The organism is Olivibacter sp. XZL3, assembly GCF_004368405.1.
Taxonomy (GTDB): domain Bacteria; phylum Bacteroidota; class Bacteroidia; order Sphingobacteriales; family Sphingobacteriaceae; genus Olivibacter.
Genome location: NZ_SBJH01000004.1, coordinates 1 through 115,343, shown reverse-complemented (window position 1 = coordinate 115,343; position 115,343 = coordinate 1). Strand labels below are relative to the sequence as shown.

Annotated in this window: 114 protein-coding genes, 1 tRNA gene and 1 pseudogene (1 of these 116 running past the window's edge); 61 read left to right on the top strand and 55 right to left on the bottom strand. The window is 43.3% G+C overall.

Annotation, left to right across the window (positions count from 1 at the left end; genetic code table 11):
- The 6 genes from EPX21_RS01325 to EPX21_RS01305 all read left to right on the top strand — a co-directional run.
- A protein-coding gene (locus EPX21_RS01325; RefSeq protein WP_134087879.1) for a helix-turn-helix domain-containing protein crosses the window boundary here: on the top strand, nt 1-342 show its 3' portion. It extends 18 nt beyond the left edge of the window; the window shows 342 of its 360 coding nt (coding positions 19-360); its start codon lies beyond the left edge, outside the window; the stop codon is at nt 340-342.
- Between the two features lie 249 nt (nt 343-591).
- Entirely contained in the window at nt 592-1,572 is a 981-nt protein-coding gene (locus EPX21_RS01320; RefSeq protein WP_134087878.1) for an aldo/keto reductase, read from the top strand.
- Between the two features lie 106 nt (nt 1,573-1,678).
- Complete coding sequence (locus EPX21_RS01315) at nt 1,679-2,593, top strand: AraC family transcriptional regulator (protein ID WP_134087877.1); 915 nt, start codon at nt 1,679-1,681, stop codon at nt 2,591-2,593.
- Nucleotides 2,594-2,889: 296 nt separating this feature from the next.
- Nucleotides 2,890-3,078: a hypothetical protein gene (locus EPX21_RS23005; protein ID WP_240768456.1), complete on the top strand. Its 189-nt coding sequence runs from the start codon at nt 2,890-2,892 to the stop codon at nt 3,076-3,078.
- On the top strand, nt 3,017-3,712 hold the full coding sequence (locus tag EPX21_RS01310; RefSeq protein WP_240768454.1) for a PRTRC system ThiF family protein: 696 nt from the start codon (nt 3,017-3,019) through the stop codon (nt 3,710-3,712). Before EPX21_RS23005 ends, EPX21_RS01310 begins: the two co-directional genes overlap by 62 nt.
- Before the next feature lie 150 nt (nt 3,713-3,862).
- Nucleotides 3,863-4,354: a hypothetical protein gene (locus EPX21_RS01305; RefSeq protein WP_134087876.1), complete on the top strand. Its 492-nt coding sequence runs from the start codon at nt 3,863-3,865 to the stop codon at nt 4,352-4,354.
- 72 nt (nt 4,355-4,426) lie between these two features.
- Here the strand turns inward: EPX21_RS01305 and EPX21_RS01300 are convergent, their stop codons facing one another.
- Together EPX21_RS01300 and EPX21_RS01295 are read right to left on the bottom strand one after the other, a co-directional pair.
- Nucleotides 4,427-4,714, bottom strand: a complete 288-nt coding sequence (locus EPX21_RS01300; RefSeq protein ID WP_134087875.1) for a hypothetical protein — start codon at nt 4,712-4,714, stop codon at nt 4,427-4,429.
- Nucleotides 4,715-4,804: 90 nt separating this feature from the next.
- Nucleotides 4,805-5,107 carry a hypothetical protein gene (locus EPX21_RS01295; protein WP_134087874.1) on the bottom strand — a complete coding sequence of 101 codons (303 nt, stop codon included), beginning with the start codon at nt 5,105-5,107 and terminating at the stop codon, nt 4,805-4,807.
- A gap of 330 nt (nt 5,108-5,437) precedes the next feature.
- Between EPX21_RS01295 and EPX21_RS01290 the strand changes: the two genes are divergently transcribed.
- From EPX21_RS01290 to EPX21_RS01260, 7 genes are all read left to right on the top strand, one after another.
- Nucleotides 5,438-5,878 (top strand): hypothetical protein, encoded by a 441-nt coding sequence (locus EPX21_RS01290; RefSeq protein ID WP_134087873.1) that lies wholly within the window; start codon nt 5,438-5,440, stop codon nt 5,876-5,878.
- Nucleotides 5,835-6,176, top strand: coding sequence for a toprim domain-containing protein (locus EPX21_RS01285; RefSeq protein ID WP_166670649.1), 342 nt, complete (start codon nt 5,835-5,837; stop codon nt 6,174-6,176). The genes EPX21_RS01290 and EPX21_RS01285 overlap by 44 nt, the downstream gene beginning before the upstream one ends.
- On the top strand, nt 6,166-6,918 hold the full coding sequence (locus tag EPX21_RS01280) for a hypothetical protein (protein WP_134087871.1): 753 nt from the start codon (nt 6,166-6,168) through the stop codon (nt 6,916-6,918). Before EPX21_RS01285 ends, EPX21_RS01280 begins: the two co-directional genes overlap by 11 nt.
- Before the next feature lie 174 nt (nt 6,919-7,092).
- Nucleotides 7,093-7,482, top strand: coding sequence for a plasmid mobilization relaxosome protein MobC (locus EPX21_RS01275; RefSeq protein ID WP_134087870.1), 390 nt, complete (start codon nt 7,093-7,095; stop codon nt 7,480-7,482).
- Nucleotides 7,470-8,762, top strand: coding sequence for a relaxase/mobilization nuclease domain-containing protein (locus EPX21_RS01270; protein WP_134087869.1), 1,293 nt, complete (start codon nt 7,470-7,472; stop codon nt 8,760-8,762). The genes EPX21_RS01275 and EPX21_RS01270 overlap by 13 nt, the downstream gene beginning before the upstream one ends.
- Nucleotides 8,699-10,774 carry a conjugal transfer protein MobC gene (gene mobC, locus EPX21_RS01265; protein ID WP_370450915.1) on the top strand — a complete coding sequence of 692 codons (2,076 nt, stop codon included), beginning with the start codon at nt 8,699-8,701 and terminating at the stop codon, nt 10,772-10,774. Before EPX21_RS01270 ends, mobC begins: the two co-directional genes overlap by 64 nt.
- Before the next feature lie 18 nt (nt 10,775-10,792).
- Nucleotides 10,793-11,179 carry a hypothetical protein gene (locus EPX21_RS01260; protein WP_134087868.1) on the top strand — a complete coding sequence of 129 codons (387 nt, stop codon included), beginning with the start codon at nt 10,793-10,795 and terminating at the stop codon, nt 11,177-11,179.
- Between the two features lie 521 nt (nt 11,180-11,700).
- On the opposite strand, the gene EPX21_RS01255 is transcribed toward EPX21_RS01260, so the two are convergent.
- From EPX21_RS01255 to EPX21_RS23000, 9 genes are all read right to left on the bottom strand, one after another.
- The gene (locus tag EPX21_RS01255; protein WP_134087867.1) at nt 11,701-12,141 is read right to left on the bottom strand and encodes a molybdenum cofactor biosynthesis protein MoaE; all 441 of its coding nucleotides are present in this window, start codon (nt 12,139-12,141) and stop codon (nt 11,701-11,703) included.
- Entirely contained in the window at nt 12,134-13,234 is a 1,101-nt protein-coding gene (locus tag EPX21_RS01250; RefSeq protein WP_134087866.1) for a HesA/MoeB/ThiF family protein, read from the bottom strand. The genes EPX21_RS01255 and EPX21_RS01250 overlap by 8 nt, the downstream gene beginning before the upstream one ends.
- Nucleotides 13,235-13,237: 3 nt before the next feature.
- On the bottom strand, nt 13,238-13,465 hold the full coding sequence (locus tag EPX21_RS01245) for a MoaD/ThiS family protein (protein ID WP_134087865.1): 228 nt from the start codon (nt 13,463-13,465) through the stop codon (nt 13,238-13,240).
- 26 nt (nt 13,466-13,491) lie between these two features.
- A complete protein-coding gene (locus tag EPX21_RS01240; protein WP_134087864.1) occupies nt 13,492-13,752 on the bottom strand; it encodes a hypothetical protein in 261 nt (86 codons plus the stop codon).
- A 248-nt stretch (nt 13,753-14,000) separates the two neighbouring features.
- Nucleotides 14,001-14,729: a sulfite exporter TauE/SafE family protein gene (locus tag EPX21_RS01235; protein ID WP_134087863.1), complete on the bottom strand. Its 729-nt coding sequence runs from the start codon at nt 14,727-14,729 to the stop codon at nt 14,001-14,003.
- Between the two features lie 3 nt (nt 14,730-14,732).
- The gene (locus EPX21_RS01230; RefSeq protein ID WP_134087862.1) at nt 14,733-16,730 is read right to left on the bottom strand and encodes a TonB-dependent siderophore receptor; all 1,998 of its coding nucleotides are present in this window, start codon (nt 16,728-16,730) and stop codon (nt 14,733-14,735) included.
- An 18-nt stretch (nt 16,731-16,748) separates the two neighbouring features.
- Nucleotides 16,749-16,925 carry a hypothetical protein gene (locus tag EPX21_RS22565; protein WP_166670648.1) on the bottom strand — a complete coding sequence of 59 codons (177 nt, stop codon included), beginning with the start codon at nt 16,923-16,925 and terminating at the stop codon, nt 16,749-16,751.
- Nucleotides 16,922-17,911 (bottom strand): GTP 3',8-cyclase MoaA, encoded by a 990-nt coding sequence (gene moaA / locus EPX21_RS01225; RefSeq protein WP_134087861.1) that lies wholly within the window; start codon nt 17,909-17,911, stop codon nt 16,922-16,924. The genes EPX21_RS22565 and moaA overlap by 4 nt, the downstream gene beginning before the upstream one ends.
- 67 nt (nt 17,912-17,978) lie before the next feature.
- Nucleotides 17,979-18,125, bottom strand: a complete 147-nt coding sequence (locus EPX21_RS23000; RefSeq protein WP_240768473.1) for an XdhC family protein — start codon at nt 18,123-18,125, stop codon at nt 17,979-17,981.
- Between the two features lie 428 nt (nt 18,126-18,553).
- Between EPX21_RS23000 and EPX21_RS01210 the strand changes: the two genes are divergently transcribed.
- The 4 genes from EPX21_RS01210 (at nt 18,554) to EPX21_RS01195 (ending at nt 22,502) form a co-directional block, all read left to right on the top strand.
- Entirely contained in the window at nt 18,554-19,024 is a 471-nt protein-coding gene (locus EPX21_RS01210; protein WP_134087860.1) for a (2Fe-2S)-binding protein, read from the top strand.
- Between the two features lie 57 nt (nt 19,025-19,081).
- Entirely contained in the window at nt 19,082-19,702 is a 621-nt protein-coding gene (locus EPX21_RS01205) for a hypothetical protein (protein WP_240768452.1), read from the top strand.
- Nucleotides 19,703-19,740: 38 nt separating this feature from the next.
- Nucleotides 19,741-21,975: a xanthine dehydrogenase family protein molybdopterin-binding subunit gene (locus tag EPX21_RS01200; RefSeq protein ID WP_134087858.1), complete on the top strand. Its 2,235-nt coding sequence runs from the start codon at nt 19,741-19,743 to the stop codon at nt 21,973-21,975.
- Nucleotides 21,976-22,049: 74 nt separating this feature from the next.
- Nucleotides 22,050-22,502: a nuclear transport factor 2 family protein gene (locus tag EPX21_RS01195; protein ID WP_134087857.1), complete on the top strand. Its 453-nt coding sequence runs from the start codon at nt 22,050-22,052 to the stop codon at nt 22,500-22,502.
- A 759-nt stretch (nt 22,503-23,261) separates the two neighbouring features.
- Here the strand turns inward: EPX21_RS01195 and EPX21_RS01190 are convergent.
- From EPX21_RS01190 to EPX21_RS01165, 6 genes are all read right to left on the bottom strand, one after another.
- Nucleotides 23,262-24,539, bottom strand: a complete 1,278-nt coding sequence (locus EPX21_RS01190; RefSeq protein WP_134087856.1) for a DUF418 domain-containing protein — start codon at nt 24,537-24,539, stop codon at nt 23,262-23,264.
- Nucleotides 24,540-24,726: 187 nt separating this feature from the next.
- Complete coding sequence (locus tag EPX21_RS01185; RefSeq protein ID WP_134087855.1) at nt 24,727-25,116, bottom strand: hypothetical protein; 390 nt, start codon at nt 25,114-25,116, stop codon at nt 24,727-24,729.
- A 40-nt stretch (nt 25,117-25,156) separates the two neighbouring features.
- Nucleotides 25,157-26,017 (bottom strand): AraC family transcriptional regulator, encoded by an 861-nt coding sequence (locus EPX21_RS01180; RefSeq protein ID WP_134087854.1) that lies wholly within the window; start codon nt 26,015-26,017, stop codon nt 25,157-25,159.
- Nucleotides 26,018-26,273: 256 nt separating this feature from the next.
- Entirely contained in the window at nt 26,274-27,026 is a 753-nt protein-coding gene (locus EPX21_RS01175; RefSeq protein ID WP_134087853.1) for a LytTR family DNA-binding domain-containing protein, read from the bottom strand.
- 7 nt (nt 27,027-27,033) lie between these two features.
- Nucleotides 27,034-28,038 (bottom strand): sensor histidine kinase, encoded by a 1,005-nt coding sequence (locus tag EPX21_RS01170; protein WP_134087852.1) that lies wholly within the window; start codon nt 28,036-28,038, stop codon nt 27,034-27,036.
- Nucleotides 28,039-28,168: 130 nt separating this feature from the next.
- The gene (locus tag EPX21_RS01165) at nt 28,169-29,065 is read right to left on the bottom strand and encodes an AraC family transcriptional regulator (RefSeq protein ID WP_134087851.1); all 897 of its coding nucleotides are present in this window, start codon (nt 29,063-29,065) and stop codon (nt 28,169-28,171) included.
- A 159-nt stretch (nt 29,066-29,224) separates the two neighbouring features.
- On the opposite strand from EPX21_RS01165, the gene EPX21_RS01160 reads away from it, so the two are divergent.
- From EPX21_RS01160 to EPX21_RS01060, 20 genes are all read left to right on the top strand, one after another.
- Entirely contained in the window at nt 29,225-30,430 is a 1,206-nt protein-coding gene (locus EPX21_RS01160) for a multidrug effflux MFS transporter (protein WP_206105967.1), read from the top strand.
- Nucleotides 30,431-30,566: 136 nt separating this feature from the next.
- The gene (locus tag EPX21_RS01155) at nt 30,567-31,418 is read left to right on the top strand and encodes an aldo/keto reductase (RefSeq protein WP_134087850.1); all 852 of its coding nucleotides are present in this window, start codon (nt 30,567-30,569) and stop codon (nt 31,416-31,418) included.
- A gap of 57 nt (nt 31,419-31,475) precedes the next feature.
- Entirely contained in the window at nt 31,476-32,579 is a 1,104-nt protein-coding gene (locus tag EPX21_RS01150) for an aldo/keto reductase (RefSeq protein WP_240768450.1), read from the top strand.
- Nucleotides 32,580-32,615: 36 nt separating this feature from the next.
- Nucleotides 32,616-33,599 carry an aldo/keto reductase gene (locus tag EPX21_RS01145; protein ID WP_134088003.1) on the top strand — a complete coding sequence of 328 codons (984 nt, stop codon included), beginning with the start codon at nt 32,616-32,618 and terminating at the stop codon, nt 33,597-33,599.
- A 90-nt stretch (nt 33,600-33,689) separates the two neighbouring features.
- Nucleotides 33,690-34,805: an alpha/beta fold hydrolase gene (locus EPX21_RS01140; RefSeq protein ID WP_134087848.1), complete on the top strand. Its 1,116-nt coding sequence runs from the start codon at nt 33,690-33,692 to the stop codon at nt 34,803-34,805.
- 486 nt (nt 34,806-35,291) lie between these two features.
- A complete protein-coding gene (locus EPX21_RS01130) occupies nt 35,292-35,942 on the top strand; it encodes a flavodoxin (protein ID WP_134087847.1) in 651 nt (216 codons plus the stop codon).
- Between the two features lie 13 nt (nt 35,943-35,955).
- A complete protein-coding gene (locus EPX21_RS01125) occupies nt 35,956-36,381 on the top strand; it encodes a cupin domain-containing protein (RefSeq protein WP_134087846.1) in 426 nt (141 codons plus the stop codon).
- A gap of 25 nt (nt 36,382-36,406) precedes the next feature.
- A complete protein-coding gene (locus EPX21_RS01120; protein WP_134087845.1) occupies nt 36,407-37,153 on the top strand; it encodes an SDR family oxidoreductase in 747 nt (248 codons plus the stop codon).
- Between the two features lie 30 nt (nt 37,154-37,183).
- Nucleotides 37,184-37,828, top strand: coding sequence for an NAD(P)H-binding protein (locus EPX21_RS01115; protein ID WP_134087844.1), 645 nt, complete (start codon nt 37,184-37,186; stop codon nt 37,826-37,828).
- A gap of 23 nt (nt 37,829-37,851) precedes the next feature.
- Entirely contained in the window at nt 37,852-38,859 is a 1,008-nt protein-coding gene (locus tag EPX21_RS01110) for an alpha/beta hydrolase (RefSeq protein ID WP_206105966.1), read from the top strand.
- Nucleotides 38,860-38,941: 82 nt separating this feature from the next.
- Entirely contained in the window at nt 38,942-39,406 is a 465-nt protein-coding gene (locus EPX21_RS01105) for a nuclear transport factor 2 family protein (protein WP_134087843.1), read from the top strand.
- 11 nt (nt 39,407-39,417) lie between these two features.
- The gene (locus EPX21_RS01100) at nt 39,418-41,028 is read left to right on the top strand and encodes a carboxylesterase/lipase family protein (RefSeq protein ID WP_134087842.1); all 1,611 of its coding nucleotides are present in this window, start codon (nt 39,418-39,420) and stop codon (nt 41,026-41,028) included.
- A 68-nt stretch (nt 41,029-41,096) separates the two neighbouring features.
- Nucleotides 41,097-42,131, top strand: coding sequence for an alpha/beta fold hydrolase (locus EPX21_RS01095; protein WP_206105965.1), 1,035 nt, complete (start codon nt 41,097-41,099; stop codon nt 42,129-42,131).
- A gap of 109 nt (nt 42,132-42,240) precedes the next feature.
- Nucleotides 42,241-42,975 (top strand): carboxymuconolactone decarboxylase family protein, encoded by a 735-nt coding sequence (locus EPX21_RS01090; RefSeq protein WP_240768446.1) that lies wholly within the window; start codon nt 42,241-42,243, stop codon nt 42,973-42,975.
- Nucleotides 42,976-43,050: 75 nt separating this feature from the next.
- Entirely contained in the window at nt 43,051-44,061 is a 1,011-nt protein-coding gene (locus EPX21_RS01085) for an alpha/beta hydrolase (RefSeq protein ID WP_240768442.1), read from the top strand.
- Nucleotides 44,062-44,725: 664 nt separating this feature from the next.
- A complete protein-coding gene (locus tag EPX21_RS01080; RefSeq protein ID WP_134087838.1) occupies nt 44,726-45,562 on the top strand; it encodes an oxidoreductase in 837 nt (278 codons plus the stop codon).
- Between the two features lie 69 nt (nt 45,563-45,631).
- Nucleotides 45,632-46,642 carry an NAD(P)-dependent alcohol dehydrogenase gene (locus EPX21_RS01075; RefSeq protein WP_134087837.1) on the top strand — a complete coding sequence of 337 codons (1,011 nt, stop codon included), beginning with the start codon at nt 45,632-45,634 and terminating at the stop codon, nt 46,640-46,642.
- 173 nt (nt 46,643-46,815) lie between these two features.
- Nucleotides 46,816-47,292, top strand: a complete 477-nt coding sequence (locus EPX21_RS01070) for a cupin domain-containing protein (protein WP_134087836.1) — start codon at nt 46,816-46,818, stop codon at nt 47,290-47,292.
- Nucleotides 47,293-47,372: 80 nt separating this feature from the next.
- Nucleotides 47,373-48,275 (top strand): FAD:protein FMN transferase, encoded by a 903-nt coding sequence (locus EPX21_RS01065; RefSeq protein ID WP_134087835.1) that lies wholly within the window; start codon nt 47,373-47,375, stop codon nt 48,273-48,275.
- Between the two features lie 53 nt (nt 48,276-48,328).
- On the top strand, nt 48,329-48,766 hold the full coding sequence (locus tag EPX21_RS01060; protein ID WP_134087834.1) for a hypothetical protein: 438 nt from the start codon (nt 48,329-48,331) through the stop codon (nt 48,764-48,766).
- 79 nt (nt 48,767-48,845) lie between these two features.
- Here EPX21_RS01060 and EPX21_RS01055 read toward each other — a convergent pair whose 3' ends face one another.
- From EPX21_RS01055 to EPX21_RS01035, 5 genes are all read right to left on the bottom strand, one after another.
- Nucleotides 48,846-49,307: a winged helix-turn-helix domain-containing protein gene (locus EPX21_RS01055; protein WP_134087833.1), complete on the bottom strand. Its 462-nt coding sequence runs from the start codon at nt 49,305-49,307 to the stop codon at nt 48,846-48,848.
- 75 nt (nt 49,308-49,382) lie between these two features.
- On the bottom strand, nt 49,383-49,961 hold the full coding sequence (locus EPX21_RS01050) for a hypothetical protein (protein WP_134087832.1): 579 nt from the start codon (nt 49,959-49,961) through the stop codon (nt 49,383-49,385).
- A gap of 1,439 nt (nt 49,962-51,400) precedes the next feature.
- On the bottom strand, nt 51,401-51,880 hold the full coding sequence (locus EPX21_RS01045; protein ID WP_134087831.1) for a hypothetical protein: 480 nt from the start codon (nt 51,878-51,880) through the stop codon (nt 51,401-51,403).
- 279 nt (nt 51,881-52,159) lie between these two features.
- Nucleotides 52,160-52,537 carry a hypothetical protein gene (locus EPX21_RS01040; protein ID WP_134087829.1) on the bottom strand — a complete coding sequence of 126 codons (378 nt, stop codon included), beginning with the start codon at nt 52,535-52,537 and terminating at the stop codon, nt 52,160-52,162.
- Between the two features lie 50 nt (nt 52,538-52,587).
- Nucleotides 52,588-53,169, bottom strand: coding sequence for a tRNA-(ms[2]io[6]A)-hydroxylase (locus EPX21_RS01035; RefSeq protein ID WP_134087827.1), 582 nt, complete (start codon nt 53,167-53,169; stop codon nt 52,588-52,590).
- Nucleotides 53,170-53,499: 330 nt separating this feature from the next.
- Between EPX21_RS01035 and EPX21_RS01030 the strand changes: the two genes are divergently transcribed.
- The 4 genes from EPX21_RS01030 (at nt 53,500) to EPX21_RS01015 (ending at nt 57,291) form a co-directional block, all read left to right on the top strand.
- Nucleotides 53,500-54,600 carry an NADH:flavin oxidoreductase gene (locus tag EPX21_RS01030; RefSeq protein WP_134087825.1) on the top strand — a complete coding sequence of 367 codons (1,101 nt, stop codon included), beginning with the start codon at nt 53,500-53,502 and terminating at the stop codon, nt 54,598-54,600.
- Between the two features lie 282 nt (nt 54,601-54,882).
- Nucleotides 54,883-55,710: a serine O-acetyltransferase EpsC gene (gene epsC / locus EPX21_RS01025; RefSeq protein ID WP_134087823.1), complete on the top strand. Its 828-nt coding sequence runs from the start codon at nt 54,883-54,885 to the stop codon at nt 55,708-55,710.
- A 49-nt stretch (nt 55,711-55,759) separates the two neighbouring features.
- Nucleotides 55,760-56,632, top strand: a complete 873-nt coding sequence (gene cysM, locus EPX21_RS01020; protein ID WP_134087821.1) for a cysteine synthase CysM — start codon at nt 55,760-55,762, stop codon at nt 56,630-56,632.
- A gap of 212 nt (nt 56,633-56,844) precedes the next feature.
- Complete coding sequence (locus tag EPX21_RS01015; protein WP_134087820.1) at nt 56,845-57,291, top strand: DoxX family protein; 447 nt, start codon at nt 56,845-56,847, stop codon at nt 57,289-57,291.
- A 320-nt stretch (nt 57,292-57,611) separates the two neighbouring features.
- On the opposite strand, the gene EPX21_RS01010 is transcribed toward EPX21_RS01015, so the two are convergent.
- The 3 genes from EPX21_RS01010 to EPX21_RS01000 are packed head-to-tail and all read right to left on the bottom strand — an operon-like array spanning nt 57,612 to nt 61,310.
- A complete protein-coding gene (locus EPX21_RS01010; RefSeq protein WP_134087819.1) occupies nt 57,612-58,613 on the bottom strand; it encodes a glutathione synthetase in 1,002 nt (333 codons plus the stop codon).
- A gap of 52 nt (nt 58,614-58,665) precedes the next feature.
- Nucleotides 58,666-60,510, bottom strand: a complete 1,845-nt coding sequence (locus tag EPX21_RS01005; protein ID WP_134087818.1) for a flavohemoglobin expression-modulating QEGLA motif protein — start codon at nt 60,508-60,510, stop codon at nt 58,666-58,668.
- Between the two features lie 2 nt (nt 60,511-60,512).
- Nucleotides 60,513-61,310 (bottom strand): N-formylglutamate amidohydrolase, encoded by a 798-nt coding sequence (locus EPX21_RS01000; protein WP_134087817.1) that lies wholly within the window; start codon nt 61,308-61,310, stop codon nt 60,513-60,515.
- Nucleotides 61,311-61,489: 179 nt separating this feature from the next.
- Here EPX21_RS01000 and nagA point away from each other — a divergent pair, with 179 nt between their 5' ends.
- Entirely contained in the window at nt 61,490-62,596 is a 1,107-nt protein-coding gene (gene nagA / locus EPX21_RS00995) for an N-acetylglucosamine-6-phosphate deacetylase (RefSeq protein ID WP_134087816.1), read from the top strand.
- Between the two features lie 153 nt (nt 62,597-62,749).
- Nucleotides 62,750-63,772: an acyl-ACP desaturase gene (locus EPX21_RS00990; RefSeq protein ID WP_206105972.1), complete on the top strand. Its 1,023-nt coding sequence runs from the start codon at nt 62,750-62,752 to the stop codon at nt 63,770-63,772.
- Nucleotides 63,773-63,986: 214 nt separating this feature from the next.
- On the opposite strand, the gene EPX21_RS00985 is transcribed toward EPX21_RS00990, so the two are convergent.
- A complete protein-coding gene (locus EPX21_RS00985) occupies nt 63,987-65,318 on the bottom strand; it encodes an SMI1/KNR4 family protein (protein ID WP_134087815.1) in 1,332 nt (443 codons plus the stop codon).
- Between the two features lie 10 nt (nt 65,319-65,328).
- Entirely contained in the window at nt 65,329-67,740 is a 2,412-nt protein-coding gene (locus EPX21_RS00980; RefSeq protein WP_134087814.1) for a TonB-dependent receptor plug domain-containing protein, read from the bottom strand.
- A gap of 277 nt (nt 67,741-68,017) precedes the next feature.
- Between EPX21_RS00980 and EPX21_RS00975 the strand changes: the two genes are divergently transcribed.
- Nucleotides 68,018-69,079, top strand: a complete 1,062-nt coding sequence (locus tag EPX21_RS00975; RefSeq protein WP_134087813.1) for a helix-turn-helix transcriptional regulator — start codon at nt 68,018-68,020, stop codon at nt 69,077-69,079.
- Here EPX21_RS00975 and EPX21_RS22560 read toward each other — a convergent pair.
- Complete coding sequence (locus EPX21_RS22560) at nt 69,076-69,249, bottom strand: hypothetical protein (protein WP_166670647.1); 174 nt, start codon at nt 69,247-69,249, stop codon at nt 69,076-69,078. The two genes, EPX21_RS00975 and EPX21_RS22560, sit on opposite strands and share 4 nt — an antisense overlap.
- Before the next feature lie 104 nt (nt 69,250-69,353).
- Here EPX21_RS22560 and EPX21_RS00970 point away from each other — a divergent pair, with 104 nt between their 5' ends.
- Both EPX21_RS00970 and EPX21_RS00965 read left to right on the top strand, forming a co-directional pair.
- The gene (locus EPX21_RS00970) at nt 69,354-70,325 is read left to right on the top strand and encodes a TIGR01212 family radical SAM protein (protein WP_134087811.1); all 972 of its coding nucleotides are present in this window, start codon (nt 69,354-69,356) and stop codon (nt 70,323-70,325) included.
- Nucleotides 70,326-70,429: 104 nt separating this feature from the next.
- Complete coding sequence (locus EPX21_RS00965; protein ID WP_134087810.1) at nt 70,430-71,854, top strand: sugar MFS transporter; 1,425 nt, start codon at nt 70,430-70,432, stop codon at nt 71,852-71,854.
- A 65-nt stretch (nt 71,855-71,919) separates the two neighbouring features.
- On the opposite strand, the gene EPX21_RS00960 is transcribed toward EPX21_RS00965, so the two are convergent.
- Nucleotides 71,920-72,372: a VOC family protein gene (locus tag EPX21_RS00960; RefSeq protein WP_134087808.1), complete on the bottom strand. Its 453-nt coding sequence runs from the start codon at nt 72,370-72,372 to the stop codon at nt 71,920-71,922.
- A 178-nt stretch (nt 72,373-72,550) separates the two neighbouring features.
- Here EPX21_RS00960 and EPX21_RS00955 point away from each other — a divergent pair, with 178 nt between their 5' ends.
- On the top strand, nt 72,551-73,756 hold the full coding sequence (locus EPX21_RS00955; protein ID WP_134087806.1) for a DUF763 domain-containing protein: 1,206 nt from the start codon (nt 72,551-72,553) through the stop codon (nt 73,754-73,756).
- A 6-nt stretch (nt 73,757-73,762) separates the two neighbouring features.
- Complete coding sequence (gene nfi / locus EPX21_RS00950; RefSeq protein WP_134087804.1) at nt 73,763-74,482, top strand: deoxyribonuclease V; 720 nt, start codon at nt 73,763-73,765, stop codon at nt 74,480-74,482.
- A 4-nt stretch (nt 74,483-74,486) separates the two neighbouring features.
- Here nfi and EPX21_RS00945 read toward each other — a convergent pair whose 3' ends face one another.
- Together EPX21_RS00945 and EPX21_RS00940 are read right to left on the bottom strand one after the other, a co-directional pair.
- A complete protein-coding gene (locus tag EPX21_RS00945) occupies nt 74,487-74,924 on the bottom strand; it encodes a nuclear transport factor 2 family protein (RefSeq protein ID WP_134087802.1) in 438 nt (145 codons plus the stop codon).
- A 61-nt stretch (nt 74,925-74,985) separates the two neighbouring features.
- Nucleotides 74,986-75,189, bottom strand: coding sequence for a hypothetical protein (locus EPX21_RS00940; protein ID WP_134087801.1), 204 nt, complete (start codon nt 75,187-75,189; stop codon nt 74,986-74,988).
- 206 nt (nt 75,190-75,395) lie between these two features.
- Between EPX21_RS00940 and EPX21_RS00935 the strand changes: the two genes are divergently transcribed.
- The gene (locus EPX21_RS00935; RefSeq protein WP_134087800.1) at nt 75,396-75,719 is read left to right on the top strand and encodes a heavy metal-binding domain-containing protein; all 324 of its coding nucleotides are present in this window, start codon (nt 75,396-75,398) and stop codon (nt 75,717-75,719) included.
- Between the two features lie 249 nt (nt 75,720-75,968).
- Here EPX21_RS00935 and EPX21_RS00930 read toward each other — a convergent pair whose 3' ends face one another.
- Together EPX21_RS00930 and EPX21_RS00925 are read right to left on the bottom strand one after the other, a co-directional pair.
- Complete coding sequence (locus EPX21_RS00930) at nt 75,969-76,493, bottom strand: DinB family protein (RefSeq protein ID WP_370450914.1); 525 nt, start codon at nt 76,491-76,493, stop codon at nt 75,969-75,971.
- Between the two features lie 17 nt (nt 76,494-76,510).
- The gene (locus EPX21_RS00925; RefSeq protein WP_134087798.1) at nt 76,511-77,341 is read right to left on the bottom strand and encodes a patatin-like phospholipase family protein; all 831 of its coding nucleotides are present in this window, start codon (nt 77,339-77,341) and stop codon (nt 76,511-76,513) included.
- Nucleotides 77,342-77,861: 520 nt separating this feature from the next.
- On the opposite strand from EPX21_RS00925, the gene EPX21_RS00920 reads away from it, so the two are divergent.
- Nucleotides 77,862-78,650, top strand: a complete 789-nt coding sequence (locus EPX21_RS00920) for a cold-shock protein (protein ID WP_134087796.1) — start codon at nt 77,862-77,864, stop codon at nt 78,648-78,650.
- Between the two features lie 161 nt (nt 78,651-78,811).
- Here the strand turns inward: EPX21_RS00920 and EPX21_RS00915 are convergent, their stop codons facing one another.
- Nucleotides 78,812-79,402 (bottom strand): YdeI family protein, encoded by a 591-nt coding sequence (locus EPX21_RS00915; protein ID WP_134087795.1) that lies wholly within the window; start codon nt 79,400-79,402, stop codon nt 78,812-78,814.
- A gap of 238 nt (nt 79,403-79,640) precedes the next feature.
- On the bottom strand, nt 79,641-80,078 hold the full coding sequence (locus tag EPX21_RS00910) for a helix-turn-helix domain-containing protein (RefSeq protein ID WP_134087794.1): 438 nt from the start codon (nt 80,076-80,078) through the stop codon (nt 79,641-79,643).
- Between the two features lie 111 nt (nt 80,079-80,189).
- On the opposite strand from EPX21_RS00910, the gene fabF reads away from it, so the two are divergent.
- From fabF to EPX21_RS00895, 3 genes are all read left to right on the top strand, one after another.
- Complete coding sequence (fabF, locus tag EPX21_RS00905) at nt 80,190-81,437, top strand: beta-ketoacyl-ACP synthase II (RefSeq protein WP_134087793.1); 1,248 nt, start codon at nt 80,190-80,192, stop codon at nt 81,435-81,437.
- A gap of 266 nt (nt 81,438-81,703) precedes the next feature.
- Nucleotides 81,704-83,428, top strand: a complete 1,725-nt coding sequence (locus EPX21_RS00900) for a M14 family zinc carboxypeptidase (RefSeq protein ID WP_134087792.1) — start codon at nt 81,704-81,706, stop codon at nt 83,426-83,428.
- A gap of 67 nt (nt 83,429-83,495) precedes the next feature.
- Complete coding sequence (locus EPX21_RS00895) at nt 83,496-84,074, top strand: phosphatase PAP2 family protein (RefSeq protein ID WP_134087791.1); 579 nt, start codon at nt 83,496-83,498, stop codon at nt 84,072-84,074.
- A 101-nt stretch (nt 84,075-84,175) separates the two neighbouring features.
- On the opposite strand, the gene EPX21_RS00890 is transcribed toward EPX21_RS00895, so the two are convergent.
- The 5 genes from EPX21_RS00890 to EPX21_RS00870 form a co-directional block, all read right to left on the bottom strand.
- Nucleotides 84,176-85,294 (bottom strand): efflux RND transporter periplasmic adaptor subunit, encoded by a 1,119-nt coding sequence (locus EPX21_RS00890; protein ID WP_134087790.1) that lies wholly within the window; start codon nt 85,292-85,294, stop codon nt 84,176-84,178.
- 12 nt (nt 85,295-85,306) lie between these two features.
- On the bottom strand, nt 85,307-88,585 hold the full coding sequence (locus EPX21_RS00885; RefSeq protein ID WP_134087789.1) for an efflux RND transporter permease subunit: 3,279 nt from the start codon (nt 88,583-88,585) through the stop codon (nt 85,307-85,309).
- A 51-nt stretch (nt 88,586-88,636) separates the two neighbouring features.
- On the bottom strand, nt 88,637-89,962 hold the full coding sequence (locus tag EPX21_RS00880) for a TolC family protein (protein ID WP_240768439.1): 1,326 nt from the start codon (nt 89,960-89,962) through the stop codon (nt 88,637-88,639).
- Nucleotides 89,963-90,143: 181 nt separating this feature from the next.
- The gene (locus tag EPX21_RS00875; RefSeq protein ID WP_134087788.1) at nt 90,144-91,478 is read right to left on the bottom strand and encodes a HAMP domain-containing sensor histidine kinase; all 1,335 of its coding nucleotides are present in this window, start codon (nt 91,476-91,478) and stop codon (nt 90,144-90,146) included.
- 8 nt (nt 91,479-91,486) lie between these two features.
- Entirely contained in the window at nt 91,487-92,176 is a 690-nt protein-coding gene (locus EPX21_RS00870) for a response regulator transcription factor (RefSeq protein ID WP_134087787.1), read from the bottom strand.
- A gap of 365 nt (nt 92,177-92,541) precedes the next feature.
- On the opposite strand from EPX21_RS00870, the gene EPX21_RS00865 reads away from it, so the two are divergent.
- Nucleotides 92,542-93,540: an LLM class flavin-dependent oxidoreductase gene (locus EPX21_RS00865; protein WP_166670646.1), complete on the top strand. Its 999-nt coding sequence runs from the start codon at nt 92,542-92,544 to the stop codon at nt 93,538-93,540.
- 26 nt (nt 93,541-93,566) lie between these two features.
- Entirely contained in the window at nt 93,567-93,938 is a 372-nt protein-coding gene (locus EPX21_RS00860) for a DUF423 domain-containing protein (protein ID WP_134087786.1), read from the top strand.
- 38 nt (nt 93,939-93,976) lie between these two features.
- Here the strand turns inward: EPX21_RS00860 and EPX21_RS00855 are convergent, their stop codons facing one another.
- Together EPX21_RS00855 and EPX21_RS00850 are read right to left on the bottom strand one after the other, a co-directional pair.
- Nucleotides 93,977-95,641 carry an amidohydrolase gene (locus EPX21_RS00855; RefSeq protein WP_240768437.1) on the bottom strand — a complete coding sequence of 555 codons (1,665 nt, stop codon included), beginning with the start codon at nt 95,639-95,641 and terminating at the stop codon, nt 93,977-93,979.
- A gap of 99 nt (nt 95,642-95,740) precedes the next feature.
- Nucleotides 95,741-98,287 carry a zinc-dependent metalloprotease gene (locus tag EPX21_RS00850; protein WP_134087785.1) on the bottom strand — a complete coding sequence of 849 codons (2,547 nt, stop codon included), beginning with the start codon at nt 98,285-98,287 and terminating at the stop codon, nt 95,741-95,743.
- 610 nt (nt 98,288-98,897) lie between these two features.
- On the opposite strand from EPX21_RS00850, the gene EPX21_RS00845 reads away from it, so the two are divergent.
- From EPX21_RS00845 to EPX21_RS00820, 6 genes are all read left to right on the top strand, one after another.
- Nucleotides 98,898-99,101: a hypothetical protein gene (locus tag EPX21_RS00845; RefSeq protein ID WP_134087784.1), complete on the top strand. Its 204-nt coding sequence runs from the start codon at nt 98,898-98,900 to the stop codon at nt 99,099-99,101.
- A 72-nt stretch (nt 99,102-99,173) separates the two neighbouring features.
- Nucleotides 99,174-99,261: transfer RNA gene (locus EPX21_RS00840), tRNA-Ser, on the top strand.
- A gap of 858 nt (nt 99,262-100,119) precedes the next feature.
- Nucleotides 100,120-101,160: a CBASS cGAMP-activated phospholipase gene (locus EPX21_RS00835; protein WP_134087783.1), complete on the top strand. Its 1,041-nt coding sequence runs from the start codon at nt 100,120-100,122 to the stop codon at nt 101,158-101,160.
- Between the two features lie 3 nt (nt 101,161-101,163).
- Nucleotides 101,164-102,159, top strand: coding sequence for a cyclic GMP-AMP synthase DncV-like nucleotidyltransferase (locus EPX21_RS00830; RefSeq protein WP_134087782.1), 996 nt, complete (start codon nt 101,164-101,166; stop codon nt 102,157-102,159).
- A gap of 4 nt (nt 102,160-102,163) precedes the next feature.
- Nucleotides 102,164-103,918 carry a ThiF family adenylyltransferase gene (locus EPX21_RS00825; protein ID WP_134087781.1) on the top strand — a complete coding sequence of 585 codons (1,755 nt, stop codon included), beginning with the start codon at nt 102,164-102,166 and terminating at the stop codon, nt 103,916-103,918.
- Nucleotides 103,918-104,376: a Mov34/MPN/PAD-1 family protein gene (locus EPX21_RS00820; RefSeq protein ID WP_134087780.1), complete on the top strand. Its 459-nt coding sequence runs from the start codon at nt 103,918-103,920 to the stop codon at nt 104,374-104,376. Before EPX21_RS00825 ends, EPX21_RS00820 begins: the two co-directional genes overlap by 1 nt.
- A 4-nt stretch (nt 104,377-104,380) precedes the next feature.
- Here EPX21_RS00820 and EPX21_RS00815 read toward each other — a convergent pair whose 3' ends face one another.
- From EPX21_RS00815 to EPX21_RS00755, 13 genes and pseudogenes are all read right to left on the bottom strand, one after another.
- A complete protein-coding gene (locus EPX21_RS00815; protein WP_134087779.1) occupies nt 104,381-104,941 on the bottom strand; it encodes a hypothetical protein in 561 nt (186 codons plus the stop codon).
- 80 nt (nt 104,942-105,021) lie between these two features.
- Nucleotides 105,022-105,099, bottom strand: a complete 78-nt coding sequence (locus EPX21_RS23365) for a CHC2 zinc finger domain-containing protein (RefSeq protein WP_370450916.1) — start codon at nt 105,097-105,099, stop codon at nt 105,022-105,024.
- A 474-nt stretch (nt 105,100-105,573) separates the two neighbouring features.
- Nucleotides 105,574-105,690: pseudogene (locus tag EPX21_RS00805) on the bottom strand (transposase); the annotation flags it as partial.
- Nucleotides 105,691-105,763: 73 nt separating this feature from the next.
- The gene (locus tag EPX21_RS00800; RefSeq protein WP_134087778.1) at nt 105,764-106,528 is read right to left on the bottom strand and encodes a LytTR family DNA-binding domain-containing protein; all 765 of its coding nucleotides are present in this window, start codon (nt 106,526-106,528) and stop codon (nt 105,764-105,766) included.
- The gene (locus EPX21_RS00795; RefSeq protein WP_166670645.1) at nt 106,497-107,570 is read right to left on the bottom strand and encodes a histidine kinase; all 1,074 of its coding nucleotides are present in this window, start codon (nt 107,568-107,570) and stop codon (nt 106,497-106,499) included. The genes EPX21_RS00800 and EPX21_RS00795 overlap by 32 nt, the downstream gene beginning before the upstream one ends.
- Before the next feature lie 86 nt (nt 107,571-107,656).
- Entirely contained in the window at nt 107,657-108,628 is a 972-nt protein-coding gene (locus EPX21_RS00790) for a hypothetical protein (protein ID WP_134087776.1), read from the bottom strand.
- Nucleotides 108,621-108,830 carry a hypothetical protein gene (locus EPX21_RS00785; RefSeq protein ID WP_134087775.1) on the bottom strand — a complete coding sequence of 70 codons (210 nt, stop codon included), beginning with the start codon at nt 108,828-108,830 and terminating at the stop codon, nt 108,621-108,623. Before EPX21_RS00785 ends, EPX21_RS00790 begins: the two co-directional genes overlap by 8 nt.
- Nucleotides 108,817-109,815 (bottom strand): RimK family alpha-L-glutamate ligase, encoded by a 999-nt coding sequence (locus EPX21_RS00780; RefSeq protein ID WP_134087774.1) that lies wholly within the window; start codon nt 109,813-109,815, stop codon nt 108,817-108,819. The genes EPX21_RS00785 and EPX21_RS00780 overlap by 14 nt, the downstream gene beginning before the upstream one ends.
- An 11-nt stretch (nt 109,816-109,826) precedes the next feature.
- The gene (locus EPX21_RS00775; RefSeq protein WP_166670644.1) at nt 109,827-110,972 is read right to left on the bottom strand and encodes a hypothetical protein; all 1,146 of its coding nucleotides are present in this window, start codon (nt 110,970-110,972) and stop codon (nt 109,827-109,829) included.
- Nucleotides 110,973-111,013: 41 nt separating this feature from the next.
- On the bottom strand, nt 111,014-111,205 hold the full coding sequence (locus EPX21_RS00770; RefSeq protein ID WP_134087772.1) for a hypothetical protein: 192 nt from the start codon (nt 111,203-111,205) through the stop codon (nt 111,014-111,016).
- 256 nt (nt 111,206-111,461) lie between these two features.
- Nucleotides 111,462-112,904, bottom strand: a complete 1,443-nt coding sequence (locus EPX21_RS00765; RefSeq protein WP_134087771.1) for a GntR family transcriptional regulator — start codon at nt 112,902-112,904, stop codon at nt 111,462-111,464.
- A 428-nt stretch (nt 112,905-113,332) separates the two neighbouring features.
- Entirely contained in the window at nt 113,333-114,184 is an 852-nt protein-coding gene (locus EPX21_RS00760) for an IS256 family transposase (RefSeq protein WP_166670643.1), read from the bottom strand.
- Between the two features lie 532 nt (nt 114,185-114,716).
- On the bottom strand, nt 114,717-114,929 hold the full coding sequence (locus tag EPX21_RS00755) for a hypothetical protein (protein WP_134087769.1): 213 nt from the start codon (nt 114,927-114,929) through the stop codon (nt 114,717-114,719).
- Nucleotides 114,930-115,343: the final 414 nt, after the last annotated feature.

Here is a 115,343-nt window from a genome sequence, read left to right as displayed (position 1 = left end):
GATGTAGAATATTTTTTCAGGGAGTTGCCAGAGGCTATAGAGGAGCTTCATAAAAAAATTGACCGTCTTTCTGAACATGTGAAAGCCATTCAGAATCAAAGTGACCATGTTCCGGAATCTATGGATGTGGAACAGGCGGCAAATTTTCTGAACATTGCGGTTCGGACCGTTTATGATAAAGTTTATAAGCGGCAGCTACCTGCTTATAAGAAAGGGAAAAACCTTTATTTTTACAAGGAAGAGCTTTATAGCTATATTGCCTCTGGGAAATTAAAAACCCATGAAGAAATTAAGCGGGAAGCAGAAGCATATATAAAGACTCAAAAACTAAATCTAACCTAATTCATCTTAACTGTTTCTAGAGGGGGAATACCGGAATGAAGTATGCAGTAACCTATATACTACATGTTAAAGAGTAATTATTGATTACACTATCGTTAGATAAAGGTAGCGGACTAATTCATAATGTTTAAAAATCGTTTTTGAAAATTCGACTACAACAATTACCAATTCAACTACTTTTTAGAGAACGACAATCAGGAATTTTGTACTTGAGATTTATTCAGTTTTAGAAACAATCAAAAAAGAATTATGCAAAAAAGAAAATTAGGGAATAGCGGATTAGAAGTTTCCGCATTAGGTTTTGGCTGTATGGGTTTAAACTTTCTGGATGGCAAAGGTCTTGATAAAAAAGATGCCATAACGCTACTGCGCAAAACAGTTGAAAGGGGTATCACATTTTTTGATACCGCAGAAGCCTACGGACCTTACACCAATGAAGAACTTGTTGGCGAAGGGTTACAGCCTTATAGAAAAGACGTTGTTATAGCAACAAAATTTGGATGTAAAGATGCTAGACCAACAACAGATTTAGACAGCAGACCCGACACTATCAGGGCAGTAGTCGAAGGATCTTTAAAAAGATTAAAAACAGATTACATTGATCTGCTTTATCAGCACAGAGTTGACCCCAATGTTCCAATAGAAGATGTTGCAGGTACAGTAAAAGACTTGATACAAGAGGGGAAAGTAAAATACTTCGGTTTATCGGAAGCAAGTGCAAAAACTATTCGCAAGGCACATTCTATTCAACTTGTAACAGCATTACAAAGCGAATACTCTTTGTTTTGGCGTGAACCCGAAAACGAGATTATACCGACATTAGAAGAGTTAGGAATTGGTTTCGTTCCGTTCAGTCCTTTGGGCAAAGGCTTCCTCACAGGTACAATAAAATCAAAATTAGCGGATGTCGACCGCAGAAATGTCATTCCTCGTTTCAGCGAAGAGAACATAAAAGCCAATCTGGTCCTAGTGAACGCACTTTCTGAGATTGCTAATCAAAAAAATGTTACAACTGGACAATTAGCATTGGCTTGGATCTTAGCTCAAAAGCCTTGGATAGCACCAATACCAGGAACTACAAAATTGCATCGCTTAGAGGAAAACATTGGCAGTACAAATATTGTACTAACAGCTGATGAACTTGCAAAGATCAACACAACGGTAAATGGAATTACACTTGTGGGTGACCGCTATCCCGAAGTTTTAGAAAGACAAATAGATAGATCATAAAGCAATAAAAAGTTTGTGTGCAAGACAAATAATGAGCTTGCACACAAACCTTAGATAGCAGCCGAATATGTCCGTCAAATAAAGTTATTACATTTGTAACAAAGAAATGCAACGACAATCTAACATAAATCATATTAAAAGTATATCGGAACTTGTGCGGGTATTGGGACTTCCTGCGCCATTACACCCTTTGGTTGCATTGGTTGATTACAATAATGTTTCGATTGAAATGTTTCCAAGAGGGCAGAAAACAAGTTTCGATTTTTACAAAATTTCCTTTAAGCCTACATTCATAGGACAAATAAAATACGGGCAAGCATATTACGATTTTGAGGAAGGCGGATTAGCATTTTTGAAGCCAAAACAAATCGTTTATGCACCAGAAGAAATAGAAAGCTATGAAGGTATTGCTTTGTATTTCCATCCGGACTTTATACGAAATTATCCATTAGGAAACACAATACATCAATACGGCTTTTTCTCCTACGATGTTTCAGAAGCCTTATTTTTATCGGTAAAAGAAAAGGAAATTATAGCCAATTTATTTGCCTCAATAGCCAATGAATTACACAACAATATTGACAGTTTCAGCCAGGATGTTTTGGTGTCGCAAATAGAATTGTTATTGAATTACAGCAATCGTTTTTACAATAGGCAATTTATTACGAGGAAAGCAATCAATCACGATATCGTAACTTTTTTGGATAAACTTTTAAACAACTACTTTGAAGAAGAAAACAGTCTGAAAAACGGTTTGCCATCCGTAAAATATATCAGCACAGAATTAAAGCTATCGCAACGCTATTTGAGTGATATGTTGAGTTCATTGACAGGACTAAACACACAACAGTACATCCAGAATGCAATAATAGAAAAAGCCAAAGAAAAATTATCAACGACAAATCTATCCGTTTCGGAAATCGCTTATGAATTGGGCTTTGAACATTCACAATCGTTCAGCAAACTTTTCAAGACAAAGACAAATGTTTCGCCTTTAGAGTTCAGACAGTCGTTTAATTAAACGATGACAGAAAAGCAACTTACTCAAAGCCAATGCAACTAACAAGGGTTTGGTGTCAGGCGAGTGTACTCACCGAATCGCTCACCAAATGGCATTCGCCCAAATTAGTTTAAATAATCTTTTATCCCGCTAATGGCTTCAAATCAGCCATAAGGTGGTTCGAGATTCTTCCCCTACGGAAGTGAACCTGTTAAGGGAGAACTGGTCGCTATTTGGCAGAAATTGATCGGAACGGAAAAGAAATTTCCTTTGGACAGGTTGGTGAAAATGGGAACGGTATTAAAAAATTTATTGAGATGAAGACAAAGAAAAGAGAGGTGCATATTGTGCAGCCTTATCTGCTTAATCCGACCAATCCCGTGACGGTAAACCTGATCGGGGCAGGAGGTACGGGAAAGCTGTATGTTAACGGCATTGGCAAAAATGAATTATGCCCTGATCGCATTGGGACATGCAGGGCTGCATGTGCGGGTGATCGACCCTGATCATATAGATCGGGCAAACGGCGGACGCTTGCTTTTTACAGAGGCGGAGATCGGCCTCCCAAAAGCGATAGCCTTTGTAAACCGTATCAATCGGTTTTTCGGCACGGACTGGAAAGCGATCGTCCGGCCTTTTGGAGAAAACATGCCCTTTGCCAATATCTATATATCCTGCGTGGATAACGTGGATGCCCGCTTTTTGATAGCTAGCCTCTTGGGAAAGATGGAAAGCAGGCACCTGTATCGGGATAGCCCTCTTTATTGGCTCGACCTAGGCAACGACAGGAATGGCGATCAGGTGGTACTCGCCACGGTCGGCAGGATACAGCAGCCAAAATCGACGAAGTTTCAGACGGTAGCTGAATTGCCGTTTGTGACGAAGGAATATGGGGAACTGCTCCGATATTCCGAAAAACACAGCACCATGCCAAGCTGTAGCTTGGCCGAAGCCCTTGAAAAACAGGAACTGTTTATTAATCCTGCAATGGCAGATGGCGGGGCTTCGCTTCTGTGGCAGATGTTCAGGAAGGGAATGCTGACCAACAGGGGATTCTTCATGAACCTGGAGACGTTCCGTATGCAGCCGATTAAGGTCGGTTCTGTAACGGCAAAGGATGTGCTAAAAGTGGCTGCCTGATAAACCGCTGGAAATTTTCCGGCGGCTGGCATTTTTTCCATGCAATGGATAAATGCCAGCCGTTCCAGAGCGGTGTGGGCATGTTGCCCACGCTGTTGTCTGTCCGTTCGGATGAAACCTAAAATGATGTTGTACCTAAAATTCCTAAAAATGAAACTTGATATAAAGATTCAGAAGTATGTGAAATTACGTATTGTTAAATATGCCCTGCGGGAAAATGGCAGTACCGACTACCATGAGGGTAAAGAGTACCTGAAGACATACGATCTTCCGAGAGATCTCTATGAGCGAAAAAAATGGGTGATGCGGTGGAGGACAGCCTGGTTCCAGTGCCGTTACCCGAAAAATGAAGTCTTTATGTCCCTTAGTTTTTATGATAATAAAAGTGGGGATGATCTGGAACTGGAACCGCTTCTTAACAGGTTGGTCTCGGCAAAACGGATGGTGACCAAATTGCAGAATGCGATTGCAGAATATGAGGCCGAACGGGAGGCGGAGTTGATCTGGGAAAAGGAGTATGATCCGTTTTATCAGAAGGGACTTTCTAAACTGGCACGCTATAAAGAGCAGAGAGATCTGCTTCAGCAGCAAGCAGATGATCTCAAAGCCCGTATCGCTTACAGGAAAAGGAAGGCGGGATGATACAGCCTTCCTTTCTTAATTCCGAAATTCTTGGTGGCGCTTTATTGATCGCTAAGTGGTCCGGGGATTTTTCTATTTAACCTGTAATTTTTGGAGCTTTTCGTTTAGTTCCATTAGCCCGGCCTTTGTGAGGCAATCTATCGACAGTTCTTCCAGCTCCCTGATCGTTTCAGGGTTTACGGTATCCAGTAATCCCTGTACCTGTTCTCCTTCTTTGAAAGAAATGCCTCTTTGGATGACCTGCGTGAGCAGTAGTACCATCGTCCTGCTGATCCGCAGGTCTATCTTTACCGTTTCGTTCATTCCGGGAATGCATAACAACGTATCATATACACGTCCCAATTCTGTTGTTGTAAGCATGTTTTACTTTTTTTGTTTTATTTCCAAAAGTAAACAGCCGATTGTTCCTGATCTTAATCAAAAATTAATCAAGCTACAGATTTCCTTATATTATGCCCTTTCGTAATCAGTCTGACAAGACCGGTAAGGAAAATGTCCTGCAATAATAACCCCCAATCCTAGGAGAAAGGATACATAAGTATTGACGCCTTGAATGTTCAGTAAGGATGAAAGGCAAAAAGCTAGGACACAGCATAACAGATATACGGAAAACATAAGGTTTCTGATATGGTATTTTCCTTTTTTTGAATTCAGGAAAGCGCTGAGATTATGCCCATGTTTCCTGCGGAGTCTGGTATTGCCCAGATACCAGGTTAAGAAGACCGGCAACACCGCCAAAATAATGTCTTTCATAATTTGAATGGTTATTGATCTGACTATAAAGTTAAGCCTTTTGCCGCTGAACATCAATTGTGGGCATCCAATGGATGACCTGATCAGAATTTAACCAAGATCGTTTTTCGGGAACTACCTCCCTAATTTTGTTGCTGTTTAACGAAAGGTGCAGGGGGTTTTGTATGGTGGGTATCGGAAAAACGACAACGGATCTTGGTGATCTAAAACGGATAGACCTAGTGAACTATCTTTCCTCTCTGGGCCATAAGCCCGTCAGGATAAGCGGGCATGCATATTGGTACCGCTCTCCTTTGAGATCGGAACGTACCGCTTCATTCCAGGTTGACTATGCGCGTAACAGGTGGAAAGATTGGGGGAGATGGTAGCTATGGCGATTTTATTGATTTCGCCATAAAATACCATGGTTGGACTTTTCGTGAATTTCTGCAATATTTTTCAGATCCAGATAGACACTTAGATGTTCCAAAACAAGTAATTCCCGCAACAGACAGCAGGGAAGTGGTTCCAGCGATCGAGGTGGTCAGTGTAAATGATTTCCAATCCGTTTCTCTCCTGAAATACCTTGACCTTCGCGGAATCCCAAGAGACCTCGCTTTCACTTATTGCAAAGAGGTGCACTACAATATGTACGGTCGTAGCTATTACGCCATAGGTTTCAAAAATGATAAAGGCGGCTACGAACTCCGTAACCCATATCTTAAAAAATTCAAGCAGCCCGAAGTCGGTGACGACTTTAGACAATGGTGCCGAAGAGCTTTACGTGTTTGAGGGATTTTTTGATTTCCTCTCGCTTTTAGCTTTCTCCGGAGATTATCAAACAAGCTCTTCTGATTTTCTAATTCTTAATTCCCTGTCTTTTTTTGAAGGGGCCTGGGAATATATGGAAAAGCACCGGCTGGTCAACCTGTTTCTCGACCGGGATGAAACAGGCCGGCGGTTCACTGGATATGCCTGTTCCTTAAGCTCGTGTCACTATGACAGAAGTGCGCTGTACGAAGGTTTCAAAGACCTGAATGAATGGCTGGCAAGCAAGGGAAAAATCAAACAAAATAGATATGGAAAATAAAATGGGTGCTTCAGATGAAGCAAGGATTGTAGAAGAGGGATTCGAGAGAAGAGGGTATAGTGCCTTTTTTGGTGAAGGGCTGAAGCAGCAAGTAGCAAAATTTCTTGCCAGCCCGGAAAAGCCTACGGTGCTGGAACTGGATAAATCGATAGAAGATGATAAGTTGCATTTTTCGATGCTGGTAAGATCCTTTGATCCAAAGAACCCGGTACCGGCTATTCTGGTCTCAAGGAATCTGCCCAATGGGAAAAAAGCTGAGCTGTTTGTCAACTCTGCTATATCATTCAGTAAAGCAGCGAACCTATTGCGCGGAAAGGCGGTACAGTTGAATTCCAATAAAATTGGTGAGTTTGATCCGTTATGGCTGCGTGCCAGGTTCGATGCAGATAGAAGCGGTACGGGTGAACTCGTCCACATAAAAGCCTATCAGTCTGGTGGAAAAGTAGAGATAAAAAATCTCTTCGCCCTTTTGGAACTGGAAACAAAACCCAATTTTTTCTTAAAGGAATTATGGTTGATGAAACTGGTCAATGGAGATATGCCCTTTTTTAAAAACCGGTACGGTAAATTCCATATCAGTGCCGAGCCGGAGATCAATTCCCTTTCACTATGGGATAAAGACCGCAAATTACTTATCCGCGATATCACTAATGAAGAGGAGAGACTGAAGGTTTTCAATCCTGACCGGCTTTCTAAACGGGAGAGAGAAGAGCAAGGAAAAAAGCCCGGACCTAAATTATAAACAACTTTTCTAAAAGAGTTCTGAAATCCTTTAGGGATAGGGTCAATTGCCTGGTCTCCGCAATTGGCAAGATGTACCGTTGTTAAACACAACGGAAATTGCCTTTACCTCCAAAGTCGGTAAGGTAGTATTCTAAGTAAGAAATTAAGAGATATGGAGTGAGGAGAAATAGTGATGGAAAAAGAAAATGACAAGCGGAGCAGGATTATCGGTCTGCGACTTACAACTACGGAATACGATAAGATCAAGAGCAAATGTGCACGGAGTACGACTCCGCAACTGAGTGAATATATCCGCAGGATAATCCTCGGAAAACCGGTAACCATGTTTACCCGTGACCGATCGTTGGATGAATTTATGATCGAGATAATGCGCCTGCGGAAAGAGCTGAACAGCGTCGGTGTTAACTTCAATCAGGCGGTGAAAAAACTCAACGCGATGGATAAGAGCAGCGAGATAACAACGTGGGCAACGGTACATGAAATAGATCGAAGGACAGTGTTGAAACAGGTTCAAATCATCGGAGAATGGATAGATAAAATGGGAGACAAATGGTTGCGGTGATCCATACCAGTGGCAGCCTGCGTACTGTCCTGAACTATAACGAAAACAAGGTCAAGGATGATGTTGCCGAATGTATTTATGCAGGTAATTATCCAAAAGAAAGTTGCCAATTAAGTTTTAACCAAAAGCTGAACCGGCTTGCGGATCAGGCTGCATTACGTCCATCAGTGAAGCGGAACTGCATTCATATTTCCCTAAATTTTGACCCTTCTGAGAAACTTTCGACCGGTCAGCTACAGGCAATTGCAGTGGATTATTTGGAGTATTTAGGTTTCGCCGAACAGCCGTTTCTCATATACAGGCACTACGATTCCGGACATCCACATGTCCATATTTTGACAACCAATATAAAGAATGATGGCACTGCGATCAAGTTGCATAATCTAGGGAAAACCAAATCTGAACAAGCCAGAAGAACACTGGAGAACAAATATAATCTCGTACCTGCAGAAGGAAAAGAACAGGAAACCGGTAAAGTGAAAAGTGCCTATTCATCTTGTATTGAATATGGTAAATCGGAAACAAAAAGATCCATAACGAATGTACTTTCCGGCGTAATAAATACCTACTGCTACGGTTCGGTTACAGAGCTGAATGCTCTGTTGGGACTGTACAATGTAGAGGCCTCTAGAGGCGACGTAGACTCCAGGATATATAAAAATAACGGACTCGTATACCGTATTCTGGATAGCGCCGGAAAGCCTGTAGGAGTTCCGATCAAAGCGAGCCTGCTTCCTGACAAACCGACACTGGCTTTTTTGGAAGGGCGTTTTACGATGAACAGAATTGTTAGGCGGAAACATCGGGCAAGGGTTCGAAATGCAGTGGATATGGCGCTCCTGAGAACACCGAAAAACGGTGTGGAAGATCTGGTAAAGGAACTTGGTAGACAGGGGATTGATATGGTTCTTAGAAGAAATCAGTTGGGAGAATTATATGGCGTTACCTACGTGGATCATGTCAGTAAGTGCGTGTTCAATGGAAGCGATCTCGGTAAAAATTACAGTTCCAATGCCATCAGGAATAAGAGCGGCGAAAGCCATCAAACCGTCCTGCAAATCAAAAATGGAATTGCGGAAAAACACGAAGATAGGCAGTTGCCTCATATCGATCAGCAGGTAACGGCCGCCCCATCCTTTGAAGGAAGCATTGGAAGGGACATCGAAAATTTTATGGAAACACTTCTCGGTCCGGAATATATCGCTGATCACCTGCCGTGGGAATTGCGGAACCGGTTGAAGAGAAAAAAGAAAAGGAAAAGGTCTTCGGATGGCCGCTGATAAGAGGAGGGAAGGACATGCAGACGGGAGAGAACGATCAGGCGCTTAGGAAAATTCTGGATATGACGCGGCTGATAAGTGTGGTCATATTGATATTGCACTTTTATTATTTTTGTTATGCTGGGTTTGTGCAATGGCGGTTCCACATGGAGTTTACCGATAGGCTAATGGGCAATGTTGCGGATACCGGACTTTTTAGCTATTTCCACAAATCCAAACTTATTGCTTTAGCTTTTCTCTTTATTTCATTGCTGGGAACGAAGGGAAGAAAAGATGAAAAGCTGGACCATCGTACAGCATTTGCATATCTGTTTTCTGGGTTGCTTGTCTATCTGCTCAGCTATCTGACCCTGCTGGCAGACCTTGAAATAACCATCTTAACGCTGCTTTACATCGGCATCACATCCGTTGGATATCTTTTTATATTAACGGACGGTACCTTGCTTACAAGGATCATTAAGGATAGGCTGAAGGACGATATTTTTAATTCGCTGAACGAAACCTTCCCACAGGAAGAGAGGCTCTTGACCAATGAATTTTCCATCAATCTTCCTGCAAAATACCGGCTCAGAGGGAAGGTCCGGGACTCGTGGCTGAATTTTATTGCCGTTTTTCGCGCATGCCTCGTTTTGGGCAGCCCCGGGGCTGGAAAAACAGCATTTGTGATCCGTCATTTTATCAGTCAGGTACTGAACCGGCCGGGTTCATATAAGCCATACACGCTTTTTGTATATGATTTCAAGTTTCCCGATCTGTCCATCATAGCCTATAACCACTGGCTGAAGAACAGGCACCGGTACGGGGCAAAATCGGACTGTTATTTTGTCAATTTCGATGACCTTACCCGTACCCACAGAGGTAATCCGTTGGATCCCTTGGGTATGGAGGATATTACCGATGCCTCCGAATCTGCCAGAACGATCCTGCTTGGACTGAACAGCGAATGGAAGAAGAAACAGGGGGACTTCTTCGTAGAATCACCGATCAATTTCGTCACGGCCATTATCTGGTTTCTCCGTAAATACCGTGAGGGAGTATACTGTACCTTGCCCCATGTGATCGAGCTTATGCAATTGGAATACGATGAATTATTTACTGTACTCAGACTGGAAAAAGAAATAGAAGTACTGATAAATCCCTTCATTAATGCCTATCTGAACGATGTGATGGAGCAGCTCGAAGGGCAGATAGCATCTGCCAAAATCGCGATGGCGAGACTGGCATCTCCACAGCTATATTACGTTCTTAGCGGTAATGATTTCTCATTGGATATTAATAATCCGGAACATCCCAAGGTGATATGCATGGGCAATAACCCGCAGAAGATACAGATCTATGGAGCGGTTCTTTCCCTTTATACGAACCGCTTACTGAAGATCATCAATAAGAAAAACAAGCTTAAATGCATGCTCATCTTCGACGAATTTCCTACCCTGACAACGGACGTAATACCTACGATCAGTACCGGGAGATCGAATCTGATAAGCTGTGTTCTGGGGGTTCAAGATGCCAGTCAGTTACGCAAGGACTATGGAAAGGAACAGGCCGATGTGATCATGAGCATTGTAGGTAAAGTGATTTCAGGGCAGGTAACCGGAGATTCAGCCAAGCAGTTATCCGAACAGATTGGAAAGATCATGCAGGACAGGGAGAGTCTTTCGATCAACAGCGGAGATACTTCCGTAAGCAAGAATAAGCAGCTTGAATATGCGGTTCCTGCCTCTAAGATAGCAGCACTTTCCTCAGGGGAATTTGTGGGAATGGTGGCCGACACGCCACAACAGAAAATACCTTTAAAAGCCTTTCACTGTGAGATACAAAACGACTTTGATGCCATAGAGGCGGAGGAAAAAGCTTACGCTCCTATACCGGTAATTCGACAGGTGGATGCTCCAATGGTAAAGGCGAATTATGAGCAGATCAGACAGGATGTAAAGGATATTGTTTCCATGGAAATTGAGAGAATGATCAATGATCCCGCATTAAGACACCTGGTAGTGAAGAAAAATTGAGAATATAGAAGTTGAAGCATGAAAAAGAAAATTGAGATGGAAGGGATTTCGGGAGCTGATATAGCTAGTGCGATCATGGCTGCAGAACAGTGGGATGTAGAGGCCGTAATGGAAGACCTCATCTACGCAGAAGTGGTAGACAAACGCTATGTTAAAATGAAAGTGGATATTGAAGAACTGAGGCGGCAGGATATTGAACTTCATTCATTTATTGAGGATAGATATGACATCGGTCCCATGAAAGGCGAGGCGCCACCTATACTGATCGGAAGGCGATCGACGAATGGGCTCTACACAGAGAGTCTGGTAATTGATGGTTTTTATAGGACCGCAATGGCGGTTGCCGCTGGCCATAAAACCATTGAAGCATATGTCCCCGAAAAGGGTACGGTCTATATGGTATAGAACTTTTTCATTTATGGGATCACAGATGATCGTTCCGTATAAGATTTAGGGATTGATAAGTTGGCAAAATATTGGACTGAAATGGGTAAAGAAAATACAATATCTGGCGGTATCGAGCGAAGTGAAAAAGTATCTGACTCTTCAGATCCAAGAAGGTAGACAGCAAAAAGGCTTACCGAGAGAAACCCTAAATGTACCAGGAATAATCAATTTAAGTGCCATTTCTGTGTCAAATGGTTAGGCTACGGTCACCAAGCCATTACATGTCTTAAAGGCTTTGGGTTTAAGTGATACCGACGGCCTTACAGCTATCCGATTCAGTTCGGGTAAATTACCACGGAGAAAGAAATCACTACCACTATCGAGGCCTCAGACAGGCCGTAAATCGACTAAAAACAGTCGATTAATCATGCGGCTTTTATTCTATCAGAGCTATAGTGTTAGGATATGAAATCTGAATAACAGCTGTCGCAATAGCTTTGTGCAACTTGTAGCTTTTGAATGTAATGTTGTCAACCATGTTATCGATTTACTTTCCACTGATGGGTGTTGCCCTCAAAAATTTCTCTTCCCCATATCGGTAGTTCTTCTTTAATACGCTCAACGAGCTCTTCACACGCCGCTATGGCTGCCTTTCTGTGAGCAGATGACGTGAAGACGAAAAGGCATATTTCACCGGTCTTCACCGTTCCGATACTATGGTATACATGCATGCAGGTCAAGGAATATTTTTCAAAGATGGCTTCTCTGATTTCCGACATTTTAACAAGCGCGAAATCATCATACGTCGTATATTCTATTTCATGGACGGTTTTGCCATCGATCTCGTCTGCCCTGATCTGTCCCAAGAAGATACTATGCGCACCGATCCCCTTCTTAGAGGAATGTTTTGCTATACTATCGGCAATCAAGAGCGGAGGAATGGCCCCCTCCACAAATATGTTCTTTTTCTTTTTATCCATTATTATATTTTTCCAGGTTAAGAACACCACCCTCTAAATGGCTGATAAAGGCATCCGTCCCAAATTTTTCCAATAGAAATTGTCCTGCAATTTGACTTCTTTTTCCCGATTGGCAGACCACGATCACGTGCTTGCCGTCTATTTTTCTCAAATTATCAGACAATTCATGAAACGGTATCTGCACATGTTCAAAGGGAAGTTTTGGCAGTTCATCCGCATTGCGCACATCAACGACCAAAACATCGCCCTTCCGGCATACCTCCATAAATTCCTCTGGACTGATTCCTTGAACCGAAGTTTCCCTGATACCGCAGTGGTAGTCATAATCGAAAGCTTCAAAAGCTTGCAAGGAAGTCGGAAAATTTATTTCTTCCAATAAGTTTTTCGGAATGTCCAATAGCATGGTACGATTATCCAATAGATTGATAGTCATTAATTTATTAGATAGTGGCTGACCGATACCTGTCAGGAGCTTGATGGCTTCGGTAGCCTGCATGGCACCAATAATGCCGGGCAGCACGCCAAGGACGCCTACCTCATTGCAGTTCAAGGCATCCAGGGGGCTGGGTGGTAAAGGGAAAAGATGCCTGTATGTCGTTGTTTCACCTCCGACATTGAAAACAGCCAATTGCCCTTCATACTGATAGATCGCACCGAATACCAATGGTTTATCTAAGAGCATGCATAGATCGCTTAGAAGATATCTCGTATTAAAGTTATCCGTACAATCGAGTACCACATCATAGCCCTCGACAAGTTCGACGGCGTTTTCGGTGGAGAGGTATACTGCATACTCCTGGATTTCAATTTCCGGATTCAGCAATCTTAGTTTTGTAGCGGCGACTTCCGCCTTGGAAAGGCCAATTTCGCCTGTTCCGAACAATACCTGACGTTGCAGGTTGCTCAGTTCGATACAACCGTCGTCAATAATGCCTATCTTTCCCGCCCCAGCGGCGGCCAGATATTGCAGAGCTGGACAACCCAGGCCGCCCGCACCTACTACCAGTACACTGGACTGTTGTAATTTAGTTTGTCCTGCTGCTCCAAATCCGCTCAATTTGTAATGTCTCGAATAACGATCGTTCCAATCCATTTTCTATCCTCCCGAATAGGGCGGCATAAGGGCCACCACATCCTGCTCTTTAAGAATCATGTTTTCTTGAACGATAATATTATTGACCGCGACCAAAAATTTACGACCTCTTAATCCGGCATATTTTGCAGTAAGTGAAGCCGTCAAGCTATCTGTATCCGATGCTTCAGCAGGAAACTCTTTATCCAGGATTTCGGTCAGTGATCCAAATGTCAGAACTTTTACTTTCATCTGCTTTATTTTTAAACATTTCGGGTTTATAAACTTACACGTAGAAATTGAATTGTCTGTAACTGTTTTACGTATCGCCTTCCGGTGGCCATATCTTTTGGTGAAAGCAATGCGAGGTCATCTTCCTGTTCTCCATTTGTTGCCTCATTGATATTGGTAACGACCAAAACACTGTCTCCGATCGGCGTGTTGAACAGTTCATTCCATGAGAATACTACCTTATACCCATCCTTCGCAATACATACGATGTAATATTCGCTCAATACCTTTGGTGATTCCTCTCCCAAAGCAATGTCCTTTAAAACATCCTTTAATAGAGACCCTTTAACGCCTTTTAAGGTTGAACGGTACTTTCCCGCGTGGTTGTATATGCGCAGCTGTCCAGAGAATGAGCCCCAAAGGCGCCTATCTTTTCAAAGGTAAGTGTTGTTTTTTTGGTGTCAGGCGTTATAATATCAAGATTTTTCGCATCCTGGGCATGAAGCCACATATAGGACAAAATCAGAAGAGTTGTAATGATCGTTTTCATTTCTTTTTATGCAGTTGTAAACAATAATTTATAGGCAGCCACTAAGAGTACTGTCGCAAGAACGTGTTTAAGGGCTTCCTGGTTCAGTTTTTTCGAGCCAAGATAAGCACCGAGCAAACCACCTCCGAATGCCACAACAATGTAGAGCCACATTTCGGCACTGAAGGTGATCCCCCGCGTGAGCATGCCGCCCAAACCTGAAAGTGAATTTACAAAAATAAAGGCAGCGCTTATGGCAGCAGTCTGTTTCTGATCCGTCCATTTCAACAGGATCAACAATGGAGAAAGGATGATACCGCCACCGATACCGATCATGCCGGACAGCAATCCGACAACGGCACCGATAGCCACAGCTCCAAAAATATTATAGGGCTTTAATTCGTCCTCTCCCGGACTTCTGAAGAAGAAAAACCGGATAATGGGAAAGAGCAATAACATGCCGAGCACGCGTTTATAAAGGTTGTCGTCCAGTGTAATCGCTCCTCCGATAAATGCAAAGGGTATGGACGCTGCGGCAACCGTCAAAAATAAGTTTCTTTTGAAAAAATGCCCTCTATAATATTGGATAAAAGAAGTCAGGGAAACGAATAGGTTCAATATCAGAGCCGTTGACTTCATTTCCTGTGGCGCTATTCCGTACAGAACCATCAATGCCAGGTACCCGCTTGCCCCGCCATGTCCAACAGAAGCGTATAGGAAGGCGACAAAAAACAGTATAATGTAGAACCATTCCATAGCTTAGAATTTGTAGACAAGGTTACTGTAAAATACACGTCCCGATTCATAGAATCCTTCTGTCAGCGTATAGTTCTTATCGAAGATATTATTTACACCTCCTTCCACCGAGAACCACTTCCAGACCTTAAGGTTTGCGCTAGCGTTATAAAGCGTAAAACCCGGCGATTCCGTGCCGTAAGAAGTACTGTAACGTTTCGAGTTATGTTCCATATTGGCCTGTACCCGAAACCTATCGCTCAGATCGTAACCTGCCATGAGCATCAGTTTATGACGAGGCACATCCATTAGGTAGATTTCCGGATTGCTGATATTGTTCCTTTTAATGAAGGTATAATTTGATCCGATAGTAAAGGCCGGACTGATGAGATAATTTGCAGCAACTTCAAAACCCAAGTACTCACTATCACCTGTGTTCTGCAATTGATTGAGCCACATGTCAGCATCATCATCGTACTGTACGTTGTTTACCATGAGCATGGTTCTACTGATTTTACTGTAGAATAAAGAACCATCCAAAAACAGGCGATTGGATAATCTGTTGCTGTAGGTCAGATCATAGTTGACAGACTGCTCTGCCTTAAGATCGGGATTGGGGATTGCCGTACCCATCCTATAGGAGTAACGGTCCTTAGGCGTAGCAAACCTTGTTTTTTTACCAACAGAAAGGTTTAATTGTTGATTAGGTGTTAACCGATACTGTAAGGCGCCTTGTATATTAAAGGCATCATTGGAGTTGGATGGAAAATTGCTGATCTTATCCGTGTCGGCATTATAATCTTCCGCTCTAAAACTCTTTCTATTATTATAATTTACGCCAGCTGTTAAGTCCAATGTTTCTGTTATCCTAAAGCGATCTTCTATAGCTAAGGTAAAATTTCCATCGTTCATATTTTGTTCAGGTTCTCCCAAATCGTATTCACGGTGAACGTCCTGCTTATATTGAACGGAGGTTGAAAGGAGGTTGCGTTTGCTTGTTTGATAGTCATGCTGCACAATACCGCCGATAGTGTAGTCATTGTAGATGCTTGAAAAGGCATAGCCACGCTCCATTGTTGTGAAAGTTGCATCATCCCAGGAGTTCAGGACGTTTTTGAATACGTCATAATAAATCCGTGTTTTGATGGACTGGTTCTGATTTATGGCTGTATTGGAAAGGAAATATATGCTTTGTTTATCCCACTTTGGCCATTCCCAGTATCTGGGTCTGCTTAACTGATTGTTTTCGGGATCAGATCCTACATAAAAGGGATTTCCTTTGCTGCCTTGCTGATAACTGTATGCAATGGCATATTCCGAATTTTCGTTCGGAGTAAATGCAACCTTGATATGGTATTTCCGATCATTCTGGTATGAATTTTCCCGTTGTCCACCATCTTCAAATTCAGTAGGAGTGAATTTTTTTGACATCGGGAAAAAATCACGGTTCAATTGGGAAAAAGACGCCTGCACGTAAAAGCGGGTCCATTTTGACCCGAAATTGAAATTGGTTCGGTAGCCTCCTGATATGTAGCCTGTGGCACCCTGTATTTCCAATTCTTTTTCAGGTCTTCTTGTAATGACATTTATAGCGCCCCCTAACGCGTTCGGACCATATAACACTGAGGCATTTCCTTTAGAAACCTGAACTTCCGAGACATCAAACGAGGTAAACCTGCCCAGATCGACCATGCCGTCATAGGGAATATATACCGGGATACCGTCGATAAATAAGGGTACCTGCCGAAGATCAAAACCCCGAACATTGACCACGCTTTCATTTCTTGCTCCAATAGAGGTGAGTGTCACGCCCGGTAGCAGATTTAACGCAGCGGCCACATCGTTTTTGCCATATTTTTGGATCTGCTCTGCGCTTACGGTATTCACGTTCCTTTGACCAATCACGGAAACTTCTCCCAGTTTAAAGACATTCTTTACACTATCTGTTTCAGCGGGAGACTGCGCCCATGATTGCTGGACCGAAAAACATAAAAATGCGGGTAAAAGAAATTTTAAATTCATGTATAAGGTATAGAATTTTTATAGTAAATAAGCTTCAATATCTGCTCCTGATAAAACCGCTTCATCATCTTCAGGAATAACTATCGGACAGTTTGCCTGTAAACTCTTATCTTCAAAACCGAGAAGTTGTTTAGGTGTTCCCAACCGGGAAGAATTTCCTGCCGCCAATACGATTATAGCTGTCTTTTTTATCATCCGCCAATACTTATCATGCTCCGGTTCGTTAGGGAATCGGCTTCTATATCCTTAAAATTTTCTGTTAATTGTCCGCCCAGGGATTTCGGTTTGGAACGTATGCTCTGATGTATCAATGGAAGGACATCTTCACCGTTTCGCAATGCCGATAGCAGATCCGTTTCTTCCTTTGAAAAAAGACAGTTCTTCAATTTTCCATCCGCAGTCAGTCGCATACGGTTACAATCTTCACAGAACGGCATAGTCATGGTGCTGATAACTGCAATCTTTCCTATATGTCCATGGATGGCAAACGGTTTGGTCGTGTCGTGGGGCCGCTGTTCAAGTGGCTCTATCGTATAGACCTCACTTATTCTGTCGAGGATTTCATTCAGTGTTAACACTTGGTTGCTCGACCAGTGATTACCCTCAAAGGGCATGAATTCAATAAAACGTACTTCCAGGGGATAAAGGTTTGTAAGTTTTACAAAGTCCAGTATTTCATCGTCATTCAACCCCTTCATTAATACAACATTGAGTTTGGTCTGTATTTGCCTGTCAAGGAGCAGGTCGATATTACGCCAAACGCGGTCAAAGTAATCTCTGCGTGTAATCTGAGCAAACCTATCCTTTTGTAACGTATCAAGGCTGATGTTGATACTGCTAAAGCCTGCATCCACGATCTGGGGTAGCATGTCATCAATCCGTATGCCGTTGGTAGTCATAGTCAATTCGACCGGTAGTTCGGATAGGGCATGGATGATTTCTGGTGCGTCTTTTCGCACGAGAGGTTCACCACCTGTCAAACGGATCTTCGTTACACCATTGTTCACAAAGAGTTTCGCCAATTGCCTGATTTCGTCTGCCTGCATCAGTTTGGTATGCGGAGTAAAGGCATATTCTTCCTCCGGCATGCAATAGAAGCACCGCAGATTACAGTTATCCGTGAGGGATATCCGTAGGTAATTATGGACTCGTCCGAAGTTATCTATGATCCTTTCTGTCATCGTATGGTTCGAATATCATCATGTATTTTTGTTGTCAGAAGCTTCAGTGAGCTTCCTTTTCTTCCACTCAGAATGGCCTTGATTTCAGATAGAACCGAGATGGCGATCTCTTCAGAAGTTTCTGCCCCGATGTCCAATCCCATGTGACGAGCATGCGCGCTCCCGGCTGTCTATAGGAAGAACCTTCCACCTTGACAACTGTGGCAAGAGCCATAGATTGGTTGTTTCCCAATGTCGTTTCGTAAGCCCGGATGATGTCGTTTATTTCTTTCATGGGTAATATGCCGCTTAGCAATAAGCAAAATCTATTAAAACGTAAAAGACTATCAAGGGTACCTTAAAAATGGTGGCTAATAACTTTGTTTAACCTATAATCCAAATTTAAAAGATTCTGGTCTTATTAATCACTTCATCAGTAATATTGGTAGTTAAATCAGTAATTTGTATACAGTATATTATTCTTTTTACGGCATTTTTGTAGAGCGCATATTTTGAGAAGTGAGTAATACCGTTATATAACCTGTATTAGCAGCGGTTACCAATCCCCTTTATAAGGCGACAGGTACACATTCTATCAATGGGCTTACAAGGTCTTAACGGTATTAATTAAATAATAATGATCAAATATTCTAAACAACTATCATGGCAACAACAAATTTGAAAATCAACGGCAAAGAATATTCAGTAGATGTTGACCCATCTACGCCTTTATTATGGGTTTTACGTGACCATTTAAACTTAGTTGGCACCAAATACGGTTGTGGAGTTGCTGCCTGCGGTGCGTGCGTTGTTCATTTAGAGGGAGAGGCTGTACGGTCATGTGTGACAAAAATAAATCGTGCCGCTGGAAAGGAAGTCGTTACAATAGAAGGCCTTTCGGAGCATGGAGACCACCCTTTACAAAAGGCATGGGAACAGGTAGATGTGCCTCAATGCGGATATTGCCAGTCAGGACAAATTATGTCTGCGGCTGTACTGCTCCGGGAGATTCCAAATCCCACCGATGAGGACATTGATCTGGCCATGACAGGCAATATTTGCAGATGTGGTACCTACCTGAGAATCAGGGAAGCGATTCATTTAGCTGCCGAAATCCAAACTAAATTAAAGTAAACGGCTCAAACATAAACAACTTAGGAGATGGAAAGTAAAACTGGACAAAAAAAAGACATGCGTAGCTATAGATTGGTAACAGCATTATCGGTTTTAGCCATCCTGATGACCTTAATGGTTAAGATATCTGCACATTCCGGATCAGCAGCATTTGATCCAAAAGATAAGAAAGTATCCACAGTTCATTCGAAGAAGGATAGCGTTAAATCCGTAGAGGCATTTTCTAAAGTGTATAGCGTATTGATGAGCCCCAGGTGCGTCAACTGTCATCCGGCCGGCGATGTACCTTTACAGGGAGATGATAGTCATTTGCATGCAATGTTGCCCCAACGGGGCAAAGATGGAAAAGGTATTTTGACCATGAAATGTACCAATTGCCACCAAAGTGAAAACACTCTTGGAACACATACTCCTCCCGGCAATCCAAACTGGCATCTTCCACCTGCTGATATGAAAATGGTCTTTGAAGGAAAAAGTGCTAGAGAATTGGCAAAACAACTCGTTGATCCTGCTCAAAACGGACATAAAGATATGAAAGCGCTGATCGATCATGCAGATGACGACTTAGTGCTTTGGGGATGGGAACCAGGTGACGGACGGACCTTGCCTCCGTTAAGTCATAAAGAGTTTAAGGAAGCCTGGATTACCTGGCTAAAAAACGGTGCTTATGCTCCATAAAACCAAGCATTGAAAATACTGAATTTAAAAGGTAAGATATGACTGAAGTTAAAAATAATATGGGAAGAAGATCCTTCCTGAAAGCTGCCCTGCTTGCAGGAGGTGGGATGATTGTCCATTTCAGCTGGCCTGTTGGCAGCAAAGCTGCCGGGAAGGATGCACTTGAAATACCGGAAGAGTGGTTCGAGATGAACAGCTACATCAAGATCGGCAAAAACGGTGTGGTTACCCTGTTCAACCCGAATCCGGAATTTGGACAGAACGTGAAGACTTCGCTGCCCATGATCCTTGCCGAAGAGCTGGACATCGATTGGGAGCAGGTCATCGTTGAACAGGCGGATTTCTATCCGGAGCGCTATGCGAGACAATTCACCGGGGGCAGCCGTTCCGTCATGGAGGCCTGGTCGCCTTTAAGAACCGCCGGTGCTACGGCAAGGCAGATGCTGGTACTGGCTGCGGCAACCGAATGGAAAGTCCCCGCCTCGGAGATTACCACCCAGCAGGGCACCTTATTACATGCAGTATCCGGAAAGCAAGCCGGTTATGGTGAGTTTGCGTCCGCTGCTGCCATGAGACCGGTGCCGGAATCGGTAAAGCTGAAAAATGTTTCAGATTTCAGGATCGTAGGTTCTTCCAAGAGTAACGTAGAGGTTAAGAATATACTGATGGGAAAGCCTCTATTCGGACTCGATTATAAGACAGACGGAATGCTTATTGCGATGGTCGTTCACCCTCCAGCATTCGGACTACGCTTTAGATCGATGGATGACAGCGTTGCTAAAACTATGCCCGGCATTAAGTCCATATTTACGATAGACTCCTTGACGGAGGATATAGACCAGAACATCTTTGATGCAACCAGTTTCACTAAATTTGCCGTGGTTGTGGGCAATACCACTTGGGAGGTACTGCAGGCAAAAAAAGCATTAAAAGTAGAGTGGGAAGCGGAGCCCGAACGCATCTTTACAATGGGTGGCAGAAAGGCGACATTTCCTTCGGGACTGGAAAGCACGGAAGTGCATCGGGCCAAAATGCAGGAATTAACCAAAATGCCGGGAAATGTTTCCCGGCGAGATGGGGATCCGGAAAAGGCTTTCCAATCAGCCGCAAGAATTCTTGAACGCACCTATACTGCACCATTTCTGGCGCATAATGCCATGGAACCCGTGAACTGCTTTGCACATGTCACGGCTGATAGGGCCGAATTATATGGGCCAACGCAGGCACCCGAGTTTATTTTGGGAACACTTTCGCAAAGGCTTGGGTTGCCAAAGGAAAAAATACTGATTCGGCTGGCGCGCATGGGAGGCGGATTTGGTCGTCGGGCATACGGGCATCATTTGATCGAAGCAGCGGTTATATCCAAACATGCGCAGGCTCCGATTAAACTTGTCTATACACGTGAGGACGAAATGACTGCCGGAATCTATAGGCCCACGTACAGTGCAACTTATCGGGCAGCATTCGATGAAAACAATCAGTTATTGGCTTTCCATGTCAAGGCAGGCGGAATCCCTGAATCACCTTTGCATGCAAATCGTTTTCCGGCGGGCGCGATTGATAACTACCTTGCTGAAGGGTGGCAGATTCCTTCCAATATCACCGTTGGCGCTTTTCGCGCGCCGCGGTCCAACTTTATGGCGGCGGCGGAACAATCCTTTTTGGATGAACTGGCGGCAGAGATGGGCAAAGATCCCATTGATTTTCGTTTGGAACTGCTGGAACGGGCAAGGACAAATCCGATAGGTGAGAGAAATGATTACGATGCCGCCCGTTACGCGGGGGTACTGGAATTGGTACGTGAAAAATCTAAATGGAAGGAAACAACGGAGGGAGTTCACCGTGGCGTATCAGCCTACTTTTGCCACAATTCCTATGTTGCGGAAGTGGTTGATCTGGTGATGAAAAATGGTATTCCCAAGGTGGAAAAAATAGTTGCAGCCATTGATTGCGGAATTGTAATCAATAAAGATGCAGCCATTAATATGGCCGGAGGTGCTATTGTAGACGGTATCGGTAATGCGCTATACGGGGAACTTCCGTTTAAGGACGGAGTGCCACAAAAGAACAATTTTACGACTTACCAATTAATTCGAATGAACGAAGCCCCAAAAGAGATCGATGTTCATTTTGTAAAAAATGAAAAAGATCCTACGGGCATGGGCGAGCCGCCGTTTCCACCAACTTTTGCCGCTGTGGCAAATGCACTTTATAAAGCTACCGGAAGACGCTTTTACAACCAGCCGTTCATCAATGAACTGAAATCATCATAATCGACAGAACGGTATAATTTTAACAATAAACAAGTAAAGTAAATCTCAATTTAGAACTATTAAACAAATAGAACATGAAAAAATCAATCATTGGGTTATTATTAGTCATTCTGGGAGTACAACTGTCTTTCGCCCAAAATTCTTCAACCGAACAAGAGCTTAAAGATCTTTCTAAAGCCAAATGGCAATGGATGGCTGACAAAAACGTAGACAAACTGGCTTCACTTTTTCACGATAAGTCAAAATTTGTCCATATGAGTGGAACCTGGAAAAGGGATGAGGAGTTGGAGATTATTAAAACCGGAAGCATTTGGTATAAAAATGCCGATGTCCATGATGTAGCCGTTGAAATTGTTGACGATGTGGCTGTCCTTTGGAACCGCATTACGTTGGATGCCGTGGTTCGGGGAAACACCGCGGTGACTGAATTTACGGTTACGGAGGTCTATAAAAAAGAAGCCGACGGTTGGAAATTGTTAGTCTTGACGTTTAGCAGTGTGCGGGACACGCATAAGATTAAGCATTAATAGAAATAAATCCGGAATAAAGGAACACGGTTACCAATGCCAATGGAGTGGGATATGCTTTGACAAAAAAGGAAAACCGGAAATAGGTGCTGCCATTTCCAGAAAGAGCATTGCAGCTTTTATCGCAAAGATCGTGGAAGACCCAGAACTGTTTAAAAACGAAATCTGGGAATCAGTAAAACCTAAGGGCAACGGTGAAATAGGAGAGTGGTACGAGTAGGCTTTCCATGAAAATAATTTCTTGACTTTGTTTTGGTGATAATGATTATCTCATCATTTTCAATGACGACCTCTTTATATAGATCCTTGTCCTGTATATGTAAAATATATATCTTATCCATGCTATTGCAGGTAATAATTTTCTCCGTCTTAAGATAGAAGTGCAGCTAAATAGCGTGTCTACCAAGCATACTAAACGATCGGGTAATACCCTGCCCTCATGATGGGGCAGGTATAATGCCACTTCACCCTTTGGTGTATAATATACGAGGTGCGGGATGCTATCGTTATAGGATTTGACCATAATTCCCAGGTCCTCGGCCAGCCAGAGGAGCTTATCCCGCAATTATGAAATGCAGATGGAAATGATTCAACACTTTTTGTTTGACATGCTCATCTAATTGTCTTCTGGCGGTGTGCAGTTTACCAGTTTCTGAAGGCCCCATGATGCTTTTTTCGTTGCCATGAGAATGCGGGAGCCCAAAAGAAGAATACCAAAAACAAGTAGAATGGAGGCTATTATAATCTGACTTTCTATCATTATCGCTGAATTAATCCATTAAACCTATTTTTTACGTATTTTTCCTTCCGCAATGGCTGCATCTTTAGATAAGTTGCTGTGCGCAAAAACCATTCTAGCGGACCGTACAAATAGTTTTTAAGCCAATATGGGCTGAATATCAACTGGAAAAAGTAGATACCTATGCCTAATAAAAATAGTTCAGTCGTTCCCCAGCTTTGGAAAATAGGGCCGAAGGCCCACATCGAAAATATTAGGCATCCGAGAACGCTCTGCATTTCATAATTTGTCAGCCCCATGCGGCCATAAGGTGAAAAGACGTCCAGATATTTACTGAAAAGTCTGTTCTGGTATAAAAGCGTGAATCCGGTAACTATAGCTCCTGAAAAGGCAACTATTTTTAGATCATTCAACGTCATCAGGGTTAGTCCGGAAAAAAGGCCTTCTGCCTCGCCGTTCATTAACGAACGGAAATCCAAGTCGGGGAAAAGGCTAACTGCAAAACTTATCAGCAGGACAATGATTACAAAAGCTAAAAAAAGCAAAGTAACTTTTCTCTTGGGCTGCACCCGTTCAAAAAAGCCCAAACGACCGACGACCAAGCCGAGAATGAACAAAGCCAATGTAATATATCCTCGTCCAAACAAACCAAATTGATAATTTAGTTTTCCTTGCAATCCTCGGGTAAAATTGTGCTTTACCGAATTGATGAAAGATGGTTTATCGACCTCGGCACCGATCTGAGCCGCCTGGCGTTGCCTAATTTCCTGCCGTGAATTTTCTGTTTGCTCCGTTTTCTGAAATGCACTGTAGCTGACCTGCATAATCCGCGGCATCCCTAGAAGCAATAAAGCTGCAATCGTGATCAAAATCCACGATTTTACCCGATAGAGCAAAACCAATATTGCCCCGAAAACAGCGTAAAGGGAGATGATCTCGCCGCCGTAAAAACAGTTGCCGATTAACCCTATGATCAACATGACTACCATCCTCCAAATAAAACGCCACCTGAAATCAATTCCCTTTTTAGCTGCACGACTGAGCTGAATGAAAAAACTCAACCCGAAAAGAAAGGCAAAAATATTTATGAACCTACCCATGATCACATTTTGTCCAATCCACTGTACCGTTTCATCCATTGCTGGGAATAGGGGTTCACGGGCATCTGGAGAGAATGAAAAAATACTGAATTGCTGCAGCATGTGCATCAGTATCACGCCCAACAAAGAGAACCCTCTTAAAGCATCCAATAATGTAACCCGGCTTAATGGTGTGGACAATATTCGGTTTTGTTCCATATGATATATTATACTTGTTATACTTGATTTATATTTTTGTTTTTTGGTGGGGTACTGTTTGTACTTTAATTTTAGCAATTCCGTATGATGTTTAGGCACTATTGCTTATGTAAGCGAGGGGATTTAAACGTATCTACCTGGAAAAGGATGAGATTCTAATAGTTTTTATGTTTTTTGTATACCTCCGTCACATGTTAATTTCCGTCTCCTCCGTTCTATCTAGAAAATTAAACTCAACTTTCGTTCGCAGAGTTGATATATCAGCAACGATTTGAATGTCTGTTTTGAGGATATCTATGTTCTGGTATCGAATATTTCCATTTTTAATGAGGCCGATATGGCCCGCTTTATCCACGCGTATTTCCGGTTGCCGGGAAACAATCTTCTCATCAGATAGAATCTGGTGTGAATCGGTTTGACGATCCATTATCCACATCCATTTTTTTTGAGACAATTCAAGGATTTTATCCTTTGGATCTGGCACCGTTTCTTGTCCAATTTCAGTATTTCCCAGTGCATAGCAAAAAGACAGCAAAAGGATACACAGCGTACAAAAAAGATCAATTGACTTTTTCATTTCATTACATATATAAGCGTATTTACGGAATTTGCTACCATTATTTGGCAATTGTTGCCCTAAATTCGTTAGGACTCAGTCCGACCATTTTTTTAAAGAACCTGGAAAAATGTTGTGGATATTTAAATCCGAGCTCAAAAGCAATCTTATTAATTGACTTGTCCCTATCGCCGATTCTATTTTTTGCTTCCCGGGCTATCCTATTTCGAATATATTCCTGCGCAGACATTCCCGTTTCCTTCTTTATCAGGTCTCCAAAATAATTTGGCGAGTGATGCAATTTATCGGCAAAATAAGCCACCATAGGAATCCCGATTTCGTAAATATTCCCTGATGAAAGATAATCGTTTAGCAAAAGATCGAACCGTTTTAAAATACCTTTGGAGCTATCCTCATGGAAAACGATCTGACGATCATAAAATCGCATGCAATAATTCAGGAGACGTTCTATATGGGAGATAATTAGTTTTTTACTGTGTTTATCCATTGCGTACTCCAGTTCCACTTCGATGCTGCCAAAGCAGTCGGATATTAGTTGGCACTCTTGAGGGGAAAGGTGTAAGTATGTGTCAGCAGAATAACCCAAAAATTTCCATTCGTTGATGTTATTTGCCAATGGCGTTCCCTGGATCAGATCGGGATGGAAGACCAATGCATGTTTCTTCTGCTTATCCGGTTCTATCTTCTGTTCCCCGCCGTGTCCGGGAAAAATAATTGATAGTTTTCCCTGTTGATTTTCATGGTAGGTCAGCGCTATGCAATATAGGTCCGGATGCAGCTTGAGATCAGACTCTAAGGTTCGCTGAGATTGCTTCACCAAGCTGACCAGCGAATGCCTTGTTTCAGTTTTATTGAAAATATGGAAGGCAGGGATTGTGCCTACGTTGATAGCCTTTTCCATGGTACAAGGTTGCTATCAGACCAAAGAGTACCCGTTATGAAAAAACGTATCGGATATATTCCCGTGCTTAATGCCGCTCGTGACATAGGATAGAGTTATTCTATTATCAGTGTTGTGTGTGCTAGCTGTTTTCATAAAATGTCCTTATATCTTATGAAGCAAACTTCTGAAAATTAAACTATACCTATTTATAGGGGCGGACTAAAACGAAAAACTTAGGACTAAAGACGAAAAGCGAATGCTGCCGTTGCTTGATTTAGCCATTTACGATCCATTCTTTAAATTCTGCAGCTCTGTTTTTACTAATGTAGATCCGTTCCGGCACTTCGGTGTCCAATGTAATGAAAAGGCGGTTATCGAACCAGATCGTTATGTTCTTAACGGCACTTCGGGCAATAATATATTGTTTGTTAGCACGGTAAAAATCAGATGGGTTCAGGGAGGAAAATATCTGATCCAATGTTCTGGAATAGGGATGGTTATTTCCATCCTTTAGATAGATATGTGTGTTTTTATCGGTTGTATAGAAATAAGAGACCTGCCTGAGATCGATGGGCAGTAATTGATCCTTCACCGGAACCAGAATCTTGTCCCTGTAACGTGTCGTAGGTGCTAGTTTCGCAACTTTCGACAGGTATGTTGTAATATCGGCCTGCGACCATCTGCTGAATTTATGTAGTGCACGCTCAACATCGCTGTTTTTTATTGGTTTGAGCAGATAATCGATGCTGTTGACTTTAAATGCTTCGATAGCATATTCATCGTAAGCTGTCGTAAAAATGATAGGTGCCTCGACATCGATATGATCAAATATTAAAAATGCCGAACCGTCGGAAAGATGGATATCCATTAATATTAGGTCGGGGGCAGGATTGCCCTTTAGCCATTTAACGGTCTGGCCGACACTCTCCGTGTTGTGTAAGACCTCTATCGTAGGATTAATCTCTTTCAGGATTTCCACCAGGCTTTCGTAAGCGGCCGTTTCATCTTCTACGATCAGCACTTTCATGAATCAATCACTTTAACGGTAAATAAACGGTAAATGTATTGCCGTTATCCTCAACTTTTATATGTTCGTCCATCAATAGCAGAAAGCGGCTTTCCAGATTTTTAAGTCCTGAGCCATTGGTTAGCGGAGAAGTTAATTTGGGATAGATGGGACTGGAGATAACCAACTCATCTTTGTCGTTGGTATATATATCGATGGTCATCTTATGATCGCTATCAATTATGTTATGCACCACCACGTTGTCCAAAAGTGGAAGGATAGAGAGTACAGGCAATCTGGATGTTAGCTTGCCGGTATCTACATTAACGTTGTAGTCCAGTTTATTTGCAAAACGGACTTCCATCATATAGCGGAAAGAATCCACAAAAGCAAGCTCTTCCTCTAAGGTTACCAGTCCTTTTTTATCGCTCTGCAGGATGTACCTGAAAACATCTGATAGCTTATCTACGTAGGCCAGCGTTACCTCATCATTCTTTTTCCTGATAAGGGATGTCAGACCATTGAGCGAATTAAAAAAGAAGTGCGGATTGATCTGGTTGGTCAGAGCATCATAACGGCTCTGTAGATTTTTGACGGTCAGATCCTCAATCTGTTTCTCCTTTTTTCTTTTCTCCGTGTATAGCATAACGATGTGTCCCAAAAGCGAACTAAGGACAGAAACCACAAGAACCTGAAAAAGTACGAGGCTACCAAAATGCCTGACCCAGGTAAAGACCAAAAGTGAAATGGCCCCGTAAAGGGCATATGCAACAACCGATATCAGAATGCTGTATCCCAATCTCTTTTTATAAAGGACAGTATTTAAATGATTAAGGTTATACCTAATCAATATAAAAATCAGTCCGAAAAAAAAGGTGTACCGGTATAAGAAAAAGGCAATATGACCGGTCTTATCTTCTTTACCAAGCCATTTTAATTCAAAGGGCAACCAGGTTATATCCGGGTATATAACAAAAATTGCAGATAGAGCGCTAATCAGCAGCAGCTGCCACAAATTGTATTTCTTTAGCAAAATACTCCTTTATCTTTCATGGATAATAAAAAAATTATTCTCTTCCAAAAGTACAGCATAATATTGCCAAAAATCGTCAATCCCGATGAAAGCGAAAAATGAACGATGAACACGAAAATCCAGCAAGCGGTCAATTCAAATTCCTGTACTCATTCGGAGTATAACCGACACGTTGCTTAAATAACCTGCTGAAATGCTGCGGATATCTAAAACCTAGTTCGTATGCAATTTCATTGATCGTTTTGCTGCCATCAAAAATCTTGTTCTTTGCAATGTCAATGATTTTGTTCTGGATATATTCCTGTGCCGATTTTCCCGTTTCCTTCTTGATCAGGTCACCAAAGTAATTGGACGACAGGTTGAGTTCGTCGGCAAAATAAGCGACCGATGGCAATCCTATGCTATAAGGTTTTTCGGAAGCGAAATAGCTGTTCAACGCTTCTTCAAATCTTTCCAGTATTCCCTTATTGATATGTTCTCGGGTAATAAACTGCCGGTCGTAGAATCGTTCGCAATAATTCAGGAACAGCTCAATATTGGAAGCGATCAGCCGTTTACTATGCTTGTCGACTGAGTGGCTCAATTCATTTTCGATCTTGGAGAAACAATCAAACACAATTTTTCTTTCCTTTTTGGATAGGTGAAGCGCCTCATTGGTATTATAACTGAAAAAGCTGTATTCATCCAAGGTCTTGGCCAGAGCGGTGCCTTTGATCAGATCGGGATGGAATACCAGAGCATGTCCTATCGGCTGATAAAAATCTACCTTGTTCTCCACATCCAGCACCTGTCCCGGAGAAATAAAGACCAATGTTCCTTCCTCGTAGTCGTAATAGTTGCATCCATATTTTAAATCGCCACAGTGTACCTCTTTAAGGAAAATACAGTAAAGCCCGAAAGTCATTCTCGAACCAGTTCTCTTATTGGCTTTTGAGAAATCAATGATACTGACTAGCGGGTGCAATGTTTCGTGGTTATTGAACGCATTGTACTGGCTCACCGTATCAAAATTATATGCCCGTTCCATAGCTGTTATATTTATATGCAAAAATAGACATTCTAATAGACCAAATAACCAAACCCAAGATGCAATCAGTAATATTGGTAGCAAAAACCGTAATCGGTATACTATAACACCCAATTACAGTGCTGAAATTTGTAGGATAAATAAATAAGAGTGAAGAACATGAAGCAATCGGTAGGCTCAATTGAAGGCAGTCATACATCAAATATGTTTTTTTTAGCCGCTTTGGGCGCCCTTATGGCATTTACTTCTCTTTCAACGGATATGTATCTTCCAGCATTGCCCGAAATGCAAAAAGAACTTCACGGGAACATGGAACTGACCATCACAGGTTTTCTTATCGGATTTTCGATTGCCCAGATTTTTTGGGGGCCGATCAGTGACAGGTTTGGCAGAAAGTGTCCACTTGCCCTGGGAATGCTTTTATTCATCATCGGTACCATCGGTTGCGCCCTTTTGCATAATATTTCCCACATGATCTTCTGGATGGTTGTACAGGCGTTCGGCGGATGTACAGGGCCGATGATCTCCAGGGCAATGGTGCGGGATAGGTTCGGCATCACCAAAGCAGCACAGATGCTGTCTACTTTAATGATAATTATGGCCATTGCGCCCATTATCGGTCCGCTTCTGGGAGGCCAGTTGCTGAAAATAAGTTCATGGCAGAGTATCTTCTGGTTTCTTACTGTTGTCGGTGTGCTGATGTTTGTCTGTATTATGCGGTTGCCCGAGACCTTACCGTCTGAAAAACGGCAGGGTGCCTCGCTGGGCAATACCTTTGGTAAATATAAACAGCTCCTGTCCAACCGAAGGTTCATGAAATACACGTTGTGTGTCACCTTCTTTTATGTAGGTGCTTATGCCTTTATTGCCGGCTCACCGTTTGTTTACATTACCTATTTTGGAGTTGAGCCCCAATATTTTGGTTGGCTGTTTGCGTTGAATATCCTCGGGCTCATGGGGCTTAGCTTTGCCAACAGAAAGCTGATAACCCGTTACAAGCTTGATACCTTATTACGCACAGCTTCATCCATAGCAATGGTTGCCGGTATCATTCTGGCCGTTTTGGTAAAATCGGATATAACGGGCATATACGGTGTCCTGACAGCTGTATTTTTCTTTTTTTCCATGAACGGGATTATTGCCGCTACCGCGACCGCTTCTGCATTGGACGGGGTTCCGGAAATGGCCGGTACAGCATCGGCACTGCTGGGTTCCCTTCAATATGGCAGTGGGATACTTTCAACGATATTGCTCGCCATGTTTGGGGATGGTACCCCCTGGACAATGAGCTGGATCATAGCCCTGTTTACGATAGCGTGTGCGGGCACGGCTTTCCTGAAAAATGAAGATAGCCATGTCGGTTAAGGCAGAAAGAAAACACAAATATTGCCGACCTGTTATTTTGGTAGAAAAAACAGTAATCTGTATACGAATTGAAAAGCCTGTAATCAGGACCTTTGTAAGGTCGAAAGTTCTGTATAAGAAATTTAAAAATAAAGAAATGAAAACAGTTAAGTTGAACAACGGAGTGGAAATGCCGATATTGGGATTTGGCGTATTCCAGATTCCTGATGCCGCCGAATGTGAAAGAGCGGTCATAGATGCCATTGAAACAGGCTACAGGCTGATCGATACGGCAGCTTCCTACCTGAATGAAACTTCAGTTGGCAACGCAATCAAAGATAGCGGTATTGCCAGGGAAGAGCTATTTATTACCACCAAGCTTTGGGTACAGGATACAGGATATGAAAAAACAAAAGCAGCCTTTCAAAAGTCCTTTGACAAGTTGCAATTGGATTATCTGGATCTTTATCTTATCCATCAGCCTTATGGGGATATTTTCGGTTCGTGGCGGGCCATGCAGGAATTATACCATGAAGGGAAGGTAAAAGCCATCGGTGTTGCCAATTTTCAGCCCGACAGAATGATCGACCTGATCGTAAACAGTGGCTTTACGCCTGCCATCAACCAGATCGAAACGCATCCGTTCCACCAACAGGTGGAGAATCAAAAATTCCTTTCAGAAAATAATGTACAGATACAGTCATGGGGACCTTTTGCAGAAGGAAAAAACAATATATTCCATAATGACGTATTAGCGGCTATCGGCGAAAAATACAATAAATCGGTAGCTCAGGTCATTTTAAGATGGCTGACCCAAAGAGATGTTATTGCCATCCCAAAATCGGTGCGTAAGGAAAGAATGGCGGAGAATTTCAACATTTTCGATTTTGAGCTTTCGACACAGGATATGCAGGAGATCACCACGTTGGATACAAAAGAAACTTTATTTTTTGATCACCGCGATCCGGATAAAGTGAAATGGTTGAGCGAACGTAAACTGGACCTATAACCCTTAAATGACATAGAAATGGATCGTCGCACCATCTTAAAAACAGTAGGATTTGCCGTGGCGGGAAGTATCCTGCTTCCCCCCGGAGCTTCTGCGCAACCTGCTAATACAGCGTTGGAAAACAGCAATAAGTCAAAACAGCCTGCTCCCGGCAAGCGAACATTGGGGAAAACGCTTGAAGTTTCCAGCGTTGGTCTCGGGGTGCAGAATATGAGCCGGACGTACCAGACCACCATTCCTTTACGTGCCGAAATGCACAACATTATCAGGACTGCTTTTGACAAGGGTATTACCTTTTTTGATGCGGCCGAAGCCTACGGCCCCTGGGAAGTAGAGCACATTCTGGGGGAAGGGATCAAGCCTTTTCGGGATAAGGTAAAAGTCGCCACGAAGTTCGGTTGGAACATCGACCAGCAGACCGGCAAGTGGTTAGCAGGTCTGAACAGCCAACCCGAACACATCAAAAAAGTGGTGGAAAATATGTTGAAACGCCTCCAGACGGATCGCATCGACTTGCTGTACCAACACCGTGTTGACCCCAATGTACCAATCGAAGATGTTGCGGGAACAATTAAAGACCTTATCAAGGAAGGAAAAGTATTGCATTACGGACTTTGTGAACCTGGACCACAAACAGTGAGACGTGCGCATGCCACCCATCCGGTTACTGCTATTCAGAACGAATATTCGCTGATATGGCGTGGACCGGAAGAAGCAATCATTCCGCTCTGCGAGGAACTTGGCATCGGTCTGGTTCCGTGGAGCCCTCTTGGCGTTGGTTTTCTTACAGGAGCCATAGATGCAGGTACAAGGTTTGCTCCGGGCGATATCCGTGGCAATGAATCCCGCTTCTCACCGGAGAACCTGGCCGGTAATCTGGCACTCGTGGATTTATTAAGAAAATGGGGTGCGCAGAAGCACGCTACTCCTGCGCAGATTTCACTGGCCTGGCTTCAGGCACAGAAGCCGTGGATTGTACCTATACCCGGTACGACACAAACGGCACACATGCTGGAAAACAGTGGTGCTGACCATGTGAAATTTACAGATGAGGAACTTGCTGCATTTACCGGAGAGCTGAATAAAATTCAGGTCAAGGGAGAAAGGCTTCCCGCAGGAGTTTTAGCGCTATCGGGAGTTGAAGCACCGATAAAAAAATAATAAGGATAACTTCTTACTAAAAGGAAATATAAAATGATACCAAAAAGAATATTAGGAAACAGTGGACTGGAAGTTTCAGCACTTGGATTGGGCTGTATGGGACTAAGCTTTGGCTATGGCCCTGCCACCGATAAGAAGGAAGCGGTACAATTGATTAGGGCAGCCTATGAAGGCGATATCACTTTTTTCGATACTGCGGAATGTTACGGCCCATTTACCAACGAAGAATTGTTGGGTGAGGCACTTGCACCTTTTCGTGATAAAGTGGTTATCGCCACCAAATTTGGCTTTGAAGACGGTGATTCAAAAAAAGGACTGGACAGTAGCCCTGAACGGATTAAAGCAGTAGCAGAAGCATCTCTAAAAAGGCTTAAAACCGACTACATCGATTTGTTTTATCAGCACCGTGTTGACCCAAACATACCTATTGAAGAAGTTGCCGGAACCATTAAGGATTTGATCAGCGAAGGAAAAATCAGGCATTGGGGTTTGTCCGAGGCAGGTGTAGAAACCATTAGAAAAGCACATTCCGTGCAACCTGTTGCGGCATTGCAGAGCGAATATTCCCTGTTCTATCGGGAACCCGAAAAACAAGTAATCCCTACATTAGAGGAACTTGGAATTGGTTTCGTTCCATTCAGCCCGTTGGGGAAAGGCTTCTTAACCGGAGCGATCAGTGAGACCACAAAATTCGATCCTTCCGATTTCAGGAATACTGTGCCCCGTTTTTCCGAAGAAAACAGGAAAGCAAACCAGGCATTGGTAGATCTGCTGAAGGATATTGCAGCTGCAAAGGAAGCCACACCTGCCCAGATAGCATTAGCATGGCTGCTAGCTCGTAAACCCTGGATCGTACCCATTCCCGGAACAACGAAACTGAACCGCTTGCGGGAAAACATCGGAGCTGTAAATGTCCAATTAAGTGATGATGAATTGAACGATATTGAAAAGGCACTGGAAAACATTGAAATCGTTGGAGCCAGATATCCAACACAATTACAGGATAGAGTTGGCAAATAAAATAAAGAGAACGGATCATTTTGTCTGTTGAAAGCACATCATCTGGCTGAAAATGTTAATTAGTAATGATTACCAAGAAAATATAGACTCATGGAAAATAGACAAAATCGCAGAAAAGCTTGGGTGGCCTTTGCAATACCTTCACTATTGCTCAGTAGCGCTTTGTGCTTTTCATCATGCAATACAAAAAACGAAAACAACGGTAACAGTATAATTATTAAAGAACAAGGTAGTTTTATGGTAGGCGGTACAAAGACTACCCAACCTGGTACGTTTAATCTGGACAGCGCTTTAAATCCACAGGGACAAACTTTTCATGGCGACCACGCCTATGCTTTCTACCAGATTCCCGAAAACGCGCATAAACTTCCGTTGGTTTTCCTGCATGGAGCCGGACAGTCTAAGAAAACATGGGAGACCACACCTGACGGTCGGGAAGGCTTCCAGAATATTTTTCTACGGAGAAAGTTCCCGGTTTACCTGCTTGACCAGCCCAGACGTGGCGATGCCGGCAGAAGTACCGTTGAAGCTACAATTAAGCCGACCGCGGACGAGCAGTTCTGGTTCACCCAATTCAGGCTCGGAAATTATCCCGACTTTTTCCCAAATGTTCAGTTTCCAAAAGATGCGGCATCGCTGGAACAGTTCTACAGACAGATGACCCCGAACACGGGAGATTTTGATGCCAATGTTATAACAGATGCAGTTTCCGCATTATTCGACAAAATAGGCGAAGGCGTCCTGGTTACGCATTCCCAAGGAGGCGGCCCGGGCTGGATGACGGCCATTAAAAATGACAAAGTCAAGGCAATCGTAGCTTATGAACCTTACAGCGGGTTTATGTTTCCGGAGGGTGAATTACCGCAGCCTATAAATTCAACTGGGCTTTTTGGTGCATTAAGCGGCGTGGAAATACCTTTGGAGGACTTTGAAAAATTGGCACAGATACCTATCGTCGTTTATTATGGCGATAACATCGCAAAGGAACCTACCAACATATGGAATGAAGACCATTGGCGCTCCGGTCTTGAAATGGCAAGGCTCTGGGCAGAGGCTATTAATAAAGAAGGTGGAGATGCAACGGTGGTACACCTGCCTGAGATCGGCATTAAAGGCAATACGCACTTTGCTTTCTCTGACCTGAACAATATCGAAGTAGCGGACGCATTGTCGAAATGGCTGAAGGAAAAAGGACTGGATAAGTAATTCAATTTAAGCGTGTCTATTTTTATTAAATGGACACGCTAACCCATTTGTCAACGTTGTATCTCGGGTATATTTGATTTTCTTAACTTGTAAAATGTCGAGAAGATTGCACCTAGACCGATGTTGCTTATCGCCGGAGAGAGCGCATACTTCCGTTATTTCAGCGAAGATGCGTACAAAGCAGCTTCTGAGCCAAACTAATTAATGATAATTCCTAACGCTTTCCACGTAGATTTGTACGATAAGGTAGATGTTATTCCTTTCGATAAGTTAGAAACGTTTTTTAAGGAAAATCTGCAATAGACAAGATTAACTTAGGTGATTTCATAAAGAATAAAAACAAGAAAAAGCAGGACACCGTTCCTGCTTTTTTTATGTTCTGTCAGGTGATGTAGGGTCGATCAGTAATATTGGTAGCAATTTCGGTAATCTGTATACCAAAAAAAAGAGATTGTATTAGGAAATTTGTATGTAAAGGTATTAGAGATGATAAAGTTAACAACACAATGGTTGATGTTGTGTATCCTTCTGTTTTCAATGACATCCTGCTCAGGGGCACAACAACCAAAAATAGCAAAAGACAAACCATTAATGGAAAAAGATGATTCATTGCAAAACAAGAAAATATTGATTGTCTATCTGTCACGTACGAAAAACACTAAAGCTGTCGCAGAAATCATCCACAAAGAAGTAGGGGGTGATCTGGTTGCATTGGAACTGGTGAGGCCCTATCCGGAAAATTACCAGCAAATAGTAGCGCAGGTGTCTAAAGAAAATGACGAAGGTTACCTGCCACCGTTAAAAAGTCAGATCGAGGATATCAATCAATATGATCTGGTATTTCTTGGTTTTCCAACGTGGGGCATGCAGCTACCTCCGCCTATGAAAAGCTTTTTGAACCAGTACGATCTGAGTGGAAAAACGGTCGTTCCATTTAATACCAACGGGGGGTACGGAATCGGTAGCAGCTTTGAAACGGTAAAGAAACTTTGTCCCAACAGTAAAGTACTGGAAGGATTTTCTACCAAAGGCGGTGTGGAACGGGATGGGATCTTATATGTAATGGAAGGTGAAAAAGAGAAACAGGTACAGCTTGAAGTACAAAGCTGGTTAAAGAAAATAGGTTTGATTAATTGAAAAAGATAAAAATATGGAAGCAACAAATAACCAAACCGTGTCAATCTTCCCTTTGGGAAATCCCGGACCTACTGAATGGTTCAGCGGTGAAGTACACGTTCAAACGTTGGTAGCTCCTGAACAAATGGAAGGTTTATATACTGTGGGACAGGTAACGTTCAGCCCTTGTGGAAGAACAAACTGGCATACACACCCTATAGGCCAGGTATTGCTGGTAACCGAAGGAAAGGGATGGTATCAGGAACGCGGCAAGCCTGCACAGGTACTAACACAAGGAACAACAGTTGCTATTCCCAAAGATGTTGAACACTGGCACGGTGCGTCTGCCGATAGCAACATGGTACATATCGCCATATCCAATATCACGGACGGTAGCAGTGTGACCTGGATGACCCCTGTTACTGACGAAGAATACGCAGAAGTGAATAAAAATAATTAAGGAACAAACATTTAACAGGTTGGAAATGCAAGATAATATAAAAGGAAAAGTAGTGGTAATAACCGGCGCAAGCAGTGGTTTTGGAGAAATTTCTGCCCGGCACTTATCAGATTTGGGAGCAACTGTGGTATTGGGAGCCCGCAGTACAGATAAAATTGAAAAATTAGCGGAGGAAATCAAAAATAAAGGCGGAAAGGCATCGGCCGTTACCACTGATGTAACGGATGTTAATCAGGTGAAAAATCTGGTAGACAGTGCAGTAAAGGAATTTGGTGAAATAGACGTTCTGTTAAACAATGCAGGTCTGATGCCGCTTTCTCCATTGGAATACCTGAAAATTGAGGATTGGGATCGTTGTATCGATGTAAATATCAAAGGTGTACTTTATGGTGTTGCGGCAGCTTTGCCCTATATGAAAGAAAAGAAATCGGGTCAGATCATCAGTGTGTCGTCCGTAGCAGGACATACGATCAGTCCAGGTGGTGCAGTATATTCTGCTTCCAAATATGCAGTAAGGGTAATTTCCGAAGCATTGAGGCAGGAAGTAAAACCATACAATATCCGGACGTCGGTAATTTCTCCGGGAGCAGTAGCTACCAACCTGCCCAATAGCATCACTGCTGAAGACGTATCGAAAGGCATCCACGACTATTACGAAAAAAATGCGATTTCGGCTGATTCGTTCGCCAGATCTCTGGAATTTATCATCAACCAACCTGAAGATATGGACGTGAACGAAATTCTTTTCCGTCCGACAATTCAGCAGTTATAATCTGAAAGAATAGGTTTAGCAAATTGATAAATGAACATACTAATATTAGGTGCGGCAGGAAGGATCGGAAGATTGCTTACAGCCGACCTTCTTGCACAGACCCCGTATAATCTGGTGCTGTATGCAAAGAATGCAAATGTACGCTTAAAGGGTGAAAAATCTGAACGGGTAAAAATAGTAGATGGAGACTTTAAGGAGCTGGATGCTCTGGTTAACGCAATGAATGAGGTCGACATCGTTTACATCAACGATCTGGGCGATGATCAGTCTACCCGCACTATTATAGAAGCCATGAAGAAAGCTGGCGTGAAACGTGTCATTGGAGCCTCCATCCTTGGCATATATGATGAGGTGCCCGGAGAATTTGGCCGTTGGAACAAAAGAATGATCGGCAGTTCGCCACGGATGCAAACCCAGATAAACTCGGCCCGTATCATAGAGGATTCGGGACTTGATTATACCCTGCTCAGGTTAACATGGCTTTATGACCAGGAGGGTAACCGGGATTATGTGCTTACTGAAAAAGGAGATCCCTTCAGAAGTACACAGGTTACCAGGGAAGCTGTAGCCCAATTGATTGTTGACGTCGTAATGGCCAAAGACGAACGTTTTATAGGTAAAAGTTTGGGTGTAGGTGAACCCGATACCGAATGGGATAAACCGTCCTTCTATTGACAAGAAACATAAATAGGATGAAAATGATAGGTCGTAACACCATATTATTGTTTTCCGTTTTTACTGCAAATTGCACATCTCCCGACGCATCAGTTTATGATGAGCCGCGCAATGGAATTGAAACAGAAGCCAACATATCAATGGATACGCATCTAACCGTAAATAATCTTGTTGAGGATATTGCAAAGCATCCTGCGTTTCAGGGCTTTGGCAACCTATTATTGCCGAGCGATAATAATACACGCTACTACAATACACCGATCAGGAATATCGGCTCATTGATGCCCTACCACAATGCTGTCCATCCGGACGAAGAGGTAGCGGCGTTAAACCGTTTGATCGATGATGTGAACAGCAACAAAACTGTCTTTTATAGCTTTTACAGTGATGAGCAGATAAAACAGGATCCCCGCAAAAACAATACAGGGTTGTTCTTTTATCGTGGGGAACCTGATGCGCCTTTTGCCATTGTTTGTCCCGGAGGTGGGTTTTCCTATGTCGGCTCACTGCATGAAGGGCTTCCGCTTGCATCGGAAATCAGCAAAAAGAAATTGAACGCATTCGTTGTCCGTTATAGGATAGGTAGTGAGCAATGGGCCACAGAAGACCTTGCCGAGGCAATACGTTTCGTTTTTGAAAATGCCTCTACGTTAAAAGTGGATACAAAAAACTATTCATTGTGGGGCGGTTCCGCAGGGGCAAGAATGGTGGGCAATATTGCCTATTATGGTGTTAATGCCTTTGTTCAGGGCAATTATCCCAATCCGGCTGCTGCCATTATCGCTTATACCGGTCAATCTTTATACAGTGAGAATTTTCCACCCACATTTATAACCGTTAGCGCGAATGATCCGATAGCCAATATACGGGTTATGGAAAGGCGTGTACAGAATCTAAAAAACGTAGGCGTTACAGTTCAGTATGAACGGTACGAAAAAGCGGGCCACGGGTTTGGCCTGGGAACCGGTACCGATGCGGCAGACTGGCTGTATAAGGCTGTGGATTTTTGGAGGAGCCAGATGAAGGAGTAACTATAAGGTGTGGCCTTATTTCTATGTTGATATTCAGTCTATTATGAACTATAAAAATTATAAACGCTAAAAAATCATAGGTATGAAAACATTAATTTTTGCATTATTAATAACCGTTATTGGTAAACAAACATCACTTGCACAAGAGTCTGCTGTAGATCAAGAAATTATCAAACTCTCCAAAGACAAGTGGCAGTGGATGTCCGATAAGAACACAGAAGTTCTGGATAATCTCTTTCACGAAAAATCGATGTTTGTCCACATGGGCGGATCATGGGGAAAGCAACGTGAAATCGATGTCATTAAAAGCGGAGGTATCTGGTACAAGAAAGCGGAAGTCTATTCTGCGACGGTGAACATCATTGGCAACACCGCCATACTCTTAAATGACATTGATCTGGAAGCGGTAGTTGGCGGCAATACCGTTACCAATCCCTTTATGGTAACCGAAGTATATATCAAAGAAGACGGTGAATGGAAGATGGGATCGCTTACGTTCTCGCGTTTGCTGCGGCCGGTTAAAATGAACGGAGATAACGACCATTAAACGAAACTAAGATGAAAAAAATATTGACAGGTTTAGCCATCATCATCTGCTTGAGTCTGCATGCGCAACAAAAGGCGATGAATACTGGTCTATCCGGAGGACCGACGGTCCGCACCGCTTCCGGAATGGTACAGGGAGTAGCTGAAGGGGAAGTCGAAAGCTTCAAGGGGATTCCCTATGCCGCTGCCCCAGTAGGTGAATATCGCTGGCGACCGCCGCAACCCGTTTCGGCATGGGAAGGCGTGCGTGATGCAAGCAAGTTCTGTGCCGACTGTGCCCAGGCGGGTTGGCCCCGGACAGATGGCACAATTCGGGAAAACACATCGGAAGATTGCCTGTTTCTAAATCTATGGCGCCCCTCCACCGCTAAACAGGAAGCAAAGCTGCCCGTTATGGTTTGGATCTATGGTGGCGGATTTGTAGGCGGTGGTAGTTCCTATCCCGAAACTTCGGGAACGCAGTTTGCTAAACAGGGAGTTATCTTAGTAAACTTCAATTACCGCCTCGGAAGACTGGGGCATTTTGCTTTTCCTGCCCTCTCCGCCGAGCATCCCGATGAACCAAAGGGAAGCTATGCCTATATGGACCAAATTGCAGCACTCAAATGGGTGCAGCAGAATATAGCAGCATTCGGAGGCGATCCTGGCAATGTTACCATTTTTGGAGAATCTGCCGGAGGGGTTTCCGTACATTCCTTACTGACCATACCAGCGGCTAAAGGTCTTTTCCAAAAAGCGATCATAGAATCGGGGGGTGGCCGGGATGGCGTTCTTACCGGCAGACCGATAAACGAAGAGAATGCAGACCCTTATTACCAGGTTTCGGCGGAAACCATTGGAATAAACTTTGCCCGCAAGCACGGGATTGAGGAAACGGATGCGGCGGCGCTGGCAAAGCTCCGTTCGTTAAGCGTAGAAGATATTGTGGACGGCGGACAGGAGAGTGACGGACCAGGCGGGCTGCCTATTTATCCGGGGCCGATCCTCGATGGCAAACTGGTGGTAGAGACAGCCCAGAGCGCATACGAAGCTGGCCGACAGCCAAATGTTCCCATCATTATTGGATCAAACAGTGCTGAGGTACCGGCAGGGTTTGTCAATGCCCGTTCCAAGGAAGAATTGCTGTCTATTTTTGGAGACCATAAGGAGGAGGCTGTTTCCGCCTATGATCCGGATGGTACGATGGAATTTGCCGAGATGCTGACAATGGTCAATACGGATAAGGTATGGGCAGAACCGGCACGGTTCACCGCGAGAACCTTTACTGCCAAGCGTAGCCCTGCCTATATTTACCTGTTCTCCTACGTTGCTGACTCCATGAAAAACCGTATGCGCTATGGTGCAGCTCACGCATCTGAGATCCCGTACGTATTCGACAATCTTGGGGTGCGCGGTGGAACAGCTGTCTCGCAAAAAGATCAGGATGTGGCCAGGATGATGAATACCTATTGGGCAAATTTTGCAAAAACCGGAAACCCTAATGGCGAAGGATTGCCGGCATGGCCTGTTTACCAACCTCAAACGGAGGCTATTCTTGAATTTCGTGCAGATGGTACTGCGGTTGGTACTCCTGATCCCAAGAAAGCACGGCTGGATGTTATGGAGAAGATAGCAGAGAAATAAGAAATTAAGCACACAATCAGAATACAACGATAATGACCCCAAAATTTATAACAGTTATAGCAGCTCTGATGATCACTGTTGGCTGTAAAGCCCAGAGTGTAAAAGATAATAACTACATCGTTCTTAAAGAACAGGGCAGCTTTGCTGCCGGGGGAACAGTTATAACCGCAACCGGCACCTACGATCCTTCCCAACCAACAGAGCAGGGTCAGACCTTTCATGGTGACCATGCCTATGTTTTTTATCAGGTTCCTGCTAACGCGAAAAAGCTACCCCTAGTGATGTGGCATGGTATCGGACAGTTTTCAAAAACATGGGAAACAACACCCGACGGGCGCGAAGGTTTTCAGAATATTTTTCTTCGCAGGCGCTTTGGGGTATATGTAATCGACCAGCCCAGAAGAGGAAACGCAGGGCGTAGTACGGTGGCCGCTACAATTAACCCCACACCTGACGAGCAGCAATGGTTTAACACGTTTCGCGTAGGCGTTTGGCCGGACTATTATGAAGGGGTGCAATTTGTGCGGGATTCAAGTACGCTTAACCAGTATTTCCGTTCCATGACCCCAAGCATCGGACCTATTGATTACGCAGTAACAACCAATGCGGCTTCAGCGATCTTCGATCAAATTGGTCCCGCCATTCTTGTTACCCATTCTCATAGTGGCGGAATGGGCTGGATCACCCGTACAAAAAACGAAAATGTAAAAGCCATCGTATCTTATGAACCGGGAAGCATGTTTATATTCCCCGAAGGAGAGGTGCCTGCTCCCATTGAAAGTTCGGCAGGTCCGCTCGAAGCGGCGGCTGTTACGATGGCAGATTTTATGAAACTTACCAAAATCCCCATCATCATTTACTACGGAGACTTTATTCCTGAAAAACTATCTCCCAACACGGGTGCAGATGGATGGCGGGCGCGGCTGGCAATGGCAAGATTGTGGAGGGATGCGGTAAACAGACATGGTGGGGATGTTACCGTTGTTCATCTTCCCGAAGCTGGTCTCAAAGGCAATACGCACTTTCCCTTTTCAGATCTGAACAATGTGGCAGTTGCAGATTTGATGTCTAAATGGTTAAAGGAAAAAGGCTTGGATAAGTGATATTGGTAGACAAAACCGTAATCTGTATACCTTTCCTCCTATTTTAATCTCGAACTTTGTACTATTAATTAGCGGCAGAAAATATGGTGCTTAATTAAAATATTAAATAATGGAAATAATGATAAGAAAACTTTTCAAATCAATATTATTTGTAATGGCAGTAACTGTTTCCACAAGCATAAATGCCCAACCAAATGCAGACCAGAATTTAGATAGCAAACAGCAGGCGATTGTCCGCATTGCGGCGCTCACCGGAAAAGGCGATTTGGAGAAACTGAAAACAGAACTGAACGGAGGACTTGAAGCGGGACTTACAGTGAACCAGATTAAGGAAACCCTTATGCATGTCTATGCCTATGCCGGATTTCCCCGTAGCCTAAGAGGATTGCAAACATTTATGGCTGTATTGGATGAACGCAAAGCCAAAGGGATTGAAGATAAAATGGGAGCCGATGCATCACCAATAAAGGGTGACCGCAGTAAATACGAACGTGGCAAGGCCATTTTGGAAGAATTAAGTGGTGTTCCCGAAACCGAGCCGAAAACCGGATACGCAGCATTTGCACCTACCATAGAGATCTTTCTGAAAGAGCATCTTTTTGCCGATATTTTCGAGAGGGACGTGCTAACGTATCAGGAAAGAGAATTGGTAACTATATCTGTGCTCAGCGGTATCGGCGGCGTGGAGCCTATGTTGCGTTCCCATTTAAATCTATCCCTGAATGTTGGTTTGACAACCAATCAATTACTGCAGTTTGTAGATGTTATCAAACAGGCAGTTGGTAAAAAAGAGGCTAAGGACGCACAAAAAGTGCTGGACGAAGTGTTGGGAAGTAAGAAATAATAAACAAAAAATAGGAAGATCATGAAGAAGATATCGTCAATAATTGCATTAGTAACTTTAATAATATCAACAGATATGACAAATGCACAATCACAGTATCATAAAAAAGCAGAACAAAATCCCTTTACCCTGGTATATGACGGAGCCATTATCAAAAATGAAAAGGGGAAAGTAAACATCCATCCGGTGAAATATAACCTGAACGGGATAGAGATTGCTGCCAATGTGTACACACCGGCGGACTATGATGCATCAAAGAAATATCCAGCGGTAGCGGTAGCACATCCTAACGGAGGTATTAAAGAGCAAACTGCAGGACTATATGCACAACGTTTAGCAGAAGCGGGTTATATCACCATTGCAGCGGACGCAGCGTATCAGGGAGCAAGCGGCGGAGAGCCCCGTCATACCGATAAGCCTTTCTTCCGTGTGGAAGATATCCATGGTATGGCCGACTATATTTCGCAGTACCCTGGTGTTGATGCGAACCGTTTGGGTGTTTTAGGTATCTGTGGTGGCGGTGGCTATACGTTAAAAGCAGCCCAATCGGACAAACGCTTTAAAGCTGTAGCTACTTTGAGTATGTTTAATTCCGGTAAGGTAAGGCGCAATGGCTTCCAAAATTCCCAGTTAAATACCATTCAGGAACGTATAAAACAAGCTTCGGATGCCCGTGCACAGGAAGCCGCAGGCGGTGAAATCCTTTTTTCAGGCGTGGCAAGCATAACGGATGAAGAAATCGCCAAAACCCCAACCGATCTATACCGTGAGGGATATGAGTACTATTACAGGACACATGCGCATCCCAATTCCACCTTTCTGTACATCACAAGCAGCCTAATGGAGTTGATGACCTGGGATGCTACCGACGAGATTGAATTGATCGATCAACCTTTGCTGATGATGGCAGGAAGCAAGGCCGATACAAAATACATGACTGATGAGGCTTTCCCGAAAGCGATCAATGCAAAAAACAAGGAATTGTACCTGATCGAGGGTGGTACGCATATACAGACTTACTGGAAACCTGAGTATGTAAATCAGGCTGTCAAAAAGCTGACTGAATTTCTCGGGAAAAACTTATAAAATATAAAAATGAAAACTCTGATATCAGGGGCAGCAGGGTAGATCAGCAAAACGCTTACTAAAGATTTATTGGAGCAAACCGATGTTGATCTGTTATTATATGCCCGTAATGCTCACAGAGATTAAAGATAAGGTCTGACAGAGTCTCTTTGGTGGAAGGTGATTTTTCCGACCAGGATATACTGGTCAGAGCAACGAAAAACGCCGATGCCATTACCTCAACAATATGAACAGTAAAGCAGTGTCCAAACCATAGTAAAGGCAATGAAAGCTGCCCGAAACAAAAGGATCATCGTGCATCTATATTAGGTATTTATGATGAAGTACCCGGAGCTTTTGGAAACTGAAACCGCAGGATGGTAGGAGCCCGTGGTGTTCAAAACAATAAAGAAACCGCTTTATTGATTGAAATTTCGGAGTTGGACTATACCATTTTAAGGCTCATCTGGTTTTAGAATCAGGAAGGAAACCGAAACTATCATCTTACCTATAAGGGACAGCCTTTTGAGGGAGCGCAGGTAACACGGCAGGTAGTATTGCAGTTAATTATAGATATTCTAAAAGGCAAGGTAATTTTTTAAAAACAAGTCTTGGGTAAGTGAACCAAATACTAATTGTGACTGGCCTTCTTTTTACTAAGGTAACGGACTGAAAAAATTAGCAAATGAAAAATCTGAATAAAACATGGTTGATAACGGGTTGCTCTACAGGGCTTGGACGGGCTTTTGCCAGCGAAATTTTAAAGCACGGGTACAATGCTGTGGTGACTTCCCGCTTTTCCAGGGATATTCTGGACATAGTGGAAAATTATCCCGAAACCGCCCTGGGTCTGGCAATGGATGTAACCGATAAAGAACAGGTGGCAAAGGTCATTGAACAGGCCAAAGCTAAATTTGGAAGCATAGATGTACTGGTAAACAATGCCGGTTATGGTTATCGCGCGGCGGTGGAAGAAGCAGAGGACGATGCAGTGCAGCGATTGTTCGATACAAACTTTTTTGGCATGGTAAATACAATAAAGGCAGTACTGCCAGGAATGCGAAAACAGAGATCAGGTACGATCATGAACGTCTCTTCCATAGCAGGGCGCTTTGCTGCGCCGGGCTCTGCTTATTATGCCGCTTCAAAGTTTGCCGTGGAAGGTATGTCCGATGCACTTCGGAAAGAGGTTGCTCCATTAGGCATAAGGATTATTGTAATTGAGCCGGGCGCTTTCAGGACAGACTTTGCAGGCCGTTCGCTGACAGGCACCCAAAAAGAAATTTCAGATTACAGGGAAACAGCAGGGAAAAGAAGAAAAGGGAACGACCACACACACGGCACCCAACCCGGTAATCCGCAAAAAGCGGCACAGGCAATAATCAAATTGGCTGAAAGTAAAAATGTTCCATTCCGCTTATTGTTAGGTACTGACGCTATTAATAGCGTTCGGGAAGAATTAGAAGCCCAACGCAAAGAATTGGAAGATTGGAAAGAGATTAGCTTAACCACCGATTATTAGACATATAGGAAATGGGTAAAATGTATAAATGAAAAGAAGAGCCATAATAAAGCAGAGGTAAATATTTTTATGAAAGCAATTGTAGTAGAAGAATCATTCGGGCTGGAGAATATAAAAATCCAAGAGCTGTCTAAACCGACTATAAAGGACAATGAAGTTTTGATAAAAGTCGAAGCAGGTTCTTTAAATTATCTGGATTTGCTGGTTGTAAAAGGGAAATTCGGAAAGCAAAATTTTGATTTTCCTCATATAATAGGGACCAATATCGCTGGTAGAGTAGTCGAAGTCGGTACACACACAGAAAATATCAACGTCGGTGATTTGGTATGTAACCATTATTACCAAACTTGGCAATCAGGCGTCTTTAAAGAAGGAAATAATGACGCTCGTCCCGGAACCTATCTTAAAGGCCTTTTTTCGGAATATACAGCCTTGCCTGCTTATGCGTGTGTTCCCATTCCGTCTAATTTATCAACAACGGAAGCGGCAGCATTACCTATCGCAGGTCTAACGGCTTGGGAAGCGCTAGTAACAGAAGGAAAATTAATAGCAGGGCAAACGATTCTTATTAAAGGTACAGGAGGTGTTTCTGTTTTTGCACTTCAGTTTGCTAAGATGCTGGGAGCAAAAGCAATTGTTACTTCAAGTGCTGACGAGAAATTGGAAAAAGCCAATGCATTGGGAGCTAATGTAACTTTAAATTATAAAACTAATAGCAATTGGAAGCAGGATGTTTTAGCTGAAACCGGAGGACAAGGTGTGGATTTGGTTTTGGAAGTTACAGGCGCGGACCTCAACGAATCGCTCGATTATTTGGCGCTTAATGGGAAAATTGTCGTGTCCGGTTTCTTGAGCGGCACAAAAACCAATCTGGATATTTTAACATTTATGGAACGGAAAGCGACCATTTTCAGTACTAAAGTCGGCTCTAAAGCTTCATTCATTGATATGAATAGAGCCATAGAAATAAATAACATAAAACCTTTTATAGGTAAAATTTTTCCGTTAGACAAGTTTAAAGAAGCCTTTGATCATTTGGAATATGGGAAACATTTCGGGAAAGTAATCATTACCTTTTAAAAAATATTGGAACAAACTGAAATTGATTTTCATAATCCTTGAGGGACAGTGATACGAACCACTTAAATCTTAAAGCGTTTCGGCGTAGGACAGTGTAAAAGTAATACAGATTATTGATACAGTAAAACAAAGCAGTGAACAGGAAAAAGTGATAGAATTTAAATAAATAAGAAATGAGAAAAATAATAGCTCTATTGATAGGAATTGCAGTTACCACAAGTTGTCAGACTAAAGGAGTAACAGATAAGGAAACAGCAGAAATTTTCCCAAAAGGCACTAAAGTGACCAATAACAATTTCACAGGAAATGTTTGGCTTACTATGTTGGTAGAAAACGATACGACTTTCAATACAGGTATAGGCAATGTAACCTTTGAACCCAAAGCAAGGACCAATTGGCATTTTCACAAAGGTGGCCAGATACTTTTGGTGACAGAGGGTGAAGGATTATATCAGGAAAAAGGGAAAGCGGTTGAAGTCATTAAAAAAGGTGGTGTAATAAAATGCCCACCCAATGTGGAACATTGGCACGGTGCCACACCTACTGAGGCAATGACGCATATTGCAATAGGTACAAACACCAATGTAGGTGGTGCAGTATGGTTGAAACCTGTTAGCGATGAAGAATACAATAAAGCTTCTCAAAATTGATGGGCTGGAAACTTTGAGTTAGTCTATACAAATTTGTATAGGATTATTCGTAGGAAACTTATTCCTCAAAATAGAAGGTTATGCTGGAAAATACCTTAGATAACGAATATAAATTTGAATCCATTGGTACTGGATGGATTATCGAAACGAAAGAACCGCTTACTGATTCCATTAAATCACGCCTGCATAATAGGATTGACCTGTTTGATAAAACATATTCCCGATTCCGTAGTGATTCACTCGTAGCTTCAATAGCTTCCGCCACCGATGGCGGGCTGTTTAAGTTTCCGAATGATTCTTTGCCTATGTTTGATTTATATGATATGCTTCATAAGCTGACTGGCGGTAAAGTCGATCCGCTTATAGGGGCAGAACTGAAACTGCTGGGCTATGACGCACAATATTCATTACAGACTAACCCTCGCGCAGCTTATTTTAATCCGGATAAACAGGTGCTCGATTGGACGGGCGACATTAGCCGTAGAGGAAATCTCATTACTACCGACAGGCCGTTAACCATAGATGTAGGAGCGGCGGGCAAAGGGTACCTGGTAGATATAATTTCGGGAATATTGATTAACGAAGGTATCACAGAGTACCTGATTGATGGAAGCGGCGATATTAGGCATGCGGGTAATGTTGAAGTTATTGTTGGGTTAGAACACCCGGCCAATGCAGAAATGGTGATTGGCACCCTTCCCCTGAAAAACCAAGCAATATGTGCATCGGCTACAAACAGAAGAAAATGGGGAAACGGGTTGCATCATGTCCTCGATGGCCGTACCGGGCGTCCGGTACAGGACGTTGTTGCGACCTGGGCAATTGCAGAAACGGCTTTATTGGCTGACGGTCTTGCAACGGCTCTTTTCTTCGTAAACGCCGAAAAATTGAAAGAACAATTTCTTTTTTCATCTGTCCGGATATTTTCAGATATGCGCGTAGAGGTTTCTGATGATTTTGAAGGAACCCTTTTTACAAAATAAATAACGTTTTGAATAACGGCTATAAAAGATATTAATACTTAAAACTAAAAGATATGAATAGACAAATGTTCAGTAGAAAGCAACTTTTGGTTCCAATGATGGCAGGATTGTTATTGTTGTCGTCCTGCTCGAAAGATGATGGTACGGCACCTGATGAAGGGCTTCTTCCCGTTCCAAATCCAGATACAACAAGAGTCTACAAAGATGGTGAATACACTGCTAGAGGGGTGTATGGAGGGGCTCCATCCTACATTACAGTGGATGTAAAGCTACAGAACGGAATCCTTACGAACGTACTTGTAACACCAATGCCTGAAAATAACGCAACTTCCAGAGATTATCAGGAGCGTTTTGCAGCAGCTGTTCCAGCGGTTGTGGAGGGAAAACATATTAGCGAGGTTCGTGTCGGTAGGTTAGCCGGATCAAGCGGAACGAATGTCGGATTTAATAACGCGATTGACCTGATTAAAGAACAGGCCGCTGAAGACTGATTCTTCTCAAGGAGGAATTTATCATAGGATGTGAGGTTTATATATGGCGGTTCTGACCTTTCAAGGGATCACGGAGTTTTTATTGTTTGTTGTTGAATTTCAGTAAGATGATAACACTATCGTAGTTTACTACATCATCGGAGAATGTATTGGTTTTAGATTTTTCTGAAATTTTTTTTACGGTGATTCTTGCAATTCCAGTGATTGCCGAGATCAAAGGCGACTTTGCTACCTCAGATTGGTCTGCACACAAAACGAGAACAGATAATTTATTATTCTTCTTTTCGATTACATAGTTGCCTTTTCCCGGAACCGAGATAATATAACCTGCCTCTCTCAACATCTTATATGCTTTTTCGAAAGTATCCTTTGAAACATTATATATCGTGCTAAGCTGTTTTATCGACATTAGTTTCTGACCCGGTTTTAAGGTCCCAGTAAGTATTGCCTCCCTGAAGCTTTCATACACATATAGCACTTTTGTTCCTACAATCTTTTCAAAATTCAATTGCATATAAAATGGTGGTGATATTGAATCCAAACAAATTTTGTCAAAAAAACATCCTCAATTTTCTGATTGTAATGTTCGGGAAAACTACTTTACCGTTATACTGCCTTAAAGCTCTTTTTCATTCATAACGATCATTTCGTTATTTTCTATGAAAACCTCTTTGTATTTGTTCCCTTTGTGCATATGTAAAATATAGGTTTTAACCTCACTATCAGAAAAAACAATTTCCTCCGTGCAGGATATCGCATAGAGCTCAAATTTATTACGCACTAGTTTAGAAATAGCATTGGGCAATACTTCACCATTATAGCTTCTTAATGTATGTTTCCATTCACCGTCCAGTGTATAATAAACTAAATGAGGAGTATTATGCATGGTGAATTTGACCGCGATTCCTTCGTTTGCAATTTGCCAAAACGGCCTATATATGTTGATGAAGTTTGAATCAAAATGATGTGATAGCTTTAACATTATACGATGGTCCAGATTTTTAGCAGCGTCTTGCAACGTGCCGGATGATGGAACTGGTCCAACCTTTTTCTGTCTATCAGAGCGCCTTATTAAAAGCATAATCAACGTGCCGGAAATCATTACGGCAAGTGTTGATAGTGAAATCCATAAAAAGTTCATCCGATCTAAGTTTGTTGAATTTGTTTTATTCGCTGCCTGAAGAATTCTATTCATACAATAAAAGGCTTTTGGCTTTCTCTGTGATATTCCTCATCCGTTACTGGTTGCATCCATATTGCGCCTCCTATATTTGTATGTGTACCTGTGGCAATATGCTACATGACATCTGTAGGTGTAGCCCTGCGCCAATGTCGTATGTTTGGTGAACATTTTATCATTTCGGCATTTTCAATGATCTCCAAAAGCTATCCCAGAATCGACATTTCTAATCCGTTGTTCAATTCTACGTTTTCATCTCTTTGGTTATTTTACCGTTCTCTATATGGTACTTCGGATATTACAAAGTTTCGATTTGATATCGAGTGAATTGTTATACGGATTACTGATTTTACTACCATTATTACTGATCGGGACTTTCTTGCTGTTACGGTAATACCTTTAAGTTTGGCTTTGTACAAGCCAAATGGAAAGGTGATGGAATGGGCAATATAATTTTGATACGGTAAACCAATACGTTGCTTTCAATAACCACGAAACTTCATACTCTTAGGTCAGTGTCATTTGATTTCTCAAAAACGAGGGAAAAGGTTTCCGTATTATGACATTCGGACTTTTATTCGTGAGTAGATACTTGAAAATAGAATGTAAATGAAGAGATCTTAAGCACTCAATAAAGTCTCCTTTCGCGAATCTTAAGCTTTACTTCTGTTACATTTTTTTGAAGACCGAATCTTCTTTTTCCTTAATCCTCCTTCTCTTCTTTCTTTGATCCTGCAAATACCTGTTTGGCATTATCCAGAAACTCCCGTTTCCAGGTGTTGATCTGCGAGGGTTGCAGCTCGTATTTCGCTGCCAGTTTCTGAATAGTTTATTGCTTGATCGCTTCAATCGCTACTTTGCCTTGAAGCCTGCGCTGAATTTCCCACGTTCCTTTTTCATTTTCAACTGCTAATTTAAACATTTATGCAGTTGTCCTGTTTTGGAAAGTACTATATCTCACTACTTAAACGACATATCGTTTTAACAAAAGGCTAATTTGCCGTTACAATGGACAGTCATGATATTGTCATTAATTGTTTTTTTTTTTTCGACTTATCTCGTTCACGATTAAATACATACTATTTACGAATAATCACAAATTCCTTGTTGCTTATTTGTTACTCGGTAAAATTTATGTAGTGTTAAATTGTTTGTTTTTAGTTAATTATGAAATGTTTCAAAGTTCTGTATCGGAAAATAGAACCCCAAAACAACCCTATATATTCGCATAAAAATGTCTTATAAGAGCCTGTAAACGAGTGTTTACGGGCTTTTCTGCTTACGGTGGCCTCTTGCCCGTTGACGGGGTTTTTGGTTAGATTTACTCAAAAGGGACTTTGAATGGCTTCAACCCGGTTTGATAGCACTGATTTTGAAAAAGAAAGATCGGATTTGGTTCCGGTCTTATAGATGATCATTAATGCTAAATTTATCATCGATAGAATGCTTTTACCTCATTTTATTAGCACAAAGCCTTTTAGGTCTTCAGAACTAATGGGTTTTCCATTTATAGCCAGGTCTGTGTAAGAAACATTATTCCCGTTTCTTACTATGCTTGTCTCAATCGTGTCCGGTTTGAAATGCTCGTACTTTAGGATATTGCTAGACAGCTCTCCGTTTTGTACATCACTGTTCATAAATACTGTTAGCCGATATTTTCCTTCTTCATCTTCAGCTATCTTGAACATCTTAGGAAGATCGAGGTTGCCGTGAAATTGTTTCACTTCCCGATCTCCGTTTTTGTAGTAAAGATCTGTATTCTGATAATTGATATGGTTCGGTGTGCCCGGGTCAAGCAGGTCTTTTCCGTCCATTGTTGCATACGAGAGGGTTACCTGGGTATTCAATGACGTGGCTGGATTACTGCTATTGTCCTTGTTGCAAGCCATAATAACCGAACAAATGCATAGCGAAGCAAATAGAAACTTTTTCATAGTGATATTTTGCTAAAGTAAATTTATGTTTTTTTTACCAATTACAATATGCACACAACACAGGAATTGCCTTTGCTGGGATCAGTGTTCTTAGGTGCTATCTTACCAATCGCTATCAGGCTTTGTACATTGCGAGAAATGTGTTGCTTAAGTTATCGGCAGCTTAGGTCTTCTTTCTGAGTGGCTGGCCCCGTATCCCGAATGCTGATTTACGAGTTGAGTTAAGAGTGAGCCGAATTTTGATCGGCTCATCTTGTGTTTTTAAAAGTCGCCCCGTGGCTAACGGCTGCAATCGGCCGTCCATGTGCCATTATCGTTTGATACCAGCATGTTGAGCGAGCTTTCTGTAACAGTAATTCCTGTAAGGCCATCTCCTATACTGACGTAGGTATTGTCGCCTTGTTGTTGAAACCTTACACCTGTAATATTCGGAATATTGCTTCCGAAATCAAAGGAATAGGAATCGTCTACCTTCACAACTGTTACACGTCCGTCATCGTCGGTGATCGTTTCACCTCCATTGCTGTAGGTGATCGTTCCATTGTAAGTTCCTACGAAAAAATCGTTGTCGGCTGGATCATCATCTTTACTACATCCAACCGCAAGCACTAAAAAGCTAATAACTAGGGTTCCTAAAAATTTCATTTTATTTTTCATAGACGTTTTTAGGAACATTAAGGCAAGCTCCATGCCAAAGTCGGATCCGATTATCCGTGTATCTGTTCTCTTGTTCCATACGACTGAACGAGCTTACCTTCAAAATCTAGCCACTCTTTCCATCGTTTGTCGACATCAACATCTAATGTATATTTGCGGGCGAAGTTTAAAAAAGTAGTATAATGGCTAGCCTCTGAAACCATTAAATCGTGATAAAATTGAGCGAGCTCCCGATCGGCAATACGTTGCGAAAGTATGCGGAAGCGCTCGCAACTACGGGCCTCAATCATCGCGGCAAACAGCAAACGATCTATAAAAGCGGTATTTCTACTGCCGTCTTTCTTCGAAAACCTCATCAGTTGATTCACATAGTCATCCTTCCGTTCCCGACCGAGTGTATAACCTCTTTTTTTGATGATGTCAATCACCATTTGAAAGTGCTGCATTTCTTCAATCGCAATAGCCGTTAATTCATGTACAAGGTCGGCATGTTCGGAGTTGTTAGTAATCAACGATATGGCATTAGAAGCTGCTTTTTGCTCACACCAAGCGTGATCGGTTAATATTTCTTCCAGGTTGGTCTGGGCGATATCTGCCCAACGGGGATCTGTCAGTAGCCGTAATCCAAGCATATCAAAGTTTTTTGTTTGCAAATTTACCTAAAATGCTTTGTTTTGGATACATTACGCGCTGTTTAAAGTTGGCAGGACTTGCTTTTTGTAACTTAAATAACTGTTGGCAGGGGCGAGGTAGCGCCTTTGCAACCGCTTGTCAGCGGAATGTAAGGGCATTCAATAATTATCAGTATTGGGTCACATCTGTCGAGCTCCAAACAGATATCAGGACAGTCGATATATATTTGTTCGATGATCGGTTAGCAATTCAAAGCAACATCAAAGGAGAATGGCCTGACGTCGCTAGAAGGTTTTACCGAATGGTTTTAAACTAAAAAAACAGACACAATGAGTACTGAAAAGCTATTTGAGCCCTTTCGATTTAAAACATTGAATTTAAGAAATAGGATTGTTATGGCGCCGATGACCCGTTCTTTTTCGCCCAACGGCATTCCCGGAGAAGACGTTGCCACTTATTATGCAAAACGGGCGGCAGGCGATGTTGGATTGATTTTATCAGAGGGCACCGTGATTGATCGGCCCGCGTCATCCAATGACGCTAATGTACCCCACTTCTATGGTACATCCGCATTAGCCGGCTGGCAGCAGGTAATCGATCGTGTGCATCAGGCCGGGGGCAGTATGGGGCCACAGATATGGCATATGGGTATCATGGAAAATCACCATTCGGGTTGGGTACCGTCGGCGCCCTTTGAAGGGCCTTCCGATTTGGCAAGACCCGGCTTTTCAAATGGAAAAGCGATGAGCGAAAGAGATATTGAAGAAACGATATCTGCGTTTGGTAAAGCGGCTGCCGATGCAAAGCGATTGAGTTTTGACTGTGTTGAAATTCATGGCGCGCATGGTTATTTGATAGATCAGTTTTTTTGGGAATCAACTAATAACCGAACGGATATTTATGGAGGCAGCAGCTTGCAGGAGCGGTCGCGTTTCGCAATAGAGGTAATCAAAGAGGTTAGAAAGCAAGTTGGAGACGACTTTGCCATTATTCTTCGGCTTTCACAATGGAAATCGAGTGACTATAGTTATAAACATGCCAAGACACCGGCTGAAATGGAAGCATGGCTTGAGCCTTTAGCTGATGCGGGCGTCGATGTCTTTCACTGTTCTCAACGTCGTTTCTGGGAAGCAGAGTTTGACGGTTCCGACCTAAACTTTGCCGGTTGGGCTAAAAAAATTACCGGAAAAGCGACCATTACCGTAGGATCAGTTGGCTTGTCGGGTGAATTTTTAGCGGCCTTCCGAGGAGAAAGCTCCAGTCCCAGTTCGCTTGAGGAACTTATTAGGCGATTGGATCGGGGAGATTTTGATCTAGTGGGCGTAGGCCGCGCGCTTTTGGCGGATCCGCTTTGGGTAACGAAGATACGAGAAAATCGTTCCGAAGAGTTGAAGGGTTTTACCCGTGAAGCGCTAAACGAATTGATTTAATCTGCTTCAGAAAGTGTTGCCCTGTCGTCGCCTGTGACGCGATGTAAAATAGATGCGGTGCTCAAAATTTCTCGAAATCGAGTCAAAAAGTCGGGATATCACGGCTTAACGCTAAAAATATTGTTAGAAATGCGATAATTTTCCGTCCTTTACAATAATGTTTCCGTTATAAATATAATTTTGAGCGGGAGCGGTAAATTACTGTTTTATAGGCAGTCCTATTTGAAGTATAAAAGCAGTTAGGCATCTTATCTAAGTTTGAGTTAATCAGAATAAAACCACATGAGCGAAGACTTTCTTCAACACATTTACGAAAAGCAGCATCAGGTTGAAGCGGTTCCGTCGAATAAAATAATAGCTGAATGGGCTTTTAATTTATTGGATTTGATCTATCCCGAGCGGCTTACTTCCCCTAAGCAAAGCTTGACCGGTATCCGCGAGCGCTTTCTAAGCTTGCAGAGCGATTTGGTGAAGCTGTTGGATGCAACGAAGGCCTGTAAGGATTGCAATAACCAAACGGTGGCGGCTTCATTTTTCGACGGCGTTCCTGAGTTGTATCGCCTGATGAATACCGATGTGGAGGCGATTTTAAACGGCGATCCCGCATCGCGAAGCGAATTCGAAATCATCCGTACCTATCCAGGTTTCTTAGCAATTTCTTTATACCGCATTGCACATGCGTTATTAAGGTTGGAAGTGCCGCTGATTCCGCGAATTTTGACAGAACATGCCCATTCCCTCACGGGGATTGACATCCATCCCGGAGCTGAGATAGGCGAGTATTTGTATATAGATCATGGTACAGGGATTGTGATAGGAGAAACTACTGTTATCGGCAACCACGTTAAGTTGTACCAGGGCGTAACGCTGGGCGCTTTGAGTGTAGAAAAGTTTATGGCTAATATGAAAAGGCATCCAACTATTGAAGATTATGTAATTATCTACGCCGGAGCTACCATCCTTGGAGGCGAAACCATTGTTGGAAGTCATTCGACCATAGGCGGCAATGTCTGGCTTACAAAAAGCGTTCCACCTGGATCTACCGTGTATCATCAATCCACCATTAAAGTGGTTGAAGCGGCGGTCGGGGCGGATAGAGGCAAAAAATAATTCTTTTTAATTCAGATAAAAAGGCTTAAAAGTTAACTAGCTTATTGAAATGAATATTATAGAAAGCATCGGTAACACACCGTTAATTGAAATACAGCGTCTAAATAAGAATCCAAATGTAAAGGTGTTCGCTAAGTTGGAAGGAAATAATCCGGGCGGAAGTGTAAAAGACCGCGCTGCCTTGAACATGATTCGCAGCGCTATGGAGAGAGGGGATATTAAAGCGGATACGCGTCTGATTGAGGCTACTAGCGGCAACACAGGAATTGCACTGGCGATGATTGCGGCGATTTATGGACTGGAAATCGAGTTGGTTATGCCTGAGAACTCTACGCGGGAACGAACGTTGACGATGGAGGCCTATGGAGCAAAAGTTACCTTGCTGGAATCGATTGAGGTCTGCAGGGATTATGCAGAAGATAAGGCTTCAAGTGGAAATTTTTACATCCTGAACCAATTTGCGAATCCAGATAACTATATGGCTCATTACAAAACCACGGGGCCTGAGATTTGGAAAGATACCGGGGGCGCTATAACCCATTTTGTAAGTTCTATGGGGACCACCGGAAGCATTATGGGTAATTCCATGTTTCTGAAAGAGAAGAACGGTGCTATACAGATTATCGGTTGTCAACCCACTGAGGAGTCGTCTATACCGGGTATTCGGCGGTGGCCCGTGGAGTACTTACCGAAAATATTTGACCCGTCGCGCGTAGACCGCACCGTAGACGTATCGCAGCAGGATGCTACCTTAAGAGCGCGGCAAATGGCGAAAGAGGAGGGGGTTTTTGTGGGAATGAGCAGTGGAGGAGCTCTGCATGTCGCCCTGCAGATCGCGGATGAACTGGACAGCGGGGTAGTTGTTTTTATTGCTTGTGATCGGGGCGACCGGTATTTGAGCAGCGATTTGTTTAAGTTGTAAGTGATAAGTAATTAGTGATCAGTTAGCAGTGATAAGTAACAAGTAATAAGTAATCAGTTCTGTTATTCGCTATAGCTAAGGCCTAGAACGTAAAACTTATAACCTACAACTTTTTTAGGCCTTTCGTCTTACAGCCTTCTAAATATATATAAAGTTGTAAATACGATTTTATTTTTGTTAACTTTATATAACCAATTAGAAAGGAGGTTATTATGAACCTAATACACAGAATCGAACATTGGGGTGATATGCATCATCCTCGGTGGATGGACGTAGTTAGAATCGTTCTAGGTGCCGTTATTTTTGCGAAGGGCGTAAGCTTCATAGCCGATACGGATTCGGTAGCGCGCTTATTGGAAAATACCCATTTTCAGTTATCTATCTGGTCGGCTGTCCACTATATTGCTTTTGCCCATTTGGTTGGCGGAATTTTTATTGCTTTAGGCTTGCTGACGCGGGTGGCTATTGCGTTTCAGTTGCCTATTTTATTCGGTGCGGTGTTTTTTGTAAACATTACCAACGGCTTTAGCTTTTTGAATTCCGAATTCTGGCTGTCGCTGGCCGTCTTACTCCTGTTGATTCTCTTCTTCGTTGTAGGTTCTGGGCGGTATTCGCTCGATCATGAAATGAGTAGGCCCGGCAATAAGCGGTGGTTTTAAACAGCAGTTTCTTTCCGAACTGAGGCTTTGGCCTTTTAGACGCCCCACTTTTACAAGCTTCGAATAACATACTATTGGTCTTTTTACCCTAGCATGGCAAAGAAAGGCTTTTATAAATCGTAAAATTACTAAAACGGCTATTTTATGTACACATAACAAGTCGTATCTTTGCGGTGTTGAATCGATTAGATTAAACACACATGAAAAACCAGGCAAGTGTACTCCACTTGCCTTTTTTATTGCGTAGTAAGATTGTGAGAATTTATTTAGGACGCCTATTTTAAACTATTGAACTCCAGAAGTTTCTCATTCCTTTTTGTTCAAAGCCGATTCTCATCTATTTTGTTTTCTATCGCTTTGATGACGGGACTATAGAAGTCAACATCATACAATTCGCAGGCATGCACAAGGCCTCCCGGACTGAATACATTTACTTCCATCAGCTTATTGCCTACGATGTCTAAGCCGGTTAAAAACATGCCGTCTTCCTTCAACTTAGGGCCTACCAATTCAACAATTTCTTTAATTCTTTTTGTCATTCTGGCCGTGCCCGCTTTACCACCTTGGTGTATATTGCTTCTGATTTCTCCTTCTTTCTGTTGACGGTGGATAGCCGCGTAATGCCCTTCTACCACGATCGGTTCACCATCCAATAGAAATAGCCGGATATCGCCGTTTTTTGCAGCCGGAAGATATTCTTGTGCCACCACGAAGCCGTCCCGACAAATAGCTTCGACTATTTGGTTTAGGTTCTTTACCTCTTGTTTATTGATAAGAAACACGTTTCTGCCACCAGAGCCTTGAAGCGGTTTAAGAATAATTTTCCCGCCATTGGCCTTATAGAAAGCCTCTATATCGGCGACGTTCCTCGTGATAATGGTTTCGGGCCGTACTTCTTTCGGAAAATACTGGAAATACATTTTATTAGAGGCTTGAGACAGACTGGTGGGATCATTTAAAACGACCACTCCTTGCTTCTGCGCTAGTTGGCCAAATACGATGCCCGCATTCTGTGCCCACGGACGTTTATCAATATCTGCCGAGGGGTCGTTTCTTAAGAGTACAACATCCAGGTCTGAAGCCTTAATTTGGCTTTTTTCCGTTTCCTTGATGGCTTGTAGAAAAGTCTCAGGCGAGCGAAACTGCTTAGAAGGCGCTTTTCGGGCAAGTCCTCCCATCTGCTCGTCGCTAAAGTACGCTAAGTCGCCCACTCCCATGTAATATACCTCGTGTCCCATTTTATGGGCTTGCAAAGCCAATCCGGTAGTCGTATAGGCTGCTGTTTCTTTCATTAATTGGTTCACAATAAATGCGATCTTCATCAGTTTTATGTTTTAAGGTATTGAGTTTTTATAGATAAATAGAATGCATTCTTCAATTTAGCATCGTAAAAATATTCCCGCCCTTTTTTATCGTGTTGATATGCTTCAAAAAGGGAGCGCTTAAGTACCGTGGTTTGATTGGGATTTTCGATAATAGACCTCTAAAAGTTAGCTCATTGATAACGGGGATATAATCCTGTCGGATTTTGCCGATAAGCAGTGGTGCTATATCATTTCCCTGTTTTATGTACTCGATCAAGTTGAGTAAGCCTTTCAAATAAACGGCATCCTTGGTTAATCCGCCACCTCTATACACGCGCATGGTGATATGAAAAGCAGCTTCCGGCGTAAACTGATATTTGTCGGTTAAAAGGAAAAAGGTGTCGACAAATGAGTTGCCGGTTATCATATGATTCACGGCCACTACCCGGGCGGCCAGAATACGCATCCGCTCATTTGTCAGTCCGCCGCTTAAATATTCAGAAAAAACAGCCAAGCCTTCCTGCAATTGTTCGTAACCGGGCACTCCAATATAAAAAAGTTTAAGCGGCTGCGCTTTGCCATTATAATAGGTCACTACATGAGTCCCTATTTCATGTTGGATTAATGCGAAAGCGCGTTGTTTGGATATCTTATAGTCCTTGTTAATATTGAGGGTGCCGCGAGAAACCATTACCCCATCGACGTCGTCGCGTACGCGTACCGCGGTAAGTATAGAGCTGTCTTGTTGCTTCAGCCAGACTAATTCCTCTTCAGCCATCTGCGCAAATTCCTGCGCGTTCAATAAATCGCGATTCTCTTGTTCGTGATTCGGTTCGGCAGCAACCAATATCGCACGCGCTACATCCAACAGATGATCGTCAATATTGCCGAATACTTGCAGGCTGCTATGCATAAAATCTGGCTTTTCGCGCTCGAGCATCATATTGAGCATTCGATCAATTTCTTTTCGCTTATCACGAAAGAGAAAGGCAATGGTTGGATCCGAAATATCCTCAATGGGCAGGTTATAGATCTTTCGCTTGATTAATTCCGGCTCAATGGGCATAGGACGGTAATGAAATACCGGCGCTTTCAAGTATTTGCTCTCTGCAAAATTTTTCCAGGCTTCCGCCGTGTTAATAGGCGTCACCAATAAAAGGAAGTCAAAAAGATTGCTGTACTCAGCCAATTCATTGTCTATTTCCCAAACTTTGTCGTCCAATACGGTTGTGCCGAGCATTTCAAAGTGGGTCACATTACAGGAAGTATTGGTACGCACAAACTCAAATAAGCTCTTCCGCAACGACTTTCCGAAGGCAGCGCGTAACTCGCGCATGAAAAGCGGGTAGGGCTTACCGGTTTTAATATCGTTGTATATCGGTGTTATTTCCACACCTACTAATATGATTTCCGACTGCTGAGCGACGTTTTTGTCGATAAGCGGTGGCACATGCGGTGGACTAACAGCGGCTTTCTGTTTATCCAGTGATGCGGATATTTTTTGATTGCCTATGCGCAACGCGTTTAGCTCCTCGGTTAGTTTGGTCGCCATGCTTAGGGCACCCTTTTGATTGACGCGAACGGTAAAAGCATTTTCGTCGACTTTCGTTTGCTGCCAAATTTCTACCAGCATAAAGCCCCCGAACTCATCCGCTAAGTACGCTGAAATCGTTTTGATAATGTCGGCAATTTGGTGTTCCCCATCCCCATGCATTATTAAATAAGATGATTCTGTTTTCGCTAGGTTATAGGCAAAAATGTCTTTCCCCTCTTTGGGTATTCGGTAAACTAAAAGAAAAGGTACGGGTTTGTCTATTTTGAGGATCCCTTTACCGGGAAGAGAAAGACGAATAGGGTCGCCTTTCTTTAATTTGTCTTCGATCTGATTTAAAACTTTTTCCTGTTTTTTCTCCATCGTTACTTAATTGTCTTTTCGTTTTGCGAAAGCTGTAGAAGCCCGTTTTTTAATAAAGGGAGGTTGTCTCGCAAAGCTTGCTGAATGTCCATTAAGTGATTGATATTGACACGTCCGGTCCATTCATCCATAAAAGTCTTCTTAAACTCAACAGATAAAACACATCCGTACGAGCCATAACGCGAACAGATCCAATGCGAGAAGGCGCCGCCCTTGAATTTTATGTTTTCGCGGACGTCCGGTAAATGGCCGTTGATAACACTTTTAGAAAGTCCACCGATAAAGGCATCAATTAAAGGCCTCCATTTCGGGTCGTTATTGGCGGTACCGATATTGATTTCCGGATTTTGCTCTACGGGCGATGCGGTATAAGCGTCCTGTCTTCTATGATTATAAGTGTGTATGTCTAAGACAACGAAACAGCCGTACCTGTCGATCACACTTTCTAATAGTGCTTCAGCCTTCAGGTAGAACCCATCGTAATAGGTGTTTATCTCTTGCTCTTCGTCGGCCGTCAGCTTTGTGGCCCATACCGTTAGTCCCCAAGCATCATCGGGCGTTCGGTAAATGCAACGATCCTTTGGGCGATTCAGGTCTGCAACAAAACGTGAATTACCTGCAATAATCTTGTTTACGGGCAAATTTATCATATCAGCCGTGTAGGGGTCCTCTTCACGCATTCGCTCATGTTCGAGCAGCAGCATCTTATCCCTAAAGACCGGCGGAATGTGGTGTCCATCGTGTATAGCAGTTGCGATGACTGGGCTGTTTACGCTATCTATATAAGTTTGAGATTCCATCGCAGTTTAGAAGATAACAGGCAAAAGAAAGCTTTGTTTCATTCTTTCCCTGCGCTTAATCTAAAAACTGCTAACTTTATGGGCTTCCCAGAGGCAGCGAGCGACGATCCGTTAACTAAAAGAAAGCGCCGATGGATTAAGCATTATAAGTAAATCGAAATCGAACGAATTGCCTACAAATGAAAATATTTGCCAATCGCGTATTTACAGGCGAGACTGTATTAGAAAAGCAACTGATAATTTGCAACGAAACTAAAATCATAGCCATCCAGGCCGGAGAAGCTGCGGAGGCCGATGAAATTGTGGAGAATATTGCTCCTGGTTTTTTCGATATCCAAGTCAATGGAGGTGCGCAGTATCATTTTACGGCCCACCCGACGGAAGAATGTTTGGCGGACATAGAAGAAGCCTGCCTCGCAGACGGTACGGCATTTGTATTACCCACGTTGATAACTTCTTCGTTGGACAACATATTGATCGGTATCGAGGCGGTTAAACGCTATTTAGCGAAGTATCCCCAGTCGGGTATTTTAGGAATGCATCTGGAAGGCCCTTTTCTCAATCCGGTGAAGCGCGGAGCCCATTTGTCAAAATATATACAGAAGCCGCAAGAGGAGCTCGTGCGGAAAATCATAACACATGGAAAGGGCACTATTTTACAGATGACCATAGCGCCCGAAGCTTTCGACACCCCAACTTTATCGGTCTTAATTGCGTCAGGAATTCCTTTAGCGGTTGGCCACACAGACGCCACTTATGAAATAGCGAAAAGCGCTTTTGATATGGGAATTAGGCAAGTCACCCACTTGTTTAATGCAATGTCGCCTTTCCTGCACCGTCAGCCGGGAGTGGTAGGTGCTGTTTTTGATGATGAACGTATATATGCGCCGATTGTATTAGATGGAAAACATGTTGATTTCGCAGCGGCTAGGGCAGCCTATAAGGTGAAGCGCGACAAGCTGTTTTTAATATCCGACGCCTTGTTTTTGGGAAAAAAGAAAACTGATTTTCAATGGGAGGGATTTGACGCCAGGTTATGTAACGGAGAATATGTCAATAGCGAAGGGAATTTAGCTGGAGCGAATATATCGTTGGGCGATGCCGTGAAAAATGCGAGGAAGGAATTGGATGTGAGTTTACAGGAGGCTATTGAAATGGCTACTTATCGCCCGGCTAAGGCGGTCGGGTTAAGTCATCGCATCGGAAGGATTGCATCCGGCTATCCGGCTCGATTTACCGTATTTGATGACGAATTAGAGAGGCTCCGCGTCCTGAGCTCCAATTGACAGGCCGCGCAGTAAAAAAAGTGGTCGGATGAGCTCAATCCGTTAGATTTTAATATGAAAAATATTAAAACACTCCGCGCAAAGTGTTTGTTTATTTTAAAAGCGTTTAAGCTCGAAGTGGATGTAAATAGCCAGTCGTTATTTTATATCCATATGCGTATATTTGTCGGATATATGGAAAATACCATGAAACCAATACATGAAGGATCGAGAAAAGAAGTGATGACTTATCTTGAGCCTTTTATGCTCAATGAAATGAGTGAATATTTGAAGCCTGTCGAGCAGATGTGGCAACCGGCCGATTTTTTGCCAGATGCATCGAGGGATACGTTTTTTCAAGAAGTCAAAGATTTGCAGGACAGTGCTAAAGAGTTACCCTATGATGTGGTAGCGGTTTTGATAGGTGACACTGTTACAGAGGAAGCTTTACCCACCTATGAGTCTTGGTTGACAATGGTGGACGATGTAGAAAAGCACGAACAGGGTGGATGGATGAAGTGGGTGAGAGCCTGGACTGCCGAAGAGAACCGACACGGCGATCTTCTCAATAAATATATTTATCTGTCGGGCCGGGTCGATATGAGACAGTTCGAGATATCTGTTCAGTATTTGTTACAGGATGGCTTCGACATCGGTACCGGGAGTGATCCTTATCGCAATTTCATTTATACCTCTTTCCAGGAGTTGGCAACCAATGTTTCCCATAGAAGGGTTGCGGGCTTGGCAAAACAATCCGGTGATAAATTGTTAGCAAAAATGTGTGGTGTTATCGCGTCGGACGAAGCGCGTCATGCAAAAGCGTATATGTCTTTCATCTCTAAAGCCGCAGAAGTGGATGCGAGCGAAGTACTCGTAGCGTTTGAGGATATGATGAAGAAAAAAATTGTGATGCCTGCCCATTTACTGAGAGAGTCGGGCCAGCCGCAGGGTGAACTCTTTTCGCATTTTTCAGATGCCGCGCAGCGTTTAGGCGTCTATACGGCGATCGACTATGTGGATATTCTAAAAGACTTATTGGCGGAATGGAGGGTCGATGCCATGACGAACCTAAATGATGCCGGAGAAAAGGCGCGTGACTATTTGATGCGCTTACCAGATCGACTTATCCGTATCGCCGAACGGATGAAAACTCCAGAGAAGCAGTATAATTTTAAATGGATTCATGGCGGTCGGTAATCGGAACTCGGTGAAATAGAGCTGTCAGTATCCGGGCTACGCTCGTCAGCGCATCCATAGATGTAGCTCGTTAGACAGCTTTCGATTTTTTCCAGCCGGTTCCATTTTTTTGTTACGCCATTTCGTTTAACTGGTTGCGTTATAAACTAAAATAATAATTGATCTAATGAATAACTTAGATCAATTATTATTTTAGGCAAAAACCGATACTGGTTTAGAAAATACCAATATAATGGTTTCCTGTTCTATTAACCAGTTTAGCACCTTGAGTAACTTCGCCGGTTTCGCTGTTAAAAATATAGATATTACCGTCTTTACCGGTTGGGGTAACAGCAATATACACTTCGTTGCCATCGACTAAAATGCCCTGATATTGACCAAAATCCAAGTCGGGATCATATGGCAAGTCCACCCTAGTCGCGGTTTGGGTATTTAGATCCAAACGAGCGACGTAACCCTGATCAGATCCGCCGTGTGTATAAAGTACATAAGCTATTCCATTACCTGCATATCGCCAGCAGTCTACATAGGCGTCCTGTACCCCTAAAGCAGCGTCTAGGCTGAAGTTGTATGAGTTGTCGTATTCATTCTCCGGAGTAATGCGAAGGATATGCGAGCCTTTGGAATCTCTTTGTGTCGCTTGGTAGATACTGCCATCTTCCGCAAGGAAAGAGTTAAAGCTGCGGTAGCCACTGTTATCACCGAAACCAACGGTTGAAGTAATCACTGTAGGATTTTCTAATGAGGGATAATCCACAACCACCGACTTGCTTCCCAGTCTTTCGAAATTTTGTTCTGTTTGACCTGTTGCCGGATTTCTTTTTTGCATCCAGGTACCGATAATCAATTTATTGCCGGCCTGATTCAAAACAGGGGCATCCAGACGGAAAATAGTATGGCCTTGAATTTCTTCTTCCGGCGTTAGCGGAATCTGATATTGTCTATATCCCTTGATGAGCACTTCCTGTAAGTCGAGCGCTAATACGGTTGCGGTACCACGGTAATATTGAAAGGGCTCATTTGCGGAATTTTCGCCCGCATTATTAGCAGCGATGTTTGCCACATTGACAGCGATCCCGGTTTGGTCACCGTCAAATAGTTTTACCCAACGGGGAGAGGTGCTTGCGTATTGGGAGATGTTTACTGATACATCCTCCTGTGTAAAACTGCCGCCCCCGTTAACATGGTATCGGGAGAATTCTCCGCCATTATCGCCTGTGTAAGCTATATTAAAAAGCGTGTTTCCGTCTTCCGACGACTGCAGGCGAGCGGTGCGGTTGGATCTTACTGCAAAGCCGTCTTGATAAACGTTAATGGACACCTCCGGATTTCTGGCGTCTTCTTTACTTACAGCGTACACCATGGTACCGCCATTGCCATCGCCTGGATCGCTTCCCATGAGTGCACCGGCAACGGTTATCCACCGATCGGGATTGCCACCCGGATTGCTAGGGTTATCCGGGCCATCGTTTTTCGAGCAACTGGAAAAGCTCAACGCTATCACTACAGCGCTGGCCATGATTTGGTTTAAAAATTGTTTTTTCATATTTCTATAGCTAAAAATTAGTAATGGTGTAATTTAATTTCAAGTAAAAGGCTCTTCCTGGTTTTTGCACGGCAAAATTGTCGTAAACCTGTCTGTTAAAAATGTTTTTAGCATCAGCACTTAGCACAAGCTTCTTATTTGGAAAGAAATAACTGGCGCCGATATCTTGTATAAACTGTTTAGGCGTTCTGAACTCCTCAAGATCTATCCAAGTAGTATAAAACCGGTCTACGAAGCCGAAATTGTAGTAGATGTTTAAGGAGGAGTTTTTCTGCACCAAGTGGCTGAACGTATATTGCGCCATACTATTGATCGTAAAGAAAGGTTCGTTTGGCAGCTGTTTATTATAGTTGTCGTATTGATTTCCACGGTCGTCATACCGTATATTGAAGACCTGATTAAACCTCGACGCGCTGAATAGAATATTCAGCTTGTCGTTGAACACATAGTTTATCTCCGCTTCAAAACCGATGGATTTTGTTTTCCCCAAGTTTTCATACGGATTTGTTTGTAGTGCATCATTTATTCTGGGATTGATTCTTTGCACAATCTTATCCCTGGTGTCGCGCAGAAATCCGGCGGTAGAGAAAGACAGTCGGTGCTGATCAAGTTGGTATGGCCCTAATTTGAGGCCCAAGTTGAAATTATTACTGATTTCTGGCCTGATGTTAACGTTCTCGATGATATTGTCGCCCGGACTGCCGAAGATTTCGTTTTCTGACGGCATGCGGACCGCTTTCTCGGCGGAGACAAGTAATATGAGTGTCGGATTTAAAGCATAAGAGGACGCCAATCCATAACCCATTATTGTTTTATTACTGTTCGCCCGATCTTCTGTACGTACTTGCTGCCCATTCTCACTAAGCAACACCGGATCGACCCGGTCGATCTTCTGTTGGTAGTATTTCCCAAAGAGATTGGTTTTTAAACGCCTCTCGAAAGTATTTGCCTCATAGGCAAGCGAGACTACGTTTTTCTGTAAATCCCGTGTCCCAATGAATTCCCGTTCCACGGCGCTCCGCATATCGTCACGTTCTTTCCGATCTATCGTGTAGAAAATATGGTTTAATACCAATCGGTGATTCTTTGTTACGTAATAGTTTAATCCTGAGCGAAAGGTAGTGACTTTACGGTCGATATGGAGAATGGTGGCAGCCCCCTGCTGTGCCCCGGTGGGTCTTAATATGGGGTTGCCATCCAATCCTACACTTTTTTCGCCGAACCAGTTGTAGTTCCATCGTACTGTGTCGTTGACCACTTGGCTGCGATCGCTGTGCATGCCATTGAAGGTAAACTCGAGGTTTTTAGTTAGGAAGTCGCGTTTCCGATAGTTTAGGTTTAATACATTTGCCTGGGATTCCGTAAAACGACCTTTATAGGGTATAGTCATGTAGGTTCCGTGTTGTATTTCATTGTAATCGTCAGATCCATTGTATCCAATAAAGAATTGGTCAGCCCATTTTACGTCCGTAAAGCCAAGTTCAATTTGCCCACCCAAGGAGCGATATGCGTCATTAAAGCGCCTTGCTCTAACGTAGTCATAGCGCCCATTGGGCAAGATGTTTCTGACGAATTTTCCCCATACTTCATAGTCGTTATCTGAGTAATTATGAAACCCGGATGCCTTTACCGTAAGGCCAGATTTACTATCGCGAAACAATCCACTAAAGTTGGACTGGATGGTGTTGAACGACCCGTAAGAAACTGAAGCGACGAGGTTGTTACTCATGCCTTTTTTGAGGATGACATTAATTGCGCCGCCCATCGCATCGTCAGCTAAGTGTGCGGGTATCACCCCTTTGTATACTTCAATTCGTTCAATCAATGCCGGAGGGATACTGTTTAGACTAAATGATTCTCCATATGTAGAAATCGGGATACCGTCAACAAAAATCCGCACCGAGTTGCCCGACATACCGTTCAGATTATAATTTACCGCCGAACCTAGCCCTCCATTTTGACGAACCCGTACACCTACGGTTCTGTCGAGCAATTCATTCGTTTGAAAGCTTCTCAGTGAGGCACCTTGCGTTTCGATCACATTGACCGCAAACCCCTGTGTTTCGATCTCCCGTTTGGTAGAACTTCCTACAATCTGCACTTCATCCAGCGCAACGTCTCCTGTAGCATCAATTGTTACATCGACATTTTGCTTGGGCTTATCTATCAAAACGGCTATTTTCTGTGGTTTTATTTCTAAAGACGAAACCAGGATTTTATGATCACCAAACGGAACATTTCTTAATTCATAAATCCCTTTATCATTTGAAATACCGACGATGGACGTCCCACTCACCTTGATGGTTACATGACTCAGTGGTTTTCCGTTTTCTAACTGCACTTTGCCTTTAATCGTGCTTAACTGCGCAAATAATAAATTCGACAATGAAGTGAACAGCAGCGTTAGATAAAATTGCTTCATTTATAGTTGGCTAAGGGTTTTAATTGAGTTGATTCTTTAGTAGCATAGCAACGACTGACTTGGCGCACAATGTTAGTCGTTAGCCGGGAAGGTATAGGTGAAAAGCCTTGTACAATACGTAGAATTTTTTTTCGATACATTTTAGTTTATTAATAGCTAAAAAATCGTCACTTATCTAGATCGAGTCTAATTTGTTGTTATATTTGTGCAAAATAAAGTATAATAAGTCTAAATAAGACGACCTCATACGGAACAAGAGTGACGCTAAACGGAAAAAATGTTAAGATTCGGATTTTCGGTCAGTGATCAGCAGATACAGTTTGCGCTTCAGTATAACGAGCAAATGCTGAATTTAGAAGAAGGGCTTCGTAGTGTAGTCCATCGATCGTCAACAGACGATAAAGGGCTCAGCGAGTTTGCCTATTTGTTCAATGGTATACGTATCCGCTACGCTAAATGGGATGTTGGGCAGTTAACAGAGCTAAAGATGCATAACGAGCAAGCTTTTGTGCAATTGCGAATCAATTTAAGCGGGGAGAGCCTATTTTCTACGGACAACAAATTGCAGTTAACATTGAAAGCACAGCACTGCAATTTGCTGTTTTTCCCTGTCGGCAGCCAAGTTGTGGATCGTTTTCCCCTGAACGGCGATCAGGAAATATTTAGAATTGATTTGCATACAGATTTGTTTCTTAAATATTGTCCAGAAGGAAAATCCGACTTTCAGTTTTTTAGGGAGATGGTTGGAAGCGATAAGTTGGCGGTTTTATCAGAAAACGCTATACCCTTGAACGCGCAGATGTACACCATTATACAAGAGATAATGTCATGCGGTAAATCCGAACTTTTTCGTCCTGTATTTTTGAAGATCAAAGTTGTTGAGTTGCTATTATTGCAGTTAGAGCAGTTTGAACAGCTTCAACAGCTAGGGAAAACGTACGTCGGATTGAAGGAGGCCGAGTGGCAACGGATGCAACAGGTGAAAGAGATCTTAGACACGCAATATGAGCTCGACCATTCCTTACTGAGCCTAGCCAGACGTGTCGGAACAAACGATGCGACCTTGAAAAAACACTTTAAGTTGGCCTTTGGAACAACCGTGTTTACCTATTTGAATGAAGTGAGGATGTTGCGTGCAAAAACCTTGTTGGTGGAAGACAAAGAAAAAGTAGCCGTTGTAGCGGCAAAGGTGGGCTATAAGCACGCCACACACTTTTCTGCTGCCTTTAAAAAATACTTCGGCTACTTGCCCACGAAAGTAAAATTCGCTTGGTTTTCGTGTTTATTTGATTGCGGCGTGTTAAGCGAAATAGATTTCGCTTTTGCGTCCTGCATCTAATTTTTGCTTTTTTCGTTATCTGTTCTAGCACCCGAATCTGCCGAACGTGCACCCGCATTAGGTAGTCCTTGATGTCGTTTTAATACTTTTTGATCGTTAAAAGATTTGTCAGCGGTAGTAGTTCCTACAAATGGGGCTTTTGGGTTGGCCGATTTTTGTCCTGATTTCATATTAAAGCTCCTTTCTATTCATGTTTAACCTGATTCTTTTAAAGTAACAAGGCGATCGTATAAATTGTTTATTGTAAGGTGAAATAGCTACCTTTGCGGATACTATGGGAACTCTATTGGATTCGGGAATAAAGCCTTACAATCATTACGGGGCTTATCTTAAAAACAAATATCAAGATAAGCGGGTTTTTAAGATTATTGTGGACGGAAACTTCACCTGTCCCAACCGCGATGGGAGCAAGGGCTACGGCGGTTGTTCCTATTGTAATGTTGATTCCTTTACGCCCGATAGTGCGCGAAAGTTGCCCACGATCAAAGAGCAAGTGGAACAAGGTATGGAAAGGGCGGTGAAAAGTTATCATGCCGAAAAATTCGTGATTTATTTTCAACCGAATACGAATACCTATGCACCCGTGCATTATTTGAAAGCAATGTACGACGAGGCTTTAAGCATTGCACCCGAAAACGTGGTAGGTTTATCCGTGGGCACCCGGCCCGACTGCATCGATTTCGAAAAAGTAACTTTATTGGAAAGCTATACTGATCGGTATGATGTGGATCTGGAGATGGGAATGGAGTCGATTTATAACGAGACCCTGAACAGAATTAATCGGGGCTGCTCGCACGAAGAATTGGAGAAAGCGCTCAATTTGGTGCAAAACAGTCCACTGGATATTTGCGTCCATACGATTTTCGGATTTCCCTGGGAAACCAAGGAAATGATGCTTAAATACGCGGAAGAAATCAACCGCTTTCCACAAATCAAGTTTGTCAAATTGCATCACCTGCACATCGTAGAAGGCTCTATTATGGGGGTTCAATACAAGCGTAAACCTTTCCCTCTTTTCAGTTTAGAAGAATACGCAGATTTCCTCTGTGAATTTATTCCTTTATTGCGCCCTGATATTGTGATACAGCGTCTTTTTGGATTAGCCGACCAGGAATTACTCATCGCTCCTAATTGGGGTCGAGGAAAATCGAGTATCCAAACCTTTATAGACAAACAACTGGAAGAGAGAGGCGCCATTCAAGGATCTCAATTTACAGATCGGTCGGTTTCTGCTAATACGTTTTAAACTCATTTATTGGCGTAAATTGAATTGCTTTTAATTTCCAAAAATGTATATTCGTAGCGTACTTTCAAAAGTACTGGAAAGAAACTATATTAAACGTACTATTCATGACTAACATCCAAACCTCTTCCTCTGGCCAGCGATATATCGTGCCATTAATTACATTAACGATATTATTCTTCATGTGGGGATTTATTACCTGTATGAATGATATTCTGATTCCCTATTTGAAGCAACTGTTTAGTTTGACCTTTTTTGAGTCGATGCTTGTACAATTCTGCTTTTTTGGTGCTTATTTTATCGGATCGATGATTTATTTCATCGTGTCTTCCAAGTGGGGTGATCCGGTAAATAAGATCGGATACAAAAAATCCATCATAGCAGGAATTATTCTTTCAGCTGTGGGATGCGTATTATTCTGGCCAGCGGCTACTACATCGTTATACGGACTGTTTTTAACGGCACTTTTTGTGCTGGGATTGGGTTTTACCATTTTACAGATTACCGCAAACGCTTACGTTTCCTTATTAGGCCCGGAAGATGGAGCTTCCAGCCGACTTAACATGACCCAAGCTTTTAATGCATTGGGAACCACCATAGCGCCCGTATTGGGAGGACATCTTATATTCGAGTTCTTTGCTGATGGCGATTCAATCAGTCCACAGGCCACACGCGTTCCGTACCTGATTTTTGCGGCTATTTTACTGTTGGTTGCATTGTTTATTTCAACGGTTAAGTTACCTTCTTTTGAGTCTAGCGATGAAGAGAAGGATGTAAAAGGATTAGGGGCTTTGAAGTTTGCGCATTTACGATTGGGGGTGCTCGGGATCTTCTGTTATGTAGGTGCAGAAGTGGCAATCGGCAGCTTTATCATCAGTTTTCTGGAACAAGAACAAATTATGGGCTTTACTGAATCGATCAGTAAAAATTATCTTTCGCTTTATTGGGGCGGAGCTATGATAGGCCGTTTTTTAGGCGCTATTTACCTCAACCATAACATAAACTTCGCAAAGAAGCTCGTTTATATGGTGGGAATGGCAGTGTTGGTGTTCCTTTTGATATTTAGCTTAGTAGACTTGACCTTTTCGCAAGTGAGCTTCTTCCTGGTATTTATTGTATTGAATTTGCTTGGTTTCTTGATCGGAAAGGCGGCTCCGGCCCGCACCTTGGCAATATTTGCGGGGGTTAATGTGTTGCTCTTGATTTCCAGTATTATGAACACTGGCGCTTATGCGATGTATTCCATATTGGGAATCGGTATTTTTAATTCCATCATGTTTTCCAATATATATACGCTCTCGATTGCCGGACTGGGAAAATATACGAGTCAAGGATCTTCTTTGTTGGTGATGGCGATTTTAGGAGGAGCTATTGTTCCGGTTATTCAAGGCGCCCTAGCCGACCAATTAGGCGTTCAGTTGTCGCTTATTTTACCGGTTATTTGCTATATTTACATCTTTGGCTTCGGAATTTACTGTTCAAAAAAGTTAAAGAATGTCGAACAAGCGGGCCCTGTAGCGGGAGGGCATTAATTACAGAAGGCCTTTTGTAAAGTTATTATCAGCTAATTAGCTCAAGCGCTAATTAGCTGTTTTTTTTATTGTTCATCATTGATTTCTATCCAGTGCCCATCTGGATCCTGAAAATATATCTGATGCACACCGTCCACTCTGGTTGTTACTTTTCCTTCTTCACCCGGCCAGTCAAAATAAGTAACTTGATGATTTTCCAGGTTCTTGATGAATGCCTTTATATCTCCTGTGCTAAAACAGAGGTGGTCATTCTTTTCGCGTTCGACGCCTTTCTTTGCTCCTTGAATTAAATGAAGGCTTCCGGCACTGCCCAACGTAAACCAAGTATGTAGGCCGTCGTGGAAGGGTTCCGGTATTTCGGGAAGCTGTAAGACGTCTTTGTAAAAAGCTGTGCTTTTTTGTAGATTTTCGACATATACAGCAATATGATTCAACTTTAAGGGATTTTTTTGTTGGGCTTTTAAGGTCGCTGTTCCGAAAAGGAAGAAGCTCACTAATAAAATTCCGGCTGTTTTCATGTAATAATCGTTTAATATAAAGGTTAAGACTCTGGTATTCCGTAACTGTCCGGCAATATAAGCAAATTTAAGAACACTGTGCTGGTCAAATCTAAAGATAGAAGTCCGCTAAAAATTATCAGTATGTATTTGTTGTTTGCTATTTTTTTTAGTATTTTGCCGACTAAATAGTTACGATATGAGAGGTGGATATGCTGAATTGCCCTTGCATTATGGACGGGTTCCCAAGTGGCTCGCTGAAAGGATGAGCCTTTTGGGAGGCGCTATTGTGGAAGCAATAATATTGGAGTATGGACGCGATATGTTTCTTCGTAAACTGAGCGACCCCTGCTGGTTTCAATCTTTGGGATGTGTGTTGGGTATGGATTGGCACTCTTCGGGTATTACGACCTCTGTTATGGGAGCGCTTAAGGCCTCGGTTAACAAGCGATCGGAAGAATTAGGCGTTTATATTTGCGGCGGGAGGGGAAAGCACTCCCTAAAAACACCCGATGAGCTTACTCGGATAGCAAGTGCGACCGGCCTTGACGGGGATAAGCTTGTACGACATAGTAGGTTAGCTGCGAAGATCGACAATACAGCCATTCAAGACGGATTTCAACTTTATTTGCATGCTTTTGTGCTGAGCATTGACGGAAACTGGTCGATTGTTCAGCAAGGAATGAATGCAGCGAGTAAACTGGCGCGGCGTTATCACTGGCATGCGCCGGAGGTGTATTCTTTTGTTGAGGAACCCCATAGTTTCGTTTACGGACACAACCAAGGTCAGATACTAAACCTGACTGATCGAAATGCTGCTGTCACGAGAGACGCAATACTTGCCATCAGCAAGGAGCATCCGGATTATATTTTACGGGAGGCCAGGAAAATCATCATGCCTTCGCACCATCATGTGAGTGAGAAGGATGTGAATTTGAAGCGCTTGGGGACGGTACTGGCATTAGCCCAAGAGAAAGGAGTAGGCAATATGGAGGAACTACTCTTGTTGGAAGGTCTGGGCCCTCGAACCTTGCAGTCGCTAACCTTGGTGAGTGAAGTGATTCACGGTACGCCATGCCGTTTTAACGATCCTGCCCGGTTTTCATTTGCGCATGGGGGCAAGGATGGACATCCGTTTCCTGTTCCTACGAAAATATACGACACCTCTATTGAACTGCTTCAACAGGCACTTGACAAGGCAAAGATCGGTTTTAAAGAGCGTTCGGAGGCAATCAAGAACCTCTCGAAAGTAGCCCTGCAAAAAGAGAAAGATTTTGTTCCGAACCACCAATTGGATCAGCTTATCGCCCAGGAAAGGGCCGCGTCTTGGAAATACGGAGGCAGAACCGTCTATGGAAAGGCTCAGAGACCAATACAAACAAAGAATCAGTTAAGTCTGTTTTAAGTACCTATGAATAGCAAAGATTTAGATTATACCAACTTAACTATATCAGAGGCGACCGTTATACAGAACAAGCTCCGGGATTCGCTTACTCATGTGCCTTTAGATAAAGAAATAAAAACGATTGCCGGAGCGGATATTTCCCTTAACCGCTTTAGTGATGTTATTTATGCCGGGATTGTCGTGCTCGATTTCAATACCTTGAAGCCTTTAGCTTACTCTTTAGTGAAGAGCAAAACCTCTTTTCCTTATGTGCCGGGCTTTTTAGCGTTTAGGGAAGTTCCGGCGTTAATGGAGGCTTACGGTCAAATGTTGACTAAGCCCGATGTAATTATGGTGGACGGGCATGGCGTAGCTCATCCGCGACGGCTGGGAATTGCAGCTCATTTGGGTGCGTTGATCGATGTGCCCACGCTTGGTTGTGCTAAAAAGAAGCTGTATGGAAACTTCGAAGAACCTTCGATTTCCAAGAACAGTTTCAGTCCACTGATGAGTAAGGACGAGCTGCTGGGCTATGTAGTACGTACGAAGAACAAGGTAAAACCTGTATATATTTCGCCGGGTAATCAGTTAAGTATGGAAGACAGTTTGCAAATCGCGCTACATTGCACGCGGAACTACCGGCTTCCGGAGCCAACGAGGAAGGCCCACGAATTTGTGAATCGATTTCGAACAGGCCAATTGAAAGAAGGGTTCTTTCAATTGGAGGAGAGCCAAGCTTTATTTTGATGGGTTAAGCGGGCAGCTTAAAGGCCTGTCTCGCAAACAGCTTCCAGCGCTCACCTTGCTTTTGAAAGACAAGCAAGACGCCGATTCGTACGGAACCGGGCTTGCCCCCATCATTGGTTTCACCGCTCAAAATGTGGTGAACGGTTGCTACCTCGCCAGAGATGGTGACCGTTTGCTCGCTTAGATTTATAGTCACAAAATCTGATTTTCCTGAAGTGAGACTTTCTATGAAGGTGGCTTTATCTTCATGGTTGCCGCTAGAATGCCAATAATTTAGATTGTCTGCAGCGATAGCGTCCAGCGCGTTCCTATCCCCATTGATCATTGCTAGCCGAAGGTCTTCGACTGTTTTTAGCAACTGTTTCTCTTCTGCCGTTTGGCCGTAAGTCAATGTGCCGGATACGATCATCGTAAAAAGTAGGAGTATTTTTGGTCGTAGCATAGGTGTTTTTTTAAAACAAACATATGCAATTTTATCCTTCTATTCAACCCCAATTTTAGGCCTATTTAGCGAGCCCCGGATGATCTTCTCTCAAAATATCAGGTTTTACGGCTGAACCTGCAGGATTAGCGCCGGTAATGTCTTCCTCTTCTATTTTACGTCCGGTAATAGAGGAACGGTTCGCCTCTTTAGCTGCGTTTTTGTCCTGCTTTGTTGGAACTGGTTCTTTCTCTTTGTCTGTTTGTTTTTTGCTGAGATTGCTCATATACTTTTATTCTTTTTGTCTTACCTATTATAACATATTTAGCCCTTGAGGGTTTGCTTTATTTTGATTGACCCAGCTTACCAAGCGGCGTTAAACTGCTAGATCGGCGTTGCCCGTACCGACCCCGACTAGGTGAAAGGGCTATATAATCGCACTGTTTTATGTAACACTGGTCGTTTCGCAGCGTCTAAGGAGAAAAAAAGGCCATGCTAATAACAACGACACCTAATGTAGAAGGTAAAAAAATAGTAAAGTATATCGGCTTAGTGAGTGGCGAAACGATCATCGGTGCTAATTTTATCCGCGATATCTTTGCAGGGATAAGAGATTTCGTAGGCGGTAGATCAAATTCTTACGAGAAGGTTTTAAGGGAAGCGAAGGATACAGCAGTATTTGAAATGCAGCAATACGCTGCTTCTATAGGAGCAAATGCCGTCGTGGGCGTAGATTTGGATTACGAAACGGTGGGAAAGGGCGGAAGTATGTTAATGGTCACGGCCAGCGGAACAGCGGTTGTGCTGGCGGACTAATTGAAACAAAACGTTAAAGTTATGTTAAAGGTTTGCTACTTGTACGCAAATATGCTTCGATACATTATCTTTGCTGCATCATAATTTAGGTTTATAATTAGTTAATGAGAGCCTCTAATCTCCCAGATTAGAGGCTTTTTTGTATCCAGGCTGCGTTGGCTATTTGCTGCTAAAGAATTGACATGATCAGGCCAAGCAGGTTTGTTGACCATGGTCGGAGTTATCTCCTTTAATCGATACTGTTAGACCTTATGTTTCATTGACCTCTCGGGCAAGAATAATTTTTGCAGTTACCAGCGTTTGGCCGACATGGCGTTGTGTATGTTCTGCCGCGTGGAAAAGAAGACCCATACAGGTTGTTGGAATTTTCTTTCTGCCGATACCTCTTTCTTCTGTTAAGGTTTCCTCCGGTATTGCTTTCAGTTCGTCAACGGCCTCGGAAATGCGAAGTGTAAGTTGTTCTAATAGGGTAACTGTGTTGAGCAGCTCGTTCTTTATGCCTTCACCTTGCAGATAGCGGAATTGTGCGTCGGATAAAGGCTGTTGTTTTGCATAAGTGAACATACGGTCAATCACGCCTGTGATATGTTGTATGTGAAATGCCACAGAAGCTACGCCTGCCGGCCTGTCCCATAGTCTTTCATCGGGAAAGTCGGTCAGGAGCTTTGTTAACTCTTCTTTTGCCTGAAGTAAAGCATGTGCCACTGGTTGAAGCAGTGGCGGAACGCCTGCAATGGGGCCGCGCATCCAAACTTCCAAGGGAGCTTCCATCATTTTTATAACAATTATGATTACAATTTAGTAGGCTTCGCTGCTGTTTCCGAATTGGCAGACCAATACTCGTTCAACGTAGCCAACATCCTTTCGCGGCCGATTTCGATGAGGTATTCGGCTCTGTGATAATCCCAAACACCTATTACATTTCGAGGGATATGAACAACAATATCTGGCTTGTATAGGTCGATAGATAACTCCGTAATTTTTCCAAGCATGGTAAGTATAGCTTTTTGTGTTATGGTTAAATAGCCTCCATACTTACTATTCGCTTTCGCTACGGAGAATGTGGTTTCTTCCGGCGCGTTTACATCGACGGCTACTACGATCTTGCTTTCGTCGGTACTTGGGAGGTGGTTAAGAGGGAGCGGATTTATTAAGCCGCCGTCTACTAAAATATTATCCATGTGGTTGACCGGTGTAAAAACGCCCGGGATCGCTATAGACGCGCGGACCGCGTCAAAAAAACTTCCCTCCCTAAAGACAATTTCTTTCTGGTGTAAGATGTCTGTTGATACCGCTACGAAGGAGATGGGCATGTTTTCAATGTCAATATCCGGAATGAAGGTTTTAATTTTATTAAAGATTTTTTCTCCCTTCATTACGCCGGAGCTGCTCCATGTAAAGTCCATGAGGTTAAAGACGTCTCTTCGTTTTAATGTTTTCAACCAGTGGGTAAAATCGTCCAGCTTGCCCATGGCGTATAAACCGCCAATGAGACTGCCGATGGACGAACCTGCAATCGATTTTATTACAAAGCCTTGTTCTTCCAACGCTTTGATAGCCCCTATCTGAGCAATACCGCGCGCTCCACCACTGGATAATACTAAGGAGATAGAAGTTTTCATCGTGTATCCGTATAAGATATATGCATTACATGATTAGACAATTTCTGAAAAGTCGTTTATAGATCTTTCCAATGTGTCGTTGAAGCTAAGATATAGATAATGTTGCTAAAGATTGCTAAGAATTGCATATTGACTAATATATCCTGTATACGGTGATGAAAATAGAGGTGGAAAAAAGAAATTTTGTAAGTCTTGATTTCCTCTCAGCGCTAGCAACGTATTGTTTTATGCCGCGATAGAGCCTATGTTAAATCAGCATATGGACGGATTTGGTTTAGGCGGTTAGAGCTGCTTGTAGTATGGTAGGGAGGAAGTGCATGTTTGTTGAGCAGCGCTGTCGGCGCTTACTTTGCTTTTTGCAAAATATTAGTTATCTTGCAATGAAGATAGCTAATTCTTTAATTTGATTGCCGTTAACGTGGAAGTTCTCGTTGAAAAATACATTTATTGACGTATTTCTGTTAGAGAGTTTCATTTATTTCAGCTTACCTTTTCATCCTTCTTTATAAAACTGAAAGCTATGGAAATAGGCGTGATTAAGTGGTTTAACAATACAAAAGGCTTCGGCATAGCAGATGCTGTAAATGGTCAGGTCTTTGTTCATATCAAGAGTTTTAAGTTAAAGCCGACGAATTTATCTTCTCGTGATGCGATTTTGTTTAAACGGCGTGTAGATCCGAAAAGCCATAACGCTGTTGCCATTCATTCGCGTTTGGTAGGCGAGGTACATGACTGGGAATTGATTGCCACGCTTGCTTTAAAGGGCCATAACGTGGCGAAAGAACCCGGAGCTAAAACTCCTGTTGCGAAAACCAATCATTTATCACTTGCCGAGCTGGCTGCATACCAATATCTTAATGGGAAATCACGCGAGCAGATCTTCCAGGAAACAACCTCTTACTTCACAACTAAATTGCCGGATGATAAGTTTTTGTTTTACGGTGAATTTCTAGAGAAGGTGTTTACCAGAAGTATGGGTTTGGAGAAAAGGAACGAGCTGTTGGCCCGTATTTTTAATTTCTTTGGAAAACATGTTAATGAGCGAAAACTGTTTTTGGTTTGGAAATCTACTAAATTCCGATACATAGGTCATCTCGAAGCCGATGATTTCGAAATTCCAGAAAATATTCTTGTGCTCTTCGCCGACGAACTGAGCGTTGCGGAGTTAGTGCGGATTCATACATACAGCTATGGGGATATATTTTGCAATGAGTTAGTTGCTAAAAAGTTGCAGGACACGGCGAGTCTTACAACAGAAGAGATTAAAAAACTGGAGACGATCAGTCAGGTTAAATTTTTCAAAGACTAGCTTAAGCAGAATTGTGTGAGGAGAGAAGTGTGCTAAAAAACAAAAAAATTAACAGCATATAATATTCTGCATATCGGGCCGTTATTTTATCAATAGGTTTAGGTTGATAAAAACACATGTTTTTACCCGGTATCCCAAATGCCGGGTTTTTTTATTGAGTATTAACGGTATTTGTCGTTTAACCCGATGCCGTCGCTGATCAACGGAATAATTTTCTCTAATCTGCTTTGCTTTGTCTTTTCCTGCTTGGCAGTCGCAATATATTCCGTGAATTCTCTTTGTTGCGTTTTGTTTAACCGGGTAAAACGCGCTTTTAGTGTGGCGTCGCTCTCTAAAACATCCATTAATTCTTTTGGGATGATAATCGGTTTACTTCTATCTGCCTTCATTTCAAGCCCCTTTTCTTGGTTATCAATAGCCTCCAAGATATAGGCTCGGATAATGTTCAGATCAGCTTGATCTACGTTGGTAAAGCGCATTTGACGCAGTGCTTTTGTGGCTCCGTCTTGCGCATTGATAAGTAATTTATATTTGTCTTTTAGGAAAACACCTTGGTAAAACCAGATGCCGAAATAGGACTTAAAGCCAGCCAAACCGACAAGATTTTTCCCTTGGTATGTATAAACAGGCCCGCCCCATTTGACCTCTTCTTTCAGGCCGGTCGACATAATCAGGTCTCTTAATAGTTTGAGCTCTTCTCTCCAGCGTTGTTGTGCCTGATAAAAGGCATCTGCCGTTTTAAAAACTTCCATGGTGAACCTCCTTGTCGTCGAAGATAGGATAATTCCAGCTTATGCCGCAGTTTCAGCGAAGAAATTATGAGTAAAGACATAGTAATGTATAACTCAATCAGGATTTATTCATCAACCTGCATAGCTATTCAGGATAAGGCATCGTACTGGAATGTTACGGGCTTCACACAGGAATGACACAGGTTCGGTACTACCTTTGTTATACCTTAGTACTTCTTTATTACTAGAGATGTCAGCTTTAGTCGCTGTGTTTGTCCGTATTTTTTTGGACATTGTGTGCCGTATGTAGCTCCTTTTTTAGGGTTTGAATCCCATTCGTTTTATTGACTCTTATCTCTTTTAAGATAAAATCCTTTTTGTGGGGCGGAATATGATCACCGTATTTATCAGACCATAGTCCGATTTCTATGATGATCGGTACCAAATCAATTCCTTTTTCGGTTAAGCTATAGATTATCTTCTGTTTATGATCCAGCGATTTTTCTTTTTTTACAAAACCGTTTTTTTCCAGTGTAAGCAGTCTATTTGCCAAAACATTGGTTGATATCTTTTCTTCTGAAAGCAGGAACTCATGGTAATAGCGTTTGTTAAAAAATACCATATCCCGGATGATTAATAACGACCATTTGTCGCCAAACAGCTCAAGCGCATAGTTTAAGGGGCAGTCAGACCTCATAGAAACGGAAGTTTATAGACTTGCAAATATAAACGAGTTTGCTTTATATTTGCAACTGCTTGTTAAATGCAAGTTGTTGTCGCCGATGCGACTTTTTTAAAATTGAGAATCATGAACCGAGTAGTTATAACAGGGCTTGGAGCCTTAACGCCAATCGGCGAAAATGTCGAGATGTTTTGGCAGAATCTAGTAAATGGAGTTAATGGCGCCGCGAGGATTACCAGATTTAAGCCCGACAAGTTCAGGACGCAAATAGCCTGCGAAATCAAGCATTATGATGCTTCTAAGTGGCTTGATAAAGCCGAGATTAAGCGTACCGATCAATTCACTCAGTTTGCGCTGATTGCGGCGGACCAAGCCATTGCGGACGCTGCATTGGATCTTTCGGTGTTAGATGCTTACGAAGTGGGTGTTATATGGGGGTCTGGTCAAGGCGGGATGCTTACCTTTGAAGAACAAGTGAAAGAATACGCGTCTTCGGGTTTTACGCCCCGTTTCAGTCCTTTTTTTGTTCCGAAGCTAATTGCAAACATGGCTTCCGGGTTGATCTCCATCAGGCACGGCCTAAAGGGAATCAATTATACAACCGTGTCGGCTTGTGCGACTTCGAATACCGCTATCATGGATGCATTCAACTATATCAGATGGGGAAAGGCAAAAGTAATGATTACCGGTGGTTCGGAGGCGCCTATTACAGAAGCGTCTATCGGTGGCTTTTGCGCAATGAAAGCGATGACTACGCGAAACGAAGAAGCGCACCTGGCTTGTCGGCCGTTTGACCGAGGGCGGGATGGATTCTTGATGGGAGAGGGAGCGGGCGCTTTGGTGTTGGAAGAATACGAGCACGCAGTGTCGCGGGGAGCTAACATTTACGCTGAAATCGTGGGCGCAGCGATGACTGCAGACGCATATCACATGACAGCAACCCATCCCGAGGGAGAGGGTGCTTATATGGCTATGAAATTTGCGCTAAAGGATGCGAACCTTTTGCCGGAAGACGTAGATTATCTAAATGCACATGCGACTTCAACGCCCGTGGGCGACATGAGCGAGTTAAAAGCAATCGACAGACTGTTCAAAAACAATTTCGATCGTTTAAAAGTCAGCGCTACAAAATCGATGACCGGTCATTTATTGGGTGCGGCGGGCGCGATCGAAGCCATTGCCTGTATATTGGCTATCCGCGATTCTGTCATTCCGCCCACCATTAATTTAACGGATCCGGACGAATCTATACCGGATGGCTTACAGATCGTTAAGTCAAAAGCGCTACCCCAGGATGTACAGGTAGCTATGAGCAATACCTTTGGTTTTGGAGGGCATAACGGTATTGCCGTTTTTAAAAAAGTAAAGCTGTAAAAGCCTAACTAATGCTTGGTTTTGTTTATTTTGTGACTCAAATGGTTTTTTGTGTTGGTCATATAATAAGATTGCGATGCTTAATCCGAAGCGGTTTAGAACTTTTAAAGCTTTTTATGAAACCGGCATGTGTTCAGAAACGTTTCATTTTGCGCGTGAAAGGTATATTTCCTGTTTGCCGTTTAATTTAATTATTAGACCGCAGAAGGAATCCAGTTCAGTCCGATATCGTGAAATCATAAAATAAAACACTTATCAAAATAGAAATGCTTAGATACTTTATCTTCCTAACTTTTTCGCTGTTGTGCTCTCTTTCGATTCGAGCTCAGCATATTACCTTTGAGTTGGACAGTGCCCATAATCGTACTGCTACCTATACGGAAGTGTTGAGTTTTTATCGTCGATTGGATAGCGGTTATAAGGAAGCTAAACTATTTACTTTCGGTAATACGGATGTAGGTAAGCCCTTACAGTTAATGGTATTATCGAAGGATGGCGATTTTGATCCGGCTAGTATTCGAAAAAAGGGTAAAAGCGTCATTCTTTTTAATAATGGAATCCATCCCGGGGAACCGGAGGGAATTGATGCATCCATGATGCTGATCCGCGATTTATTGGCAAACGACGCTGTTCCTGATAAAGTGGTGTTGTGCTTCATTCCAGTATATAATATCGACGGTATGTTGAACCGGGGCGTATCGCGGGTCAACCAGAATGGACCTGAACAATATGGCTTTCGGGGAAATCGGCAGCATCTCGATTTGAACCGCGACTTCATCAAAACGGATAGCCATAACTCGTGGGCATTTCAGGAGATATTCAATACATGGGATCCAGATGTATTTATGGACAACCATGCGAGTAATGGGGCCGATTACCAGTATATCATGACGTTGATCGATACACAACGCGATAAGCTAAATCCGGTTTTATCGTCTTATATGCTCAAAAACTATACAGAAGAGTTATATCAGCGAATGGGGGTGGACGGCTACAGGTTGGTACCCTATGTTGATCCGCGCGGCGAAACGCCGGAATCGGGCATCGTTTCGTTTCTGGAAAACCCACGCTACTCTACGGGATATGCTGCATTGCACAACACCATCGCTTACATGCCGGAGACCCATATGTGGAAACCCTTTACGCAACGTGTGCGGTCGACCTATGCGCTAATGAAACATTTGATCGATATTACCGATGAACAGGGAGCGCGATTATTGGAAGTGAGGGCAGAAGCGAAGCGAGCGGTTAAGGAGCATACGGTTTTTCCGCTAACTTGGACGCTCGACACGCTGAATTACAGTGCTATCGATTTTTACGGATATGAGGCTTTATATCGGCCCAGCGAAGTAAGTGGACAGCCTCGCTTATATTACGATCGCAGCAAGCCATTTACTAAAAAGATCAGGCTGTATGACCGCTATAAGCCAAAAGTGGAGGTGAAGAAGCCCATAGCTTATGTAATTCCTCAAGCCTACGAAAAGGTGTTGCGACTCCTGGCGTTGAACGGCGTAAAAATGCAGCCGTTTGATAGAGATACTACCCTGGAGCTCGAAATGTATTATATCAAAAAGTTCAATACGCTAAAAGCTCCTTTTGAAGGGCATTATGTACATAGTGATGTCGAACTGACAGCGAAGCGAATGACAGTGCCGTTTTATGCAGGGGATGTACTGGTAAAAACGGATCAAGCGATGAACCGATATATTGTGGAAACACTGGAGCCGCAGGCGGTCGATTCTTATTTTAGCTGGAACTTTTTTGATGCGGTGTTAGGGCAGAAGGAACACTTTTCGGCATATATTTTTGAAGACGAGGCAGCGCGGCTTTTGAAAAGTGATGAAGCACTTAGAACTGCGTTTGAGAACGCCAAAAAAGAAGATCCTGCTTTGGGAAAGAATGGTAGGGCACAGCTCGATTGGATTTATAAGCAGTCTCCGTATTATGAAAAAACGCACCTGCTGTATCCTGTTGGTCGGCTAATCGATTGAGCTGGCTTAATTGGAGTTGGGCATTAAAGCCCTATTGAATAGGATTTAACAACCTTTGCTGCATGTTATGAAATACCCCATTTTTATATTTTTATTGCTGTTTTCCGGTCAGTCATTCGGACAGTCGACCATCGACAAGATAGATCTACGGATTCTGGAGAATATGGCTGCGAAAAGGAGCGAACAACAGACGAAAGTAATGCGCACTATTTCAGATGCGAATAACTACGTTAATGCGGCCATACCCGCCGGCGTGTTTGTTGCGGGTGTAATCGATCAGAATAAAGATATGCGGCAAAATGCGGCTTACATTGCCAGCAGTACGGCGATTACTGCGCTGCTTAACTTCGGATTAAAAAAGGTGTTTAAAAGACCGCGGCCTTTTATCGTTCACGTCGGATTTACGGCGGTTTACGAACCCACAAGCTATTCTTTTCCTTCCGGCCATACTTCTGCCTCCTTTAGTACCGCTACGGCTTTGTCCCGCGCTTATCCGAAATGGTATGTCATTGCGCCCTCATTCCTTTGGGCGGGAACAGTCGGTTACTCCCGAATGTATTTAGGCGTTCACAATCCATCTGACGTAGCGGCGGGGGCCGTCCTGGGGATGGGGACGGCCTTTGGTATGGGGTTTTTGAGGCCCTAGCGCCTCGTATCAGATTAGTATGCGCGCCCGGTAAACAGAGAGCTATCGCCCAACAATTATTCGGCGATAGCTTTCGAAGGTGCGATTACGACGCGAGAGAATTAATTTAACTTTCCATTTATCGGCTCGTTATCTCGTATCTCTTCGGTTGCTAATTTGACCAATTGAACTGACTCATCCAGCGGGCCGAAGACCTCTGATTTTCCATCCGCTTGTCGGCCAACGCTAACGGGTACCCATTTCGTGCTATCATGTTCTACTTTGATTACATAGGTTCCTAGGGTAGAATTCAGTACCGCTTCGGTAGGTACAACGAAGTTGTTTTCATTTCCTGTCAGCGGAATCTCCACCTCAGTAATCATCCCCGGAAGGAGCTGCTTACCGCTATTGTTGACATCCATTTCAATGCGTTGTGAGCGGAGACGCGCGTCTAAGGCTCCAGCCAATCTGGCAACCTTTGCCTTAAAGAGCTCATTCGGTAAAGCTTTTACCGAAAAAGTAACTTCCTTTTGTTTGTTTAGATACGCTGAATACAGTTCGGGTACGCTGACTACCAAACGTAACTTATTTTGTTCTTGCAAGGTAAAGATCGGTGCTTCGGAGCCTTTGCCCGAAGGACCGACATAAGCACCGGTGCTTACATTTCTGGCCGTTATGATGCCAGAGAATGGCGCTCTAATTTCCAGGTAGTTTCGCGTGTCACCAACTTCGCGAAAGGCGGCCTGTGCCGCTTTCAGTTGGGCAAGATCAGAGTTCTGCTTGGCCAAGGCAAGGTCTAGGTCGTTTTGTGATACAGTGCCGGGAGTCTTACTGGTTTCCAATAGTCGCTGATAAGTCGCTTTACTTGCTAAATAGACCGCCTCCTGGGATTTCAGTCGCGATTCCGCGCCGGCCAGTTGGGAGTTTAGCTCAGGCGCTTCCATGGTCGCAAGGATCTGTCCTGCGGACACCACGCTGCCTACATCTGCATGTAGCTTTTTTACAAAACTATTCACTTTTGCGTATAAATCCACTTGTTGGTAAGCGATTAATTCACCTGGGATCTTAATGGAAGATGACAGCTGCCCTTTGGATAATTTGAATGTTTCCAAAGAAGTGTCGTCCTCTTTTGTTTTCTGGTTCTCGGCTTCAGCCTTCTGGACAGGCGAAGTACAGCGAGCGAACAGGCAGGCTATGCTAAACAAGCCGCTGGCTAATAAAACAAATCTGTAAGACTTCATATCGTAATTTTTTTAATTTTTAGTGGTGGATGGGATGTAGTGAATACTTTCTTCGTCTTCTGGATCCAGCGAAACACTTTGTGTGCTACTTTTGCTTTGTCCCCAGGCAAATACCAACGGTAGAATGAATAGTGCGGCAAAAGTAGACGCGATGAGTCCACCTATAACCGCTCGGCCTAATGGTGATGATTGATCGCCCGCTTCGCCTAATCCGCTTGCCATCGGAATCATTCCGACAACCATAGCCAAGGCCGTCATAACAATAGGCCGTAGTCGCAGCGAAGCAGCGCCTGTAGCGGAAGAAACAGCATTGCCGGTGGTTCTTCTTATCTCTTCTGCATTAGTAATTAACAGAACGGCATTCGATATCGATACACCAACTGACATAATCATCCCCATATATGATTGCAAATTTAAGGTAGATCCTGTTAGTAACAAAAGGCCAATTGAACCTAAGATAACTGCCGGTACGGTGGCTAATACAATGGCCGACACTTTGAAGGATTGAAAGTTTGCGGCTAACATGAGGAATATGACGATAATAGCCACAAGGAGGCCGCTTTCTAGGCTGTCCATCGTTTCCGTCAATGTATTGCTTAATCCGATCAGTTCCACCTCCAATCCCCGCGGCAACTCTCCCAAGGAGTCGATCGCCTTTTGTACTTCTTTGGATGCACTGCCTAAGTCCCGTTGATTTATATTGGCCGTTACCGATAACATCGGCATGGCGCCCAAATTGTCTGTTTCGCCGTAAGTGGTGCCGGATGTAATGGTAGCAACGTCACCCAATACCGGTCTAGACGCATTTTTCAATAATGGGATTTCATTGATTTCGCTGATGCTGTTCATTTTGCTCTCCGGAATCTGAACTTGTACACTGTAGCTGTTGCCGATGCGTTGGTCAATCCAGATGTTTTTATCGGTATATCGGGACGATGACGTAGAAGCAATTAGCGACCTGGTGATGTCGTTCATGTCCACGCCCACTTGCGAAGCCCTCATCCGGTCAACGGAAATGTTGATCGACGGATATTTAGTTGACTGGCCCAACTGTACGTCTCTGAGGTATTCTATTTCATTTAGTTTCTTAATGAGCTTTTGAGCAAAGGCTTCGCTCTGCTTCTTATTCCTTCCAGAGAATCTAACCTCGATGGGGGTTGGAGAGCCCTGACTTAAGATTTTGTCGGTTAACTCAATCGGTTCGAAGGATGGCGTTATTTCCGGTAGGTCTTTCAAGAAGGCTGCTCTAATGTTCTCTTTCAGCTCATCCAGATCCGTTTTATAATGCTCGTTCAGTGCTACTTGAATAACGGATTCGTGGGGGCCAGCCATCCACAGATAAATGGGGCTGGTAGAGAAAAGCGAGGGATGGAGTCCAACATAGGTAGATGTAATTGAGACGTTTTCCGGTCCGACAAGCGCTTTAATTGCCTCGATTGCTTTATTCGTTTTCCGCTCTGTTTCTTCAATCCGTGTGCCCTCCGGTGCACGTAAGCGAACCTGAAATTGGCTACCGTTCACTTTCGGCAATACATCTCGGCCGATTTGCATCATCAGTATACTTGCTAAGCCGCAAATAACCAGTAGATAGGCGACAACGATAGGTTTCCTGTAAGGCATAAGCCGTTCAATAAAACGTAAATAGCGCATGCGTAGCTTTTCAAAATATCCGACTTTATTATCGCCGTCACGATCGATCGCCTCCGCTGCTGCGATTTTTTGTTCCGCCTGTGCGTGGCGACTGTCAACTGATAGCCCTGCTAATTTAAGCTCTTCCGCATCGCTCAGGTCTGATCCATCTGCTTTTTTGTGATGTTTTGCTTTCATAATCCAATTCGCCATTATAGGGACGAAGGTTTGAGCTAGGAAATAAGAAACAATCATACTAAAGCCAATCGCCAAGGCTAAAGGGAGGAACAGCGATCCCGGTATGCCACCCATAGTAAAGGCGGGTGCAAATACGGCTAAAATACAAAAGAGGATTAAGAGCTTAGGGAAGGCGATCTCCTTACAGGCATCCCAAATAGCTAAGGCTTTTGGTTTGCCCATATCAAGATGTTGGTGAATGTTTTCGATGGTCACGGTACTTTCGTCTACCAATATACCAATCGCTAGGGCAAGGCCGCTGAGTGTCATGATATTGATGGTCTGTCCGAAGAGGTTAAGGAATAAAACGCCCGATATAATGGATGTTGGAATGGTTAAAATGACAATGAGTGCCCCTCGTAAATCGCCAAGGAACAAAATGACCATTAAGCCTGTGAGTATGGCTCCAATGGCGCCTTCGGTCAATAAGCTCATTACAGCATTCATCACATAAACCGACTGATCGAATTCGTAGCTCACTTGAACGTCTTCAGGTAGTTGGCTTTGTATTTTTGGAACCGCTGCTTTTAACTTCTGGACAACCTCCCATGTAGAGGCATCTGCACTTTTCGCTACGTTCAGATAAACGGAGCGTTTGCCGTTTACCAATGCATAGCCGGAAGTAATGTCGGCAGCGTCCTCTACGGTTGCCACATCCCTTAAATACAAGTTTTGTACGCCGCTTTTAAAGAGCGGAATGTTTTCAAAATCGCGTACATCCTTAATGGTGGTATTGGTTGGCGTAATGTAGTTTTTATCGCCTATGCGTACATTCCCCGATGGGGCCGTTTGATTATTTAACTTCAAAGCTTCTACCAGTTGGTCGGGAGTCATGTTATGAGACCTCAGTAAGGCTGGGTCGGCTTTGATTACGATGGTTCGGACGTTTCCTCCAAACGGGGGAGGAGCCACTAAACCGCTGATGGATGTAAACGAGGAGCGGACATAGGTGTTGGCTAAGTCGGCCAGCTCGTTGTTGCTTCTGCTTTTACTGCTGAGCACCAGCTGGCCAACCGGCAATGTAGAAGCATCAAAACGGATGATAAACGGCGGGTTGGACCCTGGTGGAAAAATTGCCTGAATACGATTGGTGAAAGAGGCCAGTTCAGCCGCCGCCTGGGCCATATTTGTGCCGGGATAGAAATTCAGCTTCATTAAGGTAAGGCCTTGAATATTTTTCGTCTCTATACTTTTTAAACCATTCGTGTATAGGAGTATATTGACATATTGCTTGGCGAAGAACGACTCCATTTGTTCCGGAGTGTAGCCTGTAAATGGGTGAGAGATATAAATTACAGGCATGTCAAGTTTAGGGAAGATATCGATCTTAATGGAAGTAACTGCTTTTATTCCAAAGAAAAATAGCCCTGCTACTATAACCATAATGGTTATGGGTTTACGTAATGCAAAGCGAATTAAATTCATAGTGATTTATTTAAATACTTTTTAACTATTTTTTGTACGGGACAATAAATCCTAAGGCGTTACCTTATCAACAAATAAGCTGAAATCGCCGGAAGCTGCTGCCTTATACAATAAGGCTTGCCAAACATTATTGTAGGCAATGTCTCGGTCTGTCTCCGCACGTATCAACGCATAAAGTGCTTGTGTTACGTCGACTAAGTTGGTGAGTCCGTTTTTATAGAGTACTGATTTTTGCAAAAACGCATCAGATGCCGCCTTAACCTGCGTTGGTACTTCATTATAGTTGCTTAATGCGTTTTCAATTTTTGTATCGGCCAGTATCAATTGTGCATGAATTTGCTGATTTGCCAGTTCAAATTCATTTGTCAGCGCATCGTTTGTAAAGCTTTGCGCCTTCACTTGTTTGGAAACGCGAAGCGGTTGGGTTAGGTTCCAGGTTAGCCCGATGCCAATAAGGTAGTTCGATCGGGTTGGCCGTATACCATCAAAGTAATTGGTGGTATATGACTGCTGATTACTGGCGTAGTCGCTATGGAAACCAGAGCCTCTCGTCTGAAAAACACCAACGAGCGAAAGGGAAGGATAATATAAAGTCTTTAAATATTTCTTTTGTTCTTCTCCAACGGCGATGCGCGACTGATACCAGCGTAACGTGGGATGTTTAGTTACATCGCTATCCGTTGTCTGTTCGATGCCTACAGGGACATGTGAAATGAAGAAACTGTCTAAGGTAAACTCGGCAGGCGGAACACCCATCAGTTGGGCTAATTGGTTGCTTTGCTCTTGTTCAAAATTCTTCGCGTTAGTAAAGGCGATTTTTGCGTTGGAGACCTCCGCATTCGCTAAAGAGGAGTCTACACCCGCAATAAGTCCGTTCAGTGCGCGCGTGACCACCACCTGCCGGAAGGTGTCGGCGCGGAGTAAGTTTTTTTTATAGGAAAGCGTTAGCTTTTGTGCTGCTAATAAATTTAGATAGGCCGCTGAAACTTTAATTTGATGATTAAAGAGTTCCTGTTGCAAATCCATCTGATCTCGTTCGGCCACTTCTTGGGCTACCTTGATCCGCTCTTTGGCTTTTCCGAACGCAAAGAACTCCCAATTAACATTGGCTAAATAAAGCGAGCCAAAAGCTGCATTCCAGTTCTGGTTGGCCAAAGGCAAGCCCGAGGAACTGACTCCAAATCCGCCAAAGCCGTAAAGGGGTCCATTCTGGCCATTGACGGTTCCATAATCCTGTTGTGCAGATAGCGTTAGGTTAGGGAGATAATCTCGTTTAGATTGTTCAACCGACGAAAGAGATGCTTTAGCGTAATTTGCCTTCGCTTTTACACTTCCATAATTGTTAACGGCTAATTCAAGGGCCTGTTTAAGAGACAATTTTTGCTGTGCCCAAGTGTGTTGTGCTAGTATTAACGATAAAAGGCTTGAGATGCAATACCTAATTATCCAACGGAATGAAGATTTCACAAAAAATTAAAGTGTTGTTAGTATCTTTTGTGAAATTGAGGAATAATTTTGAAGAGAATTTGAAGGACTGGCCTAAATATTTATTAAATTTTTATTCCAGTGTAACAATTTTATTGCCGGCTTCCTCCGTTGTTACTTTATTTGCTTGAGCGGAAGTGGCAGCTGCCGGACTTCCGAAGCGAACGCTTACAATGTGGTACCCTTGTTCGTAGATATATTGGATGTCGAAATTGTTCAATTCGCAAATTCGTTTAACGATAGCGAGGCCTAAACCGACGCTATTACTACATTGATTGCTTTTCTTAAAGCGTTGGAAGAGCTCCTCTGTCGGGAACACGGGTTCGGGCCCGGTATTTTTAATGAGGATCCCCTGTTGATTTATTTCTAAAAAGATACTTCCATTTTTTACATTATGCCTGATAGCATTGCTAAGTAAGTTGTCAAAAAGCATGTCTGCTAATGCCGCGTTGATGCTAACGGTTATGTTCGGTTCAATGAGTTGCGTTACTTTGAGTTCTTTAATGGTGATCCTGTCCTCATAAATAGTAAGTAACTCGGTCGTCTGTTTGGTGAAGTTTATCGCTGTCGTCGCTTCAAATTCTTGATTCTCCAATTTAGTCAGTAAAAGGAGCGAGTGATTGATTCGGGATAGTTTTTCAATCGCATTTTGCATATCGGCTATGAGCGAAGCCTGATTCTGTTGAATATCGGTCTCGGTGAGTAGTTCCAGCTTGCTGCGCAAGACTGCTAAAGGTGTTTGTAATTCGTGCGAAGCGTTTTCACTGAATTCTTTCACCTGACTATATTCGGTTACAGCCTTATCCGTCATTTTTTTTAAAAACTGATTGAGCTCTTGAAATTCTTTCGTATTGGTGGCGGTAAGCCTCAATGCTTGCTTTTTTTTGATAGAGAATTTCTGGATACTTTTTAACGTTTGGTTAAAGGGCGATAGGATCTTTTTTGAGACTACGCGCACCGTCAGTAGTACCGCTAAAGCAATCAATAAGGTTTTTAGTATCGCCGTTAGAATCATTCCCTTCAGAATCTGGTTTGATTGCGTGACATAGTTATAAGAAGATACCTGATAGTTGACCCCATTAATGGTATAGTAAGAGCTGACGGTAATGCGGCACTCGTCTGTAACAGAGGCGGTGCTGTCGCATTTTTGTTTTTGTACTTGTACTTTTTCCTTTGGCAAAATGCCGTCTATTTTCTGAATAGCAATTGGCCGCCCCTGTGAATATTGGTCAGGCGCGATTCCTGCCTTCAACTGTTCCGCCACTTCATTGTTGACGGCTTTTAAACGCTCTATTTCAGAGTTATCGATGCGGTAGCGTATATTACTCAAGGTTGTAAACATACTGATTGGCGTTACCAATAAAATAATCGCCAAAAACCACAGTGTAAATTTATCCGCTAATTTCATTGTCAGAATTAATGTAAGCCTTTGTTCGTATTGAATTTGTATCCCAACCCGTAAATGGTATCTATATAGTCGTCTCCGCCTGCCGAGTTGATTTTCTTTCGTAGATTCTTAACATGCTGATAAACGAAATCGACATTGCTCAGATTATCTGTATAGTCGCCCCAGAGATGGTTGGCAATGGCCTGTCGTGATAGGACTCGATTTTTATTTACCAAAAAATAAAGAAGAAGTTCGAATTCCTTTCTGGTGGCATCGAGCTCTTTTCCATGTATTTTTAATTCAAAGGTATTGGTATTTAGCGTGATCTCATTAAAAGAAACAATATTATTGCCATTTAAATTTTTCCGCCGGTGAATGGCCCTTAACCGGGCGTGAAGTTCGGGTAAATGAAAGGGTTTGGTAAGATAGTCGTCGGCTCCTTCTTCGAGTCCTTTTATTTTGTCATCCAAGGCACCTTTCGCAGAAATGATCAAAATGAACCCATTGATACGCTCAGCTTTTATAAAGTCGAGCAATTCGAGGCCATTTCCATCGGGTAGCATAAGATCGAGAATAATACAATCGTAGGTAAAAAAGAGCAACTTTTCGCGAGCCTCATTGGCTGCAAATGCCAGCTCACAAATGTAATTTTCACCAGCTAAATAATCGTAGATGCTGCTCGCTAACTCTCTATTGTCTTCTACTACCAGTATTTTCATTACATACAAATTTATTCTATAAGCTAAGCATAACCTAAGGAGGGGCGTCTATTAAGTTCGTTATTTACCGATTTTTTTAACTTTAATTCACAAAGGTGCTGTTTTTATTCCAATCGGTAAATATTAAACCCTGAATGCTGCCAGCTGTTGGACAAGATGGCTTCGAATTTTGAATTAATTTTGAAGCAACTGCTGCGTGATAGCCTACGCATTTCTGGCTGTAAAGAACCTCGTAAAAGGCGCCAAACCGAACCCAGTCTATCGCACCACGCGGGGATTGGCGAGGACACGGCACCAAGAATTTGACTCAAGGCTTACAGCTGTGGTTCTTGTTTGAAGGATAGGAAAGTTAAATTTGCGTAACTATGATAGAAAAAATTCCTTTGTCGGCCCTAGAGCTGGCTGTAGTAGTTGAGGGCGGAACCGCTCGGACAGCTATAGATAGTAGCGTAAAAGTGGCGCAACATATAGAAAAGTTGGGGTACCGACGGATTTGGTTGGCGGAACACCACAATATGGAGCATATCGCCAGTTCGGCAACCGCCGTATTGATAGGACACGTGGCCGGTAACACGGAGAAAATCAGGGTAGGATCTGGCGGTGTGATGTTGCCGAATCACACGCCCTTGATCGTTGCAGAACAGTTCGGTACCTTGGAAACATTATACCCAGGGCGCATCGATTTAGGTCTGGGGCGGGCGCCGGGTACCGACCAGTTGACAGCAATGGCCTTAAGGCGTAACAATATGCACGCGGCTTTCCAGTTTCCGGACGATGTAAAGGAGTTGCAGCAATTTCTGCATGCAGACAATGTGGACAGTAAGGTTCGCGCTTTTCCGGGTGAAGGGTTGGATATTCCGATATGGATATTAGGTTCAAGTACAGATAGCGCTCATCTAGCCGCCCGTTTAGGTTTACCCTATGCTTTTGCAGCTCATTTTGCTCCGGCCCAATTTCAGGCCGCTATTGCTATATATAAGCGGGAATTTCGTCCATCGGTGCAATTGCAAGAACCTTATGTAATCGCTTGTGTTAATGTAATCGGCGCAGAAACGGATGATGAAGCGGCGTACCTTTCTTCTAGTTTATACCGAATGTTTATTGGGATTTTAACGGATACCAGACAGCCGTTGCAACCGCCGAATCCCATTTCCGCTTCTGCATGGAGCCCGGAAGTTCAGCACGCCGTAAATAATATGACAGCCTGTACTTTCGTCGGTAGCAAAGACACCCTCAGGCGCGAATTGTCTGCTTTTATCGATCATACAGGCATTAATGAATTAATGGCGACAAGTTATATATATGATCTGGAAAAAAGGCTTGCCTCTTTTACTATATTAAAAGAAGCATTACAAAACGATTAATAGTAAATGAAATCAATTTAAGCGATATGATTGCTCAGTTTTTTGGTGCCGTGTTTGGTTTGTTGGCCGTAATATTAGGAGCTTTTGGTGCGCACGCCTTAAAAAAGAAATTTACCGTTGATCAACAACAGAGTTTTGAAACAGGGGTAAGATATCAAATGTATCATGCTATCGTTTTGTTGATAGTAGGACGTTTATATGATGATGCGCCTTTGTATGGAACAATTAGCTCGCTTTTTATTGGTGGTGTGCTTTTGTTTTCATTCAGTATTTACGGTTTATGCCTTAGTTCAGCTTTTGGCCAAAAGCTGCGGTTTCTGGGTCCGATCACTCCCCTGGGCGGACTCCTTTTGGTAGGGGGGTGGGCTTTATTGATTTATCAAATCTTCCAACAGTAACCCGACGTGTTTCTCGGGTTACTGTTGGAAGAAGCTGTTTATTTCACCGTAGGATAGGTGATACCCAACTGTTCCAGATAGGTGCTATACTTGCTTGGATCATAATAGAATTTTTTCATTTGAGGCCGGTATTCTTCCATAATCTTTTTATTAAGATAGATAGGAGGTTTATCCTGCTCTGAAATTAAGGGCGTATATTTTATGTCCTTAGTTTGCACTTCATTGAAATAAGTCCACGCGTCCTTTATGACCTGCGGGTTCAATAACATATCCAATAAAGTCATTGCTTCCACCTTGGCGCCTGCGATTACCCCCTTATGTGCAATAGGCGTGGCCATAGCAATGGCATTGGCCCAGTGGTGCCCGGGCAGCCCCGGGATATTAGCGGGATAGCGTAGTACCACGGTGGGTACGTTCCACGCCACATCGGCGATGTCATCTGAACCACCACTTCTCATAGAGGCATTTGCATCAGGGGCGCCGAGCTTGCTCAGTTCGGTATTCATACCCTCTTCTTTTGAACCTAATTCCTTCTGTATGGCTTTTGCCAGTTGTTGATCTTTGTCGCTCCATTGCGGTAAGCCTACCGCTTTCATGTTCTCATACATCACCTCGGCGATTGATTTATTGAAATGACCTGGCCAGGCACTTCCCAGCACTTCATAAGTCATTTTTGTATTCGTCATTTTGGCAGCACCTTCCGCCATGCGAACACCGTCTTCATACATTTGCACAATTTTAGGATAAGTTTTTTCCCGGAAGTAATACCAGACGGAAGCTTTCGATGGAACCACATTGGGCTGATCGCCTCCATCAGCGATAACATAATGTGAGCGTTGTGTGGGTTCCATATGCTCTCGATGGTAATTCCAGCCTATATTCATCAGTTCTACGGCATCAAGAGCGCTTTTTCCACGCCACGGAGCGCCCGCTGAATGTGCCGATTCGCCCTCAAAATTGAATTTGACGGAAATCATGCCCGTTCCGCCTCCGTCTCCATAAGCAACACTTAAATTATTAGCCACATGCGTAAAGATACAAGCATCCACGTCTTTAAAATAACCATCGCGTATGTAGTAGGCTTTGCTGCCAAGTTGTTCTTCTGCAACTCCAGGCCAAAGCACCAATGTACCTTGAATTTTTTCGCGTTCCATTATTTTTTTTAAGGCAAGCACCGCCGTAATGTTCAAGGGTATGCCGGAGTTGTGTCCCTCTCCATGTCCCGGTGCTCCTTCTATCAGCGGTGCATGATACGCGACACCCGGTTTTTGTGAAGCTTTTGGAATGCAATCTATATCGCTACCTATAGCAATAACAGGTTTGCCCGAACCCCATTTAGCGAGCCAAGCAGTGGGGATTCCGGAGATGCCCCGCTCAATCTGGAAGCCGTTCTCTTGAAGGATGTTGGTTAAGTATTTAGAGGTTTCCTCTTCCTGAAAGCCCAATTCAGCAAAGCTAAAGACCATGTCGACCATTTCCTGACTATGTTTCTGTTCTTTTTCTATCTCCTGTATTAGTTCTTGTTTCAGCGCGCTTATTTTCTTGGCGTTTATTTTTTGGCCTAGGACAGCTGTAGGTGTCAATAGAATGGACAGTCCTAGATAAATAGTAGTTCGTATATAAGTAACAGCAAAAATTGATTTCATCTGTAAATAATTTAATCCATCGGTCGGATGCCTGCCTGCCGGTAGCAGGCGGTTCATCTTTTATTTTTTATTGGTTGTAGGATGCTATTGCAACCACGCTGGTTTGTTTTCCACTTTCATTCTTTTAGCAGCGTGGAATAAATCACGATCCTACTTTTAATTAAATGAACAAAATCCTTCGCTCATAAAGTCCATAGCAGGCATACCGATTGGCGCTCCTTGTGGCATTTCCATCAACGGCGCTACTTCAAACTTTGTGGGATTATGCTTAAATGCAGCAATTTGCGACAAGCCATAACGAAGGTTGGAAGCATATGCCGGTGAGGCACCCCCCACTTGTTCTTTCATCCAGTTTTCCAGTTCATCGATAAGGAATAACGCTTGCCCTTTTACCACGGGGGAAGCTTCTTGATGAGCCGCTAATTGCAGCAAATATTGAAGGCAGACGGAGTTACGCATCGCTTCCAGCTCCCCATGGTAACCATCGTTAAGCGGTGTCTTCCACGTGGCATCCAAGATTTTTTCCGCTATTGGGATAAAGCCGGGTTGTTTCGCGTCTCTGCCCTTATACTCGATTAAGCGTGCAGCGCGTGCCGGGTCAAACAAAAAGCCAAAAGTAGTATTGGCAATGGTTTCAGCGGCAGCGATCGGGTCGAAGGTGGGGCCGGTGTAACGCTTAAAAACTTCTGGGTTTTGAGGATATCCCGAAGGGCGTGGTGGGATTTTTTGTATGAGTGATTCGGGAAGTGCTAGACTTGCTGGTTGAATTGTTTTTAGTAAGGCGTCCAGTGCTTTCCATTGTTCTTTGGGAAGAAGCATTTCGGTAACTGTTTGGCCATCGTTTTTAAGCGCGTGTGTGAAATATAAGCCGCCGATGGACTTTGCTGCTGCCTCAATTTGATAGCGATGAAGTAAGTACATGGGAACCAGCACTTCTTCGAGTGTTGCCATCGGGGCATTTTGTGGAATAGCCTTCTCGGAAAACTTGTTTAGAATTTCGCTCCTGATACTAATCAAGCGTTCTAGTTCATCTACGGCATTAGTGCCTTCATCCCATTGATTAGAGATCGGGTGGACGTAACCTCCGATATCGGGAATAAAAATATGTCCGTCGGCCAGCGTTTTCTTCATAATCTCGTCGAGCGCCTCATTTTCATCTACACCTTCCGGAAAATCCTGATAGCCCCAAAGAATAGCCCGTTTGTCCCATTCTCCAATGCCCCTTGCATAGGCATCTGTTACTTCGATGCGGCCCTGTTTGTTCATGCTAAAGCGAGGGAAGGGATAATCCATTACCGATGCCCTATCTTTAGTACTGGCGGTGAAATTGTGGTATAAGCCGAGTGTATGTCCGATTTCATGGGCGGATAATTGACGAACACGGGCCAAGGCAAACTGTTCTAATTCGTCGCTAACAGGTGTGCCGTCTTCGTAGCATTGCAAGAGACCTTCAGCGATCAAGTAGTCCTGCCTATGCCTGTCTGCCCCTAAAGTAACTACGCCTTTGATGATTTCACCGGTACGGGGATCGATGTGAGACATGCCAGTTGAATAGGCCCTTGGGTTACCAGTGCGGTTGATCCAATTAACGATATTATAACGAATGTCCATCGGATCGGCCCCTTCGGGCAGTTCTTTAATCTGAAACGCATTCTTATAGCCTGCTGCTTCGAAAGCCTGGTTCCACCAGCTGCCCCCTTCGATAAGCGCTTTCTTGATAGGTTCAGGGGCTCCGCGATCAACATAATAGACAATCGGCTTTACGGCTTCGCTTAGCGCCGCTTTTGGATCTTTCTTCGCCAAGCGTTGCCTTCTTGTGAAACGTTTTACAATCGGCTCTTTCATAGGCGCTGAGAAATCCATATAGCTAAACATGTTGAAGCCAGAGCGAGGATCAAACTTTCGTGGTCTATAGCCTTCTTCTGGCAGTTCGATCAACGATTGGTGCATCTTTATGGTCACAGCATTAGGGTCGGGAGCAACGCTTGAGCCGGCTCCCCATCGACGGCTTTGATTGCCGCCTCCTACAAAAGTGATGACGGCTTCGAACTCGGTGTTTTTAGGGAAGTTTTTAGTGTTTGGCATATAGACAGCCGAGCGGCTTTCATCTACATGGTAAGCTGCACCTGAAGAGGCAGCGCTACCACCGTTAATACCCGGTAGATTGTTTCTTCCTATGGATCCTGCTATCTTTTGACTATCACGAATTATAAAGGGTGTAAAGTCAATCAATACCTTGTCGCCATCATTTGCTATCGGCGTGAAGGAATAAATAACGGACTGAGCAAAGGCGTTTTCCACGGCTTTTTGCTCATCTTTGTTGTCTGTTATGGCACGATAGGCATAGTTCGGTTGAATTAAGAGTATTTTTGGGCCTACTTTGGTGAATTTAGCAATAGCGGCCGAAGCCTGTCCTCTTTCCGGGCCGCCGGAACCGACCCCATCGGTAAGCGAAGTGTAGTAGAGAAATTCGGTGTCAAACTTTTCGACTTCCAAGTACACTTTTCCACTTTTATCATCGTAGTAAAAGTTAAAATAGCCCGGGTATTTAGCGAGTCCGCTAACTTTTTGACTAATGCTTTCTGTGCTGCTAGTCTTTGTGTTGGTCGGCTTGTTTTGAGCTTGAAGCCCTTGATTCATCATGAGCTGCACAGCAACGAAGGTGATTAATAAAGGTTTGTAGAAACGATTTTTTAAGCGCATAATTAAAAAAGTATAAATTTTTGTCGGTTAAAATTCTGAATTGGGCAATAGCAAGCTGTGTGCACTTCGTTGGCAGGCACAGTTTATTATTTGCCATTTAGGAGCTGTTGTAAATAAAAAGAAAGGAGAAACGAATCTTCGGTAGTCAAAAAGTTTAGGCGAATATTTGTAATAAGTAATTTCGGACGCTTCAGTACTTCCTGATTTTAGGCTTTTAAATATCGCTGTGTCTGACAATTTATGGTCTTCTGGCATAAATTAGGGGTTTTAGAAAAAAGTTCCCGCTGCCAGTTTAATGTTGGTCTTTTGTTGGTTAGTTTATACGAATTTAGGTTATTGTTCTAATAAAGTCAATTATTTAGTCGTAAAAAATAAATCAATCGGCTCTTTTTATTGTGCTTTGTAAAAACATCTTCCTTTATGGAGTGATGATGACGTTAGTTGACGTAAGAAAAGTTGCCCCGTCGATTCAAGATGGTGGACAAAAAAGTGCTTCGCGATGCGATATTTAGCACATCTTTTGATGGATGCTAGCCGTATTCTTAAAATCGATGTAAGCGATTTAAGAGATATATGATGGTTTGAGCTAAATATGACTAATATAGAAGATATGAAAAGCAACATAAGTGGGCGCGAAAAAAAGTGGAACGTGCGCAATTTTCCCTTTGATGATGGGACCTTGACGCCAATTGTACAAGAGAAGGCGGTTGAAATAGCGAATCGACTTTATGAAGAAGGAATGTCTGAAGGAAAAGCTTTGTATGAAAGAGCCGTTAAAGAAGCAAAAGAATGGTTTTTAGAAATGGAAGGTTGATCGAAAAAAATATTTATTTTGGTGAATAGCTGGAAACTGCTATTTTTGCAATCCCTTAAATAAAGGGGAAAAGGAGAGGTGTCCGAGTGGTTGAAGGAGCACGCCTGGAAAGTGTGTATACGTCAAAAGCGTATCGAGGGTTCGAATCCCTCTCTCTCCGCAGAATGGGATTGAAGAATTTTCTTCTATGGGTTGCTCCACTTCGAGCAACCCTTTTTTGTTGATAGCCAGATAGTTATGGTGAAACAGTGGATTGAGCAAAGGTGTTCTAAACATGCCATCTTTAAATGTGATACCCTGTTTGAACACCCTGTTTAAAATAGAATGCTGCTGGTTCAATGTAGCACGTCTAAAAAGTTCCGGTAATCTTAAAAGTTCAGGGATTAGGCGAATCTGTTCTTTTGCCTGTTCAGTTATATCTATTGATAAATCTGCAATTTCAGATTTTAGGCGTGCTTTGTCTATTGAAAATTTACGATAACCTTTTTTGTATGTATCGCGATTGATAACATCATTTAGCACTTTATCCTCAAGACTTTCCAGCTTCCTTTCTGTAGTAGCTAATTGCTCTTTTTTAACTTCCAGTTCCTTGGAACGAAGAGATAACGCCGTTTTTAGTTCTTCTCTGATATAATTGATTATTGGGCATCAGAGGTTTGATACTTTTTCATTAAGTTTTATAATGATTTATTTAACCTTTTTATCTCTCAAGTAAAATTCTATATCATTCCGGTCGGACAGTTTAGGCAGCCATTGGACAGAGCTAATCAATTCACATCAAGTGACAAATTATATCGCTTATAAGTGTTGGTAATTTAATGCCAAGTTGACAGTTTTTCTTCAGCAGCAAGAGTTTGCTTGCTGTCATTTTTACTGTTGATTGTCTTTAAAGAATTATTTCTATTTGCTACAAACCTTCATTTGGCGTTAAACTCTAATCTTTTGGACTAAAGTTCAATTTGGTATAAAATTCCTTGGCATCCTATGTGTCAAAAATATTGGTAATCAAATATTTTCTATGGGGGAAACAGCTACTAAAAAAGATGAAAAAGTTTTTAAGATCTTATCAATTGATGGAGGTGGGATAAAGGGGCTTTATAGTGCCACAATATTACGACACCTTGAAGAAAAATTCGATTGCCGGTTATCGGATTATTTTGATATGTTTTGCGGAACATCTACCGGAGGCTTAATTGCGCTGGCGTTGTCCCTCAAAATACCTGCTTCAGATATCTGCGATTTCTATGATAATGAAGGCCCCAAAATATTCCCAAATTTTAAGAAAATAAAGTTTCGGGGCAAAAAGTACAGCAACGGTACAGTCAAACAATTGGTCAATGGCGGTAAGTTCACCGACAAAAATCTTAAAGAAGCGCTTACAAAAATTTTTGGGGAAAGAAAAATTGGCGAGAGCAATAACCTATTGTGTATACCGAGTTACAATGTTACTGAAGCCCGGCCCTTTATCTTTAAGTTTGACCACAAAGAAGGTGATCTAAACCGTGACAACAAGGCATTATATGTAGATGTGGCGCTGGCGACAAGTGCGGCACCTACTTATTTCCCAATGGCACAGATCTCGTACTACGACAACAAGCAGTTTATAGACGGAGGTGTATGGGGAAACAACCCAACTTTGGTCGGATATCTGGAAGCCCTTCAGTATTTTGTTGGAAAGGATAAACCATACGATAAGCTCAAAATACTATCTGTAAGTAGTCTCTCACTTACAGGGGGAAAACCGACAGCGTTGAAACGTCACAGGTCTTTTTTGGATTGGAAAGATGAGCTTTTTGAAACTTCATTTGCCGGACAGAGTTTTTTTACGGACTTTTTCATGAAGAAAATAGCGACGCTTAATGATCTGCCGGTAGATTACCTGAGAATTCCATCTTCGGACGTTTCCAGTTCACAGGAAGAATTGGTTCAGTTAGATGTTGCAACTCCGGCAGCACTTGATTTGATCCGCGGAAAAGGAAATGATATGGGCGACCTGTTTCGGAAGAAGCCAGAGGTAGCCGATTTTTTTGAACAACAAAAACTTTATAAAACCAACTAAACTATGGCAAACTGTCACGATCAGTTCGTCGATTTCAATTCGACGATTTCTTTAACGGATGACCGTAAAAAGAAGCTTAAAAAATCCCGGACGAATCTCAGGAACTTGATTAGAGATGATTTTAAAGAAAATCATAAAGATGAGATCAAACCTAAGTTTACTTCTCAGGGATCTTCAGCAATGAAGACAACTATCAATCCCATTCCACGCACTGTTCAAGAAGATGGGAAAGATAAAACTATTACCAAATACGATACAGATGATGGAATTTACTTTATCGGACCATTGGATGAGCGCAAAAGCGTACAGACTTATCACAACTGGATTTGGGATGCCGTTGACGGTTATACAGGTGTGCCACCCGTTGATAAAAATACGTGCGTGAGAACGAAATTTGCGGATGGCCGCCACATTGATCAGCCCATTTACTTCATTGATGAAGCCGAACCCGATGAGCCGAAGCTTGCTCATAAAAAAGATGGCTGGGTTCCAAGTGATCCCAGAGCGTTTAGTCAATGGTTCAATGACCAGGCAGATGAAAATGAGCAGTTGAGGCGGTTTGTTAAGTATCTAAAAGCATGGAGCGATTATCAAAATTACAGTGATGGATCTAAAAAGATGCCGACTGGGTTTGTCATGACGATCTGGGCAGCAGATAACTTCTGTGCAAACACCAGGGATGATGTTGGATTTCGGGATACCCTTCAGAAAATTTACGACCAGCTTAATTGGAGATTTGAATGTCTGCGGCCAACGGTGCCCGAAAACGAAGATGTAATGGATGGGTATAGTTATGAGCAATACTTCATGGACAAGTTAAGCGCATTTTTAGAGTCGGCAAAACAGGCTGTTAACGAAACCAATCCGAAGAACGCTTGCCATAAGTGGCAGAAGCATCTGGGTTCGAGATTCTCCTGTGCAAACGCCAAAGATGAGGATGAAGGGGCAAAGAGCTATAGCTCACCAGCTGTAGTGACCAGTAATGCTAAAAGCGCGTAAGTAGATGACGGATTTCGATCAGGCGCGTGAACAGACATTTGAGGAACTTTCCAAAATCTTTTCTATAGAAAAAACAACGGTAACCAGAAAGGCAAAGGAAGGCTACCCGCAAAAGATAGATCAATGGAAGGTGGTTTTGGAGGTGCCCTTTTCTGATAGGGTCAGAGATTTCTCTGTCTTTCTGGAACTGAAGAAAGATTTTCCACTTTCTCTTCCCCGCATTTATCTTTCCGAACAGGACTATGAAGAAATCAAATACATTCCCCACGTGGACGATAAACGCAATATCTGTCTGTTTGATGATGAAAACATTAAGCTTAATACAGAAAGGCCTACCGATATTGTCAAAGCTTGTTCGAAACGTGCAGGTGCAATTATTGCCGACGGGATCAACAAAGTGAACACGGGTGATTTCAAAGACGAAGTGGTTGCTTACTGGTCGAATCTCTACGGAAGCAAAGATCAAGTATTTGAAGCGTATATGGGTGAAGGTATCGAAACGCTCGCTCCTGGTATTTATCAGGGATATCTGTTTTCTCCAGCTTATCACAATGTTGATTTTTTCATGGATTCGGGTACGCTTGAGTCTCAGAAAGTAATTGATTTCTTTCGCTTCCGAGGTCACAAGCTTACTGAAAAGTCATTTTTCTATCTGGGAGAAATTGATGAGATGAAGCCTCCATTTTCCTACGACAACAGGGGGGTGATTGATTTATTGAAGAAAAAATTTGAGACAGAATGGATTCAGATCCGAACATATCTAAACCAAGCTTATGATTCAAAGATATTTTCTTTCTCCCTTAATATCGATGGCGAGCTTTTATTCTTTGGATTTTATTTGGGTGCAATTAATCCGAAAATTAACGGTTGGAGGGAAAAATCTTTATCTGTATTGAATGTACTTGAAAAGGTATATCCAACGAAATCGGCAGCACGCATCCTATTCAAATACTTTAGCCAATCCCGGCTGCATAAGCGAACAGATGGACTGACGGTCTCTAAATCTCCATATAGATTTTTGCTAGCAGGATTGGGAAGTATTGGCTCCAATCTCCTACATTATCTTAATAGTTTGGAGGTCTCAGATTTTGTACTGTGCGATCCTGATATTCTTGGTTTGGAGAACGTAAACCGCCATTTATTGAGTTTTCACGATGTGGGGGTCAGTAAAGTTGATGCGGTATCTAAGTATTTGATTTATCACAATCCTTTTTTAAATCTAACCAAGCATCAGGGCTCAATTGTTGATTTGATTTCAAAACATCAATCGATGGTGAACACTATGGATGTTATTTTCTGTGCTATCGGAAAAGATGCCATTGAGAACTATATACTCCAGTGTCTGAATGATGGAAAAATCGTAAAGCCGGTGATGTTTTTCTGGGTTGAACCCTATCTGCTCGGCGGGCATGCACTTTACATAAATCCATCAACCGGATTTTCTTTAAAGGATTTGGAAGACGATGGCTTTTACCGCTATAATATCATTTCATCTGAAACTTATAAAGACCCACAATGCCAAACACAACTTCGCGAAGCGGGCTGTCAGGGGTCATACGTTCCCTATGGAAAAGCGGCAATCAGTCTGTTTTTCGCAAATTTGGCCCCGAATTTATATTCGATCATCGCTAATCCACCTAAAGACAATTTGGTTTTCAGTTTTGCAGGTGATCTATCCATTGCAGCAGCTCAAGGTTTTGAGCTTTCAGATTTTGGTAAACAAAATGTATCAAATCAATTAACAATAAATACCCTATAATGCAGTTTAAGATAGATAGATACGATATACTGTTACATGCTGAGGCCGTTGCTATTCTTGAACGGTTCACTCAGAATAAATCGGCTTTACCTGAAGCGGGCGGAATCATACTCGGAAAGATTATTGAAGGACAGGTGAACATTACCAAATTGTCTGTACCGACTTCATTGGACAAACGCTCGAGGTTTAATTTTGAACGCCATAAACACAGTGCCCAGATCATTTTGGAATATGAATTCTATAACAGCAATGGTCAGACGGTTTATCTGGGAGAATGGCACACTCATCCAGAGCCTTTTCCTTCTCCTTCAGGTACTGATCTGAAAATGATTCAATCGCAATTCAGAAATAATTTGCTCAAAACTGATTTTTTGATCCTTATGATCAAAGGCACCAAAGGGATATACCTTCGTGTCGTTGACCTAAAGGGATACCATGAAGTTCAAGTAACCTTATGATATATCATTCAAAATGTATTGTGTCAAGTAGCTTAAGGACATCTTGGTTTTCTGCCGGATAATGGGCAAAAAAGTGTGGTGGATATATGCTCTCCGGATTATAGTAGGAATAAAAGTGAAAGTCTATTTTAGGTGCTGGAAACGATTTTCCCGCATGACTGTAGACATCGGCATTTGAAAACTCGGGTGTAAAATACAATTGGCCAGCTATTGAATTTCTGTTCTTCATCACCGAAAGCTTTTCAAGATCGACATTAAACAAAATTGTATCGTTACGTACATAGGATTTTGGATATCGTTCTTTTATTGCTTGCAGGATAATGTGATCTGCGTCATCGCTGGGAAAGGTTTTTTGTGCAGGTCCATTCAAGAAATTAGCGTTATTTTCCTTTTCTTGATCTTTTTGCTGATTGGCAAACTTATAATTCTCTGTTAATTCTCTTTTGTAGAAAATGCTTCCTAATTCGGTCTCATTGTGGTTTCTATCAACAATCACGACAATGTGTTTTAAAATTCTAAACTCATTGATTTGTAGCCAGTCAAGTATTCTAGTTTCCATTTTCATTCTTTGGATAATTTTGAAAGTGTTAAATTTCTGTGTCTGGAATTTCCAGGTCAAGTTTATTCGCCAAAAACCTGATCGTCTCAGAGAATTTTTTTATCAATCTCCTGAACGAAACTGATGACAGCGCCGCCCTTGCCACATTTAAAACATTTGTAGATTTTCTTATCATTACAAAAGTACCGACAAATTCTTTACTAATCCTACTACTGTTTTCTCGGATTGTTGCGACTCCGAAATCATTGAATAAAACTTAATTTTCTTTAAGTTACTTTTGTGAGATAATTTGCTTTAACATTTCCATAATACCCTCTAAGTGTTCTAATACATTCCCGTTCACCCCGCTAGCCAAAATGAAGCCCGACGAAAGTCGGGTTTTTCTGTTTAATGGGCGAGCCAAGGATGCTTGAGCGAGGCCGGTTAAGCAGAAAAGCAAAGAGTGTAGCGAAAGGCTTCATTTTGGGTGAAGCCTCCCCGTTAGGGATCAATGAAATTAATCCCTCTTTCTCCGCGGAGAATAATTACTGAAGCTTGAGATATCGCCCCTTTTCTCTTTGTCATATTTGATGCAACAAGAGATTTTTGGATTGCGAAATCCTGATTTAAGAAACCGGCTGAAAACGGAGGCTGATAAATCAGGAAAACAGTAGTTCTATGCTGCCTTTCCTTAGATTTTGCGCAATAGCCAATAATCTCCATTCGATTTCGACTTTTTGCTTACCACGGAGCATGAACCGTCGAAATCTGTGATTCTGTTTTTCTCCAGCAGTATCATTAAGTCTAAGAAAGCAAAGATCAGCATACACGAACCCGTGGCCGACTTTCTTATTTAACCATCCCTTTCAGGTTGTCTCGTAGTGTTTTCCAAAAGGACTTCCCAACGGGGATGGTTTCTCCATTGGTAAGTTTGATTTTGTAGCGTTCCACATCCCCCAGGAACGCCGTGTTGAATATATAGGATTTATGCACCCGCATAAAGCCATGGAACCGTAATTTCTCCTCACAACGGCTGATCGTCATTTTCATGATATGGCGCTTGGTCAGCGTAACTACCGTTAGGTAATCCCCATCTGACTTACAGTAGATGATGTCTTGATACGGCACCGATATGATTCGGTTGTTCACGCTGATCAGAAACCGGGAGGCCGCATGGTCTTCCAAAGGTTTGATTTCTTTCTCTTCCTGGGTGCCCATCAATTCCCTCACCTCTGTACGCAGTTCCTCCCGCTTTTGCTTCTCCACAAATTTAAACAAGGCTGTGAGTAGCCGTTCCTTCGTCACCGGCTTTAAGATATAATCCACCACATCCAGGTCGAATCCGTCTACCGCATAGTCCGGGTAACCGGATATAATGATAAATTGAAACCGCTTGCCTAAGCTACGGATGACACTCAGTCCGTCCAAGTCCGGCATTTCCACGTCGGTTATAATCAAGTCTACCTTTTCGCTGCGTATTTTATCGAGCGCATGGATGGGATTGTAGAACATACCGACAATTTGAACAAAAATAATCTCGCTCAAAATGGACACCAGCCGGTCCATCTCCAATCGGTGATCTTCAATGATCAGGACGCTGATCTTTTCCTTCATGTATAAAATTTTTCAGGTTCAATACCAGGTGGACATGGTATTTCCCGTGTTCTATAAATTGATTTAACCGATGATTCTTCGGGTAATGCAGGGCTAAGAGTCGTTGAGCGATTTCCATGCCCGCACCGGTCTTTGCCGGGATGGTGTTGCCAACGATGGCGTTTTCAAGCATAAAAAAAAGCTGCCTGTCGTCAATGGTCAGCTCTACGGCTATGCGATCGTTGGGCCCTTTAGTGCCATGTTTGAATACGTTTTCGAGGAGTTGCACCAAGATACCCGGTGTGATCCAATGGTCTTTTTCATGGACGAATATACGGACGTCAAGGTTTTCGGGGTAGGGAAGGCCAGAGTCCATCAGATCAAGGTAGGTCTGGATAAACCGGATTTCTTCTTCCTGGGAAATCGCATCCTTACTTGTCGAATAGGTAAAATACGTCATCAGGTCCATGAGTTTATCCATGTAGGGTTTGCCCGCATCGGCCACCCAACTCGGCTGAATGCCGTTCAGGGAATTAACCAGAAAATGGGGGCTGATCCGGTTGCGTAACTTTTTTCTCTCTTCCCGTTCTTTGTCCAGGATGGTCCGCAGTAACATGTTTTTGTCCGCTTGCGATTTTCGGAAATAAGTGATGACAAACAGCAGCCCGTAACTTCGGACATGCTGCACAATGCCGCCAATCCAGGCACCCCAGCTCAATACATAAAAACCGTAATACAGCTTTCGGTAGGCCATCATATACACCAACCCAAATCCTCCGATGGCCAGCAGCAATAGCGCTATGGCGCCGACACGGGAAAGCGAATTCCATTTGGTCCCAGCGTACCAGAGTTGGGGTACGTAAAAAACCAGCGCAATAACAATCAGGGTGTCCATCAGGATGGTGAGCAAAAGGAGAGGTAGATATTGGCCAGGTTCGAATTGTTGCCCGGAGCGGGTATTGTAAAAATAGATGGCAGGTGCAACGATCAACCAGTATACGAAAATAGTAAAGAAGTCCCAACGGCTAATACCCGCTTTGATGTAGTATCTGTAGTTATCCATTATTCCCATAAACCGCTACGACGGCTGCGTGGTAGGGGTTTATGCTGGTAAATTTAACGAAATTGATCTAAAAATGGATTGTCCATTTAATAAAATTGATAATTAGACATATAACCTTCAAACGTATATAGGTTTCGCTGACGATCAAGGGTTAAGGGAACCATCGGATGGATGGCATAGCGGCAGGGATCGTCCTGAAGTTCCTCGATCCGGTCGGCATTGGCGGTCCAGCACTCACGGAATGTCGGGCTGTTATATACCTGCTGGATGGAGCATTCGTGGATGTGCCCATATTCCAGGTGATGTCCTAGGTCATGGCGGATATACCCCCATCGATCGATGGCGATTCGGCGGTGGTAGTAGGGATTAAATTGCAGAGCTTCACTGTAAAACCGGCGCGATACAATACGGAGCAATTGGGGGACATAACCAATGGGATCCATGGGGCCACGCTGGTAATAAAGCTGCCGCCTGCCATGAGAATCCTTCCCTTCTTGTGGTGCGTTGCGGAAGGTGATCCGGCTTAAGGCGGGTATACGTTCAAAGAGCTGCGCCGTGTCCATGGCTTCCCGATAGGATAATACCAGGTGGATCGAAGAAAATGTAAGGTTGGCCAGCCATTGCGTCAGGCGGTTCAGAACTTCGGTGCCCGTCGCATCAGTGTGCAAACGAAGTTCCAGGTGCTGACACCCCAGGACGTCAAGTTCGCCCAATAGTTCGGTCGGGTCGTATGCTTCCATACCGTCATGGTATTCAACAAGTGCATGTTGGATGGCGTCCAAGGGATGGTGTTCCAGTGGGATGGGCTGGAACCGCTCATGGTTGTTGGTCAGGTACCCGAATTCACCGTCCAGCAAGGGGGGCAGAAAGTCCAGGTGCTGTGGGCTTACCTGAGCATAAGGCACGCGTTGCAGGTAATTGATCGCGTCGTGAAATGCATGGTCGATCAGGGACAGGCTACCGGTATGGAAATTGTATAGGGCGCTGCATCGTTTCCCGCGAACGGCAACGACATCACCATGGAGCCGGAATCGCGTTTCGTTGGGTTGCTTATTCATGTACGACCAGATGACTGATGGGTTTTTTACCGAGCCCGGTATGGAGTCCATAACCACCACTACGTTTAAACGTTAGGTACGTCTGGGCATAAAGTTCCGGGAAGCCGCTGATCGGAACGCGTGTCAGAAAGCGGAAAAATGCCGGGCAATCGGCCAGTCGCTCGGTGGTAAGGTAAGAGGGGAGTTCTTTAGCTAAATGCATAACGGTTGTTTTTCATGCCGCGATCAATGCTGATAAGCCATTCGGCGATATCCTTTTCAAGGTACGTGTTACTGATTTGCGATTCAAACAAGTATTGTCCCAATGGATTGACGTCCAGCAAGACGATCTCCCCATCTTTCCACATCATATCCATGGTGCAGATGTTCAGGCCCAATTCCGTTAAAAAGCTGATCAGCATACTGGATTCTTTTTCGTTGAGCACAAACCGTTCGTGGCGCATTTTCCCGGCAATCCGATCCAGCTTACTATCAATGGCTCGTCCTTGGGATGGGGCGAGCATCAGCGCCAACGCCTCAAATTTGCCGTTCAGGTAAAACACACGGATCTCAAATTCGGCATCCAGAAATTCCTGGTACAGGGAAGCAAAAAAGCGGGAGGGCAATACCTGAAGGTCTTCGTGGTCTAATCGGTGGGTAAAGGAAATGTAGGCGTTTTCGTTTTCCCGGTAGAGGACATTCCGATGGATCGGCTTGGTAATCATTCCATTTTGCCAAAGGTTATAACTTTCCAATACCTTTTTTTTACGGGTGAGTATCCGCGTTTCCGGGATGCGCAGGCCATGTTTTGCCGCAACTTCCAACGCGATGAGTTTATTGAGCTTCACCGCACCGTAATGGGGTAGCCATGTTTTATGGCGAAGGGCGTAAAACAGGTATTCCACGACGTCCATGGCTTCATCATTCAGGGTCTTATCCAATCCGACCATCTTGCGGAACTGGTCTTCCGGATTGGCCTCCCGGTGTCTTTCTTCCAAGCCGCGGAACCAGACGACATTGACTTCTTCGCAAAGGTCTATTCCATTGAGATAAACGCGCTGCTTATGTACGTTGATTTCAAGGTCTGCCCGGCCGGCCACTAGATCTTTCAGGCATAGCCGCATAACTTTTGATTTACTTTTGGCCAACCATCCGACTACGGGATCGGTGCCTTGCTCATACATGTCGGTGCATAATAGGAGAATCATGGTAAATAGGGTTAAGATTTTTGTGGTAGTAAAATTTGGTTCCTGAAGAGGAAGTCCATGGTGGGCTCATCGGCCTGAATGACACTTTGCTGGGGCGATTTGTCGTCCAGCAGCCCAAACAGTGCCTCCGGTATCCATAACATGCGGTATTGCTGCCGATCAAAGAGGTAGTGGTCTTTTTTTTCGGCAATTAAGGCATAACGTTCTTGGTTGACCCGGTATTCATCGGTATCCCTGGAGGTCTGCTGTTCGGTGTATGACCAGTCGGCCTGGCTGCGCCGTTCGACCAGGTTATGGATGTATAGCCATCCTTCCCATTGGGTGGGATCTTTTAACACTTGCTTTTCGAGGTACATAAAGAGCCGCTGCATGGTTTGACCGGCAAAGGTTTCTGCGTCAACAGCGGTGTCGGGATAAATCCATTCCTTAAATTCCACCTGCGTCTGACCGTTAGGGATGCGTGGGCTCAGGATGGGAACGATGGCGGCACCGGTGAGGTAGCTGAGGTAGGCAGCGCCGCTACTGACTAGTAAAGCGCCATCCAAAAAAGGAATGCGGATTTTCCGCTGCTCGCTTTTATCAATGCGCTGCCGCGAATCGGCATCAATAAAAAGGAAAACGTCTTTACCGGAGCGAAGTTTCCGCACCATGCGGAATATGGACATGGGCGCGCCCAAATCCAATAGCTCGAGCGAGAAATTACTCCCATCGTGATTGGCCAATTTTCGGGCGTCGCTTGCCAGGTCGTCCTTGATTTTCTGATAGACTTCACCGGCCATACCCACCATGACCTGAAGCTCGTAAGCCGAAAATGCTGCTAGAGACGCAAAAAAAGACCCATAGTGGAAGGATACCAAGATCCTTCCACAGGTATGGGCCTGCCTGAGCTGTTCGTGTGCGCCTGTGAATGTGAGCTTTTGCCGGATTTCAGGCAAGGTCCGGCGATCGATCAACGCGAGCTGTTCCTGGTAGTAAACCTTGCGGAAAAAGCCGTCCTGATCAGCAATTTTACTTGGACAAAGGTGATAGATGGCCGCAGAGAGGCGCAGGAAAGCCATACGGTCTTTGCTGGATGGATGGTCAGCCCGCAGACGGTGCGTCTTTTTTTGCAGGTCTCTGACCAGCTTTTCGTATGTGCTTATTGTTTTCTCAACCATGGCGCTTGTGTTTGGGCGTGTTCGCATTGATCGGATGATCCTTAATAGTCGAAGCAGCAAGAGGGTACACCGATTACATCGTCATCGGGATAATCCCTTTCTTGTAATTTAAGGATCGTCTTTTTAGGGAGATCGACCAAGATCATTTTGTTCGCGTTCTGAGGTGTTGTCGCGTGTTTTTTCGGAAGTTCATGCACGGGTCGTTGTGCTTGCATTTTGACCGTTGTTCTCATGATAACATCATTTAAGATTTAACCTATTGTTTTTTGCTATAGGGACAAGGATAATGATGATTTTGGGCTTTGGAGAATAAGATCGATGAACGGAAAATAAATCGGGATCAACGGGAAAAATAGCCTATTCATCACCAAAAAAGAGCCGTTAATGATTGCCATAACACGTTCGGACTAGGGCAATAGACTGATAACCGGATAAATGGATAAATAAGGGGTAAAGGGACAATGAAGGGGGGGGTAGGGGACAAACGGCCTAGACGGCTATTTGGTCAAAAAGCTGTTGAAGGGCGTTGACAGCAGGGTCAATTTCGTTGATTTCCATATGGCCGAACCCAAAGAGGTAAGCAGGAGAATTCTGTGAATCGAGGTAATAGCGATCGGCAGATAGCAGACGTATGCCCGATTCGCGCAACAAGGCATCGAAGGTTTCAATATCAGTGGTTGGCTTCAAGTGTAGCCAGCAGGCGAGTCCGCAACTTGACATGCTGAAACTGGCATAAGGGCTGAGGTGTTGCGTTAAACTTTGCTTGACAATTTCGCGCAATGCTACCCGGTCCCGCTGTAGTCGCTTTTGCTGCTGTAGAAACTTTCCGTTGGACAAGGCTTCGCAGGCCGATTCAACCAATCCATCGTCAGGAAGCAGTGCGGTATGCTGTCGCGATAGTTTGAGGGGCGTGATATAGGATTCCGGTCCGGCGATCAACCCGAAATAACAGAAGGGCGACAGATAACTGCTGACATAAAAGCTCTGTAGCGTATGGGGGTAGTTGCAGGTCGAATTCAATGGATACTTACCATCACTGAACCAGAGATCATGGTCACCGACGTGATCCAAAAATAAAACTTGGTGGCGTTGGGCGATTTGACGGAGTTTGTCCAGATTTTGCCTGCCCAGCAGTCCGGCCGTCAGGTGATATAGGTGCCGGTCAAGAATGATGGCACTTACCGGAAACATCTTACATAAGGTATTGACGTGCCGTAGGTAAAGCGGTGTGCCATCCATGGGTAGATTAACGGACATTGTAATCACGTTGTTCTCCTCGAGGATGGAGAGGATAGACGGATCACAGGGACAGATGACCACGGCCATTTTTCCTGCCAGTAAGCGGTAAGCAACCTGTGAAAAAATATGTTGTTGTCCTTCAAAGAGGCAGAGGTTATCGGCTTTAATGGCCGTTCCGTAATGTTTGTTGAGATGTTGGGCAAGGAGGGTTTCCAGTTCCCACACACTGCCCTCCTGGCGGCTGTCCAGCCAGTCCGGCGGGGAAAGCAATTTCCGTTCACGGCGTACCGATGGCCGTTTCCCAAATCGGAAACCTTCCAAAGGGGCCGGTTTGGGACGCAATTGGTGTAACTCATACCTCCATTGCGGTGTGGTTTCTTCCAAACGTTTATATAGGTTTGCTTCAATACCCGCCCGTTGCCCCTCGGGAAAGCGGATATAGTAACATTTGCCCGGCTGGCTAGCTAAATATCCCTTGGCAACCATGCGGTCATAAGCTGTTAAAACCGTATTCTTGGCAATGGTATTGGACTTGGCGAGCTGGCGTGGACTTGGCATAACGGTTCCTTCCTTAAATTCTCCAGCAAGGATGCAGTCTGTTAAATAACGTTCTACTTGAATATATAGTGGCATTGGCATCTCCTTGTTTAAAGGAATGCCTATAATTTCTGCTTTTGTAGTGTTTTTTTGCATAGCTGGCTGCTAAATGTATGTGCCTTTATCAAAAATACTTATTTTATTGGATAGCTGGATGGAATATTTTGCGAATTGCGTAAAAAAACTAGGTTTATTATTAGGTGCATATACGTTTTAATTCGCTCTGGGTATTAATGGGTGATTTTTTTTCTCAGATTTTGATATTTTCATTGCAATGTGGATTTTTAATCGGAATATCTAGCAGACCGGAGATGAGCTCCAGTATTTGCCGGAATTGTTTCGAAGGAATCGTTAAGGACACTAGCAAGAACCCAACAGAAAAAGCAGCACACAATACAATACAAAACGCAAAACCAACCATTTCCGTTGGCGGTAACGAAGCGGACTTTATAGAGTTGTTTATTAGGCTTTGGCAGGAGCGTGCAAACAGGGATATCCAGTTAAATGTAGGGGGATACCTTTTATCAGATGGTACGGCACCGGGTGCTGAACACGATCCGGAACGACCATACAGCCAGTTCCTTTCTCGACCGCTTGGCGCTTTTGCCAACCAGACAGATGGGGAAAACCGACGCGATGGCTTCGGGGAAGCCCTTAAGTCCATCGATGCAGGCGATCAGGATATCCTCCACGCCGCGCTGCTTCAGGTCGGTCAGCACCGAAAGCCAAAACTTGGCACCCTCGGTTTCCGACAGGTAAAGGCCGATCAGGTCCTTGCGGCTGTCAATGTCAATCCCCAGGATATTATATACCGCGCGGGTCTCGACCGAGCCGTTGTGCCGGATTTTATAAAACATACAGTCTAGGAAAACGAACGGATATACCGCATTCAGCGGACGGTTCCGCCATTCGGTAACCGCAGGGAGCACGCTGTCGGTAATGCGTGAAATCTCCGTGGCCGATATCTCCATGGCGTACATCTCGCGGATATAATCGCTGATGGCGCGCGTGCCCATGCCCCGGGCATACATGCTCAGAACGTTGCCCTCAAGTTCTTCGGTGATGATCAGCTGCCGCTTGGGCACGATCTTGGGCTCAAAGGTGCCTTCACGGTCACGGCCCGTCTCCAGTTCGAAACTGCCGCCGCTCATGCTTCTGACTGTTTTCTTGCTCTTGCCGTTGCGGCGGTTGGACCCGCCGGAGGCCTTCTCCTCCTCCAGGTGGTTGTTCAGCTCACCATCCAGCATGGACTCCAATAGGTGTTTCATCAGGGGTGCGAAAACACCGTCCGTGCCGCCTGCTTTCTTGCCGGCGTACAAACCTTCCATCGCTTCCTGTTTGAAGCGCTCAAAATCAAATGGGGTTTTCTCTTTCATTAACATGTCACTTGATATTTCGAATGTAAAACTATTTATTCGTTTTATCCAGTGACACAGTTGGTGTTACACTCTCATCTTTTTGATTTTGATATGAAACAATTACGTGTGTTTGTCGTAATTCTGCTAATTTTTTCAATGGCCTGTCCGCGTTATTCGTGGGGGGCGCTGATTCTTAATCCTCGGGGTGATTTTATAGGGATGCCCTTAAGTATCCTTCAATATAGTCCGTTTCACGATTTTCTGATACCGGGATTCTTTTGTTTGTGTTTAACGGACAATCGAGTGTATGCATTGCAATTGCGGTAGCTAAAAAATTCCGATGTTATATGTGGCTTGTCATATTTCAAGGTATGGCCTCAATGGTGTGGATCGTAACGCAGGTGATCATGATCCGTGCAATCAACTTACTCCATTATATACCTGGCGGAATCGGTCTTGTCCTGCTCATTTCCGGAATCATCTTAAAAAGGGGCCAGTGCTGAATATGATAAGTAAGAACAGCAGCTAAACTATAGTGGAGGGGGATCGTTTACCTGAGATTGTCTCTAATAATTGCATGAATTGCATATTGGGTCAGAACACCTTTAGCGTTATCGCTTGCATTATATCCGATTCTGAAACCCCAATCATAGGCTTGTCCTGTGAGCAGCAATGCTAGCTCGTACCACTTCTTCAAAAAGAATTCCCCTTCCCATATCATAAGATAAATTAGCGGTTCTCTTAGATTGTTTGTATGCTTCATGCTTTAAGAATCATTTTTAGATTTATAAGGTTAAGGTATCGTTTGCCTAAATATCCCATTTCCCATATTAGTTAGGTTCATTTTTATCAATTTTCTGAGTTGCTTGATTTAAGGTCGGAATGGTTTGAAATATCTTTTTTCAGTCATAACATTTATCCATACCATTGCAATATTAAAAAGGACCCACTACCGTCCAAAACGTTGAAAAATAATTAAGGAAAAAGAAGGAGGTACGGCTGAAAAGCCGTATGTTTTGAGTGCTTAAATCAACCAATAACCTCCGATGGTACCATCCGCTATGCGGATAGCATGAATGCCATAAAGATATAATAATATATCGTTAGTTTGAACTCTGAAGGATAAATACAAGAAATGAGAATAGATCGTGAAATATATCTTTGGATAAAAAGCTCC

Excerpts from the sequence above, each read along its gene's own strand:
- EPX21_RS01320 (WP_134087878.1), top strand. The coding sequence starts at position 592 with ATGCAAAAAAGAAAATTAGGGAATAGCGGATTAGAAGTTTCCGCATTA.
- EPX21_RS01315 (WP_134087877.1), top strand. The coding sequence starts at position 1,679 with ATGCAACGACAATCTAACATAAATCATATTAAAAGTATATCGGAACTT.
- EPX21_RS23005 (WP_240768456.1), top strand. The coding sequence starts at position 2,890 with ATGAAGACAAAGAAAAGAGAGGTGCATATTGTGCAGCCTTATCTGCTT.
- EPX21_RS01310 (WP_240768454.1), top strand. The coding sequence starts at position 3,017 with ATGAATTATGCCCTGATCGCATTGGGACATGCAGGGCTGCATGTGCGG.
- EPX21_RS01305 (WP_134087876.1), top strand. The coding sequence starts at position 3,863 with ATGAAACTTGATATAAAGATTCAGAAGTATGTGAAATTACGTATTGTT.
- EPX21_RS01300 (WP_134087875.1), bottom strand. The coding sequence starts at position 4,714 with ATGCTTACAACAACAGAATTGGGACGTGTATATGATACGTTGTTATGC.
- EPX21_RS01295 (WP_134087874.1), bottom strand. The coding sequence starts at position 5,107 with ATGAAAGACATTATTTTGGCGGTGTTGCCGGTCTTCTTAACCTGGTAT.
- EPX21_RS01290 (WP_134087873.1), top strand. The coding sequence starts at position 5,438 with ATGCGCGTAACAGGTGGAAAGATTGGGGGAGATGGTAGCTATGGCGAT.
- EPX21_RS01280 (WP_134087871.1), top strand. The coding sequence starts at position 6,166 with ATGGAAAATAAAATGGGTGCTTCAGATGAAGCAAGGATTGTAGAAGAG.
- EPX21_RS01275 (WP_134087870.1), top strand. The coding sequence starts at position 7,093 with ATGGAAAAAGAAAATGACAAGCGGAGCAGGATTATCGGTCTGCGACTT.
- EPX21_RS01270 (WP_134087869.1), top strand. The coding sequence starts at position 7,470 with ATGGTTGCGGTGATCCATACCAGTGGCAGCCTGCGTACTGTCCTGAAC.
- EPX21_RS01260 (WP_134087868.1), top strand. The coding sequence starts at position 10,793 with ATGAAAAAGAAAATTGAGATGGAAGGGATTTCGGGAGCTGATATAGCT.
- EPX21_RS01255 (WP_134087867.1), bottom strand. The coding sequence starts at position 12,141 with ATGGATAAAAAGAAAAAGAACATATTTGTGGAGGGGGCCATTCCTCCG.
- EPX21_RS01250 (WP_134087866.1), bottom strand. The coding sequence starts at position 13,234 with ATGGATTGGAACGATCGTTATTCGAGACATTACAAATTGAGCGGATTT.
- EPX21_RS01245 (WP_134087865.1), bottom strand. The coding sequence starts at position 13,465 with ATGAAAGTAAAAGTTCTGACATTTGGATCACTGACCGAAATCCTGGAT.
- EPX21_RS01235 (WP_134087863.1), bottom strand. The coding sequence starts at position 14,729 with ATGGAATGGTTCTACATTATACTGTTTTTTGTCGCCTTCCTATACGCT.
- EPX21_RS01230 (WP_134087862.1), bottom strand. The coding sequence starts at position 16,730 with ATGAATTTAAAATTTCTTTTACCCGCATTTTTATGTTTTTCGGTCCAG.
- EPX21_RS22565 (WP_166670648.1), bottom strand. The coding sequence starts at position 16,925 with ATGATAAAAAAGACAGCTATAATCGTATTGGCGGCAGGAAATTCTTCC.
- moaA (WP_134087861.1), bottom strand. The coding sequence starts at position 17,911 with ATGACAGAAAGGATCATAGATAACTTCGGACGAGTCCATAATTACCTA.
- EPX21_RS23000 (WP_240768473.1), bottom strand. The coding sequence starts at position 18,125 with ATGGCTCTTGCCACAGTTGTCAAGGTGGAAGGTTCTTCCTATAGACAG.
- EPX21_RS01210 (WP_134087860.1), top strand. The coding sequence starts at position 18,554 with ATGGCAACAACAAATTTGAAAATCAACGGCAAAGAATATTCAGTAGAT.
- EPX21_RS01205 (WP_240768452.1), top strand. The coding sequence starts at position 19,082 with ATGCGTAGCTATAGATTGGTAACAGCATTATCGGTTTTAGCCATCCTG.
- EPX21_RS01200 (WP_134087858.1), top strand. The coding sequence starts at position 19,741 with ATGACTGAAGTTAAAAATAATATGGGAAGAAGATCCTTCCTGAAAGCT.
- EPX21_RS01195 (WP_134087857.1), top strand. The coding sequence starts at position 22,050 with ATGAAAAAATCAATCATTGGGTTATTATTAGTCATTCTGGGAGTACAA.
- EPX21_RS01190 (WP_134087856.1), bottom strand. The coding sequence starts at position 24,539 with ATGGAACAAAACCGAATATTGTCCACACCATTAAGCCGGGTTACATTA.
- EPX21_RS01185 (WP_134087855.1), bottom strand. The coding sequence starts at position 25,116 with ATGAAAAAGTCAATTGATCTTTTTTGTACGCTGTGTATCCTTTTGCTG.
- EPX21_RS01180 (WP_134087854.1), bottom strand. The coding sequence starts at position 26,017 with ATGGAAAAGGCTATCAACGTAGGCACAATCCCTGCCTTCCATATTTTC.
- EPX21_RS01175 (WP_134087853.1), bottom strand. The coding sequence starts at position 27,026 with ATGAAAGTGCTGATCGTAGAAGATGAAACGGCCGCTTACGAAAGCCTG.
- EPX21_RS01165 (WP_134087851.1), bottom strand. The coding sequence starts at position 29,065 with ATGGAACGGGCATATAATTTTGATACGGTGAGCCAGTACAATGCGTTC.
- EPX21_RS01160 (WP_206105967.1), top strand. The coding sequence starts at position 29,225 with ATGAAGCAATCGGTAGGCTCAATTGAAGGCAGTCATACATCAAATATG.
- EPX21_RS01155 (WP_134087850.1), top strand. The coding sequence starts at position 30,567 with ATGAAAACAGTTAAGTTGAACAACGGAGTGGAAATGCCGATATTGGGA.
- EPX21_RS01140 (WP_134087848.1), top strand. The coding sequence starts at position 33,690 with ATGGAAAATAGACAAAATCGCAGAAAAGCTTGGGTGGCCTTTGCAATA.
- EPX21_RS01130 (WP_134087847.1), top strand. The coding sequence starts at position 35,292 with ATGATAAAGTTAACAACACAATGGTTGATGTTGTGTATCCTTCTGTTT.
- EPX21_RS01125 (WP_134087846.1), top strand. The coding sequence starts at position 35,956 with ATGGAAGCAACAAATAACCAAACCGTGTCAATCTTCCCTTTGGGAAAT.
- EPX21_RS01120 (WP_134087845.1), top strand. The coding sequence starts at position 36,407 with ATGCAAGATAATATAAAAGGAAAAGTAGTGGTAATAACCGGCGCAAGC.
- EPX21_RS01115 (WP_134087844.1), top strand. The coding sequence starts at position 37,184 with ATGAACATACTAATATTAGGTGCGGCAGGAAGGATCGGAAGATTGCTT.
- EPX21_RS01110 (WP_206105966.1), top strand. The coding sequence starts at position 37,852 with ATGATAGGTCGTAACACCATATTATTGTTTTCCGTTTTTACTGCAAAT.
- EPX21_RS01105 (WP_134087843.1), top strand. The coding sequence starts at position 38,942 with ATGAAAACATTAATTTTTGCATTATTAATAACCGTTATTGGTAAACAA.
- EPX21_RS01100 (WP_134087842.1), top strand. The coding sequence starts at position 39,418 with ATGAAAAAAATATTGACAGGTTTAGCCATCATCATCTGCTTGAGTCTG.
- EPX21_RS01095 (WP_206105965.1), top strand. The coding sequence starts at position 41,097 with ATGATCACTGTTGGCTGTAAAGCCCAGAGTGTAAAAGATAATAACTAC.
- EPX21_RS01090 (WP_240768446.1), top strand. The coding sequence starts at position 42,241 with ATGGAAATAATGATAAGAAAACTTTTCAAATCAATATTATTTGTAATG.
- EPX21_RS01085 (WP_240768442.1), top strand. The coding sequence starts at position 43,051 with ATGACAAATGCACAATCACAGTATCATAAAAAAGCAGAACAAAATCCC.
- EPX21_RS01080 (WP_134087838.1), top strand. The coding sequence starts at position 44,726 with ATGAAAAATCTGAATAAAACATGGTTGATAACGGGTTGCTCTACAGGG.
- EPX21_RS01075 (WP_134087837.1), top strand. The coding sequence starts at position 45,632 with ATGAAAGCAATTGTAGTAGAAGAATCATTCGGGCTGGAGAATATAAAA.
- EPX21_RS01070 (WP_134087836.1), top strand. The coding sequence starts at position 46,816 with ATGAGAAAAATAATAGCTCTATTGATAGGAATTGCAGTTACCACAAGT.
- EPX21_RS01065 (WP_134087835.1), top strand. The coding sequence starts at position 47,373 with ATGCTGGAAAATACCTTAGATAACGAATATAAATTTGAATCCATTGGT.
- EPX21_RS01060 (WP_134087834.1), top strand. The coding sequence starts at position 48,329 with ATGAATAGACAAATGTTCAGTAGAAAGCAACTTTTGGTTCCAATGATG.
- EPX21_RS01050 (WP_134087832.1), bottom strand. The coding sequence starts at position 49,961 with ATGAATAGAATTCTTCAGGCAGCGAATAAAACAAATTCAACAAACTTA.
- EPX21_RS01045 (WP_134087831.1), bottom strand. The coding sequence starts at position 51,880 with ATGAAAAAGTTTCTATTTGCTTCGCTATGCATTTGTTCGGTTATTATG.
- EPX21_RS01040 (WP_134087829.1), bottom strand. The coding sequence starts at position 52,537 with ATGAAAAATAAAATGAAATTTTTAGGAACCCTAGTTATTAGCTTTTTA.
- EPX21_RS01035 (WP_134087827.1), bottom strand. The coding sequence starts at position 53,169 with ATGCTTGGATTACGGCTACTGACAGATCCCCGTTGGGCAGATATCGCC.
- EPX21_RS01030 (WP_134087825.1), top strand. The coding sequence starts at position 53,500 with ATGAGTACTGAAAAGCTATTTGAGCCCTTTCGATTTAAAACATTGAAT.
- epsC (WP_134087823.1), top strand. The coding sequence starts at position 54,883 with ATGAGCGAAGACTTTCTTCAACACATTTACGAAAAGCAGCATCAGGTT.
- cysM (WP_134087821.1), top strand. The coding sequence starts at position 55,760 with ATGAATATTATAGAAAGCATCGGTAACACACCGTTAATTGAAATACAG.
- EPX21_RS01015 (WP_134087820.1), top strand. The coding sequence starts at position 56,845 with ATGAACCTAATACACAGAATCGAACATTGGGGTGATATGCATCATCCT.
- EPX21_RS01010 (WP_134087819.1), bottom strand. The coding sequence starts at position 58,613 with ATGAAGATCGCATTTATTGTGAACCAATTAATGAAAGAAACAGCAGCC.
- EPX21_RS01005 (WP_134087818.1), bottom strand. The coding sequence starts at position 60,510 with ATGGAGAAAAAACAGGAAAAAGTTTTAAATCAGATCGAAGACAAATTA.
- EPX21_RS01000 (WP_134087817.1), bottom strand. The coding sequence starts at position 61,310 with ATGGAATCTCAAACTTATATAGATAGCGTAAACAGCCCAGTCATCGCA.
- nagA (WP_134087816.1), top strand. The coding sequence starts at position 61,490 with ATGAAAATATTTGCCAATCGCGTATTTACAGGCGAGACTGTATTAGAA.
- EPX21_RS00990 (WP_206105972.1), top strand. The coding sequence starts at position 62,750 with ATGCGTATATTTGTCGGATATATGGAAAATACCATGAAACCAATACAT.
- EPX21_RS00985 (WP_134087815.1), bottom strand. The coding sequence starts at position 65,318 with ATGAAAAAACAATTTTTAAACCAAATCATGGCCAGCGCTGTAGTGATA.
- EPX21_RS00980 (WP_134087814.1), bottom strand. The coding sequence starts at position 67,740 with ATGAAGCAATTTTATCTAACGCTGCTGTTCACTTCATTGTCGAATTTA.
- EPX21_RS00975 (WP_134087813.1), top strand. The coding sequence starts at position 68,018 with ATGTTAAGATTCGGATTTTCGGTCAGTGATCAGCAGATACAGTTTGCG.
- EPX21_RS22560 (WP_166670647.1), bottom strand. The coding sequence starts at position 69,249 with ATGAAATCAGGACAAAAATCGGCCAACCCAAAAGCCCCATTTGTAGGA.
- EPX21_RS00970 (WP_134087811.1), top strand. The coding sequence starts at position 69,354 with ATGGGAACTCTATTGGATTCGGGAATAAAGCCTTACAATCATTACGGG.
- EPX21_RS00965 (WP_134087810.1), top strand. The coding sequence starts at position 70,430 with ATGACTAACATCCAAACCTCTTCCTCTGGCCAGCGATATATCGTGCCA.
- EPX21_RS00960 (WP_134087808.1), bottom strand. The coding sequence starts at position 72,372 with ATGAAAACAGCCGGAATTTTATTAGTGAGCTTCTTCCTTTTCGGAACA.
- EPX21_RS00955 (WP_134087806.1), top strand. The coding sequence starts at position 72,551 with ATGAGAGGTGGATATGCTGAATTGCCCTTGCATTATGGACGGGTTCCC.
- nfi (WP_134087804.1), top strand. The coding sequence starts at position 73,763 with ATGAATAGCAAAGATTTAGATTATACCAACTTAACTATATCAGAGGCG.
- EPX21_RS00945 (WP_134087802.1), bottom strand. The coding sequence starts at position 74,924 with ATGCTACGACCAAAAATACTCCTACTTTTTACGATGATCGTATCCGGC.
- EPX21_RS00940 (WP_134087801.1), bottom strand. The coding sequence starts at position 75,189 with ATGAGCAATCTCAGCAAAAAACAAACAGACAAAGAGAAAGAACCAGTT.
- EPX21_RS00935 (WP_134087800.1), top strand. The coding sequence starts at position 75,396 with ATGCTAATAACAACGACACCTAATGTAGAAGGTAAAAAAATAGTAAAG.
- EPX21_RS00930 (WP_370450914.1), bottom strand. The coding sequence starts at position 76,493 with ATGATGGAAGCTCCCTTGGAAGTTTGGATGCGCGGCCCCATTGCAGGC.
- EPX21_RS00925 (WP_134087798.1), bottom strand. The coding sequence starts at position 77,341 with ATGAAAACTTCTATCTCCTTAGTATTATCCAGTGGTGGAGCGCGCGGT.
- EPX21_RS00920 (WP_134087796.1), top strand. The coding sequence starts at position 77,862 with ATGGAAATAGGCGTGATTAAGTGGTTTAACAATACAAAAGGCTTCGGC.
- EPX21_RS00915 (WP_134087795.1), bottom strand. The coding sequence starts at position 79,402 with ATGGAAGTTTTTAAAACGGCAGATGCCTTTTATCAGGCACAACAACGC.
- EPX21_RS00910 (WP_134087794.1), bottom strand. The coding sequence starts at position 80,078 with ATGAGGTCTGACTGCCCCTTAAACTATGCGCTTGAGCTGTTTGGCGAC.
- fabF (WP_134087793.1), top strand. The coding sequence starts at position 80,190 with ATGAACCGAGTAGTTATAACAGGGCTTGGAGCCTTAACGCCAATCGGC.
- EPX21_RS00900 (WP_134087792.1), top strand. The coding sequence starts at position 81,704 with ATGCTTAGATACTTTATCTTCCTAACTTTTTCGCTGTTGTGCTCTCTT.
- EPX21_RS00895 (WP_134087791.1), top strand. The coding sequence starts at position 83,496 with ATGAAATACCCCATTTTTATATTTTTATTGCTGTTTTCCGGTCAGTCA.
- EPX21_RS00890 (WP_134087790.1), bottom strand. The coding sequence starts at position 85,294 with ATGAAGTCTTACAGATTTGTTTTATTAGCCAGCGGCTTGTTTAGCATA.
- EPX21_RS00885 (WP_134087789.1), bottom strand. The coding sequence starts at position 88,585 with ATGAATTTAATTCGCTTTGCATTACGTAAACCCATAACCATTATGGTT.
- EPX21_RS00875 (WP_134087788.1), bottom strand. The coding sequence starts at position 91,478 with ATGAAATTAGCGGATAAATTTACACTGTGGTTTTTGGCGATTATTTTA.
- EPX21_RS00870 (WP_134087787.1), bottom strand. The coding sequence starts at position 92,176 with ATGAAAATACTGGTAGTAGAAGACAATAGAGAGTTAGCGAGCAGCATC.
- EPX21_RS00865 (WP_166670646.1), top strand. The coding sequence starts at position 92,542 with ATGATAGAAAAAATTCCTTTGTCGGCCCTAGAGCTGGCTGTAGTAGTT.
- EPX21_RS00860 (WP_134087786.1), top strand. The coding sequence starts at position 93,567 with ATGATTGCTCAGTTTTTTGGTGCCGTGTTTGGTTTGTTGGCCGTAATA.
- EPX21_RS00855 (WP_240768437.1), bottom strand. The coding sequence starts at position 95,641 with ATGAACCGCCTGCTACCGGCAGGCAGGCATCCGACCGATGGATTAAAT.
- EPX21_RS00850 (WP_134087785.1), bottom strand. The coding sequence starts at position 98,287 with ATGCGCTTAAAAAATCGTTTCTACAAACCTTTATTAATCACCTTCGTT.
- EPX21_RS00845 (WP_134087784.1), top strand. The coding sequence starts at position 98,898 with ATGAAAAGCAACATAAGTGGGCGCGAAAAAAAGTGGAACGTGCGCAAT.
- EPX21_RS00835 (WP_134087783.1), top strand. The coding sequence starts at position 100,120 with ATGGGGGAAACAGCTACTAAAAAAGATGAAAAAGTTTTTAAGATCTTA.
- EPX21_RS00830 (WP_134087782.1), top strand. The coding sequence starts at position 101,164 with ATGGCAAACTGTCACGATCAGTTCGTCGATTTCAATTCGACGATTTCT.
- EPX21_RS00825 (WP_134087781.1), top strand. The coding sequence starts at position 102,164 with ATGACGGATTTCGATCAGGCGCGTGAACAGACATTTGAGGAACTTTCC.
- EPX21_RS00820 (WP_134087780.1), top strand. The coding sequence starts at position 103,918 with ATGCAGTTTAAGATAGATAGATACGATATACTGTTACATGCTGAGGCC.
- EPX21_RS00815 (WP_134087779.1), bottom strand. The coding sequence starts at position 104,941 with ATGAAAATGGAAACTAGAATACTTGACTGGCTACAAATCAATGAGTTT.
- EPX21_RS00800 (WP_134087778.1), bottom strand. The coding sequence starts at position 106,528 with ATGAAGGAAAAGATCAGCGTCCTGATCATTGAAGATCACCGATTGGAG.
- EPX21_RS00795 (WP_166670645.1), bottom strand. The coding sequence starts at position 107,570 with ATGGATAACTACAGATACTACATCAAAGCGGGTATTAGCCGTTGGGAC.
- EPX21_RS00790 (WP_134087776.1), bottom strand. The coding sequence starts at position 108,628 with ATGAATAAGCAACCCAACGAAACGCGATTCCGGCTCCATGGTGATGTC.
- EPX21_RS00785 (WP_134087775.1), bottom strand. The coding sequence starts at position 108,830 with ATGCATTTAGCTAAAGAACTCCCCTCTTACCTTACCACCGAGCGACTG.
- EPX21_RS00780 (WP_134087774.1), bottom strand. The coding sequence starts at position 109,815 with ATGATTCTCCTATTATGCACCGACATGTATGAGCAAGGCACCGATCCC.
- EPX21_RS00775 (WP_166670644.1), bottom strand. The coding sequence starts at position 110,972 with ATGGTTGAGAAAACAATAAGCACATACGAAAAGCTGGTCAGAGACCTG.
- EPX21_RS00770 (WP_134087772.1), bottom strand. The coding sequence starts at position 111,205 with ATGAGAACAACGGTCAAAATGCAAGCACAACGACCCGTGCATGAACTT.
- EPX21_RS00765 (WP_134087771.1), bottom strand. The coding sequence starts at position 112,904 with ATGCAAAAAAACACTACAAAAGCAGAAATTATAGGCATTCCTTTAAAC.
- EPX21_RS00760 (WP_166670643.1), bottom strand. The coding sequence starts at position 114,184 with ATGAAAGAGAAAACCCCATTTGATTTTGAGCGCTTCAAACAGGAAGCG.
- EPX21_RS00755 (WP_134087769.1), bottom strand. The coding sequence starts at position 114,929 with ATGAAGCATACAAACAATCTAAGAGAACCGCTAATTTATCTTATGATA.